Source organism: Rubripirellula tenax (assembly GCF_007860125.1).
Classification (GTDB): domain Bacteria; phylum Planctomycetota; class Planctomycetia; order Pirellulales; family Pirellulaceae; genus Rubripirellula; species Rubripirellula tenax.
In genome coordinates this window covers 961,111-1,076,453 of the sequence record NZ_SJPW01000002.1, presented here as the reverse complement: position 1 = coordinate 1,076,453, position 115,343 = coordinate 961,111, and the positions used below count along the sequence as shown (strand labels likewise).

Annotated in this window: 86 protein-coding genes (2 of these 86 only partly in view); 40 read left to right on the top strand and 46 right to left on the bottom strand. The window is 55.7% G+C overall.

Going from position 1 to position 115,343, the window contains the following annotated elements; all coding sequences use genetic code 11:
- From Poly51_RS09780 to Poly51_RS09740, 9 genes are all read right to left on the bottom strand, one after another.
- Positions 1 to 1,667: the 5' portion of a sulfatase-like hydrolase/transferase gene (locus Poly51_RS09780; RefSeq protein WP_146456718.1), read on the bottom strand. The gene continues 64 nt to the left of window position 1, outside the view; 1,667 of the gene's 1,731 nt are visible here — the first part of the coding sequence; it begins with the start codon at positions 1,665 to 1,667; the stop codon falls past the left edge of the window.
- A 247-nt stretch (positions 1,668 to 1,914) separates the two neighbouring features.
- Positions 1,915 to 3,660 (bottom strand): glycoside hydrolase family 43 protein, encoded by a 1,746-nt coding sequence (locus Poly51_RS09775; protein WP_146456716.1) that lies wholly within the window; start codon positions 3,658 to 3,660, stop codon positions 1,915 to 1,917.
- A complete protein-coding gene (locus tag Poly51_RS09770; RefSeq protein WP_146456714.1) occupies positions 3,657 to 5,036 on the bottom strand; it encodes a sulfatase family protein in 1,380 nt (459 codons plus the stop codon). Before Poly51_RS09770 ends, Poly51_RS09775 begins: the two co-directional genes overlap by 4 nt.
- 8 nt (positions 5,037 to 5,044) lie before the next feature.
- The gene (locus Poly51_RS09765) at positions 5,045 to 6,550 is read right to left on the bottom strand and encodes a sulfatase (protein ID WP_146456712.1); all 1,506 of its coding nucleotides are present in this window, start codon (positions 6,548 to 6,550) and stop codon (positions 5,045 to 5,047) included.
- 9 nt (positions 6,551 to 6,559) lie between these two features.
- Positions 6,560 to 7,762, bottom strand: a complete 1,203-nt coding sequence (locus Poly51_RS09760) for a BNR repeat-containing protein (RefSeq protein WP_186775443.1) — start codon at positions 7,760 to 7,762, stop codon at positions 6,560 to 6,562.
- Between the two features lie 354 nt (positions 7,763 to 8,116).
- Complete coding sequence (locus Poly51_RS09755) at positions 8,117 to 10,072, bottom strand: sulfatase-like hydrolase/transferase (RefSeq protein WP_146456708.1); 1,956 nt, start codon at positions 10,070 to 10,072, stop codon at positions 8,117 to 8,119.
- Positions 10,073 to 10,097: 25 nt separating this feature from the next.
- Positions 10,098 to 11,570, bottom strand: coding sequence for a sulfatase-like hydrolase/transferase (locus tag Poly51_RS09750; RefSeq protein WP_146456706.1), 1,473 nt, complete (start codon positions 11,568 to 11,570; stop codon positions 10,098 to 10,100).
- Between the two features lie 53 nt (positions 11,571 to 11,623).
- Positions 11,624 to 13,129 (bottom strand): sulfatase, encoded by a 1,506-nt coding sequence (locus Poly51_RS09745; protein WP_146456704.1) that lies wholly within the window; start codon positions 13,127 to 13,129, stop codon positions 11,624 to 11,626.
- A gap of 119 nt (positions 13,130 to 13,248) precedes the next feature.
- Positions 13,249 to 14,496: a DUF1559 family PulG-like putative transporter gene (locus Poly51_RS09740; RefSeq protein ID WP_146456702.1), complete on the bottom strand. Its 1,248-nt coding sequence runs from the start codon at positions 14,494 to 14,496 to the stop codon at positions 13,249 to 13,251.
- Positions 14,497 to 15,124: 628 nt separating this feature from the next.
- Between Poly51_RS09740 and Poly51_RS09735 the strand changes: the two genes are divergently transcribed.
- Both Poly51_RS09735 and Poly51_RS09730 read left to right on the top strand, forming a co-directional pair.
- Positions 15,125 to 15,682, top strand: a complete 558-nt coding sequence (locus Poly51_RS09735; RefSeq protein WP_246114386.1) for a sigma-70 family RNA polymerase sigma factor — start codon at positions 15,125 to 15,127, stop codon at positions 15,680 to 15,682.
- Positions 15,682 to 17,460 (top strand): FecR domain-containing protein, encoded by a 1,779-nt coding sequence (locus Poly51_RS09730; RefSeq protein WP_146456700.1) that lies wholly within the window; start codon positions 15,682 to 15,684, stop codon positions 17,458 to 17,460. Before Poly51_RS09735 ends, Poly51_RS09730 begins: the two co-directional genes overlap by 1 nt.
- A gap of 66 nt (positions 17,461 to 17,526) precedes the next feature.
- Here the strand turns inward: Poly51_RS09730 and Poly51_RS09725 are convergent, their stop codons facing one another.
- The 3 genes from Poly51_RS09725 to Poly51_RS31570 form a co-directional block, all read right to left on the bottom strand.
- Positions 17,527 to 19,290 (bottom strand): sulfatase, encoded by a 1,764-nt coding sequence (locus Poly51_RS09725; RefSeq protein WP_146456698.1) that lies wholly within the window; start codon positions 19,288 to 19,290, stop codon positions 17,527 to 17,529.
- Positions 19,291 to 19,355: 65 nt separating this feature from the next.
- Complete coding sequence (locus Poly51_RS09720) at positions 19,356 to 21,128, bottom strand: sulfatase family protein (protein WP_146457347.1); 1,773 nt, start codon at positions 21,126 to 21,128, stop codon at positions 19,356 to 19,358.
- A gap of 355 nt (positions 21,129 to 21,483) precedes the next feature.
- Positions 21,484 to 21,615 (bottom strand): hypothetical protein, encoded by a 132-nt coding sequence (locus tag Poly51_RS31570; protein ID WP_261344115.1) that lies wholly within the window; start codon positions 21,613 to 21,615, stop codon positions 21,484 to 21,486.
- Positions 21,616 to 21,843: 228 nt separating this feature from the next.
- Here Poly51_RS31570 and Poly51_RS09710 point away from each other — a divergent pair, with 228 nt between their 5' ends.
- Both Poly51_RS09710 and Poly51_RS09705 read left to right on the top strand, forming a co-directional pair.
- Positions 21,844 to 23,694: an Hsp70 family protein gene (locus Poly51_RS09710; protein ID WP_186775441.1), complete on the top strand. Its 1,851-nt coding sequence runs from the start codon at positions 21,844 to 21,846 to the stop codon at positions 23,692 to 23,694.
- The gene (locus Poly51_RS09705) at positions 23,694 to 25,085 is read left to right on the top strand and encodes a vWA domain-containing protein (RefSeq protein WP_246114384.1); all 1,392 of its coding nucleotides are present in this window, start codon (positions 23,694 to 23,696) and stop codon (positions 25,083 to 25,085) included. Before Poly51_RS09710 ends, Poly51_RS09705 begins: the two co-directional genes overlap by 1 nt.
- Before the next feature lie 136 nt (positions 25,086 to 25,221).
- Here Poly51_RS09705 and Poly51_RS30370 read toward each other — a convergent pair whose 3' ends face one another.
- Entirely contained in the window at positions 25,222 to 25,446 is a 225-nt protein-coding gene (locus Poly51_RS30370) for a hypothetical protein (RefSeq protein ID WP_186775440.1), read from the bottom strand.
- Positions 25,447 to 25,707: 261 nt separating this feature from the next.
- Here Poly51_RS30370 and Poly51_RS09700 point away from each other — a divergent pair, with 261 nt between their 5' ends.
- The 3 genes from Poly51_RS09700 to Poly51_RS09690 all read left to right on the top strand — a co-directional run bounded on the left by Poly51_RS09700 (position 25,708) and on the right by Poly51_RS09690 (position 31,047).
- Positions 25,708 to 27,711, top strand: a complete 2,004-nt coding sequence (locus Poly51_RS09700; RefSeq protein WP_222435818.1) for a tetratricopeptide repeat protein — start codon at positions 25,708 to 25,710, stop codon at positions 27,709 to 27,711.
- A gap of 52 nt (positions 27,712 to 27,763) precedes the next feature.
- Positions 27,764 to 28,537: a hypothetical protein gene (locus tag Poly51_RS09695; RefSeq protein WP_146456691.1), complete on the top strand. Its 774-nt coding sequence runs from the start codon at positions 27,764 to 27,766 to the stop codon at positions 28,535 to 28,537.
- A 365-nt stretch (positions 28,538 to 28,902) separates the two neighbouring features.
- The gene (locus tag Poly51_RS09690) at positions 28,903 to 31,047 is read left to right on the top strand and encodes a right-handed parallel beta-helix repeat-containing protein (protein ID WP_146457340.1); all 2,145 of its coding nucleotides are present in this window, start codon (positions 28,903 to 28,905) and stop codon (positions 31,045 to 31,047) included.
- A 53-nt stretch (positions 31,048 to 31,100) separates the two neighbouring features.
- Here the strand turns inward: Poly51_RS09690 and Poly51_RS09685 are convergent, their stop codons facing one another.
- Entirely contained in the window at positions 31,101 to 33,338 is a 2,238-nt protein-coding gene (locus Poly51_RS09685) for a bifunctional SulP family inorganic anion transporter/carbonic anhydrase (RefSeq protein WP_146456689.1), read from the bottom strand.
- 260 nt (positions 33,339 to 33,598) lie between these two features.
- Between Poly51_RS09685 and Poly51_RS09680 the strand changes: the two genes are divergently transcribed.
- Positions 33,599 to 33,925, top strand: a complete 327-nt coding sequence (locus tag Poly51_RS09680) for a hypothetical protein (protein WP_146456686.1) — start codon at positions 33,599 to 33,601, stop codon at positions 33,923 to 33,925.
- Positions 33,926 to 34,022: 97 nt separating this feature from the next.
- On the opposite strand, the gene Poly51_RS09675 is transcribed toward Poly51_RS09680, so the two are convergent.
- Positions 34,023 to 39,527: a lamin tail domain-containing protein gene (locus Poly51_RS09675; protein ID WP_146456684.1), complete on the bottom strand. Its 5,505-nt coding sequence runs from the start codon at positions 39,525 to 39,527 to the stop codon at positions 34,023 to 34,025.
- Positions 39,528 to 39,838: 311 nt separating this feature from the next.
- Entirely contained in the window at positions 39,839 to 40,483 is a 645-nt protein-coding gene (locus Poly51_RS09670) for a hypothetical protein (RefSeq protein WP_146456682.1), read from the bottom strand.
- Between the two features lie 425 nt (positions 40,484 to 40,908).
- On the opposite strand from Poly51_RS09670, the gene Poly51_RS30980 reads away from it, so the two are divergent.
- Complete coding sequence (locus tag Poly51_RS30980; RefSeq protein ID WP_222435817.1) at positions 40,909 to 41,097, top strand: hypothetical protein; 189 nt, start codon at positions 40,909 to 40,911, stop codon at positions 41,095 to 41,097.
- On the opposite strand, the gene Poly51_RS09665 is transcribed toward Poly51_RS30980, so the two are convergent.
- From Poly51_RS09665 to Poly51_RS09630, 8 genes are all read right to left on the bottom strand, one after another.
- Positions 41,094 to 42,368: a glycoside hydrolase family 117 protein gene (locus tag Poly51_RS09665; RefSeq protein ID WP_146456681.1), complete on the bottom strand. Its 1,275-nt coding sequence runs from the start codon at positions 42,366 to 42,368 to the stop codon at positions 41,094 to 41,096. The genes Poly51_RS30980 and Poly51_RS09665 overlap by 4 nt on opposite strands.
- Positions 42,369 to 42,441: 73 nt before the next feature.
- Positions 42,442 to 43,530, bottom strand: coding sequence for a mandelate racemase/muconate lactonizing enzyme family protein (locus tag Poly51_RS09660; protein ID WP_246114383.1), 1,089 nt, complete (start codon positions 43,528 to 43,530; stop codon positions 42,442 to 42,444).
- Between the two features lie 82 nt (positions 43,531 to 43,612).
- Positions 43,613 to 45,091, bottom strand: coding sequence for an aldehyde dehydrogenase (gene aldA / locus Poly51_RS09655; protein WP_246114382.1), 1,479 nt, complete (start codon positions 45,089 to 45,091; stop codon positions 43,613 to 43,615).
- A gap of 51 nt (positions 45,092 to 45,142) precedes the next feature.
- Complete coding sequence (locus tag Poly51_RS09650) at positions 45,143 to 45,913, bottom strand: 2,5-didehydro-3-deoxy-L-galactonate 5-reductase (RefSeq protein WP_146456677.1); 771 nt, start codon at positions 45,911 to 45,913, stop codon at positions 45,143 to 45,145.
- A 32-nt stretch (positions 45,914 to 45,945) separates the two neighbouring features.
- Entirely contained in the window at positions 45,946 to 46,959 is a 1,014-nt protein-coding gene (locus Poly51_RS09645; RefSeq protein WP_146456675.1) for a zinc-dependent alcohol dehydrogenase, read from the bottom strand.
- Positions 46,960 to 47,014: 55 nt separating this feature from the next.
- Positions 47,015 to 48,067 (bottom strand): aldose epimerase family protein, encoded by a 1,053-nt coding sequence (locus tag Poly51_RS09640; protein WP_146456673.1) that lies wholly within the window; start codon positions 48,065 to 48,067, stop codon positions 47,015 to 47,017.
- Positions 48,068 to 48,076: 9 nt separating this feature from the next.
- Positions 48,077 to 49,186: an L-rhamnose/proton symporter RhaT gene (locus Poly51_RS09635; RefSeq protein WP_146456671.1), complete on the bottom strand. Its 1,110-nt coding sequence runs from the start codon at positions 49,184 to 49,186 to the stop codon at positions 48,077 to 48,079.
- Between the two features lie 56 nt (positions 49,187 to 49,242).
- Positions 49,243 to 49,845, bottom strand: coding sequence for a GntR family transcriptional regulator (locus Poly51_RS09630; RefSeq protein ID WP_146456669.1), 603 nt, complete (start codon positions 49,843 to 49,845; stop codon positions 49,243 to 49,245).
- A 138-nt stretch (positions 49,846 to 49,983) separates the two neighbouring features.
- Here Poly51_RS09630 and eda point away from each other — a divergent pair, with 138 nt between their 5' ends.
- Both eda and Poly51_RS09620 read left to right on the top strand, forming a co-directional pair.
- Entirely contained in the window at positions 49,984 to 50,601 is a 618-nt protein-coding gene (gene eda / locus Poly51_RS09625; RefSeq protein WP_246114381.1) for a bifunctional 4-hydroxy-2-oxoglutarate aldolase/2-dehydro-3-deoxy-phosphogluconate aldolase, read from the top strand.
- A gap of 48 nt (positions 50,602 to 50,649) precedes the next feature.
- Positions 50,650 to 51,783 (top strand): sugar kinase, encoded by a 1,134-nt coding sequence (locus Poly51_RS09620; RefSeq protein ID WP_186775438.1) that lies wholly within the window; start codon positions 50,650 to 50,652, stop codon positions 51,781 to 51,783.
- Between the two features lie 33 nt (positions 51,784 to 51,816).
- Here the strand turns inward: Poly51_RS09620 and Poly51_RS09615 are convergent, their stop codons facing one another.
- Positions 51,817 to 52,356 (bottom strand): sigma-70 family RNA polymerase sigma factor, encoded by a 540-nt coding sequence (locus Poly51_RS09615; RefSeq protein WP_146456665.1) that lies wholly within the window; start codon positions 52,354 to 52,356, stop codon positions 51,817 to 51,819.
- Positions 52,357 to 52,611: 255 nt separating this feature from the next.
- On the opposite strand from Poly51_RS09615, the gene Poly51_RS09610 reads away from it, so the two are divergent.
- The 10 genes from Poly51_RS09610 to Poly51_RS09565 all read left to right on the top strand — a co-directional run bounded on the left by Poly51_RS09610 (position 52,612) and on the right by Poly51_RS09565 (position 66,177).
- Positions 52,612 to 53,796: a glycoside hydrolase family 117 protein gene (locus Poly51_RS09610; RefSeq protein WP_146456663.1), complete on the top strand. Its 1,185-nt coding sequence runs from the start codon at positions 52,612 to 52,614 to the stop codon at positions 53,794 to 53,796.
- A gap of 273 nt (positions 53,797 to 54,069) precedes the next feature.
- A complete protein-coding gene (locus Poly51_RS09605; RefSeq protein ID WP_146456661.1) occupies positions 54,070 to 54,864 on the top strand; it encodes a PEP-CTERM sorting domain-containing protein in 795 nt (264 codons plus the stop codon).
- Between the two features lie 156 nt (positions 54,865 to 55,020).
- Entirely contained in the window at positions 55,021 to 57,123 is a 2,103-nt protein-coding gene (locus tag Poly51_RS09600) for a beta-galactosidase (RefSeq protein ID WP_146456659.1), read from the top strand.
- A gap of 197 nt (positions 57,124 to 57,320) precedes the next feature.
- Positions 57,321 to 59,000, top strand: a complete 1,680-nt coding sequence (locus tag Poly51_RS09595) for a sulfatase-like hydrolase/transferase (protein ID WP_222435816.1) — start codon at positions 57,321 to 57,323, stop codon at positions 58,998 to 59,000.
- Between the two features lie 94 nt (positions 59,001 to 59,094).
- On the top strand, positions 59,095 to 59,961 hold the full coding sequence (locus tag Poly51_RS09590; protein WP_246114380.1) for a glycosyl hydrolase: 867 nt from the start codon (positions 59,095 to 59,097) through the stop codon (positions 59,959 to 59,961).
- 104 nt (positions 59,962 to 60,065) lie between these two features.
- Entirely contained in the window at positions 60,066 to 61,460 is a 1,395-nt protein-coding gene (locus Poly51_RS09585) for a sulfatase (protein WP_146456657.1), read from the top strand.
- Positions 61,461 to 61,580: 120 nt separating this feature from the next.
- Positions 61,581 to 62,384: a sterol desaturase family protein gene (locus Poly51_RS09580; protein WP_146456655.1), complete on the top strand. Its 804-nt coding sequence runs from the start codon at positions 61,581 to 61,583 to the stop codon at positions 62,382 to 62,384.
- A 129-nt stretch (positions 62,385 to 62,513) separates the two neighbouring features.
- A complete protein-coding gene (locus Poly51_RS09575) occupies positions 62,514 to 63,773 on the top strand; it encodes a hypothetical protein (protein WP_146456653.1) in 1,260 nt (419 codons plus the stop codon).
- 8 nt (positions 63,774 to 63,781) lie between these two features.
- On the top strand, positions 63,782 to 64,489 hold the full coding sequence (locus Poly51_RS09570) for a response regulator (protein WP_146456651.1): 708 nt from the start codon (positions 63,782 to 63,784) through the stop codon (positions 64,487 to 64,489).
- Between the two features lie 32 nt (positions 64,490 to 64,521).
- Positions 64,522 to 66,177 carry a sensor histidine kinase gene (locus Poly51_RS09565; protein ID WP_186775437.1) on the top strand — a complete coding sequence of 552 codons (1,656 nt, stop codon included), beginning with the start codon at positions 64,522 to 64,524 and terminating at the stop codon, positions 66,175 to 66,177.
- A gap of 25 nt (positions 66,178 to 66,202) precedes the next feature.
- Here Poly51_RS09565 and Poly51_RS09560 read toward each other — a convergent pair whose 3' ends face one another.
- The 4 genes from Poly51_RS09560 to Poly51_RS30365 form a co-directional block, all read right to left on the bottom strand.
- Positions 66,203 to 67,855 carry a prenyltransferase/squalene oxidase repeat-containing protein gene (locus tag Poly51_RS09560; RefSeq protein WP_146456647.1) on the bottom strand — a complete coding sequence of 551 codons (1,653 nt, stop codon included), beginning with the start codon at positions 67,853 to 67,855 and terminating at the stop codon, positions 66,203 to 66,205.
- 134 nt (positions 67,856 to 67,989) lie between these two features.
- Positions 67,990 to 69,429, bottom strand: coding sequence for an aldehyde dehydrogenase family protein (locus Poly51_RS09555; RefSeq protein WP_146456645.1), 1,440 nt, complete (start codon positions 69,427 to 69,429; stop codon positions 67,990 to 67,992).
- 124 nt (positions 69,430 to 69,553) lie between these two features.
- The gene (locus tag Poly51_RS09550) at positions 69,554 to 70,687 is read right to left on the bottom strand and encodes a hypothetical protein (protein WP_146456643.1); all 1,134 of its coding nucleotides are present in this window, start codon (positions 70,685 to 70,687) and stop codon (positions 69,554 to 69,556) included.
- A gap of 244 nt (positions 70,688 to 70,931) precedes the next feature.
- On the bottom strand, positions 70,932 to 72,209 hold the full coding sequence (locus Poly51_RS30365; protein WP_186775436.1) for a carboxypeptidase-like regulatory domain-containing protein: 1,278 nt from the start codon (positions 72,207 to 72,209) through the stop codon (positions 70,932 to 70,934).
- A gap of 292 nt (positions 72,210 to 72,501) precedes the next feature.
- Here Poly51_RS30365 and Poly51_RS09540 point away from each other — a divergent pair, with 292 nt between their 5' ends.
- Positions 72,502 to 72,861 (top strand): hypothetical protein, encoded by a 360-nt coding sequence (locus Poly51_RS09540; protein ID WP_146456641.1) that lies wholly within the window; start codon positions 72,502 to 72,504, stop codon positions 72,859 to 72,861.
- 42 nt (positions 72,862 to 72,903) lie between these two features.
- Here the strand turns inward: Poly51_RS09540 and Poly51_RS09535 are convergent, their stop codons facing one another.
- Complete coding sequence (locus tag Poly51_RS09535) at positions 72,904 to 73,509, bottom strand: metallophosphoesterase family protein (RefSeq protein ID WP_146456639.1); 606 nt, start codon at positions 73,507 to 73,509, stop codon at positions 72,904 to 72,906.
- A gap of 275 nt (positions 73,510 to 73,784) precedes the next feature.
- On the opposite strand from Poly51_RS09535, the gene Poly51_RS09525 reads away from it, so the two are divergent.
- From Poly51_RS09525 to Poly51_RS09505, 5 genes are all read left to right on the top strand, one after another.
- On the top strand, positions 73,785 to 78,644 hold the full coding sequence (locus tag Poly51_RS09525; RefSeq protein WP_246114419.1) for a sulfatase-like hydrolase/transferase: 4,860 nt from the start codon (positions 73,785 to 73,787) through the stop codon (positions 78,642 to 78,644).
- 200 nt (positions 78,645 to 78,844) lie between these two features.
- Positions 78,845 to 79,231: a hypothetical protein gene (locus Poly51_RS09520; RefSeq protein WP_246114379.1), complete on the top strand. Its 387-nt coding sequence runs from the start codon at positions 78,845 to 78,847 to the stop codon at positions 79,229 to 79,231.
- A gap of 244 nt (positions 79,232 to 79,475) precedes the next feature.
- Positions 79,476 to 80,648, top strand: coding sequence for a BON domain-containing protein (locus Poly51_RS09515; protein WP_146456637.1), 1,173 nt, complete (start codon positions 79,476 to 79,478; stop codon positions 80,646 to 80,648).
- A gap of 670 nt (positions 80,649 to 81,318) precedes the next feature.
- The gene (locus Poly51_RS09510; RefSeq protein WP_186775476.1) at positions 81,319 to 81,855 is read left to right on the top strand and encodes a hypothetical protein; all 537 of its coding nucleotides are present in this window, start codon (positions 81,319 to 81,321) and stop codon (positions 81,853 to 81,855) included.
- 448 nt (positions 81,856 to 82,303) lie between these two features.
- Positions 82,304 to 83,542, top strand: a complete 1,239-nt coding sequence (locus Poly51_RS09505; RefSeq protein WP_146456635.1) for a hypothetical protein — start codon at positions 82,304 to 82,306, stop codon at positions 83,540 to 83,542.
- A gap of 38 nt (positions 83,543 to 83,580) precedes the next feature.
- On the opposite strand, the gene Poly51_RS09500 is transcribed toward Poly51_RS09505, so the two are convergent.
- The gene (locus Poly51_RS09500) at positions 83,581 to 85,206 is read right to left on the bottom strand and encodes an acyltransferase family protein (protein ID WP_146456633.1); all 1,626 of its coding nucleotides are present in this window, start codon (positions 85,204 to 85,206) and stop codon (positions 83,581 to 83,583) included.
- A 119-nt stretch (positions 85,207 to 85,325) separates the two neighbouring features.
- Positions 85,326 to 86,696: an outer membrane protein assembly factor BamB family protein gene (locus Poly51_RS09495; RefSeq protein ID WP_246114377.1), complete on the bottom strand. Its 1,371-nt coding sequence runs from the start codon at positions 86,694 to 86,696 to the stop codon at positions 85,326 to 85,328.
- Positions 86,697 to 87,032: 336 nt separating this feature from the next.
- Between Poly51_RS09495 and Poly51_RS09490 the strand changes: the two genes are divergently transcribed.
- The 4 genes from Poly51_RS09490 to Poly51_RS09475 all read left to right on the top strand — a co-directional run bounded on the left by Poly51_RS09490 (position 87,033) and on the right by Poly51_RS09475 (position 91,156).
- A complete protein-coding gene (locus tag Poly51_RS09490; protein WP_146456631.1) occupies positions 87,033 to 88,148 on the top strand; it encodes a D-TA family PLP-dependent enzyme in 1,116 nt (371 codons plus the stop codon).
- A gap of 81 nt (positions 88,149 to 88,229) precedes the next feature.
- Positions 88,230 to 89,552 carry a glucuronyl esterase domain-containing protein gene (locus Poly51_RS09485; protein WP_146456629.1) on the top strand — a complete coding sequence of 441 codons (1,323 nt, stop codon included), beginning with the start codon at positions 88,230 to 88,232 and terminating at the stop codon, positions 89,550 to 89,552.
- Entirely contained in the window at positions 89,552 to 90,727 is a 1,176-nt protein-coding gene (locus Poly51_RS09480; protein WP_146456628.1) for a 3-hydroxyacyl-CoA dehydrogenase family protein, read from the top strand. The genes Poly51_RS09485 and Poly51_RS09480 overlap by 1 nt, the downstream gene beginning before the upstream one ends.
- Before the next feature lie 177 nt (positions 90,728 to 90,904).
- Complete coding sequence (locus tag Poly51_RS09475; RefSeq protein WP_146456626.1) at positions 90,905 to 91,156, top strand: hypothetical protein; 252 nt, start codon at positions 90,905 to 90,907, stop codon at positions 91,154 to 91,156.
- Between the two features lie 93 nt (positions 91,157 to 91,249).
- Here the strand turns inward: Poly51_RS09475 and Poly51_RS09470 are convergent, their stop codons facing one another.
- From Poly51_RS09470 to Poly51_RS09445, 6 genes are all read right to left on the bottom strand, one after another.
- Positions 91,250 to 92,617 carry an MFS transporter gene (locus Poly51_RS09470; protein WP_146456623.1) on the bottom strand — a complete coding sequence of 456 codons (1,368 nt, stop codon included), beginning with the start codon at positions 92,615 to 92,617 and terminating at the stop codon, positions 91,250 to 91,252.
- An 81-nt stretch (positions 92,618 to 92,698) separates the two neighbouring features.
- A complete protein-coding gene (locus Poly51_RS09465; RefSeq protein WP_390621761.1) occupies positions 92,699 to 93,451 on the bottom strand; it encodes a class I SAM-dependent methyltransferase in 753 nt (250 codons plus the stop codon).
- 19 nt (positions 93,452 to 93,470) lie between these two features.
- A complete protein-coding gene (locus Poly51_RS09460; protein WP_246114376.1) occupies positions 93,471 to 93,980 on the bottom strand; it encodes a Minf_1886 family protein in 510 nt (169 codons plus the stop codon).
- A 35-nt stretch (positions 93,981 to 94,015) separates the two neighbouring features.
- Complete coding sequence (locus Poly51_RS09455) at positions 94,016 to 94,927, bottom strand: PSP1 domain-containing protein (protein ID WP_315853661.1); 912 nt, start codon at positions 94,925 to 94,927, stop codon at positions 94,016 to 94,018.
- Positions 94,920 to 95,957 (bottom strand): WD40 repeat domain-containing protein, encoded by a 1,038-nt coding sequence (locus Poly51_RS09450; protein WP_146456621.1) that lies wholly within the window; start codon positions 95,955 to 95,957, stop codon positions 94,920 to 94,922. The genes Poly51_RS09455 and Poly51_RS09450 overlap by 8 nt, the downstream gene beginning before the upstream one ends.
- Positions 95,958 to 96,012: 55 nt before the next feature.
- Positions 96,013 to 97,089 carry a prenyltransferase/squalene oxidase repeat-containing protein gene (locus Poly51_RS09445; protein ID WP_246114418.1) on the bottom strand — a complete coding sequence of 359 codons (1,077 nt, stop codon included), beginning with the start codon at positions 97,087 to 97,089 and terminating at the stop codon, positions 96,013 to 96,015.
- Between the two features lie 303 nt (positions 97,090 to 97,392).
- Here Poly51_RS09445 and Poly51_RS09440 point away from each other — a divergent pair, with 303 nt between their 5' ends.
- From Poly51_RS09440 to Poly51_RS09425, 4 genes are all read left to right on the top strand, one after another.
- Entirely contained in the window at positions 97,393 to 97,845 is a 453-nt protein-coding gene (locus Poly51_RS09440; RefSeq protein WP_146456617.1) for a hypothetical protein, read from the top strand.
- A 145-nt stretch (positions 97,846 to 97,990) separates the two neighbouring features.
- Complete coding sequence (locus tag Poly51_RS09435; protein WP_146456615.1) at positions 97,991 to 98,995, top strand: sugar phosphate isomerase/epimerase family protein; 1,005 nt, start codon at positions 97,991 to 97,993, stop codon at positions 98,993 to 98,995.
- A 1-nt stretch (position 98,996) separates the two neighbouring features.
- Positions 98,997 to 99,200, top strand: coding sequence for a sulfur carrier protein ThiS (gene thiS / locus Poly51_RS09430; protein ID WP_146456613.1), 204 nt, complete (start codon positions 98,997 to 98,999; stop codon positions 99,198 to 99,200).
- The gene (locus tag Poly51_RS09425) at positions 99,166 to 100,143 is read left to right on the top strand and encodes a thiazole synthase (RefSeq protein WP_146456611.1); all 978 of its coding nucleotides are present in this window, start codon (positions 99,166 to 99,168) and stop codon (positions 100,141 to 100,143) included. Before thiS ends, Poly51_RS09425 begins: the two co-directional genes overlap by 35 nt.
- On the opposite strand, the gene Poly51_RS09420 is transcribed toward Poly51_RS09425, so the two are convergent.
- The 8 genes from Poly51_RS09420 to Poly51_RS09385 all read right to left on the bottom strand — a co-directional run bounded on the left by Poly51_RS09420 (position 100,140) and on the right by Poly51_RS09385 (position 107,410).
- Positions 100,140 to 100,400, bottom strand: a complete 261-nt coding sequence (locus Poly51_RS09420; RefSeq protein WP_146456609.1) for a DUF202 domain-containing protein — start codon at positions 100,398 to 100,400, stop codon at positions 100,140 to 100,142. The two genes, Poly51_RS09425 and Poly51_RS09420, sit on opposite strands and share 4 nt — an antisense overlap.
- A 1-nt stretch (position 100,401) precedes the next feature.
- Positions 100,402 to 101,130 carry a class I SAM-dependent methyltransferase gene (locus tag Poly51_RS09415; protein WP_146456607.1) on the bottom strand — a complete coding sequence of 243 codons (729 nt, stop codon included), beginning with the start codon at positions 101,128 to 101,130 and terminating at the stop codon, positions 100,402 to 100,404.
- An 88-nt stretch (positions 101,131 to 101,218) separates the two neighbouring features.
- The gene (locus tag Poly51_RS09410) at positions 101,219 to 102,259 is read right to left on the bottom strand and encodes an AAA family ATPase (protein WP_390621760.1); all 1,041 of its coding nucleotides are present in this window, start codon (positions 102,257 to 102,259) and stop codon (positions 101,219 to 101,221) included.
- The gene (locus tag Poly51_RS09405; protein WP_146456605.1) at positions 102,256 to 103,647 is read right to left on the bottom strand and encodes a hypothetical protein; all 1,392 of its coding nucleotides are present in this window, start codon (positions 103,645 to 103,647) and stop codon (positions 102,256 to 102,258) included. The genes Poly51_RS09410 and Poly51_RS09405 overlap by 4 nt, the downstream gene beginning before the upstream one ends.
- Complete coding sequence (locus tag Poly51_RS09400; protein WP_146456603.1) at positions 103,644 to 104,486, bottom strand: DUF4129 domain-containing protein; 843 nt, start codon at positions 104,484 to 104,486, stop codon at positions 103,644 to 103,646. The genes Poly51_RS09405 and Poly51_RS09400 overlap by 4 nt, the downstream gene beginning before the upstream one ends.
- The gene (locus Poly51_RS09395) at positions 104,483 to 105,421 is read right to left on the bottom strand and encodes a hypothetical protein (RefSeq protein ID WP_146456601.1); all 939 of its coding nucleotides are present in this window, start codon (positions 105,419 to 105,421) and stop codon (positions 104,483 to 104,485) included. Before Poly51_RS09395 ends, Poly51_RS09400 begins: the two co-directional genes overlap by 4 nt.
- Positions 105,411 to 106,475 (bottom strand): stage II sporulation protein M, encoded by a 1,065-nt coding sequence (locus Poly51_RS09390; RefSeq protein ID WP_146456599.1) that lies wholly within the window; start codon positions 106,473 to 106,475, stop codon positions 105,411 to 105,413. The genes Poly51_RS09395 and Poly51_RS09390 overlap by 11 nt, the downstream gene beginning before the upstream one ends.
- Complete coding sequence (locus tag Poly51_RS09385; protein WP_146456597.1) at positions 106,472 to 107,410, bottom strand: RDD family protein; 939 nt, start codon at positions 107,408 to 107,410, stop codon at positions 106,472 to 106,474. The genes Poly51_RS09390 and Poly51_RS09385 overlap by 4 nt, the downstream gene beginning before the upstream one ends.
- Positions 107,411 to 107,617: 207 nt before the next feature.
- On the opposite strand from Poly51_RS09385, the gene Poly51_RS09380 reads away from it, so the two are divergent.
- From Poly51_RS09380 to Poly51_RS09355, 5 genes are all read left to right on the top strand, one after another.
- Complete coding sequence (locus tag Poly51_RS09380; RefSeq protein ID WP_146456595.1) at positions 107,618 to 109,195, top strand: Nramp family divalent metal transporter; 1,578 nt, start codon at positions 107,618 to 107,620, stop codon at positions 109,193 to 109,195.
- A 110-nt stretch (positions 109,196 to 109,305) separates the two neighbouring features.
- Positions 109,306 to 110,532 carry a XylR family transcriptional regulator gene (locus Poly51_RS09375; protein ID WP_146456593.1) on the top strand — a complete coding sequence of 409 codons (1,227 nt, stop codon included), beginning with the start codon at positions 109,306 to 109,308 and terminating at the stop codon, positions 110,530 to 110,532.
- A 903-nt stretch (positions 110,533 to 111,435) separates the two neighbouring features.
- Entirely contained in the window at positions 111,436 to 112,704 is a 1,269-nt protein-coding gene (locus tag Poly51_RS09370) for a DUF1559 domain-containing protein (RefSeq protein WP_146456591.1), read from the top strand.
- Between the two features lie 123 nt (positions 112,705 to 112,827).
- Positions 112,828 to 113,037 (top strand): hypothetical protein, encoded by a 210-nt coding sequence (locus Poly51_RS09365; protein WP_146456589.1) that lies wholly within the window; start codon positions 112,828 to 112,830, stop codon positions 113,035 to 113,037.
- 861 nt (positions 113,038 to 113,898) lie between these two features.
- On the top strand, positions 113,899 to 115,343 hold the beginning of the coding sequence (locus Poly51_RS09355) for a DUF1553 domain-containing protein (RefSeq protein WP_146456585.1). It continues 1,783 nt past the right edge of the window; the window shows 1,445 of its 3,228 coding nt (coding positions 1–1,445); the start codon lies at positions 113,899 to 113,901; its stop codon lies off the right edge, out of view.

The following is a 115,343-nucleotide window of genomic DNA, read 5'->3' as shown; positions in this document are numbered from 1 at the left end:
TAGACGGCACATCCATCGAGGTCGTCAATTTTCGCCGTGACCGTCACTCGCTGTGGCGAACGCCAATTGGTTGGCGTGAATGTGAGTGACGTGGGTGCCAGTTCGATGCTCTCGACACCGCTTCGCTTGTGGAAATTGACCGTCAACGGCCCATCCGGAGCCACATTCATGGCAATCGTAAAACTGCTCGTTTCGCCAGAAGCGATGTTCAGATAGGGCTGGTCAATTGATGTGATGATCGACTGCCGCGTCGCGGGCTCCAGCATCGGTGAATCCGAACGGATTCTTGCATTGGTTTTGTCCATTTGTTGCTTCATCGCAATGGATCGTTCCGGATGCGAGTCGCTGACATCATTAAGCTCGCTTTGATCTTTTCCGATATCAATCAATCGGTTTGAAAACTGTTTGAGACCTCGGTCGCTAATCGCGACAATTCCTTTGCCTCGATCGTGAGGAACAAAGGGACGTGGTGAAGTCACCGCAGGAAGCCCCGTCAGGAACGGCCAGACATTGAAACCGTCCAGTTCACGGTCACTGGGGATTTCGGCACCGGCAATGTCCGCGAACGTTTTCCACCAGTCCAGCCCGGTGACCGGTTCGGATGAAATCGCATTCTTTGGAACGACGCCCGGAAACCGCACGATTGCAGGGACTCGAGTGCTTCCTTCGTAAGCTTCAAATTTCGCGCCGCGGTAGGGATAGCCGGTGCCCGAGATGCCGGGAACGCCTTGTCGTGCTTTGGGATGATTCGACCATGATCCATTGTCCGACGTGAAGACGACCAGAGTTTGGTCGGCAATGCCAAGTTCATCGAGATGCTTGAGCATCTGTCCGATGCGATGATCGAGTTCGTGAACGACATCGTGGTAGTCGCTCGAAATCTCAACGGTGTCGGTCGTGCGATCGCCTTTCAGGTAACGACGTTTGCCAAGCAACTTGTCGACGCTGCCCACGAAATCAGGATGAGCAACGTTACGATAGTGTGGCTGATGGCAAGCAAAGTAAACGAAGAACGGATCGTCGTGAGGTTTTTCGATGAACGCCATCGTTTTCTGCGTCAGTCGCAACAACTCCGTCTCACGCTGCCCCGAACTCGGTTCGTAGAGATCAAAGCCATGCAGCGTCGGCTGATGCTGTTCTGCTTTCCCAAGATGCCACTTCCCAAATGCGGCCGTGCGATAGCCAACGCTCTTGAGCATTTCCGGAATCGTGTTTTCTCGACTGGGGATTCCCGCGTCCATCTTATTGCTGATGATGCCCCCGAGCCCAAATCGCGAAGGTGTTCTTCCGGTCAACAAGGCGAGACGAGAGGGAGAACAAACAGACGAGGGCGAGTGATAGCAGGTCAGCTTGACGCCTTGTTGGGCCAGGGCATCCAAGTTCGGCGTGATTGAGATAAGCTTCCCTTTGATGATCTCAGACGCTTGATTGGCGGCTGCGTAGGCGCTCTTTTCGGGATAGGGCGCGGGTGCATCGTCTTCGGCAAGCTGACCTTCGACCAAATCACCAGGGTATCGATAGCAGCCGATGTCGTTGTAGGCCAAGTCGTCCACGTAAAACAGCAAGATGTTCGGCCGTTGGGGATCAGTGGCCGATGCCGATCCAGTCATCAGCAAAACCAAGTACGCGCCAACAATGCCATGGATGAACAGACAGCGGTTTGTCATTGCGGTGATGAAGGAAAGCACGGTGATGGTTCGTTTTATTGCAATTTTATGAAGGGAACAGTCGATCACTTTTTCGCCAACGCCCAGGCTGCGGCGATCTGAAACTCTGGTGAGGAATCGGAAAGTGCTTGCAATTACTCGGGCTGCGACTGGGCGACTGCCTGAACTCGCGACACCATCGCTGTCAAACCAAGCCAGCAAAAGAGCACAACGAAAATTGTTTGATGAGGTGCGTTGTTTTTTATCTTCATTGTTTTACCGCTGCTTTGGGACCGTCGTAGTCGAAGGTAAACCAGTCAACATCAACGTGGCCTGCTTCGATTGCGTTTAGCGAGTAAAAGCCTACCAAGTTGGGCGTGAAGCCTGAAAAACGTAGCCGTACTTGGCTTCCAAGCGGCAGGAATGTTTCGCCGTCGAGGCTGTAGGAGAAATCAGCGAGGCCGTCGTCGATGGTGCTGCGGAACCAAATTTCCGACTGCTCGATGCGCGGTCCCTTAACAACCTTGGGCTGCGCGGGATCACCGTGCTTGAAGAACAGCTGTAGGTTTCCGTCTTGTGGTTTCTTGACACCGATGCTGTTGTTCTCTTTCGCCGATACATGAAATCCGCTTTCTTGCCCAGCAACCATGCCTGATAGATCAAACTTGGCGGTGATCACGTTGGCTTTCTGCCCCATCAATCGTTGGCCCAATAAATTCGGCAAATGGTTCAGGCTCTCGGGCGTGCCTTGAAGACTGCGTACGCAAGACTTCAAACGCAGATAGCCGGGCCGCTCGGTCAAAGAGTATCGCTCGACGTGTGGGTTGAAACGCCACAGCCATTGCAGCCCCAATAGCGGGCCGTCGAAATCATCGTCCGATGCTGGCGCTGTTACCGGAAACCCATCGATCGGTTTCTTGTGCTTCCAGACGACTTCACCGATTCCGTCGCCATCGGTGTCGACACCAATCAGTGGCCAGCCGTCTTTCCAGGCTACCGGCTCAAGCATTTGGGGCCGACCGGTATAGCGTTCTTCATCGCTGCCTCGTGCGAGCTGGTGAATGAACCACCATGATCCGTCATCCAGCTTCAGTAATGTCCCTTGCGAGGGACAGCGGTCGGTCCCGTTTCCGTTTTCCATTGCCAAACGAACTTCCCAGGGGCCTGACATTTGTTTGGCTCGCCCGAACGTGGCCATCCGTTGGCGGACACCCTCGTGATCGTGCCAGTGAGCGTTCATGTAGTAGTACCAACCGTCGAACTTGTACAGTTTCACCGCCTCACCGTGCAAATCGCCTTCAACCAAAATTCCTTCGTTCCGATTATCCAGTAGTCGAGTGCCGTCCCAGGACATTTCGTAAATGTATTTACCGTGCGCTGCGAGATAGGCTTTGTTCGTTTCCTGATCCCAGAAGACGCCTGGATCAGTACTGTCGATCGACGCGCCATCCTTGAATCGAATTTCTTTGGGCTCCGACCATTTTCCCTCCATACTGTCCGCTTTGGAATAGACGATTGTTAAGAGCTGACGTCTGTCTTTTCTGTCAGCGGCGCGGTGCAGTTGGTTAAAACACCAGTAGGCAAAATAGTGTTCGCCATTGAAACCAAATGAACCTGCCCAAGTACCACGATTCTCCATCGACTTCTTGTGCCCCATGTCAAACTGATCGCTGTACGTGATGGGTGCCGGCATAATCGTGCTTGAAAACTCCCAGCTCACCAAATCCTTCGACTTGAGGATGATCATGCCAGGCGTTTGATGATTTGTCGAAGACATCATGTAGAACGTATCGCCAACGCGAATCACATCGTTGTCTGGATAGTTGGATTCCAAGACCGGGTTGCGGTAGGTGCCGTCTCCCTGGTCCCCCCAGTTGCCGGTCCGCGACGGATCGACAACGCCCTGGTTCTCATCGCTGGCGGTGGCAACATTCGGTTTCTCAGCAGCGATCGCTGACGGAATGGCAATCGCCAGCAAGAGTCCGGCTTGAAGGACGCGTTTGAAATGATTCATGGGTTCTTTCGGAGGGTCGGCTCTTTTCCATCGAGGTAAAAGTCGAAGTAGTTTGTGGCCGCTTGCGTCATGCGGCTTGCATCTAGCCCCGGCGGATTGAGTTGTTCCGCCCAGGCGGAAAGCTTTTTACGCAGAGCCGACGCGATCGTTGGATGCTTCGCTGCCAAATTGTGTTGCTCTTCGATGTCCGCATCCAAGTCATACAAGTACTCGCGATCGCCGCCCCGCAGAAGTTTCCAGTTACCTTCGCGGATGGCGGACTGGGCACCCCAGCGCCACGTTAGGAAATTGTGCGGCGCGGCCGTGTTTTTGCCACTCAAGAACGGAATTAAGTTAACGCCGTCCAGATCACCTGGTTTGGTTTGAATTTTGGCCAGCGCCGCAGTCGTAGCGGCCACGTCCAAGGCACTGATTGGGTGTTCGTAAACTTGGCCAGCGGTGATCGTTCCCGGCCACGAGACAACGAACGGTGTGTGCATGCCGCCTTCGGCTAGCATCCCCTTCTCTCCGTTAAGTGGATCGTTGAGCGAACCGTCCCAACCGGGGCCACCGCCGGGCGCATCACGTTTGTAGATTTTCAATGGCGCTCCATTGTCGCCGATGTAAAAGATCAAAGTTTTCTCAGTCAGGTTGTGTTCGGCGAGCGTTGCGGTGATCAGTCCAACCCCGTCATCGACGGCTGACAACATCGCGAGGGCTTGACGTCTGCGTTCGGGCATCTTCCCAGGAAATCGATCGAGGTACTTTCGAGTCGCATCAAGCGGAACGTGCGGAGCTCGATAGGCCACGTACAAGAAGAACGGATTGTCTTTGTAGCGATGGATCAGTGACGCGGCGGCGCGGCTGCATCCATCAACGTGATACATCTCTGGTGGCAGGCTCGACATCTCGCGATCCTCGCCATCCAAAGTGATGTTTGATGAAAACGGTTGTTGCGAATTCTGGTTGAAGACATGCTTGAAACCATGATCGGTGATCCGAGGTCCGGGGCCGAGATGCCATTTGCCGAATTGTGCCGTAACGTAACCTGCCGATTGCAGTCGCTCGGCGATGGTAAGTTCGTCGTCGAAACCTTTCAATGACGCGCCGTTTGCTTCCACACCGAACTTGGACAGAAACTTACCGACCAGCAACCCCGCCCGCGACGGAATGCACTGCGGCGCGGTGCTGTATCCATTTCTCGCCAAGACACCGCTCCGTGCCAACGCATCAACATTGGGCGTCTTGATGTCAGTAAGAAATCCTTGACAAGACAAGTCGGCGTGGCCGTGGTCGTCCGTGTAGAACACGATGATATTTGGCCGATCATCTGCGGCATGAACCGATGATGGCGAAAGCCAAAGCAAAGAAAGACAGATAGTGAGAAACTTGTTCAATTGGATACTCAAGGTGAAGTGGCGTTGCGAAGGCGATTGAGGTTGTACTTCGAGTCTTTGGGGATCTGTCTGGGTGGAGCCGCTTGCTTGGGCAGCCCATTGGCGAGTCGAGCTTTTGTGTTCGCCATCTTTGAATCGCTCGCCAGATTGGTGAACTCGTTGGGGTCGTTTTCCAAATCGTACAGTTCTTCAAAGCCATCGTGATACCGAATGTATCGATAGCGATTATCTGACACGGCGTGTGATGGTTCCTCTGCGAATACGAACGATGTCAACGAAAGACGGTCGTGTTCGGTAGTTGGGGCTTTGATCTGCGCAACTAACGAATGGCCATCGCATTGAGCTGGAATCGGCAGCCCTGCAAGTTCGCAGAGTGTGGGATAGACGTCGGTGAGTGTTGCAGGTTGACGCGTGCTTGTGCCATCTGCACTTACGCCGGGAACATGGATGAACAGCGGAACGCGTGTGGTTTGATCCCAAAGACAGAACTTTTCCCAGTTGTCTTTTTCGCCAATGTGAAAACCGTGGTCGCTCCACAGCACCACAATCGTGTTGTCGTTCATTGGTGAAGCGTCAAGGGCGTCCAGCAAACGCCCGAGCTGATGATCGGTGTAGCTGATGCTGGCCAGATAGCCTTGCATCAGCTTTTCCCATTGCTGGTTCTTTACGACCCAGTGGTGCCACGGCTGACGCTCGGGCGGTCGCGAATCAACAAGGTCGTTCTCGACGACTTCGGGGAGTTTAATCGATTCCAGTGGATGCATATCGAAGTACTTCTGCGGCACCTCGAATGGAATGTGCGGTCGAAACAGACCCACAGCCAAGAACAACGGCTTGTCGTGTGGTTTGGCAAGTTGCTCGTTCGCCCAATTGACCACCATGTGGTCCCCGGTTTCTTCATCGGACACCGGTAGTGGTTGCGCCCCGAAAAGTTGCTGTGGACCGAGCGGCCGTCCCGGCGTCAATCCGGCTTTGGCATCGGGAATCAACTTGGGCCGTGGCCAGTCTTTCGAGATCGGATCGAGTGGGTCGCCACGGTATTCATCCCAGGCGCCAGGATCGTTTTGCGAATCGCCAGGCGTCCACTGCAACGCATGAAAAATTTTTCCACCACCCACAGCGTGATAGCCGTGATCACGAAAATGCTGAGACAAGACAACGGCATCTTTCAGTGCTGGTGATTCATCACGCCAGCGTGGCCCATGAGCACCGAACAGATTTTTGTAGATGCCAGACGTCACCGGGTGCACGCCTGTCATCATCGCCACACGCGAAGCGTGGCAAGCGGGCGCGGCACAGTGAGCGTTGGCAAAGCTCACACTATGTCGAGCCAGCCGATCAAAGTTGGGGCTACTTACACCGGGATGATTGTCCAGCGGCGAGATGTAGTCGTTCAGGTCATCGACGGCGATGAACAAAACGTTCGGTTTCGGGTTGCTGGTTGGACGTTCTTCGGCCCAAACCGAAATCGGCGACAGCAGAACCAAGAATAGAGTGAAGTAGAATCGTGACATAGTTTTTCTTTATTGATCCTCTGTGGCGAAGTCGATCACGCTTACCTTGGTTCCGTTTTGACCGATGACGGAAACCACTCTATCGTGTTGCCATCGATGGCGGTCGACGACGTAGCGGCTGTCTCTGCAAAGATCTTCGATCGGCGTGCTGATCCGGGTGAGCCCCTCTTTGCCGCTGCTCTGTCGGTAGAGTCCACTTTCGGCGACGACCAATCGTGGTTCTGGGCGTGCGATCAGCACTCCAAGAATGGATCCTTCTCCGCGAATCCACTCTCCCGTCGAAGCCTTCCGAACGGCAGTCATGGGGCGACCACTTGGACCTTTCATTAGGACGTGGATGTCACCGGCATCGTCGACTGACATCGATCCGCCATTGACGTAGAAAGAACCGGGTGGGATGTCCAGCACCGCGATCCCTGGTGAATCGGCAGAGATAAACTTGGAACCTCGCACAGCGATTTCCGTGCCCGTACTATTTTTCCAGATTTGGCCGTGGTCATCACTGTACGCGTAGCAAAGGTCATGGCAGGTGCGTGCATCGGGTGTGTCTCTCCAGCACCACGTTAGGTGTCGGCGTCCCTTGTGGACAACCATCGTGTGCGGATAGGCGTTGACGGTTCCGTTGCCCCCAGACCAATGCTTGTCGATGAGCTTGCTGGAACCTGGATCATTGATGATCCAGCAGCCGGCATGGTATTCGAATAGATGGGAATCGGCGCTACCGGAACCGACGTTGAGTCGCAGGTACAAAGAAAGTCGATCACCGTCGCGAACAAAACTCGGATACGTGACGGTTTCCAGCTTCGGTCCACCCAGATTGTCCTCAGCGGCTCCGAAGAGTGCTTCTGTCCATGTGAACTCCTTCGGCTTATTCGCGAGGCCCGGGCGGCTGCATCGATAGTGCAACGTTGACACATGATGGTCGAAAGCCAGATGAATCACGCCGTCACTTGAGATTCCCATTGCAACCTTTTCATGACCGTCACCAAAACCTCGGGCCTTTGGTCCCGCACTACCACGGTTGATGTTGGACGTGCGTTGATAGCCACCCAGCGATGCACATTCCCAAGTTCCCTGTGGCAGTTCGCGACGCGCAACTGTTACTTGTTTGCTGGCATCCCAGAATGCTGCGTACTGCCAACCTCGATACGTCTGCAACGCTCCGGCGCCAAAATTCCAGAGCGCACCCGGCCGTACGATTGTTTTGGGCATTCCTTCGTCAGAGACGGTCGAAACCTCGAACTTCGCGGCAAAGGCAGATTGGCAGCGTGCTTCGCAGTGAGACACACTCGCAATGACGAAGAATATTATGAGAAGATGATTTGTGTTCATACGTGTTCAATGGAGCGTGTCAGTGTCGAAATCGTGCTCACACCGAGCAACATTTTCCAATAGTGAAACTCAGTGATTGCCGTAACACTGCGGTGAATCGCCGATGCGAAAGCGAGTTGACCGGATTCTAGTCGACGGCCAACACCGATCCGGGCAACAGGAAAATGCCGATTACCGCACTGAGAGACATGATGGCGCTTCGTTTGACGGGTACTTGTGGAATGAACGAGCCAGTCACTTTTTCGCACGCATTTGATTGTTGGCTGGTGGCACCTTCACGCCGAAACGCAATAGGATGCTCTTCATCAGCTTCCATGGGTTCGAGTTGAAACGGCCATCATCCAAGTCGTCTGTGGCTGTACCGGACGTCGGCCACTTGGCGAAATTCTCACGCAGTCCTTCGGCTTTCGTTCCGCAATCGTCCAGCGCCGTTAGGGCAGCCATCGACAGCAAAGTGTTGTTGCGATCGCGGGGAGCGTACTCGGCGAGAATGTTGAGTCCCCGCGTAGCAACCGAATCGGAACCATGTTTAACGATCGCCCATGCGGCGGCGATTTGAACGTCTGGCGAGGCATCGGTGAGGGCATTGAGCAATTCGGATTCTGATGCGGCAATGGCATTGTCGCCTCGCATCACCAACCCCATCGCAGCCCAGAATCGCACGATTGGATCGGCATCACTCAGGCGATCGCGAAGCTGCGGCACGGCTTCGTTTTTTAACATTGATGCAAGCTCTGCGGTCTCCAGCACGCGTGTAAACGCGTACCGCTGCTCATCATGCCCAAAGTCGTACGGGGATTCGGCGAGTTGGAATCGTTCTTGCTCGGGGATGAACCCGACATCGCGAATGCGTGCAGCGTGATTCCGCTGAGCCGTTCGCAGTTTCAGCAAGGCATCCTGATGTTGTGGCGAATCGGCAAGGTTGTGGACTTCATCTGGATCGCTTTTCAGATCGTACAGCTCCTCGGGTGCCTTAGGAGCGGTCCAGAATAGACTCTGTGTTGCGTTCAATTTCCCAGCATCGTAGAGCTTTCGCCAAGCGTGCGTCGAGGAATGACTGAGCCGGATCTGCGATTCCACCCGTTGGCCTTGCGACAGATGCGGCATGTAGTTGCGTAGATAGACATATCGCCCGTCAAAAACGCTTCGCACAAGGTCGATTCGCTCATCCATCCGTCCCCGGAATCCGTGAACAAACGGTTGCGCCGGAGCCGGACGCTCGCCGGCAAACGCGTGTCCCTGCATCCAGTCGGGCGGTTGGATGCCTGCAATGCTGAGCATCGTTGGCGCGAAATCGACAAACGAGATCAGACGGTCCGAGCGACCACCGGGTTGGTATTCCGGAGGAGCCAGATGCTGGTGTTTTTCCGGAAAGTAGACAACCACGGGAACATGCAGGCCGGCATTGTTGGGCCAGCGTTTATTGCGAGCCAGCCCAGCCCCATGATCGGCAAAGTAGAACACGATCGTGTCTTCGTTCAGTCCCGACTTCGTAAGTTCCGCGAGACGTTTTCCTGCCTCAGTATCCACTGCTGTAACACTGTCGTAGTAACGAGCCCACTCGCCGCGCACGGCCGGATGATCGGGGTGATAGGCCGGCACACGGACCTTGCTGCGATCGTGATCCGACTGATCCTTGATATCGTGGATCTTGCCTTCATGACTTTCGGTGTGGTTGAAGTACGCGAAAAACGGCCTTCCATCCGGGCATTGATTCCAATGGGCACGATGAGGTGACTCGTCCCACATCTCATCCGGCTTCGCAAAATTGTAGTCTTCTTTGCCGTTGCCCACGCAGTAGTATCCGACCTCTCGCAGAAGCTGCGGGAACATCTTCTTGTTCGCCGGCATCTCCACCATGCTACGCATGTGCTCGCCGCCGGTGCTGGTTCCATAGAGTCCCGACCATAGCGTCGTTCTGGCCGAAGCGCAAACGGGAGCGTTTGACCAAGCGAAATCGAAGCACATTCCGCGACGGGCAAGTTTGTCGACGTTGGGCGTCGTCGCAAAATTGTCGCCGTAGCATCCCATGTGCGGACCATGGTCCTCGGCAACGATCCAGAGAATGTTGGGACGGTCAGGGCGGTCCCCATGGTTTTCTGCTGCGCATGCCAACGCAGCTAACAACAAGCATCCAACGCAGCTAACGGCGATGGCACTGATGCTGAAGTGACGAGTGTCGTTGTTCATCGAGCGATTCCGGGGGCTAGCGATTTTATCGCTTCAATGATGCGGGGGCCGTGGATTCAAAGTAGTGGTCATACCAACCAAGCTCCTCAGCGTTGAGTGGTTTTGAGGGAAGTCCCATGGGCTGCAATTGGTCATTCCACTGCAGCAATTCCGATTTTAGCTGCATCGCTTTTTCGACGTGCTGGGCACAAAGATTGTGCTGTTCTTCTTTGTCGTCGCGCAGGTTGAACAACAACTCGCGACCGTCACTGGTAACAATGAATTTCCAATCACCACTACGGACCGCACTCTGGCTCCAGAATCTCCAGAACAGGTTTCGCTGAGGTATTGCAGTCTGGTCGCCCGTGAGCCATGGAATTAAATCCACCCCGTCGAGCTTCGTTGTCGAGTCGACTTTCACGCCGGCTGCGGCAACCGCCGATGCTGTCATGTCCAAGCTGATCACGGGCTGGCTGATCATCTTTCCTCGGGGCAACCGGGCGGGCCAAGACCAGATCATTGGTACCCGAATTCCGCCTTCGGCGACCATTCCCTTTTCGCCGGTCAACGGTTCGTTCAGAGACCCGTCCCACCCGGGGCCTCCCCCGGGCGCGTCTAGCTTGTGGATCTTCAGCGGTGCACCGTTGTCGCTGGTAAAAATGACGAGCGTGTTTTCGGCGATGCCTTTTTCACGCAGCAACTTCATGATGCGGCCAATGCCCTCGTCGACGGCGTTAATCATTGCCAGTCCCGTTCGACGACGCTCGGGCATTTCGCCAGGAAACCGGCTGAGGTATTTCTCGGTCGCTTCCAAGGGAACGTGCGGCGCGAAGTGTGCGAGATACAGAAAGAAGGGTTGGTCCGCGTTTCGATTAATGAACGCCAAGCCGGCTTCGGTTTGAACTTCGACGCGGAAACGCGGATCATCCAACCATTCGCCATCCGAATCCAAGTCGCTTCCATCGAGAGCGTAGTTGCTCCAGTAACGATTCATTTCGCCCGTAAAGAACTCGTCAAAACCTCGAGCCTGAGGCCAGTAGCGTCGGGACAGATCTTGCCGCACAACGACTCGATTATTTTTGATGCCGGCGGGCTGGTGCTTCTTGGCCCACTCAAGGCAAACAGGATTCGGTTCGAGATGCCATTTGCCGACCATGCCCGTTCTGTATCCGGCGTCTCTCAGCCTTTCGGCAATCGTTGTTTGATCCAGCGGCAAGGGACCATCGGGTATGTGATCGAAACCGAAACGTTGCTGGTACCGACCGGTGACCAATCCGGCACGTGACGGGGAGCACTGCGGCGCCGTGATGTAGGCATCCGTAAACAGCACGCCCTGCTCAGACATCGCATCGAGATGTGGTGTCTTGACGTCGGTCAGATGCCCATGGGCCCCTAGGTCACCGTATCCCCAATCGTCAGCGAAGATGAAAATGATGTTCGGCTTGGCTGGGTCTTCAGCCTGAACGGCGCTCAGCGACGTCAGCAGGAAGACCCAAAGTAGTCGACCGACCATCGCCATGGAATTCGTTCTTAGATTCAAGTCATTCTCGTAGGTATTGATTGGCTGAGCTGTTACTTCTTCGGTTTGTTCTTTTTGGCGGCTGGACGGATGCCTTCCAATTCGTGGCGATAACGAGCCGGATCAAAATTCGGATTGACTACCGGTGTGACCGCGCCGGTGTTCGCTAAGAAGTCCGTGATCAACGCATCCATCTGCTCGACCTTCGTCGGATTTACGCTCGCCAAGTTTTGCTGTTCGCCGATGTCGTTGGCTAGGTTGAACAGATGGTATCGATGACCGCCATCTTCGCCAGCATGAAAGACGCGAATCAGTTTCCAATCGTTCTGGTGGACAGACACCGATGGTGGAATCCAATCTGGCACGGGCGGATCGTGTGGAAAATATTGAAACACTGCTTCACGTGCTATTTCTTTTCCCTGTAGCGCTGGAAGAATACTGATTCCATCAAACCGCTGGTCAGGTTCCGGCGTCAGTCCGAGTCCGTCGAGCAGTGTCGGGTAGAAGTCTTCGCTTTGAATCAACGCATCTGTCGAGGCATCCGCGGTTGTCTTGCCTGGCCATACGATGACGCACGGCACTCGTGTGCCACCTTCGAACATCGACGCTTTCCCGCCTCGAAGCGGTGCATTGCTGGTGGGCGTTTCTCCTTCAACTTCGTTGTACATGTTCCCACCGTTGTCGGATGTGAAGATGATGATCGTGTTGTCGGTTAGGTCCAATCGGTCCAGCGTGTCCATCAATGTTCCAACAGCATCATCCATGCTTTGAACCATCGCCGCATAAGTCGGGCAGCGCTGAGGATCGTCCTTATTGACCGTCTTGCTGTACTCTTCGATCAGCGATGCTTTGGCGTCAAATGGAGCATGGACGCTGAACATCCAGTAGTTCAAAAAGAACGGCTCGTCTTTGTGTGCTTCCAGGAACGAAACCGCTTCGCTGGCCATGCGATCTTCGATGTGTTGATCGGGGACATCGGGGTCGTGGTCAAAATCCTTGAATTTCCAAGGCGCGACATAGCTGCCGGCTGGCCCCGGCCCTGGCCAATGCGGGACGTCGACATCAAAGCCGTGCTCGATCGGCGAATAGGGTTCGGGCCCCAGATGCCATTTGCCAAAATGCCCACTTGCATATCCTGCTTTCTTCAGCGACTTGACAATCGTCGGGTAGTCCGTCTTCAAGCGTGTGATCGGCGTTGGCTGGATCGCGTGTTTGTGGGGTGGAGCGTTGGTTCCCACGGTCGCTTCCAAAACGACTTGGGGCAAGTGGCAGTTAGGCGTCGTCAGTCCCGTCCTGGCCGGACTGAGTCCGGTCAAGATGGCCGAACGAGTTGGCGAGCATAGCGGGCTGGCTGAGTACGCGTGCGTGAACATCATTCCACGTTTTGCCAGTCGCTGAATGTTGGGTGTTTTGTAAAACTGTGTCGTCCCATGCAGCGTCGTGTCGCTCCAACCCAGATCATCAGCCAGGATGAAAACAACGTTGGGCTGCTCATCCGCCAAAGCCCATCCGCTCAACCCACCTGCAGTTGCGATAATCAGAAACGCGAAAAATTTCATGGAAGCTCAAGTGCAAAGAGGGCGAGTTTGATGGCTGATCAAAAATGATAAGGGAAAGACCTTGGGCCATCCGAGACGGCCCAAGGCTAGGTAGTCAAAGGCAAAAGATCAAAGAGCGTCTATATCTCTTGGTCGATTACTTCCATGGATGCGCGGGACCCGAGGGCTCCCCATAATCCGTAGGGACTCTGCGCACCGGCACCAACGGGACCACCGAGCCTTGGCGTCGGACTGGTCTGATTTCCGGCTTCGATGGAATCGGTGACAAACTTCACCGCGCCATCGCCCATCAAAACATGGCAACCACCTTGGTGGCGACTGCCCGCAGGGAGATTGCCCATCTGATTGGGCGAGTTCTGTGTGTGAAGACAGATCTCGCTGTTGGGTGGCCCAATCGTATACATGCCCGTGAAAATTGGACGTCCATATGCCCATTTGTAGCCTCGCCCGTTTTCCGCGTTGGCGGTGAATGCGAGGCCCGCTGGCAGTGGTGTCTGCCAAAATTGGGGCCGTTCGGGATCGCGTCCAACATCGCAAAGATCGGGATTATTGAGCGGGCGAGGAGCCGCGGATCGACCAACCGGCCGGGTGCGCACATCACTATCCCCGAGGTCGGTGACGATCTCGCCGGCCATGACTGTGTTGGACAAGCCATCGAGAACGTCTCGGAACCTGATCGCTTGGCGAGGAACGAACATCCCACGACACCCGACGCGAGTCTGTTCAGCATGACGAGTCGGGTTGCCTGCGAACGGGCCGTTCACGGGCGAACTTGGCTGTCCGCTACTTCCGTAGGCTCCCGAGTCCGTTCGATCCATCCCATCACCCATGCATGCCGCGTAATTGGTCCGCCCTTGTGACGGCAGCCCGACACCAGGATCGGATGGACAACGCAATGTCGGGATGTTGGTTAGCCAAGGCTGATAAGGCTCGTTAGCATGATGACCTAACGTACGTTGAGGGTTCGGCCCCATTGCAGGAAAGATGTCGCCGCTGGTGGGTGACTGAAGCGGGTTGCTGATCTGTTCCCAAAGGCTTTGCTGTTCAACAAATGGGGTAAGCCCCACAAGCCAACTCAGGTCGAAATAGTTGCTCGATCGTTCCACATTCCCTGTGCTTCCGAACGAAACCGGGCCACCGAAGCCAAACGTTCCAGCCATGTGCCTGGGCATTCGCTTGTAAGCAGAATGGTAGTTGTGAACGCCCAGTCCCATCTGCTTGAAATTATTGCTGCAACTCATCCGGCGAGCCGCCTCACGCGCGGCTTGAACGGCTGGCAGCAGCAAGCCCACCAATACACCAATGATCGCGATGACGACGAGAAGCTCAACGAGTGTGAACGCCCTTCGCACTTTTACTTTTCTCATAACACTTACACCTAAAAAACGAAAATATCACTACGCAAAAAGTCAGCGCAGGTTGACTCAAGTACACTGTCGCAACGGCATTGCGAAACACAGCAAGGAAAAACCATTTCGTTGGTAATCTGAAAAATAAGAAGTCCCAAGAAGCGTCAATCATTCCTCTTGGTCGTCAGCCATGCCTGCCATCAATTCCTCATCCGTCGGACTTGGATTCTCCGCAACGTAAGCTGCAAGCTCATCTTGCTCGGCAATGACTTCATTATTCCCCCCTCCTCCTCCACACCCGACGCATATCGATAGGAGCAGTGCCACAAGCCGGAATTCTCTCATCTCGTTATCCTTCCAATGATGTAGTCGAACATTCGCAACGGGGCTCCCCGCAACGAAACATGACCGCAGCCGTCAGAAGGGTGCCGTCGATGGCAACTTCTCACATGAAACTGTGCGAAAATCCTCAATTTTTTCTAACGAGTCCGATCGTCACAGCGGTGTTGATTCCTCTGTTGCCGATCTCCACGGGCAGCCGCCGGCGAATAGGGTCGCCCAGAGTTTCCCAACAACTGGCAAGCAGTCATTCTTGCAGTGAGAAATGTCCCGGATAGGCAAATACGGGTTACAGGAGAAATGAACTGTGCCCGATTCAGAAACGACTAAACAGGCAATACGCCAAGTGCTTGCGGGAGATCGCGACGCATTCCGAGTGTTGGTGCGAGAATATCGGCTAATGGTTCGAAGCTATGTCGGCAGCCAATTGCACCGTAGCGACGAGACCGAAGACCTATCGCAGGAGGTGTTTATGAACGCCTATCGAAGCCTCGATCAGTTCGACGCAAACGCTGACTTCGGAGCTTGGCTTCGAGGGATCGCAAGGAATAAAATGCTAATGCATTTTCGAACGACTCAGCGGCGCAGACAGCGGGAAAACGAGTTCCGCGAGGAAGTCACTCGATTGCTCGAGCACGACCTGGAAAAAATCTTCGCAAGCCAAAGCGATTTCGCCATCGCAGCTTTGCTCCGTTGCATCGGCAAGCTGCCGGATCGAATGAGGTATGTTGTTCGAGCAGGACTCGACGGGACCAAGGCTGCTTCACTTGCGGCAGAGTTATCGACATCGCTAGGTGCTATTTACAACCTGAATTATCGCGCCAACAGCATGCTTCGCCAATGTGTCGAAGAGGAGATTGGATAATGGATAACGACCTAAAAACGTTGCTGGCCGCTTGGCTATCAAGTGAGTGGGACGACTCTGAACTTGAGCCAGCGCTCAAGAGGTTGCGGACCGATGAGTCTCTGCGCAAATCGCTTGCTGACGAGCTTGCGATCTTGAGCCAGGCCAGAGCCGTCCAATCGAGCGAGCCTAAATGGCTAAAGCTCGAAGATGCGTTGAGCGTTGAAGAACAGACCGATGCACGTGGAGAAGACTTTGAATCTCGAGTGATGGCCGGCTTAGCCGAGGAAAATCAGTCCGGCCTCACTTCGTCAATGCGAAAATTGTTTTCACCCGCATTCGTGCTTGCGGCGGCAGTCGTTGTCGCTCTGGTTTTCTCACGTTTCGACTTTGCCAACCTTGGCGCGCCCGGTGATCAAGCGGTTGCAATCCAGGACGCAGACACCGCGGTCAAGATTGAGCTAGTTGCCGGGCTGGGAAAGTCCCCTGTTGCTGTTCTAAGCCAGTCCGTTAATGCTCAATGGGGCGGTGATCATCGACCGGTCCCAGGTGACAATCTGGAAGCCGGCGACTTAATTCTTGAACATGGCACCATTCAAATCGAATTTCTTGCTGGGGTGCGGTTGTTGCTACAGGCTCCCGCAGATATCCAAATACGGGCGGCCGATGAGGTTCTGATTCGGCATGGGTCGGCAAGTTGCTTCGTAACGGAAATGGGACGCGGTTTCCGTGTATTGACCAAGGAAATGGAGGTCATCGATCTTGGGACTGCGTTTAGTATCGACGTCAAACGCGATGGCCAACCCGAAGTCCATGTGTTGGATGGTTCGGTTGAAATCAAGTCACCCCAAGGTGAGACGTTGGAGCTGAAGGAAATGCACGCGATTCGAATGGGTAATGATGGCCCAGAGGACGTCGAGTATTCACCGGATCGATTCCCAAAAACGTCCGACTTACGAGGTCGCCAGCATAAGATCGCTCAGCTGCGGTACGAAAGCTGGAAAGCAAACGCAGTCGTACTTGGCGCGGACCCATCTGTCATGCTGCACTACACATTTGAAGAGACGGACCCCAGTGCTTTGGAGTTGGGAAATGTCGCGAAAGACCCAACGCGAGCGACCAACGGAGTGGTGATTGGGTGCCAATGGGACCGAGGCCGATGGCCGTCTAAGCGAGCTCTTGTCTATCGGAATGCGGGCGACCGAGTTTTGTTCCAGGTGCCTGGCGCGGTTGACGCCGTAACTTTCTTAGTCTGGGCACGCGTTGATGCGATGACCCAGGACACGACATCCCTTTTGATGACGGAGCATCCGGTTAGAAGAGCGATGTTTTTGGCAACCGACAATCAGTCTCTAGGCATGGCAATGCAACGGCGACGCGAATCCACCGTTGAGACAGTCCGTTGGGAATTGTCGCAATACACCCACAACGTGATGTTCAGTGTCGGGCACGGTATGCAGCGAAGCGAATACGACGAGTTGGCCGTCGACCATCCATACACTCGCTCAGATCGCTGGGGAAACTGGGCGTGCATGGGCGTCACTTGTGATGTGAATAAACGTGAAGTGACTCACTATCTCAACGGCGATCCCATTGGAACCGGGCATTTTGAACGTGCCGTACCACTCTTGTTGGATTTCATGGAGCTAGGAAATTTTGGCACAACCACCGAAGAACTGGAGCACACGAGCGGCGCTGCCCAGCGTCGATTCTACGGCGCGATTGATGAAGTGTTGATCGCCGACCGAGTGTTCGAGGCAGCGGAGATCAAAGCGTTCTGGGAAGCAGGGATTCCTTGAACGGTATCGCCATCCTTTGCACCTGAGTGAGTGATCGCAGCCAAGGATCGTCGCAATACGTAATTCCTACTTCGATGTGTTGACGTGAGGTTGGTTGTCAGCGGGAATCAATGCGAACCGCTGATCGCTTTCGACCGTGCGAATCGCTCGATCGTTGCCGAGGAATTTACGGCGCAGATCGACGAACGGACGTTTGCGAGACTCTTTCGTCGCGTCGTAGTTGGGGTTGATGGCGGGGGTGTATTTGACATCGACGTTTTCATCAATCCAATCGTTCAGTTCAATAAACAAATCGCGGGCCTTATCTGGCATCGTCGCAGACAAATCGTTCGTCTCGAACGGATCGTTAGCGATGTTGTAGAGACGCAGTTCACCCGACCAATCAAAGATCAATTTCCAATCCCCGCTTCGAATGGCAGATGATGGAGCCGATGGGAATCCGTCTTCGGGGCTCTTAACGATCACATTCAGCGGGTAGTGCTGAAAGAACGTGTCGCGTGGGTACTCGCCGTTCGCATTGGTTGGATCGTCAAGCAGCGATGCGATGCTGCGCCCGTCGATGCCGCCTGGCTTGGTGTACTGTGACGCATCGTAGCCGGCCAGTTCCAAGACCGTCGGGAAAATATCGTTGCAGTCGACCGGCACATTGCTCCAGCGATCTCCGTCAACATGGTCTTTCCAGCGAATCACCAATGGCACGCGAATGCCACCTTCAAAATGGGTTCCCTTGCCACTTTTGAAGGGAGCATTGTTGGTCGCGAGCGGATCGGTATACATCACGCCGCCATTATCACTCATGAACACAATCAGCGTGTTTTCGTCCAGACCGGTTTCTTCGAGCGCATCGAGAATTTGACCGACCGAAAGATCCAAACGTTTCAGCATCGCCGCGTACACGGCATTGTCATGGCCATTCCAACCACGCGTCGCCTTCTTTTCAAAGTGAGCGACATCGTCGGCTCGTCCCTGAAACGGCGTGTGCACGGCGAAGTGACAGAAGTGGAGGAAGAACGGCTTGTTGCCCGATGTCGGTGAATCCGTTCCCTTCGCAGTGGCCTTGCGTTGCAAGTACTTGATCGCATGCTGCGTCAATTCATCCGTCAGATACTCCTGTCCCAAGTCGCCGCCTGATTTTCCACGCAGTAGTTTCTCTTGAGGAGTTTTCGGGTGCAGTTTGTCACCGCTGTCCCAAAGGTCTCGCCAATCGAAGTATGGCGATCCACCTTCGTCGAGATACGATATCTCTTCGAACCCCTGATCGGTCGGTTGCCAGCCTTCTGAACCGTGTCCGCCCAGGTGCCACTTGCCAATGAAAGCGGAATCGTGATCAGGCATGGCTTCGGCAAGCGTCGTTTCGTTTTGCCCATTGTCCAGCGGATGCCCCGACGCTAGTCCATCGCGTGTCGTGCCGTTGATGAGCGCCTGTTGAATATCGATTTTGTCTTCCCAAGCCAATGCGTCCTGAGCGACGTAGCCCTGCGGCGGTTCGATCGCTTGGTTGTAGAACGTTCGCACATTGCCGCCGACCGCCGTCGTGAAACCAGTCCGAGCGGCGTACTTGCCCGTCAAGAGGCTTGCCCGCGCCGGCGAACAGAGATGGCAGGCGTAGGCTTGTGAGAACGCCAATCCTTCCTTCGTCAGTCGATCTAAATTGGGCGTCTCGTAGTACATTTGGGATGCTTTTGCGCCGGTGAACTTCGACGCGTAGGCGTTCATGTCCACCATCCCAAGATCGTCGGCCAGAATCACAATCACATTCGGTTTCGATGCATGGACGACGGACGCGGATGCAGCGGCGGCGAGGCACGCAAAAAAGAAGAGTCGGTTCATGGTGAAGTCTGAGTGGTGTTTTGTTTTTCGAACGGTCCGGGTTGCTTCAAAATCAGTAGGCATCGCTATTGCGTTAGCGTTACCGTTTGTCCGCTGGCGGGTTTCAGTTCGATGCTCTTGATCGACGTGGTTCCGGCCGGGACTAGGATGCGGACGTGAATGATCTTCGATCCGCCGGGCAGGCTGGTCTGGATGGTTTGCCACTGTTCCGACTTTTCGACTGCGACGTTCACTCGATTTGCTGCGGCAAAATCTTTGTCCGCTGAGTCTCGCCAGGAAAGACCGATCGCGCCAGACGTTGCCGTCTTCACAACAAGGTTGACGGAAACCGGACCGACAAGACTCAAGCCATTTCGGGTAATGAACGGTGTTTGCTTCTCGGCCGGCTTTTGCGGAGTTATCTGCAAGCCTTCGCTCGTGACATTCATTTTACCGCTGCGAATGGTCCATGGAGACGCTGAACTCTTCGGTTTTGGCTCGGCGTTTGCCGAGTCGGATTTCGGCACGATCACTTCACGCAGGGGGGCAACCGGTTTGCCGTCGAGATAGAAGTCAAAATAGTCCGTGGCCGCTTTGGACATGTCACCATTGGCCAGACCCGGCGGATCAAGCTCGTTGGCCCAACGCGATAGTCTTTGGCGCAGACGATCGGCAATCTCTGGATGCTCGCCGGCGAGATTATGTTGCTCTTCGAGATCACTCTTCAGATTGTACAGGTACTCACGGTCACCGCCACGCAGCAGTTTCCAGTCGCCTTCACGAATGGCCGATTGGGCAACCCAACGCCAGGCGAGAAATTCATGGGGGGCTTCTTTCTTTTCACCAGATAGATACGGAATTAAATTGACGCCGTCGAAGTCCCCAGGTTTCGATTCGATCTCCGCCAGTTCGGCAGCCGTTGCTGCGACGTCAAGTGCGCTCACCGGGTGATCGAACACTTGACCTGCGGGAATCGTGCCAGGCCAAGAGATCACGAATGGCACGTGCATGCCGCCTTCGGAGAGCATTCCCTTTTCGCCGTTGAGCGGATCGTTCAAGGAACCGTCCCAGCCTGGGCCGCCGCCCGGCGCGTCTCGTTTGTGAATCTTCAAAGGCGCACCGTTGTCGCCGATGTAGAAGATCAGCGTTCTTTCAGTCAGATTGTTCTGAGATAGCGTCTCGGTGATCAGTCCTACGCCATCATCCACTGCGGACAGCATTGCCAAAGCCTGCCGACGTCGCTGAGGCATTTTTCCCGGAAATCGATCGAGGTACTTTTGCGGCGCGTCCAACGGGACGTGGGGCGCGCGATAAGCGACATACAGAAAGAAGGGATCGTCCTTGTATCGTTCGATTAGCGAGGCCGCAGCTCTGCTGCATCCGTCAACGTGATACATTTCCGGCCGTACGTTCGACATCTCGCGATCGGTACCATCAAGACCGACGTTGGCCGCAAAGGGGGCGCCGGAGTTCTGGTTGAAAACGTGCTTGAATCCGTGCTCGGTGATTTGCGGCCCCGGGCCAAGGTGCCATTTTCCGAATTGCGCGGTCATGTAACCCGCTTTCTGCAATCGCTGGGCAATCGTCAACTCGCGGTCAAAACCTTTCAGCGTCTTGCCGTTGGCTTCAACACCGAATTTTGATTGGAACTTTCCGATCAGCAGTCCAGCCCGAGACGGCACGCACTGTGGCGCGGTGCTGTATCCATGCCGGGCGAGCACACCATTTTTTGCCAGCGCGTCGACATTGGGCGTCTTGATGTCATCAAGAACTCCTTGGCAAGAAAGATCGGCGTGGCCATGGTCGTCCGTGTAGAACACGATGATGTTGGGGCGTGATTCTGCGGCGTTGGCAAACATTGTCGAAAGCCAAACCAGCGAAATACAGAATGCGATGAACTTGTTCACTTAGCTGCCTTTGTTTTTTCTTCCGGTGAGGAAGTTGGAGGTTACACTACGACTCTTCTCGGTGTGTCGTTTTGCGTTTCATTGCTATTGCGTCGATGGTGAAAAAACATGATTGGCTCGGGGTACGGTCTAGCAGCGTATTTGAATGACCCGTCACATGGCAGCGAGTGGCGCGAAGTTCGTGTAGGAACAGGTCAGTCTATCGGATCGCGTTACCATACGATGCGACTCTTTGAGCCAGCCGATGAGGCGTTCGGCGATGTTTCTGCCTCGGTATCCTTCGCGGTCGAAGTGATCGTCTTGCGTCTCATGGGATCGACTCGACCGCTCGCTCTTGGATGCTTTCGCGAATCGCCCCAGCGCTGTAGCCCTTGTCACCGGCCATCGCGTTGGGCCGACGGTCGTAGCGATGGAGGCTCAAATCACAGTTTGCGATCAAGTTTTCAAACTCCGTCGATTCGTGTCGCTGGCCGCCGGTGGCGGTAACGGCCAGAAGCGATCCTTTTGAGCGACATCGTGTTCCTTTTTTTTCACTATAATGGTGACATTGGAAAACTCGTTTCGCCTTTCGTTGCATGTCGGCCACCCGCCATCACACGAAGTTCTTAGCGGATCGTTTGTCTTGGCCACCGTTTTTGCACCCGCGAATGCAGTTTTTGGAAGTCGTATGAGCAAGGGATTCAAGCCGCTCGCTGTTGGGATCGATCTAGGTACGACTTTTTCAGCGGTCGCATGTCTAGATGACTCGGGACGACCGCGTACGATTCAAAACGCTGAGGGAAGTTTGACGACGCCCAGCGCCGTTTTCCTCGATCGATCGGGACCCGTCGTGGGTGCCGAAGCGATCGAGGCGGGAATGCTCGAACCCGAACGACTGGCTTTGTTCGCCAAACGAGACGTCGGTGAAGTTGCTTTTCGCAACAAAGTGCTTGGTCACTCGTTGCCTCCGGAAGTGCTGGAGGCTTTGGTTCTGAAGAAGCTGAAGGAAGATGCCGAGTTGGTGATCGGACCCTTCGAGAAGGCTGTCGTCACGGTGCCCGCTTTTTTCAACGAACCCTGTCGCAAAGCGACTCAGGACGCTGGGCGTTTGGCTGGGTTAGATGTCATCGATATCATCAATGAACCCACCGCCGCAGCGATCACTTACGGTGTTGGGCAAGGATTTTTGACGCCCCAAGGTGGAAGTCGCGAACTGGAACGCGTGCTTGTGTACGATCTCGGCGGCGGCACCTTTGACGTAACCGTCATGGAGATCGACGGTCGAGACTTCAACACCGTTGCGACCGCAGGCGACGTTTATCTTGGCGGCGTCGATTGGGATCGCCGCATCGTTGACTTTATCGCCGAAGCATTTGTGAAGGAACACGGTGTCGATCCTCGGCAAAACGTCTTCGGACAGCAGGAACTTATGCAAAAAGCCAATCAGGTAAAGCACGCGCTGACTCAGCGCGAGTCGTTCATCATCGGTTTCAACTTTGAAGGAATGCGGTTGCGCACGGAACTGTCGCAATCCGTCTACGCAAAAATGACCGAAGACCTGGTCGAGCGGACGTTGTTGACAACCCGAATTGCGATGGACGAAGCGAAACTTGATTTCAAACAATTGACCAGGCTGCTGCTGGTCGGCGGTTCGACTCGGATGCCGATGATTCAATCTGAGCTAGAGCATTTGTCTGGCTTGAAGGTGGACCGATCGCTTTCACCCGACGAAGCCATTTGTCATGGCGCGGCGATTTACGCAGGCGTTCGATTGAATCATGATGCAAGTGCTTTTGCCGGTGTATCGGTGACCAACGTCAACTCGCATGACCTTGGCGTGTTGGCGGTCGACCCGATGACGGGACAACCGCGACGCAAAATCATGATCGCTCGCAATTCGCCACTGCCCGCGTCGATGTCGGTGCGATTTCGAACTCATAAAAAGAACCAACCCAACGTGAAAATCCAGGTCGTCGAAGGGGGAGATGACTTGGGAACGAACGCGACGATGGTGGGAAAGTGTTATGTCGATCCGTTGCCGCCCGATACTCCCAAAGGAACCGACATTGTCGTCCGTTTTGACTATGCCCAGGATGGTCGGCTGACCGTCGGTGCTTCGCTGCCCAAATTGAATTGTCAAGCAACCACGTTGCTCCAGCGCGGGCAGGGACTTAACGCTGAGCTGTTTGAACTGTGGGCACGGCGAATCGCAAATGGTCTTGACGATCTGGGAACGGATGTTGCGACACCGACGTCGAACGATCAACCCAGCGAGGCATCGCCGGCCGATTCGGACGACTACGAAAATGATGCTCCGGTCATTGTGACGGCAGCCAAGTCAACAAAAGCCGCGTCCGGCCCTTCACCGCGAAAGAAACTCAAACGAGTCACACGTAAGGCGGGCGATTCGAATCGGGTTGCCAAGAAAACAGCGACGTCGATAGAAATAGATGCGGAGGAAAAAACGGCGCCGAACATAAAAGCGCCGCCTACAATCGACACCAGTGATTGGAAAAATCGGCGTAGGGGGATTTCATAATGACGGGTATCGTTCCATCGATGGATTTGCCAGACAATTTCATTGTCGTCTCCAACGGCAGCGAGCTGTTTCGCATTCCTAGCGACGATTTGGCTGCGGCGCAGGCCGATGGATTCTATCGGCCCGCAGACCGTGGGATGACGATCATCAGCGACGGCGAAAATCCGTTTGAGATTCCATCAACGGAATTGGAATGGGCCCAAGCAAACGGATTTCATGACCTGCTCAACGCCGCCACTCGACCTCAGGCAAGCCAAACTTCCGCAACCTTTGTCCCGCCGGTCATTGCTGATCATGTCATCGAATCGATCCGCGACGACCTTCAACACCTGACCGACCCGAGTGTGGAAGAGGAAGAACAAGAGCGTTTGTTGGAAGAGTCCGTAGGTTGGCGACGGCGTCTTTTGCGGTTCCAGTTTTGGATACGCGAGAGACAAGCTCAGCTTACTAGGCAATTGGGTGGCACCGGCATCAGCATCTTGATTCACGTCGCCGTGATCTTGCTGCTGGCAAGTATTGTTTTCATCGAAGAAAAGCCCGAGATGCTTGGGTTTGTTGCTACGACATCATCGGTCGATGATGTCATTGACGACGTCGTCGTCGATATGACACCGATCGATGTCGCAGAACCGACCGAGGTGACGGACCTCGAAGCCCAGCCCGAAACAAGCGAGGTGCCGATGGAGTTGGCGGACGTCGTACCCGACTTGTCGGGCGCGATCGTCGGTGATTCGATCAAGCCACCGGCCAAACCAGAGGCCAAGGCAATGGCGAAGCCCGCCAAGCCGACAGTGTTCGGCAGCCAAATGGCGGCGACCAACTACGTGTTCGTGATCGACAACTCCAACAGTATGACGAGGGGGCGATTCGAGACGGCACTTCACGAATTGGTGTTGACGATCAATCGATTGACACCGAAACAGCGGTTCTATGTCATCTTCTACAGCGACACGGCCTACCCCATGATGCATCCCAATGCGGTGTTGAAGTTGGTTCCCGCAACTGACCGCAACAAGCAGTTTCTGTTTCAGTGGTTGCAAACGGTGCCGTTGTGTTTGAAGACAAACGGGATGGAAGCGATTGGGGCTGCGTTTCAGTTGCAGCCAGACGTGATCTATGTCCTTGGCGATGGAGCCTTCACCGACAAGGCGGCTCAGTTCTATGCAGCCCGACCGAACCCGCGCGTCATTGTTCACACGCGCGGGATGGAAGTGAAACCATCGGACTCGGTAGAGTTCAAGAAACTTGCCAGCACGCATCGTGGAACGTACAAGGATGTCGGCGTTTCGCCCGAAGGGGTCCAGATGGCGAAGCAGTATCCGCGCCCACGAAACAATTTACGAGGACCGGTTTGGGGACTCACGCTTCCAGTAACGGCCAAACCGAAATGATTCAAACGCCGCCGATCGAGCCAACGTGAGCCGTCCAAGAATGAAACAACGTGGACAGTGTCCGATATGTTTTTCGGTCGTTGAATTTGCGTCCGACCGGCTGCCAAGTTCCGTTCAATGTGATTGCGGAACTAAGCTAATCGCACTGCGCGCCGCCAGCATGGCCGAGGTCCCGGTTCACTGTGCGGCGTGCAAAGACTCCTACCTTGTCGGACCCGAGGACATTGGCGAGTGGGTCGAATGCGAATGCGGCGCCGAGATCGAAGTTTTCGGAGCCGTGATGCGCGCTCCGATGAAAACGGTCGAGCAACTCGAAAGTGACGAAACACAGGATAGCGGCGGCGAACGCTCGAGCAGTCATCGATCATCACGACAAAGATCCAACGCGGCCGATGAGGACTCTGGTCCGGGTAACGAGGCGAAGCCGTCTGGTCGCAAACAGAACTGGTTTTTGATCGGCGGTCTCGTAGGGGTGATTGGATTTTTCCTTCTCTCCGTCGGTGCATTCGCCCTCAGTCGCCGTGCTGAGGAGCAGACTGCAAAGGAAAGCACGAGGAAGCAAGTCGCTTCGCCTTCCAGGGCTGTACAGCCGTTTGCGGATCAAAAGATAGACCGCCAACGGTTGTTGAAACTGTTAAGCGAAGTTCCCGATCCGCAGGTACTGTCCGATAGCAGCACCGAGTCATCAAGCAGTGTCGCCGCCAGTCTTTCCAAGACTACGAAGCGAACCGGATCCAAAGAAGCGACAGTCAAAGCGGAAGAACGATCGCCCTATCGTGGTGCCGTCGCGAAACGTAACGTGCAACCGCCTGCGGCCACTGAACCGCGTCAGCGAATTGATGAGGTGCCGGTGGATCGGCCTCGCGTACTTCTGTCAGCCGCCTATCAAGACATGTTCGATAGCTATGAAGTGCTGGGTGCGTTGGACGAGAAAGAAAAAGACGAATTGAGCGAAGACTACCGAAAGACGCTCGGCGAAACGATTTTTCTTTGCCGTCATGCATTTCGGATTGCTCAGAAGGAAAAAGACGAAATCAAGGTCAACGAACTGACCTATCTTCTGGCGTATCTTTCCTACACCGCGGGACAACTTGTCGAAGCAAGCGTCTACGGCGAAATGGCGGCCCGATGGGGAGACCCCAAGGAAGCGGCGACACGTGAGGCCGCTATGATCGCGATTGCCGCCTGCCAAGAAGCCAACGCTTCTCATTGGGGAATCCGTGATCAAGTTGGGGAACTGGATCAATTGAAATCGGTTGCCGAGATTGTCCAACAGCGATGGCCGAGTGATCCGAAACTGGATGCCATCTGGATGCATCTGGCTCAATCCTATTTCGCATTTGGAAAACCTCTATTGGCAGCCGAGACGTTTTTAAAAATCGACAAGGAATCCGGTCAGTTTGAGTCATCTCAGTTGGCGGCCGGGAATGCGTACTGGTCTCACTTTGTCGATCAAGCGAGTGGCGGCGATCCGGATCCGAAGGAGATGGTGTCGCTGCTGAAGTCGGCAGATAAGCATCTGCGAGTCGCTGTCGAGTCGATGCAGGGCGATGTTGCGTCGCCGACATTGAATCTGGTTTCGGCAAAACTTCTGCTCGCAAAGATTGCTGAGCGACTAGGGAATCTGGACGATGCACTTCAGTGGCTTGAGGCAGACCCGATGGCGGTTACCAGAAAGATCACCACCGATTCGAAAAAGAAGAAAGGCATGGTGCTTGTTGACAAGAGCACCGCCGACGCCGTTTTCGATACGTTGTACCGAATCAAAACTTCCAAGGGGAATTGGAAAGAGGCGTATCAATCGCTCGCCAAACTTGATGCCAAGTCGCATCCGGAACTGGGATCGCGGTACACGGCGTTGGCGAAAGGGCTGGTCGAAAACCTGGTACAGGCTAACAAAGTGAGCCCGTGGCAAGTGACTCTTCTCACCGATCTGCTCAAATCGGTGGAAACCCACGATGCCGAGCGATGGGAAGCCATACAAGTTTGGATCGGACAGTCTTGGGCGACCTTCGGTATGAAAGCGGCGTCGGACGAGCTGTCGAAAGCCTGTTTCGACCATGCCGAGAGTGCCTTCGTTCGAGCCCTGAAGCAACCGGACTTTCCCGAGTCATCGCGGTTGTCGGTAGCGATGCTGCGAGCAGACTTGTTTCTGCGATCTGGGAACCCAACCGCATCACTGGAAATGATCCGCGAAGTATTGCAGACGTCTCCCACTGCGATCGCGTTTCAAATGCGAGCAGCGAAACTGCTTCAAGAGATCGCATTTCAGCAGGACAAGGTGGGCGGACTTCTCGATGCCATTAATGGTCCTTCGGAAACAACGGACGACGGCGAAGCTTCACCAATTTGGGGATGGGTGAAGCTTTCCAATGCCTTGCACCAACTCAGCTATTCGGACAAAGGGACGGAGGAACATCGCCAACAATCCCATGAAGCGAATTTCTATCTGGCGAGGTGCCAATGGTTGTTGGCGAACGTTACCAACGACCCTTCGCAGCGAGAAAGCCAATTCATGAAACTCAAGTCACAACTCACTCGCAGGATAGCCCTTTCCGGCGTGGAAACGGGGCAAGGAGATGTCTGGCAGACTGGGCTGGAGACATTGCTTGCGAAGATCGAGTAAGTTGATGTGTCGTCACAGCATTCTTTACTCGATCCGTTTCGCTTGAATTTCTATGGCCGATCGTCAGCCCGCCGGAAATCACTACGCCAAATTCCTTGGCATCGTTTCCGACTCTGTTCCTCCCGATCACTATGCGTTGTTGGGGCTCGAACGCTTTGAATCGGATGTTGCGAAGATCGACCAGGCCGCAAAGCAGCAGGCGGCCCGTCTGCACCAATTGGCCAGCGGACCGGACCGCGCGACGATTCAAGAACTGATGGGCCGAGTCGCGGTGGCGCGTCGTTCGCTCACCAATCCCGACCAGAAGCGTAAGTATGACGCACAACTGAGAAACCCGACCGCGCACGTGGATGCGGGAAATAGGGATGCTGCCGCCGTTTCACCGATCGCCATCTCAACGGGTACTTCCGCAGCGAACACCAAGTCAGTTGCACGTCCGCGACAACCGCCACGCGGTCTGGCGCGCCATTGGACTGCGGTCATGACGGGAACGATGCTCATCGTCGTCATCTTTCTGGCCTACATCTTGATGAGCCGAATCGGATCTTCGTCGCTTACAGCCGAGCCCGGGCCATCAAGTCCCGCAGGAATCGAAGCTCAGCGGACCCAAGTTTTGGAACGACTGGGTAAACCGATCCAACAAGCAGAACTTGCGAAGCAAGCACCAGAGAAAGTACCAGAGCAAACAGCAAAGCAACAAACAGAGCAACAAACAGAGCAACAAGCAAAAGCCGCTCAAGCTGTAAAAATCAGACGTGCAAAGCGTCGAGCGGCGGCGGCGAAAAGGAAGAAGGAAGTCGAAGCAATGCAGAATGCTGAAAAGTGAAAAAGTGTGGACGAACGCTCTGCGATCGTTTGCTATGTCTCCGACCGCGGAGCATTGGGCGACGTTCATCGACAAACCGAAAATGCGAGACGGCTTGTCATCCAAACGGGCGACAGACGATCGGGTCTTCCATGATTAGGATGCGGTGTTTGAAGACCTAGTCGTGCAAAACGCGTCCCCGCAAATCGGTTGTCGGTTTTCAATCCGGTCGAAACCATCATGGCGCTGAGCGATTGGGATGCCCCCGATTCCCTCCACCCAAAGCAAGTTCGCTCGAAACGTGAGTCCGTTAGAAGCGAATCAGTTAGATTTGCTTTGCACCATTCAAGTTTGAGAAACATCGAAGGTATACCAACGTGAAATCGATACTGCCGCTTTTTTTGTTCTCGTTAGTGTTTCTCTCGTCTTCGGTGGGTGCCGAACAGGCCGACTTTATCGTGGCCGTTGACGGTTCGGATCAATGGTCGGGCACATTGGCGGAACCGAATGCCGCTGGCAGTGACGGCCCGTTTGCTACCTTGGAAAAAGCTCGCGATGCGGTTCGCGATCTGAAGAAAACCAAAGCAACGGATATCGTTGTCCTGATTCGTGGCGGAACTTACCGACTGAAGCAAACGGTCGTGTTCGGGGTTCAGGATTCGCCCAGCGGTGAGGCAAAGATCACCTACGCTGCCTGGCCCGGCGAGACGCCGGCATTCAGCGCGGGCGAGGAAGTCAATGGTTGGGAACGCGTAACCGACGACGTTCCGGGCTTGTCCGAGCAGGCGCGAGGGAAGGTGTACGTCGCTGATGTCACTCGCAAATTTCGCACGCTCTTCGATGCCGACGGTTTGCTGCCTCGCGCGCGATCAGCTGGCTTCATTCCACTCAAAGGCAGCAGTCGCAACCAGCTTCATTTTCCGGCCGGCAAGCTGAAGAGCTGGTCGAACGTCGAAGACGTCGAAATCGTCGTTCGACCCCATCACGCCTGGATCGTGAATATTTTGCCGTTGAAGTCCGTCGATGAAGAAGCACAGACGGCGGACACTTCGATCGACGCGACCTATGCCATGAACGAACTTCACTTCTTAAAGACGACCGACTCTTGCTGGGTCGAAAACGTGTTGGAAGAACTCGACGAACCGGGCGAGTGGGTTTTGGATTCCAAAGAAGGAAAAGTGTACCTCTGGCCTCGAATCAAGTCGCCCGTCGTTGCTCCGACATTGACGGAAATGATCCGCGTCGAAGGGGAAATCGACAAGCAAGGCCCGCAGGATACGCCGGTACGAAACCTCTGTTTTCGCGGACTGACCTTCGGTCACGGTGAACGGTATCGATTGGAACAGGACGATGCCGGACTACAGCACGACTGGGACATGCACGACAAACCTAACGCGCTCGTTCGCCTTCGCGGGACAGAAAACTGCACGATCGAAAAATGTCGATTCGCCCACAGTGGCGGTGGCGCGATCCGTGTCGACCTGCACGGCCAGCACAACAAGATCGTCGGTAACTTGATCGAGCATATGGGAGGCGCCGGCATTCTGCTTTGTGGATACGGGCCGGGAGCCAAGGACGTGAACAAAAACAATCTCGTCTACAACAATCACATTCACCATATCGGGAAAATCTATTCACATTCGCCCGGCATCATGGTGTGGCAAAGCGGCGAAAATCGCGTGGCGAACAACCTAATACATCACACGCCGTACACCGCGATCATTCTTTCGGGTTGCATGACGGATTTTTTTGTGAAAAGCGGCCGAGAACTCGGGCGAACCATCCGCCGACATGAAATCTTGGACTTGCCCAAGAAGCCGACTCTTGAGGATGTGCGTCCCTACCTTCACACGCGGAAGAATGCGATCGAAGCCAACGAGATCCATCACGCAATGGAAATGTTGGGCGACGGCAATGCGATCTACATTCGCGGCGCAGGTGCTGGCAACGAAATCCGCCGGAACTACGTCCATCATCTGGTTGCACCGATGATCATGCAGGCGGCCATTCGCACCGATGGCGGGCAGATGGATACGTTGATCGCCGAGAATTTGATCTACAAATGTACGTCGCAGGGAATCCTGTTGAAGTTGAACAATCGTTGCGAAAACAACATCGTCGCCGACATCATCGCACCGCCCCGTGGATACTATTTGTCCCTCCGGGAAGGGCCATTGACCGGTGCCACGATTCAGCGAAACATTTTCTATTCATCGTCGAATGAATGTACCTTCATTGACGAGCTGCCGGCTCGTAACGACCGCGTCAGCGAGGACCGCCGCGGCAGATCTTTGGCGAATGCAAAAGATGCCGAAACGGACTTCAACATTTACTACTGTGCTGCCGAACAGGGCCTGGGCAATCAAATGTTGGAAAAACAAAAGGCTGACGGAGTCGATTTGCACAGCCTAGCCGTTGATCCGCTATTCGTTGATCCAGCCCAGGGTGACTTTCGATTGCAACCGAACTCGCCCGCTTTGAAACTAGGCTTCGAGCCGATCGATTTGTCAAAAGTCGGCTTAATCGAGTGAACGCAGTCGTGATCCGCAAAAGTAAATCGCTCGTTGGAAATGTCCGATTGCGTTCATTTGGGGTCAAAGAATTCGATGTTGCCGGATTTGACGTCGTACAACGCCCCGATCACTTTTACGCGCCCTTGATGGACGGCCTCGCGTATCACCGTGCTACGGTTGATGACCTGCTCGACGGTGTGCCGGACATTTTGCTTAGAAACCTGGTCCACCATCTCTTCAAACGCCACGGTTGAAAGCTGATCCAATGCTCCGACGGCCAAGCCGGGTACGCTCGGTTTGATTTCGTCGACAATCGATTGCAAATGCTCGCAACCAGTGACGGCCTGAGCACTCTTCTGATCGACAACGAGCTTGACGGAGTTTGTTACAGCGCCGCATCGGGTGTGGCCAAGAACCACCACCGTTTTGACGCCCGATACGCCGACGGCAAACTCAAGACTTCCCAACGACTTTGTGCCAATCACGTTGCCCGCGACTCGGACGCTGAAGATGTCTCCGACGCCTAAGTCGAAGACGATCTCCGCCGGCACGCGAGAATCGATGCAGCTAAGGATGGCGGCCAAAGGACTTTGCCCATCGGCGGTTGCTTGTACCTGGCTTCCGAGATCGCGATTCAACCGCTTTCCGCTTGTGAATCGACGGTTTCCTTCGCGCAGGATGTCGATCACTTGGTCTGCGGAAAGCTGCCCCTGAACTTCACGAGTCGAATAGTCTGCAAACTGAACTTCGTCTTTCAATTGGTACTTTGGCTTGAAGCCCCGAAGATTGACCGCAATGCCTCGCGCAGGGGCGATCTCATCTCGAAAGTCCCGAATCAGGCTCAAGACATCCGGGTCGATGTAATCCGTGTGCGTCGCATCAATTACCAGATTGCTTCCGCGTTTTGCTTCGCTGAAGATTTGGTCAATCGCTGCGCGATTCAGGAAACTCACCTGACTTGCCAGTTCAATGTGCATCACTTCGCCGGCCACCCGGGTCTCGATAATTCGCCGGATGGGTCGTCTCAGGTTGCTATTAAGAATGAACAGAACGCTCGTTCCCAAACCGATCAAAATTCCCACCAACAGATCGGTGAAGACAATGGCGACGACCGTGATGATGAAGGGCACAAATTGATACCGCCCCTGGCTCCACATCTGTTTGAAGATTTTGGGGCTGGCTAGCTTGAAGCCCGTCACGAACAGAATCGCAGCCAGCGCAGAGAGCGGAATCATGTTCATGTATCGCGGCAAAATCGCCACGCTGACGAGCAACAACGCACCATGAAATATCGCCGAGAACTTGGACTTGGCGCCGGCTCCGACGTTGACGGAACCACGGACAATGACCGACGTGATCGGCAGGCCGCCGATCAATCCGCAGACCACGTTTCCGCAGCCTTGGGCGACAAGCTCGCGACTGGGCGGTGAATTCCGTTTGGAAGAGTCCAGCTTATCGACAGCTTCCAGATTCAAAAGCGTTTCTAGCGAGGCAACGACCGCGATGGTGACGGCGGCGAGGTAGACCGCCGGATTGCTCACTTGCGAAAAGTCCGGCAGGCGAAGGAATCCAACAAATTCAGAGAAATTCGCGGCAGTCGGGATCTGAACCAAATGCGTCGCTTCGATGATCCAATTCTCACCCAATCCGCGAAAGCAAACGCTAAGTGCAACGCCGAATAGCACGACAATAAGCGGTGCGGGAACGAGCGATTTCTTCAACGCGGGAATTCGATCCCAGAGCACCAATAACGCAACTGATAACAATCCGATCGCCATCGCACCGACGTGAATTTCACCAGCGATCACTGTGAACAGTTCCGTCAAAGTGTTTTCATGATCCGGTTGCTGGAACGACATCTCGCCTTCGGGGTCTGTATCGTGCCCGAAAATGTGTGGTATCTGTTTCAGAATCAGAATCACACCGATTGCGACGAGCAATCCTTTGATCACGCTTGAGGGAAAGAACGCTGATAGCGCTCCGCCCTTGGCAATTCCAAAGCCGATTTGAATCACGCCGGCGATCATGACGGCCAACAAGAATGCCCTGAAAGATCCAAGTAACGCGATCTGTGCCGCAACGATCGCCGTCAAACCGGCGGCCGGCCCACTAACGCTGGTATGCGAACCGCTGATCGCCCCGACTACCAAGCCGCCGACGATGCCGGCAAGCAATCCGGAAAACAAGTCGGCGCCGGACGCGAGCGCGATGCCAAGGCAAAGTGGCAATGCGACGAGAAAAACCACCAATCCGGCGAGGATGTCCCGAAACAGCGAACTTGGCGAAAGCGATATATCGGATTGGTTCATTTGGGTTTGATTTAGAATAAATGTGCGAAATGGAATGCGTCGTAAAACTACTCAACAGCGCCGATTCCTAAGCAGTACGCCGAAATCAACGATGGGTCGCGCGATCTCTCGCCCTGCCAATCAGCAAGTCGAAACGAAAACACAACACGGAATGTGGCAGTATCTCGGCGAAAGAAGGACCGACCGACGGGGCGGCCTAACAGCGCATCGGCGCAAGAGATCCGTTCGCAAGACGGTGTCCGTCAAAGAAGCACGCCGGAATGAAATCGCGAGGTGATGTCACCTTGCGGGCGGGAGAACCATGCGAAAAACAATTCAGTTCGTTTGACGTGTACCTGTTCGATCTCTGGTTTGATTGTGCAAGCTTTCTGAACGAGCACGAAAAGAACTCCTCGACTTCTTCTATCTCCATCAGCCGTTCGCTGCTGAACAGTGAACGGGAAACCAAGGTCGTGATTCCAAGACTTGGCAACGAAAGCAACAACGCCATGACGACAGGCATCATATTGCTGGGGCGTTCAAATCGAAATAACAAGGTCTTGATGAACAGGGTCGGAACCGCATGGGCAGTAGAACTGTCGGGCTAGTGCTATCACGATTGTAACAGCCCTGTTGGGCCGGGCAAACATCGATGCGGGCAACGGCCTCCGATTAGGACCTGGCAACGTGTTGCCGTTCGACAGATCACGATCGCTGACTCGCCAATAGCTGCCTCAGACCCAACGTTTGTTGCAAGTCACTGGCAAGCAGGTCCAAGTCGTCTTCCGATACGGCGGATTCGCCTTCTTCAACGAGTTGGGCAACCGCGGACGATCGTGACTGAAACGACGTCATTTCGGACAACGTCGTGGAATCAGCTGACAAGGATTCGTCGTCCAGCGCGATTGAATCACACTCGTCATCCGCGATCGTGGTGGTCAACGAATTCGACAAGGGCAAGATCTGCTGTACCACCGACGGCACGAACTCCCCTTCGCTGGGTGCGAGACTTTGATGACTGAGTTGGTTGATGACCAGGAGGGCATCCAGCGCAGTCGTGTTGCCGTCGTGGTTGACGTCATACATCAAAGCACTTGGCAGTTCTTCACTTTCGGCGGTTTCCAGTCGGCTTAGCTGGTTGATGATGACCAACGCATCAATTGCTGTGGTTCGACTGTCGCCGTTGGTGTCAGTCGACTGCAGGAAGTTGGTGGGAGCCGAAGGAATGAATGCATCCGTACCGGCGGTCGATTGCACGGTATAGCTGCGGCTTTCCTCGTGTGATTCGAAAATGATCGCGTAAAGACCGCCTGCCGTAATGGTAGCTCGTGTTACACCTTCGGCGAAAAAGTCCACTTGCGAGACACTTTGATCGACGATGCGGATCGTTTGCCCGACGCTAGCGGTGTTGATGGGGATTACCGAGATTTCGGCATCTGCTACGGCTTGGAAAAGGATGGCCGTCGGGATGCTGTCGCCGGGAATGACATGAATTCGAGTAACGAAGTCTGGTGTGTAGATTCGCGTCGGCGAATTCGATGTAGAAACGTCATGGGTGGTGACATCGACGTCGACATTCGCCAACGCCCCATAGTCCGCATCGGTGCTTGTGATGGAGAAGGTAACGGTTGTGCTCTGACTTCCATCGTCAAGTTGGTCGTCGGCAGCACTGAGCGTTATCTCTTGCGGGACACTCCAGTTTTCTGGCGTAAACGTCAGTTGACTGATTGACACGGTTACCTCGCCGGTGTCTTTACTAACGATACCGACCGTAACGCTAGCTGCCGGTTGACTCGATAACGAAACGCTGATCGTATCGGTCAATCCCGATTCACTGACGATCGTTGAACCATTGGTTTGTGTCAAAACAAGCCCAGGCGTCGTGGCCACGCCCACGGCGATTGTCGCTGTGTCGGTGCTGGTTGCACCTGCGTCGTCGGTGACTTGCAATCCGACCGTGAACGTACCCGCCGCGGCAGCCGAGTAGCTTGCCGTCACGCCGGTTGCGTCATCGTACAGGCCGTCGTTATCGAGATCCCATGCGTACGTTTCGATCGTGCCATCGGTGTCGGTCGATGTCGCACCGCTGAGTGTGATCGTATCGCCGACGGTTCCTGAGTAGGGACCACCGGCTTCGGCGGTTGGGGCAATATTTGCAATGACATCGTTGGTGTTGGTTGCACCGGGAGTCGCGGCTGACAATACCGTTAGGGTCGCCGAACCGTCAGGGAATCGACCATACGATATGTCGGTTGTTTGTTCACCAAACGTAACCGAGTCGACCAGGGTTGTTCCGTCGACATTGTAGAGCAGCACGGACTCTCCACCGGCAGACAGTTTAAACGAAGCATGACTGTTGCCTTGGTCCGTATCGCCATCGGCCCAAATGATCAGGTAACCGCCTGCGGCAATGGTTGATCCGACGGGGAATTGCCACTGCGTCGCATCGGCGGCGTCATCGGTCAGGTAGTATCCGCTGAGGTCGACGGAGTCCGTGCCGGAGTTAAACAGTTCGATCCAATCTTCGAACGCGCCCGTTTCATCGGGATCTTCGATCGTCGTGTCATTGTCGGCCATGATCTCGTTGATGAAGATCACAGACGCATCGGCAGTCACCGTTACCGAAGCCGTGTTGGCGTTGGTGGCTCCGTCGTCGTCCGTGACTTGCAGACCGACCGTGAACGTGCCGGTTGCAGTCGCCGTAAACATCGCCGTTACGCCAGTTGCGTCATCGTACTGGCCATCGTTGTCCAAGTCCCAAGCGTAGCTCGTGATCGTGCCATCGGGATCCGTTGAAGTCGCGCCGCTGAGCGTGATCATTTCGCCGACCGTTCCTGTGTAGGGGCCACCAGCTTCAGCAGTCGGGGCGATATTCTCAATGACTTCGTTGGTATTCGTGGCACCTGGACTAGCGGCCGACAACACGGTCAAGGTTGACGAGCCGTCTGGGAAACGACCGTAAGAGATATCGGTCGTTTGCTCGCCAAATGTAACGGAGTCAACCAAGGTGGTTCCGTCAACGTTATAGAGTAACACTGATTCACCACCGGCCGACAGTTTGAATGAAGCGTGGTTGTCACCTTGATCGATTTCGTCATCGGCCCAGATGATCAGATAGCCACCCGCGTCGATCGTTGAACCGGCAGGGAATTGCCACTGCGTCGAGTCGGCCGCGTCATCGGTCAGATAGAACCCGCTAAGGTCAACCGACGTCGTGCCAGGGTTGTACAGTTCGATCCAGTCCTCGAACGCTCCCGCTTCGTCGGGATCTTCGATCGTGGCGTCGTTGTCGGCCATGATTTCATTGATGAAGATCGCAGCCGATTCAATGTTAACGGTCACTGTCGCGGTGTCAGTGCTGGTGGCACCGTCGTCGTCGGTGACTTGAAGGCCAACCGTGAACGTTCCTGTCGCGGCCGCGTTAAAAGTTGCGGTGGCTGTGATGGCGTCGTCGTACAGGCCGTCGTTATCGAGATCCCAAGCATAGGACGCGATCGTGCCGTCCGAATCGGTCGACGTTGCGCCGCTCAAGTTTATGGTTCCGCCAACAGTTCCGGTGTACGGGCCACCGGCTTCGGCGGTTGGTGCGACGTTATTGGGCGTCGTGTCGTTGGTGTTGGACGCACCCGGCGTAGCAGCCGACAGCACGTTCAATGTCGACGATCCGTCGGGGAATCGACCGTACGAAACGTCCGTGGTTTGCTGGCCAAAAGTGATCGAGTCAACCAATGTGGATCCGTCATTGTTGTACAGCAAGACAGACTCGCCACCGGCTGACAGCTTGAACGAAGCGTGATTGTCGCCTTGATCGGTATCGCCATCGGCCCAAATGATCAGGTAGCCGCCCGCGTCGATCGTTGATCCTCTGGGGAATTCCCACTGCGTCGGATCAGTGGCGTCATCCGTTAAGTACAGCCCGCTGAGATCAACAGGAGTCGTACCGGGGTTGTATAGTTCGATCCAATCCTCAAATGCGCCTGCTTCGTCTGGGTCTTCGATCGTTGCGTCGTTATCGGCCATGATCTCATTGATGTAGACCCCGACAGACTCCGGTTCCAGATCGTATTGCGAGAGAGCGGACGTCAAATAGGATGACCGGTTCCCGATGAAGCTAGTCAATCCGTAGAGCGTTCGATTTCCCGCCGTCACGTTGTTCGTCAAGTTCAATTCAAACTGCGCAGTCGTGAATTGTTTGTTCGGATCCTCGGAAACGTCCGCGCGAATCAGATCGGCCAGTTTGTTGATCCGAGCAGTGGCCGACGTGACGTCGAAACCCTGTTCCAACATTTGTTGCAGATCACGCAGGTAGTCGGTGCTGTACTCATCGACCGCCCACAGGTTTTCAGCTAGCGGACGCAGTTCTTCCTCAACGGGCTGTCCGGGACGCCCCCCCGTACCCACCGGCAGAAAAAACGGATCGAGTTGGACAACGTTGGTTCCTCGATCAACAAACTGGGTGAACGTGCCGAACGATTCGTTTGCATCCCACAACAAGTGTGTGAATTGGCCCGTGTCGTCACGGTCATACAAGTAATAGTTGTGAGCCGCGCCCGAGTACGAATCCAAGTTCACGAACAGGTTGTTCAGCGCCAGCGAAGCAAGCGTGTCCTGAACGTCCAGCAGCGGTTCGATCGCATCCGCCAACTCGGCCGACGGAGTATTGTTGAGCACATCGATCATCTCGATCAACTGCGAGTAATCGTTCGCGGCTTCGTTCGTCTTCAGTTCATAGAAGGCTTCGTAAGCAGCTTGATCCGTTCCCAAATACGTCAAATCAGAACCAAAGTCGGCCTGCGGATCCGAAAGCACGGCGTCATCGGACGCCGTTCCTTTGTACAAATTGCCGTCTTCATCGTCGCCAAATCGGCTTTGCGTGAACGTCGAATCCACTTGTTCAACCGCGGTGTACAGCCCGTAGAATTCGCCGTTGATCGTGACCCTGGTGAACACCGCGCGGCCGACCCCTTCGACAAAGTTCGAAGCGTAGTCGTAGAACAGCTTTTCCCGCAGCATCGTCGGGTCGTTGAAGTTGTTGTTCAGGTTCAGCTTCTTCATCCCCATGAACGTCAGATCTTCGTACTCGTTGAAGTCAATCTTGATCGACTTCTTGACGCCGGAACCGCTAAACGACGAGTTCCCTTTGAAGCGAACACCGACGTTGTCCAGTGCGACCCCGTCCGCGACAAAGTTGGCCTGGAAATAGGGGTCGGCTGCATCGGTGTCGTGCGACGTAAACAGCGTGTTGTACCAGTCGTCATCCTCAAACGTGATTGAGAGTTCGTGAACATAGGTGTCGTCAAAGAACGCAGCCGCTTCGTCGTCGATGGTGACGGCTTCCCACGGCGATGCAACTTCGCCCACTTGCGAGATTTTGATCGTACCGGTGTCCACACTGGTCGCGCCGTCATCGTCGGTCACTTGCAAACCGACGACGAACGTTCCGACGGTCGTCGACGAAAAACTTACGGATTCACCCGTAGCGTCGTCATACTCGCCGTCGTGATCCAAGTCCCAAGCGTACGTCGCAATGCTTCCATCGGAATCGGACGAAGACGCAGCGGAAAGCGAAATCGTATCTGCCGTTGTGCCAAAATAGGGTCCGCCCGCGTTGGCAGTCGGCGCCAGGTTCGCTTCGCCGACGACCGAGTTGGCAGCACCGGGGGTCGGTGTCGTCAATACGCTAAGCGTTTCGCTGCCGTCGGGCGAACGCCCAAAGGCGATATCGGTTACTTGTTCACCAAACTCGATTGAGTCGACCAGCGTTGTGCCGTCGGTGTCGTAAAGGGCGACCGTTTCACCGCTGGCAGACAACTTGAACGAAGCATGGTTGTCGCCCTGTTCGGGTTCGCTATCGGCCCAAATCAAAAGAAAGCCACCAGCGGCAATGGTCGATCCGGTCGGGAACTGCCACTGGGTGGGCGCATCCACGTCGTCGGTCAGATACATGCCACCCAGATCGACTGCCGTCGTGCCGGCGTTGTAGATTTCCACCCAATCCTCGAAAGCCCCCGCTTCATCGGGATCTTCGATGGTGGTCGTGTTGCTGGCCATGATCTCGTTGATGAACAGGTCACCGGCAAGCAGTTGACGTGCTTCCAAAGCCTCGGCACTCAGGCGACGGGATGGACGCCGCCGACGGGTTGTTTTTCGGTCACGCGATCCGCTGAGTCGTGAGAACGCGCGGCTGAGAAAATCTTGGGGCTTTGGCATGGTGTAACGGTCTCGTTTCAATGGTCGAAGAGCCCACCCAGAATTAGGGGTTTCAGCTAGGGGTGAACTGAAACGCGAGTGGGGCCGACATTTCGTCGGTAGTCTTCAATGCGCCATTGAGTGAAACGCGGGGCCAAAAAAGTTCACAACTCCAGGAATCGCGGAGCCCAAGTCGCCAACGGTTTGTTGATGTCGTGAGCGGCCGATTCGTCGACGACCCCCAATGCCTTTGGGGGCTGCGGCTCATTCTTCGTTTCGAAACGCGGACTCAAACAACAAACGGTATCGATTTTTGTCGCCACTGCCGAATGTCACGCCAGCAGGTCTAGGAATGAACCGGCGTCGCCCAAAGAACTGCCAATCGCCTGCTCAAAGGCAGCGAAATCAACTCCGTTCTCTTCCAGCAGGCTGGTCAATACCGAACGAAGTTCGTCTTGAGAAACATTGCTTCCCGCATCCGTCGTCAGCTCCTGGATCGTTCCGATAATCTGGCTAATCAACTCATCCGTCGATGCCTCGTCCGCACCCGCCGAAAGCAGTGCCGACTCGATCGTGCTGGTTTCGCTTTCATCTTCTTTGCGAGGTGGCGGTGGTCCGTTTGGACGACCCGCGCCCGATGGTCCACCGGAGCGAGATGGGCCACCCGCACGCGACGCGCCGGCCGATTGAATCGCTTCGCCAACCTCTGCGGAATCGATGCCATTGGCTTCCAGAACTTCGTCGACAACGGATCGAATCGCGTTGCGGCTGGAGGACCCCGACGAGGACTCTGAATTCAAAGCCGAGATTGCAGCGTCAATTTGCTCCAGCACGCTGGCCGCCGTCGAATCATCCACGCCGATCGACTGAAGCGCCGACGAGAGCTGCTCTTTGCCTCCTGGCCGGGGGCCTTGCGGACGTGACTGGGAATTCGAAGACTGGCTGGCATAGGACGAAGTCGAATTGGAGATGTTCATTTTTGAAACTTGCGTTTGGTTGTGTTGGTCAAGCGGCCAGGATAAGTGACCGGCGGCACTCTCCTTGTCGGGAACAGGCCGCACAACTCTTGCACCTAAAGCGGCTCCATACGACAGATTTCCGGTCGTATTTCGGCTTCGAAACTATTTCCGAAAATCCGCTGCTGAGCGTGGCCCCTTCCATCGACGGATGTCGCATTGAGCCGCGAGCAGTCGTCTTTTCGACTTTTCGACTCAAAAAGCAAAGTGTGAAGCAAAGTGTGCGACGAGGGTTGTAAAGCACCAGGAATTGCGGGCAGACCCAACTCGCTCAATCGTCAAAATGGCCGCTGGCCCCCATTCGGGGCGCCTTCCGTATTGGACACACGGCCGAAGTTCAAGACGAAGTTTTTTGGACACGAGATACTCGTGTCTTCCGCAATGGCTTGGACAACGAATGGCTGATTCGTGATTTTGGTGATAACGGTGGTGCCGAAGTCGTGTTCTTCGGCGAACCGGGAATCCGAGATCCCAACAACCGAACCGAGACCGTACCGGTACAACGTGACGAACCGATCAACGCGGTCATCGCTCCAAGCGGTGTGTCCCGCATGTTGGGGAGCGGCCGTTGTTAGCGTGGGTCGCTCTTTGCGGCCGCTTCGATGCGTTTGCGCTGTTCGTCGCTCAATCCGAACTTGAAATTGATTTCGGGGTCATTGAAGATGTCGGTTTCTTTCATTTCGACATCATCAACGTCCAGGCTGAGGTCGCAATCGAAGCGAGCCAGCATGCTGTGGCTCTTCCCCTCGTCGCGACCCAGGTTGCGGAAATGACAAAGTCCCCAGGTGATGCCGCGTCCGTTCTTGGTGTCGGTAAACGCGTCTGGAACGTAGGCGCCCGGCGCGATCGGCATCAATCCGGTGATCGCGGCGATCTCGAAGTTGACGCCATCGGACGAGTACTGAATCGTGTTGTGCTCAAGGCCGTGACGGCTGACCAGTGCGGCGAGTCCTGACTTGAACGGGAACAACGATGTCTCGTGACCCGAGTTGATCACCGGGTTGAGTGGGTGCTTGGTGAAGGGGCCAAACGGATGATCGCCGATGGCCAGGCCTTGAGCGCGAACGGGAAGCGGAGTGCCACCCATTTCGCCTTTGTAGTAAAGATGGATCTTGCCATCGCGTACCAGCGCGTACGGGTCGTGGATCACGTATTGGTCCCATGATCCCGGCGGTCCGTTTTCAACGACGATCTTGTTGCTGGGTGTCCAGGGTCCGTCGGGCGAATCGGCAACAGAGGCCGATACCGGGCAATCATCGCCGTTTGTTCCGCTCGATTCACGACTGCCAGGCATGAAGAGATAGGCTTGGTAGTACATGTAGTACTTGCCTTTCCAAACCAGAATGTCCGGCGTTGAAACGCTGCGCCATCCTGCGTTGGGTTTCTCCATTCGCGTGATGGCAACGCCTTGTTCTTCCCACTTAAAACCATCGTCGCTTGTTGCATACCAAATTTCCGACAAGTCCCAGTCGCGCGACGGAATGGTTTCGCCTGCGCCGCCGTCATAGTTGGGCGGTGTCGGCGTTTGGCGATGGGTGTACCAAACGTAGTACTTGCCGTTGGCTCGGATGATCTTGGTCGCGTCGCGTCGCGAAACGGTGCCGTCGTGGCCGTGGTAGTCGAATCCTTCTAGCGGCGTGTACTTGAAACGCGAAAACAGTTCGTTGCGTGCCGCTTCGGGGCCCCCGTACGTGCTGTCGTAGACTCGCTGCATTGCCGCACTGAGCGGCATGTCCGGTTTTTGGTTCGGGACGTTGCCGTAGGGGAACACCGTTGGCTCGTCGGCAAAGCCGGTTACCAGCGATGATGAAACGAGTGCGGCGGTCAATGCGAGCGTGCGAATCATGGTGTCTAACCTTTGTGTATACGTTGGACGTAGTCCAAGTTCCCGTCGGCTCATGACATCGATAAGCCGCTGACTACTTCACTTCGAACGGTGCTAGTTTTTTCCAGTCAAAAACAACGCCTGTCCCCGGTTCGTTCGAAGCCACGGCAAGGCGGTCTTCGACAACCAACGGTCGTGTCGTGTATTCGTCGATCGGGAAGCTGTGTACTTCCAACCACCCGCCGTTGGATTGTGACGAAACCAAGCTGACGTGAAGTTCTTGCATGCCGTGCGAGCAGACCGGGATGTTGTATTGACGTGATAGTTTGGCAGCGGCCAGCCATCCGGTGATCCCGCCGCAATTCGATGCATCGGGTTGAATGAAAGAGAGTTTGGATTGCTCGAAGGCATAACCAAACTCATGGATCGTGTGAAGATTCTCGCCCATCGCCAGCGGCATTCCCGTCGCATCGGCGATCCTGGCATAGCCGAGATAGTCGTCGGGAATCGTTGGCTCTTCAAACCAAGTGATGTCATAAGGTTTGAATCGCTTCGCCGCTTCGATCGCTTTCTCGACACTCATCGAGTAGTTCGCGTCGACCATGAATGTCGTTTCCGATCCGATCAGCTCGCGAACCGCCTTGATTCGCTCGATGTCTTCGTCAAGGTCGTCACGCCCGATCTTGATCTTCACGGCGTTGAAACCATTGTCGAGATAGCCGCGGATCTGGTCCAGCAATTTTGGAAGTGGGAACATCAGATCGATGCCACCGCAATAGGCTTTGCAGCGATCGCTTGCACCACCAGCCATCTTCCACAGCGGTTCGCCCGCCTGCTTGCAACGAATGTCCCAAAGCGCGATGTCGATCGCTGATGTCGCGAACGAAGCAATGCCACCACGGCCGACATAGTGGATATGCCACTCCATGAAGTCATAGATGCCGTCGATGTCTGCATAGTCCTTGCCGACCAGCACCGGGGCAAGGTCATGCTGGATCATCGCCAGGATCGCATGGCCACCTTTGCCGCCCGTGTAGGTATAGCCGGTTCCTTCGCTGCCATCTTCAAGCGTGATCGTCGTTGTCACCAATTGAAAATGGGTGTGGTCGCCATGCTTGGCGTCCGACAGCACTTCGGGAAGCGGCACGCTAAAGAGACGTGCAACAATGGATTTGATCTTCACGGCGGAATGGATCTTCGATGATGAAATGGCGGCTCCACCCTGGGTGGTGCCATTGGCCAAGGCAATGGTATCAGTGACAAGCCTATTCACTGAAGTTGACATACATCGTCTTCTTTTCCAGGTAGTTGTCCATCCCGTACTTGCCGTCTTCTCCACCCGTGCCGCTCAGTTTGTGGCCGTTGTGGAAGCCCTGGCGTTGCTCGCCCATCGGGCGGTTGACATAGATTTCGCCGAATTCCAGTTCCAGCACCGCTCGTTGGATCAGTCGCATGTTCCGCGTGAACAAAAAAGCGGCGAGGCCGAAATCGCTGTCGTTGGCCAGTTCCAGTGCCTCGTCGTAGCTATTGACCCGCATGATGGGGCTGACCACGCCAAAGACTTCGTCTCGCATCACGGCCATGTCATTGGTGCACTGGGTAAGAATCGTGGGTTCGTACCAATGGCCCTTCTTGAATCGGTCACCTGCGGGACGTTTCCCGCCTAACGCGACTTTCGCGCCCGCCTTCACGGCACCCTGGACAACCTTTTCAAGCTGGTCGGTCTCGTGAGCATTGACCTTGGGACCGATGTCGGTACTCGGGTCCATCGGGTCGCCGATTTTCAACTTGCCCACGGCCGCGACGTACTTCTTCAGGAACTCGTCGTACACGCCGGCTTGGATATAGAACCGTTCCGGACACGTGCAAACCTGGCCGCTGTTGAGGTGACGCGAAATCACGGCCGCTTCGACAGCTTTGTCCACATCGCCATCGTCCAACAGGATGAACGGAGCCTTGCCGCCCAATTCCAATCGCACCGCCGTCAGTCGCTCGGCCGCTTTCCGAAAAATCTCTTGGCCGGTCGGGGTCGATCCGGTCATGGTCACCAATCGCGTGATCTTGTTGGTGACAAGTTCTTCACCCATCGTTGAACCGCCACCGGTGACGAGGTTCAAGACACCTGCGGGGATGCCGGCTTGCTGTGCAAGTTCACCCAACGCCAAAACAGCGACCGGTGTGACCGACGGTGGCTTGACCACCATGACGTTGCCCGTCGTCAATGCGGGGCCGATCTTGCGGCACGCCAACGCCAACGGGAAATTCCACGCCGCGATTCCCACGGTGACGCCGTAGGGAACCTTGTGAATCATGATGTGTTCGTTGGGAGTGTCCGAAGGAAGGATGTCACCTTCGACGCGTCGCGCTGCCTGAGCCGGGAAGTTGATGAAGTCGGCCGAAACGTCGACTTCGCCGAGTGCCAATCCGTACGTCTTGCCCATCTCGCTGACCAGAATCTTTGCAAGCCGTTCGCGGTTGGCGCGAATCAGGTCGGCAAACTTGGCCAAGATCTCGCCGCGTTGAACCGCCGGACGTGCTGCCCAAGCCTTCTGCGCCGCTTGCGCCGACTTCAGTGCAAAGACTGCGTCCTGTTGGTTACCTTGCGGTACCGTGTACAAGACTTCTTCGTTGGTGGGGCTGGCCACGTCAATGGTTGCACCGGAGACCGAGTCATGGAACTCGCCGTTGATGAACATGCGGTAGCTGTCGACACCACCGTTTGATTCGATCATGGACTTGGACATGTTGTTGGGTTCTTCCGTTGAAAGTGAGTTGTTGAAAATGGGACGGGCGAATTAGCGTCCCATCCAGCCGCCGTCGACAAGCAGCGTCGTGCCGTGGACGTACTGTGCCGCATCCGACGCCAAGAAAACGACCGGGCCTTTGAAGTCATCGGGGTTACCCCAACGGCCGGCCGGAATACGACCCAAAATCTGCTCGCTACGAACCGGGTCTTCGCGCAGCGCTTCGGTATTGTCAGTCGCGATATAGCCCGGCGCGATCGCGTTCACATTGACGCCCTTGCCGGCCCACTCGTTGGAAAGCGCCATCGTCAATTGACCGATGCCGCCCTTGCTGGCCGCGTATCCAGGGACCGTGATGCCGCCCTGGAAGGTCAGCAGTGACGCCGTGAAAATGATCTTGCCGCTGCCGCGGGCGACCATGTCTTTGCCAAATTCGCGAGCAAGCACGAATTGGGCGTTCAAGTTGACTTCCATCACCTTGTCCCAAAAATCATCGGGATGCTCGGCCGCCGGTTTCCGCAGGATCGTGCCGGCGTTATTGACCAAAATGTCGATCGTCGGGTGGTCCGACTTGGCTTGGGCGATGAACTTGTAAACGGCTTGGCGAATTGAAAAGTCGCATTGATAAGCCGTGAATTTACGACCCAACGCCGTGACTTCCGTTTCGATATCACTGCCGCTGGTTTCCAGCGACGCCGAGACACCGATGATGTCGGCACCGGCCTCAGCCAAGCCCAACGCCATGCCTTTGCCGATGCCACGTTTGCAGCCGGTTACCAAGGCAGTCTTGCCGGAAAGATCAAATGATGGAAGTGTCGTCATGGAGATCAAGAATTAGAAATGTTGGTGGATGGTTAGCTGCACTGAATCAGGTACTTGATGCCATCGGGATTGGCATCGATCGCTTCAAACGTTGCTTGGACATCATCGATGGGGCTGACCTTGGTGATCAGTTTGTCGAGGTGCAGTTTGCCGCTGGCGGCCATTTGAATCGCTTCGTCAAAGTCCTGTTCTTCATAAAGTCGCGCGCCGATCATTTTGATTTCGGACCAGAAAAACTTGAACAGGTTCACCGGCTTTGGCTGCGGGTGAATGGCAACCATCACGATGCGACCGCGCACGTTTGGCAACTCCGTCATGACTTCGACGCCGGCCGCCGATCCGGACACTTCGAAGACGCAATCGGCCATCTTGCCGTTGGTCATTTCGCTGACCGCTTCGGGCAGTTTTTGTTTGGTCGGATTGACGACCTTGATGCCCAGTGTTTCGGCCAAATCCAATCGCGACTGATTGACTTCCGAAAGAATCACTGTGGCTCCCTTGTCCATCGCAACCAATGCGATCAGCAACCCGATCGGGCCGCCACCGATAACCACACAGGTTTCGCCCGCTTTGACTTCACCCAATCGGACGTCGTGACAAGCGACGGCGGCCGGTTCGATCATCGCGCCGTGTTGCAGATCCATTCCGTCGGGCAGTTTGTGCAGCGTGTAGGCCGGTACGGTCCATGACGACTGCATTCCGCCCGGCATATCGATGCCGATGAACTTCAAGTTTTTTCCGACATGCGCGAAGCCGTTGTCAAACGTCGATGGCTCGCCAAAGTGCAACGGGCGAACGGCAACGCGATCACCGACGGCAACGGTCGTCACGCCTTCGCCGATTTCGGCAACCACGGCGGAAGCTTCGTGGCCGATGATTTGAGGCATCTGCACACGCTTGTCCATCGCGCCGTGGAAAATGTGAATGTCGGTTCCACAGATGCCGCAGTATGCCACTTCCAAGCGAGCAGCGCCGGGGCCGGGTTTGATTGCTTCGCTGGTGCCTACCGAAACAGTCCGGTCGCCTTTGTACTGTACTGATTTCATGTCGCGTTTGGTTTGAAGTTGATCGTGATGGAGGAGTGCGGTCGTGCGGCCAGCGTTAGGCCCAACTGAGTTTGTAGATGGTCGTTTCGTTGTACTTCTCGCCGGGGTTCAAGACGCATTTCGGCGCCCCGTCGATGTTGGGACCATTGGGATACTTGGATGTCTCGATACAGAAGGCGCGGAATTGACCAAATTGGTCACCGCTTTCCCGCTTCAGATTGTCCGACGTGTATCGGCCCGTGTACAGCAACGTCCCCGGTTCGGTCGAAAGGACTTCCAGCTTTCGGCCCGTCGTTGGCTCGGTCACTTCGGCAACTTTGTCGAGTTCGCCGGCCGGTTTGTTGAAGGCATAGAAGTGTTCAAAGCCCAACGGCAGTTCGTCGAACGCGTCTCCGATTCGTTTGGGTTGGTTGAAGTCGGCTGCCGTGCCAACAACGTTCTCTTCGTCGCCGACCGGTACATTGGTTTCGTCAGGAACGAGAACACGATCGCTTTTGAGTTGCAAAACGTGATCGAGCACTTTGTCCTTGAAACCGTTCAAGTTGAAGTACGTGTGATTGGTCAGCGATACTGGCGTCGCCTTGTCCGTTTCGGCCTGATAGTTGATTCGAATCTCGTTGTCGTTGGTCAATCGATACTCGACAACGACTTTCAAGTTTCCGGGGAACGATTCATCGCCATCGGCACTATCGAGCGACAACGTCAGCGAAATCGAGTCATCGTTTTCGGCAGTGCCCGCGACGTCCCAAATCCGTTTGTCGAAACCGATCACGCCGCCGTGCAAGTGGTTCGGGCCGTCGTTGGTGGCGACTTGGTGTTCGTTGCCGTCGACAACAAATTTGCCGTCTTTGATTCGGGCGGCGTAGCGTCCGACCAAGCATCCAAAGTAGGGCGAGTTCGTTTTGTATTCGTCCGCAAAATAGCCGTCGAGCGTATCAAAGCCGCAGACGATATCGCTGAGCTTCCCGTCTTTGTCCGGTGTCACGATGGATGTCACCGTGCCGCCGTAGGTGGTGATCTTGACGGTCACGCCGTTGTCGTTTTCGAGCGTGAACAAGTCCACGGCTTGGCCTTGGATCTCACCAAACGCTGCTTTGGAAATTTTCATAGGTTCGAACTACGCGTGAGAGACAAGTTGTTGGATGGGCGAAGAGTTTGCCGCCGCAGGTGCTTGATCGAGCGTTTGGCCGAATGCCAGCACCAAAACACCGATGACCATGCATGCCAGTCCGGTGTAGAGCCAACGTCGGGCCGCCGGCGATGCCTTCGTCCATTCGCCCGTCAAGATTCCGCTGATCACGGCGACAACCAGGCAAGTCGTGTTGAAGATCGCGTAGACAACGATCGGGCCGTTCGCACCCAGGCTGTCCGCCGCGAACGCGTACATCGCCGAAGCGGCGTAGTGAAAGAACGCCATGATGAAGATCAAGATGAAGTTCTTGCCAAACGCCGGAGTCTTAAACTTGCCCCACGCTTTTTTCTTGGACAATTGAAACAGGAAGTAAAGCGTCATCACGACACCGCCGCTTAAAAAGACCGGCAACATGACCGCCATCGCCGTCATCCATCCTGGGTTCCCGTTTGCTTTGACCGCGTCGCCAAGCGGCCCCGCACCATAGGTGAACGCGACGTTGAAACCGGTCGCCAGCAGTCCGCCAAACACGGCGATGAAGATTCCCAACGCGTAAGATTTCGATTGTGTCGATTCTTTGTTTTCGGCCTTGGCATCTTCGGCGGCCTTCAGTGCGACTTCGTCGGCTTCGCGAGTCAGTCCGGCGCGTCCGTTGGAAAGCACGCCCAGCAACACGATCGCAATCCCACTAAGGATCGCGATCATCGCCGGCGTCGAAGGCAGCGGTTGGCCTTTCGAAATCGCGATGCCCAGCGGTAACACGCTGCCGACCAAAATCACGGTGCCGATGAACAGCGAAAAGCCAAGCGACAAACCGATGTGGTCGATGGCTTTGCCCCACATCATGACGCCGACACCCCACAGGAAGCTGGACACGATCATCGTCAACAAGATGCTGGAATCGATTCCCGAGTAGATGTTGCCGACGCCTTTCATCAACGTCAGCGTGGCGATCAAAGGCACCACGAACATCGTCAGCACAAAGAACAGACTCCATTTGTTCTCCTCTTCAAAGTCCGACGTGTATTTGCCGGGAAGGGCATAGAGACCTAGCATGGTCCCCGCAATCAGGGCCGCCGCGATACCAATGAACATATTTCGAGTCCGTCGAACAAATGAGAGGGCGTGGCAGCGTTTCGTATCGCTTGCCGTTACTTGATGTTGGCTTTGATCGCCGCGATGGTCGCTTTGCAGTCTCGTGCCGAAAGAGGCGTGAAGATTTCAAAGTGCTCGCGATAGGTTTGTTGATAGTCGCGAAGACGGGTGTATGTCAGCAACATGCGTGAACAAAGTTGACGCCATGCACCGACCATGTCCTCGCCGCCACAGGCGACCAATATCGATTCGTGGAATTCGATATCGCGCAGTGCGATCGTGGTGGCTTTGCCTTCGTCGCACGCCACTTTCAAGCGATCCAATGCCGCCTCGACGTTGACCAGCGATTTGTCCGAAAGGACGGCGATCCCCTTTTCGATGACATGCGTTTCGATCTGTTGTCGAATCGAAGTGATGAATTTGCGGTCGTCTGGATTGGGTGGATGACGAACCATCACGCCACGATTTGCGTGGTATGCTAGGTACCCTTCCTGCGAGAGTTGAATGAAGGCATCACGTACCGGTCCACGACTGACACCAAAACGGCTTGCCAACTCGATTTCGCGAAGCATCGACCCCGCTTCAAAGCGTCCCGAGACCAAGTCGTCGCGAATTTGATTGGTGACCTGCTCTCGAACGGTTTTAGGTTGCATCGACATGTTCCGAAATCCTTTGCGTGCCTTTCGATGTGACTCTTGAAGGCTTGCTGTTAATTGTTAACATCGTACCGTGCTGCGGGTGCGTTTTCAAGGGTCGATGTGTGACGTTTTAAGATACCAGTTTGTCGGAGAATTAGTTTGATCGAGAAAATTCAGTCGCTCAGGATTGTCCCCGTCGTTGCGATCGAGAGTGCCGATGACGCCGGCCCGCTTGCCGATGCACTGGCCGGTGGCGGACTTCCCATTGCCGAAATCACACTGCGAACCGACGCCGGTTTGGCGGCGATTTCGTCGCTGGCCGATCGTGCGGGATTTTTGGTCGGCGCGGGTACGGTTCACAGCGTGGATCAAGCCAAGCAAGTGGCTGATGCGGGGGCAAAGTTTGTTGTCGCACCGGGCTTCAATCCCAAGACGGTCCAGTGGTGCTTGGACAACGCAATGCCGATCTTTCCCGGTGTCTCCAGTCCGACAGATTTAGAAACCGCGATGGAGTTCGGCCTGAAGATCGTCAAGTTCTTTCCGGCCGAACAAATCGGCGGCGCCCGAATGTTGAAGGCCTTGCAAGGTCCCTACGGCGATATGCGATTCATTCCCACCGGTGGCATCGGCTTGGACAATCTGAGCAGCTATCTTGCCCTACCGTCGGTGGTTGCCTGCGGCGGAAGTTGGATGGTGAAGCCCGAGTTACTTCGCGACGGAAAGTTCGATGAAGTCAAACGATTGACATCCGAAGCTGTTGCCTTGGCCAGCAAATAATGCCGTACCCTTCGTCGGCATGAATCAACCCAACCGTTCGGTACTACGATGACCAAAAAATCTGAGCCCACGAAGCCTGAGCCCCCAAAGCTAAAAACCAAAGCCGCCGAAGATTGCCAGTTCGACCTCGTGTCGCTCGGCGAGGTCATGATTCGCCTTGACCCAGGCGAGACTCGCATTCGTACGGCGCGGCAATTTCAGGTTTGGGAAGGTGGCGGCGAGTACAACGTCGCGCGCGGTTTGCGCCGTTGCTTTGGAATGCGGACCGGATTGGTCAGCGCGTTCGCCGACAACGAAATCGGCCGACTCGCCGAGGACCTGATTCTGCAAGGCGGCGTCGACATGAGTTTCGTTAAGTGGATGCCGTATGACGGGCTCGGTCGAACGATTCGAAACGGACTCAATTTTACCGAGCGTGGGTTTGGGATCCGCGGCGCGGTGGGCTGTCCCGACCGTGGCCTGACCGCGGCCAGCCAATTGAAAGTCGGCGATATCGATTGGGAGCGGCTGTTCGGCAAGCTCGGCGTCCGGTGGTTTCATACCGGCGGAATCTATGCTGCGCTCAGCGACAGCACGCCCGATGTGGTCATCGAAGCGGTCGAGTGCGCCAAGAAGCACGGGACCATCGTCAGCTATGACCTGAATTACCGCCCGTCGCTGTGGAAAGGAATCGGCGGGCACGAAAAGGCACAAGAAGTCAATCGCCGAATCGCAGAGTCCGTCGATGTGATGATCGGAAACGAAGAGGACTTCACGGCGTGTCTGGGGCTTGAGGTCGAAGGCGTCGATGAGAACCTGGCAAATATCGATGTCGAAAAGTTCAAGCAAATGATCCAGCGAGCTGTTGCCGAGTTTCCGAACTTCATTGCCACCGGAACAACGCTTCGTGAAGTCCATTCGGCATCCATCAATGATTGGAGTGCGATCGTTTGGCATGGTGGCGAGTTCTATGAGTCACAGAAGTTTCCGCGTTTGGAAATCATGGACCGGGTCGGCGGTGGCGACAGCTTTGCCAGCGGATTGATCTATGGTTTCTTGACATCCGGTGAACCCGCGAAAGCTGTCAACTACGGCGCCGCCCACGGGGCGCTGGCGATGACCACGCCCGGTGACACGACCATGGTGACTGTCGATGAAGTCGAAAAGGTGATGGCCGGCGGTGGTGCTCGAGTTGTCCGCTAGTGAAAATAGATCGCTAGGGAAAGTCGTTCGCGATCAAAGCGAACCGCTTCCCAGTTCGCTCGCTGCGACGGCGCGTTCAACGCCTTCCCTCAGTCGCTCCCGGATTCGTTTTAACGCCTTGTAAGTGGCGCTCGACTGCATCCCGGACGTCTTCGCCGTTTCGGCGACGGACAAACCCTGCCGATATCGAAGTTCGATCAAACCGCGATCGGTATCGTTCAGGTTCCGGATGCATTCCTGCAGAACTTGGTTGCGTTCGGCCACGGAATCTGAATCAACGATCGGTTCGGACTGCATCAGATCCAGCGAATCGGTGCTGAAGAACAGTTTAGATTTCCCAAGCTGTGTGCGGCGTCGCTTGACTTCGATAAACGCGACACCGAGCGCCCATTTCGAGAAACTCTGGGAAGGGTCAAAACGATCGCGTTTGAGCCATAGCGTCAGATTGGTTTGCTGGGCAATATCGTCGCCATCGGCAAGGCTGGGGGCGAATCTTCCAATGAACGCACGAATGGCGCGACCGTGTTCGGCGATCAAGCATGCAAACTCGTCTTCAGTGAGTGGCGGAGTCACGCGTTAGCACTCATTTTCGAGGAACCGATGCGGGGGCGACCATTGACGCCCCAGTTGTATCTCGATTATTGTTAACAATCAACATGCTGGCGAGTTGCTCTCTGACGTTTTCTGCATTTCGTGGTCGACCACGGATCCCAGGTCTCTAGCGAGCCTGGCCGAGACCGGATTTGTTGCGACTCGCCTTTCACAGACGCCGCCCCGATTCGACGACAATTCGTACGCATTCAGAACGAACCAATACCGAGGACACGTATGAGACTCGCTTCACCAATCATTGCCTTATCCATTTGTCTGTTCCTTACGGTGACATCGCTGGCTCAGGATTCGATTCAGCCGACACCCGAACAAGTCGACTTCCTTGGAATTACCCATCCGGACAAGCTAAGTGCCGCGTCGAAGCGCGCTTTGAAATGGCCCGACATTGGCAATGAATGGTTCGTCGAATTCCAGACACAAGATCTCAAAGGCGACCTCGCCTACCAGGAGGGCGTCATCCGCCGTGATCCCAGCGCGATGATCAAAGAGAATGGGAAGTACTACGTCTGGTACTCGCGTGGTGAAGGGCCGACCCAAGGGTTTGCCGGCGACATTGAAAACGAAAAAGTGTTTCCCTGGGATCGGTGCGACCTGTGGTACGCCACCTCACCCGACGGGATCACTTGGAAAGAAGAAGGGATGGCGGTGCCTCGCGGTGAAAAGGGCGCCTACGATGATCGTTCGGTCTTCACATGCGAAATCATGAAGCATGACGGGATGTACTACCTCTGCTATCAGACCGTTAAATCTCCCTACATGGTGCGCGTCAAAAACCAAATCGGTTTGGCCTGGTCAAAATCACCGGATGGACCTTGGACGAAAAGCAAAGAGCCAATCTTGAGTCCCGCCGACAACGGCGTCTGGGATGGCGACGAAGACAATCGCTTTCACGTCAAAAAGAAGGGTGACTTCGACAGCCACAAAGTTCACGATCCGTGCATCATCCCGTTCAAAGGCAAGTTCTACCTCTACTACAAGGGTGAACAGATGGGCGAAGCGATCACCTTTGGCGGACGTCAAATCCGTCACGGGGTGGCGATTGCCGACAGCCCAAAAGGCCCTTACATCAAGAGCCCTTACAACCCAATCAGCAACAGCGGTCACGAAGTTTGTGTTTGGCCCTACAACGGCGGTATCGCCTCGCTGATCACAACGGACGGCCCCGAAAAGAACACGATCCAGTGGTCACCCGACGGCATCAATTTTGAAATCATGTCAGTGATCAAGGACGCCCCCCACGCCATTGGGCTGAACCGTCACGCCGACAACGAAAAAGAGCCGACCGAGATACTGCGTTGGGGGCTGACGCACCAATACAAGACAGGTGACTACCAATACATCCGCCGTTTTACGTCGCACCGCGTCGTCAGCCACACCGCCAAGGGCGAAGTAGCCAAGTAACGCTTTTCACGTGACTTGGCTCTGCGGCGACCGATTGCGGCCGTATCGTGGCCATGGGCGGAATGGAAAATTTGAGGAAAATCACCCATGTGGGTGAGTTTGGCACATGCCCCCGGACCTTAGGTTGTCTACAATTAACAAAGAATCGCGTTTTTGTCGGTGGTTTGCCATTGGCCTGCAGGAGGGGCATTTTTAACTTCCGTTACTTAGCGCCGTTTGTGATCGCACTTCCAGCACAACGAAAAAGAAGCAAGACAAGAGAGGATTAATGAAATGAAAACGTCACTCGCAATCATGGCTGCCACTGCCATGGCCTCCCTTCTAACAACGGCAGCAGCCTCGGCTGACATCGTTAACTACTCCACCAGCTTTTCTGATAGTGACTCCCCCGCCTTCGCGGATGGTGGCTTAAACGGCCAGAACACCTGGGTTGCCCACCCTAGTTACAGTGTTTCCGATGCGGCAGGAGTGGGACTCCTCGGGCGCGTCAATGCTGCCGGCCCGGTCCATACCGGTAGCTCCGCGAACGTAACTAGCGAACTTGCCGCCGGTAAGACGCTCACGCTCACACTCGATATGAACTTTGTGGGAACGTTCGCGAATCAGAACAGCGGGGCTTGGTATATCGGGCTTTCCAATAGCGCCGCCAATATGAGTGACTCCGCAACAGCTGCTATCGGAAGTTCCGTTTTTCAAAATAACACGAACAGCAATTTTTGGCTTTCAGCGATTGGCTTCACTAGCAAGTTCGACACGGAGATTGCTTTTGATGACGCCTACCGCACTGTGACGACCACGATTACTAGATCAGCGACAACGAACCTTTTTGATATCACCTCCGAATTGGCTGGCGCATCGACTTCTTACACCATGACTCACGCCGGTCTTTGGACGGGAGCGGACGACGCATATCTGGGATTTCGGTTCCGCGGAAACCAGAATGGCAATGTCAACTTGATCAGTATCAGTTCAGGTGCCGTCTCTGTCCCCGAACCATCGAGTCTGGCACTGATGGGCTTGGCTTCCGTCGGATTGGGAATCTGTATTCGGCGCCGAAAGAACCAATAATCACAAATTCAATTTGCAGAACATCAACGCTTTGATCATTCGGATCGAGGCGTTTTTTTTGCGAATGTTGGCATCGGCGAAGGCTAGGGTGGAGGCTTCATCCGGGTCCGTTCCCTGACGCTCCTTGCCGCCCCCATCACTATCGTCGAAGCTGTCATGTCAATCGTTGAATACCGCTACTGCATCTGTATCCTGCTCTCATTCAGTTTTGTCGGTTCGAGCGTCTCAGCGGATGATGCATCGGACGCGAAACGCGTACTATTTAGCTTCGACGATGAAAGTCAGCTTGCCGGTATCGAAGCCCGCGACATGAAGTTGTCGATCGCCGAATCGGGATCCGGCACGAAGTTGCAGGTCCAATCGGGGCACGAGATCGACTGGCCAGGCATCACGCTGAAACCGAAGGGTGAATTCTGGGATGGCTCGCCTTATCAACGTTTCGCGATGGACGTCTCCAACACTGGTGATACAGGGTTTGAACTCGGGCTGCGGATCGATAACCCCGGTGGCGACGGGCAAACCGATAGCGTGACCGTGATGACTTTTGTCAAACCCGGCGAGTCGCGAACCGTTTCGGCCAGCCTTTCTGATACACCGTGGCAGTTTTCCAAACCGCTCAAGCTTCACGGCATGCACGCAGCACCGGGGCAACAAGCGATCGACCCAGCAAAGATCAAAGAAGTCATTCTCTTTCTGCGAACGCCAAACACCGACCATCAGTTCACGATCGATAATGTTCGATTTGAAAAGCCGGTGACGGTCTTGGACCGAGATGCATTTTTGCCTTTCATCGACGAGTACGGCCAATACATCCACGGTGAGTGGCCAGGCAAGATTCATTCTGATGAGCAATTGATCCAGAACCGCGAATCGGAACAGAAAGAACTGGCCGAGCATCCGGGGCCCAAGAGTTTCAATCGTTTCGGTGGCTGGCAAGACGGTCCCAAGAGTGAACCGGGCAAGTTTTTTCGCACGGAAAAGCACGACGGAAAATGGTGGCTGATCGATCCCGACGGGTGTCGATTTTGGTCCCACGGTATTGATGCGGTTTCGATTCGTTTCGGAGGAACCGGAATCGATGACCGCGAGGACTACTTTCGCAATCTTCCATCCAAGGATGTTCCGCTTGGCCAGTTTTACAATACCAGTACTTGGGCGTTCGGATTTTATGCCGATCGTGTCCCCTTTGAAATGTACAACTTCTACACCGCGAACTTGTATCGCAAGTATGGCGGCGATTGGCCCGCCGAGTTTGCCGACGTCGCTCATAAACGTCTGCGAAGTTGGGGATTGAACACGCTTGCATCGTGGTCCGACCCGGCCGTCTACCTGCAACACAGAACTCCTTACACCGCTTTCGTTTACGTCGAGGACTGCCCGACGCTTGATGGCGCTCAGAAAATGTGGACAAAGTTCGCCGACGTTTTCGATCCCAAGTTTCGCGAATCGGTGGTTGCGGGAATCGAAAAGTGTGGTGAATCGATCGGTGATCCTTGGTGTCTCGGGTTCTATGTCGACAACGAATTGTTTTGGGGTGACAACAACTCGTTGGCGCTATGGACGCTCGCGTGTCCGGCAACTCAGGCGGCGAAGCAAACGTTTGTGGCCGACTTAAAAGCCAAGTACGAGACCATCGAAAAGTTGAACGAGGCTTGGGGGACCGCGCATGAAAACTGGGAAGCGTTTACGGAAAGCACGACGCTGCCGGACGCGGCCAAAGCCGCTGATGACTTGCATGCGTTCTCGGTCAAGTTTGCCGAAACCTATTTCGCGACGGTGAAAGACGAACTCGACAAAGCGGCGCCGGGTCAATTGTATCTCGGTTGCCGATTCATCTGGTTCAACGATGTCAGTCTGCGAGCCGCTTCGGATTCCTGTGATGTGGTCAGTTTCAATCAATATCGATACGACGTGTCTGACTTGCATTCGTCGGAAGGGACGGACAGGCCGATCATGATTGGCGAGTTCCATTTCGGCGCACTCGATCGTGGGCTGTTTCATCCGACGAAAGTACCAGCGCGAGATCAAGAGCATCGTGCGGAATGTTACAAAGATTTCTTGCACAGCGCGCTGGCCAACCCGAACATCGTCGGTACGCATTGGTTCCAGTACACGTCGGAACCAACCGCCGGTCGTGGCGACGGCGAAAACTACCAAGTCGGTTTTGTTGACAACTGTGACACGCCGTATGAGGAAACGATCAACGCGGCGCGCCAAATCGGAAGGGAAATGTACGAGTACCGCGCTGCGTCGGAATAGGTTCTCGTCGGAGACATAGCAAACGACCGCGGAGCGTTCGCCCACACTTTTTGACTAAATTTTGACGAAGGATTGAGCGGAAAATAACTGTCGTGACTCGGGCACTCTTGCCCGAGATGTTCGCGACGGGCAAGAATGCCCTTCGTACATTTATTTCCCGCTCGATCCTAAGTACTGACAGCGATCGAGACTAAACAATGACTATGAAATCGGTCGTCCTGTGCATGATTGTGCTGGTCACAAGTCTGGCTTGTGCGGCTGAGAGGCCGAACATCGTCATCATCATGTCTGATGATTCCGGCTACACCGATTTGGGGTGCTACGGCGGTGAAATCGACACTCCCAATCTAGACGCCTTGGCGGCGCAAGGGATGCGGCTGAGCAACTTTTATTCGAATGGCCGTTGTAGTCCAACTCGCGCGTCATTGATGAGCGGATTGGAATGCGCGAAGGTTGGCTTCGGCGGCGGATCGCTGGGCGATTGGCCGCGTGAGATGCCGTATCCGGCGCATCGCGGTCGACTGCCGTACGAGATACCGCTATTGCCTGAACTGCTCAAGGTAGCCGGCTACCACACGATGATGTCAGGCAAGTGGCATTTGGGTGGTAGTCTGATGAAGGACTCGTCCGTAAGGCAGGACGAATGGAAGAAGACCCACGAAGGTTGGGAGTTGACCGATGCCGAGATTCAATCCGACTTTAATGCGCTGCCGAGCCAACGTGGTTTCGATGAATATTTTGGGCTGTACGGTGCACAGGACGACTTCTTTGCTCTCCCCGGCCAACCCCATCGAATCATGGATGGGAACAAGCCTGCAAAGCTGGACTACAGCCAGAGCTATGCGATGCACTGCTACGTGGACAAGCCGGGCGGGCGATCCAGCAAGAATCACGGGAAGACCGGCAAGGCGTTTTACGACACCGATGGCGTCACGGACCGGGCGATCGAAATGATCGAAGGGGCATCGGGAACGGACAAACCACCATTCCTGATGTACGTCGCGTATCGGGCCCCGCACAAACCTTTGCAAGCACCGGAGGAACTGGTGCAGAAATACTTGCCTCGATTTCAGGAACTGACCAAGGTGGCGTCAAATCGTGCGGCCGGGCTGAAGGCAAACGGTCTGTTTCCACAATCGGCGGAAGCCCACCGACGATGGATTCCCAATGTCACGGACAAGGCGTTCCGGCTGCAGTTGGCGATTCATGCTGCCATGATGGAGAAGGTCGATGAGAACGTCGGTCGGGTGATCGACGCTCTGAAAGCATCCGGCGAGTTTGATAGCAGCCTAATCATCTACTTGTCTGACAACGGTTGTGCTTCGCATGTCGACGGTTTTATGAACACGCCCTACGTGGGTTCCAAGGCGCTGGTGTGGGAGGGCGGAACCAAGACGCACTTCATGGCCGTGTGGCCAGATCACATCAAGCCAGGATCCATTTCAAACAATCAGTCTTGGGTGGGTGACGTTGCGCCAACGTGCCTTGAAGTCGCCGGAGTCGAGTATCCCGATTCGTTCCGTGGCCAACAACTCCGGGGGCTGGATGGTCGCAGCATGTTGAAGACGCTGATGGGCGAGACCATGGCGCCTATGGAGGCTCTGTTCTTCAACGACAAGGGGCAACAGAGCGTCATCTACCAGGGCCGTTGGAAACTGCTGATCGAGCCTGGGTGGTACTTGCAGACGGTGAAAGCGACTGGCATAGCTTACGAGCTATACGATCTTGAAAAAGATCCTGCCGAAACAAAAAACTTGGCGGATTCTGATCTCGCCATGGTACAGCGACTCGCCAAGATGTGTGAAACATGGAAACAGGATTCGGGCATCGTCGACTACGCCGAGATCATCAAAGTCCGTCCAAAGGATCCGTTCTAATTCGCACGTACAGTGATCGTGCAGTGATGACGTCTGGTCAACCGAGTTTCGTTCGCTATTTCCGTTCAACCAATATTCTTGAAGAGCATTGACCTTGAAACGATTGCTTCCTTTCGTATTGACGTGTCTTGTCCTCTCGCAGTCCGCTGCCGCGCAGCCATTTTTCGGTGAAGGGCAAGATCCCAAGCCAACAGGAAGAGTTTGGTTGCCCGTCGAACCGCTTTCCGACGAGTTCGATGGTTCGGCGTTGAACAAAGACAAGTGGAATGCTGACCCGGCCGCCAAGGGGTGGGGATGGATCGGTCGTCCGCCGGGACTCTTTCAAGAGAGTAGCATCAAGGTCGCCGATGGTCACATGAATGTGACCGTTGGGAAACTTGACGAGCCCAAGGTCATCCACGGACACGAATTCAAGTATCACGGGGCGATCATCCGGTCGCGAACCCCGGGCGATGTCGGCATGTATTTTGAATGCCGGATGAAGGCCAACGCAACCGAAATGTCATCCACGTTCTGGTTGATGACTCCGTCGGACAGCGAACAGAAGTTGGAACTTGATATCCAAGAGTGCGTCGGGCGAACGTCTGACAAGACCGATGGTTGGGGCAGATCATGGAACAAGATCTTTCATTCGAACATGATTCGTCGACCTACGAAGGATCAGCCCGAGAAGGATCAATTACAGGGCTCTGTTCCCACCGAAACGAAGAACTCGGAACGCTTTTACGTCTACGGAGCGTGGTGGAAGTCGCCGCGTGAAGTCATGTTTTACCTCGACGGAAAATACACCTATTCCATCAAACCCAACGTCGACTGGGATGTCCCCTCGCACTACCAAATGGCGATTGAAACGTACGATTGGAACCCCGTGCCTGAGGACGGTGGATTGATCGCAAGCGGTACCAAGGAAGAGCGAACGACCCAGTACGATTGGATTCGGACTTGGAAGCTTGCGGAGTAGTTCGATGTAAATTTGGGAACAGAATCACGTGTTGAATGCGTCCACGGACCATCAGGGGATGGATGCACATCCGCAAGTTCAAAAAAAATTGACTGAAGTATCCAATGAAACATCCAGTCCTGCTCGGCCGATCCTTTTTGATCGGGCTCTCCGTTCTGGTTTGCTCGTCTCTATTTGCCAGTGGGCCGCCCAATATCGTTTTGCTATTTGCTGATGATGCGGGCTATGCGGACTTTGGATTTCACGGCAGTCGTGAGATGCGAACGCCACGTTTGGACGCTCTTGCCGAAGAGGGCATGTTGTTCGAACAGGCGTATGTCACGGCGGCTGTGTGCGGGCCCTCGCGTGCTGGGCTGCTGACCGGTCGGTATCAGCAACGTTTCGGCTTTGAAGAGAACAACGTTCCCGGATACATGAGCGAATCATGTCTGCCAGATAATGAGATGGGACTGCCGCTCGATCAAACCACGGTTGCTGATCATTTGAAAACGCTTGGTTACCGAACGGCGCTGATCGGAAAATGGCACCAAGGTAATGCCGAACGATTTCACCCGCTGCATCGTGGCTTTGACGAATTCTATGGTTTCCGTGGTGGTGCTCGCAGCTACTTTGCGTTCGGTAACGGCAATCCGAACCATCGCCCCGAAGACCGGATCGAACGAGGCATCGGAGACTTTGCGGAGTCCGACAAGTATCTGACAGACGCTTTCGCGGATGAGACGATCGCTTTCATCGAGCGAAACCAAAGCGGTCCGTTTTTTGTCATGCTCTCGTTCAACGCGGTTCACAATCCGATGCAGGCCGAAGCAAAGGACATCGAAGAGTTTCCCAACCTGGCCGGCACGCGCCGGCAGCTAGCCGCAATGACGTTGTCGATGGATCGAGCGTGTGGTCGCGTGCTGGACAAGTTGACTGAGCTGAAACTTGATGAGAACACGATCGTGATTTTCACCAACGACAACGGCGGCCCCAGTGATGCTAATGCCTCGGACAACTCACCACTGAGTGGAACGAAAGCGACTCATTTGGAAGGCGGCATTCGTGTCCCATTCGTGATGCGTTGGCCCGGTGTCACCAAGCCGGCGTCAAAGTACGAGCACTCCATCAGCATGTTTGATCTGCTGCCAACGTTCTATGCAGCAGCCGGCGGGAACGTGGGTGATTTGAAGAAGGTCGATGGCGTTGATCTACGGCCGTTCGTAGCTGCCGAAAACAAGGCTCGGCCTCACCAAACCCTCTTTTGGAAGAAGGAATCTCGCGGGGCTGTGCGCGATGGCAATTGGAAGTTGATTCGCTTTCCGGACCGTCCCGCAGAGCTATACGATGTGAGCAAAGATGTCGCCGAAACGAACAACCTAGCCGGCGCCCATCCGGACAGGGTGAAAGCCATGTTCAAGCAGTTGTTCGCATGGGAAATGACGCTCGAGCGTACGAAATGGCAGCTCAAGCGGGAATACGAGGGCGCCGACTTGAAGCACATGGACGAGTACCGAAAGTAGTTGGCGTCGGTCTTCGTGCCTCATTCTGCTCTTACCGATTGGGGTCGCTTGCCTTTATGATGCGGCGAGGCGATCTCGATCATTCGGTCGGCAACGCCACTCAACGGACGGAGCGATGGAATGACGGGATTAGGGTTTGGTTTGTACTTTGCCGCAGTGGTGGGACTGTTTTTTTGGACTCGTTCCTATACCTGGACCGAAGCCGAAGCCATGCCGCCGACGGGCAAGAAGCCGGGCTTCGGAAAACAAATCAGATTGAGTCAAGCAGCTCGCGACTTGTTCAAATTCTGGGGACCACGCGTCTTGGGTGTCGCTTGCATCGTCAGTTTGCTGGTTCGCATCGTCACGGGCCAGCCCACGTGGTGGGATCTGGTCGTCGCCGTCGGGGTCGTCGCGTCTTGGCCGATCCAGGAATGGTTGATTCATGCGTGGTTGGAACATCGTCCCCCCATTCGCATCGGCGGCCGCGAAGTCGAGCTGTTGATCACCAAGACGCACCGGGCTCACCACCGAAATCCGTGGGATCCCAAGTTCGGGCTGACCACGACCTACTTCGTGATCGCTTTCGTAGGTGGCGTTCCAATGATGTGGGCGATCCCCTATTTGTTGGGTTGGCTGACGCTGGGTGCCGCGATGACCGGTAACTTGGTGACGTTCGCATTGATTTTGAACTACGAATGGGTCCACTTTTTGATTCACACATCGTACGTGCCGCAGGGACGAATTTACCGGCGACTTTGGCGTAACCATCGCTTGCACCATTTCCAGAACGAGAACTATTGGTTCGGGCTAACGATGTTGGGTGGCGATCAGTTGCTCGGAACGCACCCCAAGAAGGATGCCGCCGGTCATTCGCAAACGGTTATGAATTTGGGTGTCGATCCGGTCGATCCAGCCAGTTCCGTCGGGGCGAAGGCCGGTTGATTGCCGATTCGTCGCATGGATGACGTGCGAACGATCTCGTTACAAACCTGTTACGTCACCGACGTGATGAGACGCGTAAGATCGCAAGTGAATCGCCACTTGGTTCTTACTCGAAAACAGGATTCTGTCATGAACCGCCTAAACCGATCCGTTTCCGTCGCGGCAATCTGCTTTGCCGCAATCTGCTTCGCTGCGAATTCCGCAGTTGCGGGTGATCCTGTTTCAAGGTGTCGCACACCCGATCCGATCGCGTGTTTGATAACAGCCGCTTCCGATCCAGACTTTGACGTTCAATCGCCGCTTGCAAGTAGTTGGATCGACTCGGTACGTCGTCGCGGTACGGCGGGCTTGGACGAACTGCTCGATCGGCTTTCGCCAGAGCAACGTGAAATAGCCACGATCAAACAGGTCATCGATCGCGTTGCTGCGCAGAAGGACGCGTCAACGTCACGGCTGTACTGGCATACGTCGCTTGACGATGCGAAGGCCGTATCGAAGGCGACGGGCAAGCCGATTTTGAGTCTCCGTCTGCTCGGTCGGTTGGACGAAGAACGTAGCTGTGCCAACAGCCGGTTCTTTCGGACGACGCTGTATCCGGTAACAACCGTTTCGAAGCGTTTGCGATCTCACTATGTTCTGCACTGGCAATCGGTGCGAGAGGTTCCCCTGGTTACCATCGATATGGGACAGGGGCGAACGCTGGTGCAACCTATCATCGGCAACAGCGTCCACCTGATGCTGGATTCGAATGGTGTTGCAATCGACGCGATGCCGGGTTTGGTGACGGCCGAGCGGTTCGTCCAGTGGTTGCAGGAAACGGATGATCTTTGGCGTCGACTTCAATCACTCGATTCGGGGCTGCATCATTCCTTGATCGCACGACACCATGGCGATCGCGCGGCGAAACGACGTAGTGAATCCCGTCTTGCCATCGCGGCCGACCAAGCGGTCCATGACGTCAATCCATTCGATCGGGGCTGGGTCGAACTTGCCCAACACGAAGTCTCTGGGGGTAAGCTTGTCGTGAAGGTTGAGCAACCGATTGCCGAAGTGGCGATGGTGACAACGGTCGGCAAGTCAGCCGTCGAGACGCCCCTATTGCGTGCCGTCATGCAGAGCGAATCGATGATCGCCCGCGATACGGTTTTCAATCTCTACGTTTTGCAGACTCGCATCGATGACTGGTTCGCCGATGCTGATGCTTTGATGACGGAATCGCAATTGACGCCGCGGATCTACGCCAACGTGTTTCTGATGCCGCTGGACGATCCTTGGTTGGGACTTTCTCGCGATGAAGCGTTTGTTGCTATCGGCCGGGATGGAAAGGCCACATCGACTAAGATGGAGTCACCGTTGGGTCGGCTTCCGCAATCCAGCGATTCTCATTAGAAGCAACGATGGATCCGCACCGAATCTTGACCATTGAAGACGACGCCGCGATTCGCCGTGGCATCACGGATGCCCTGCGAGCCGGCGGTTACGTCGCATGGCAAGCGGGAACGTTCGACGATGCCATCACGATGGCAATGGGAAAGCCCTGTGATTTGGTGCTGTTGGATTTGGTGCTGCCTGGTGGCGACGGACTGGACGTGTTGGCGACGATCCGCCGCGAAAGACCGTTGCTGCCGGTAATCATTCTGACCGCACGGGGCGAGTCGTCGGATCGTGTGCGTGGATTGAAGCTAGGTGCCGACGATTACGTCGTCAAACCGTTCAGCGTCGACGAACTGCTCGCCCGCGTCGAAGCCGTGTTGCGACGGGCGCCGCCACGGGCTGCGTCGGGTGTTGAAATTGAAGTGCCCGATGTCACGGTTGACTGGGCGACTCGGACGTTGGCGTCGGCATGCGGCACCGAAGTGTTGTCGGATCGCGAATCAATGCTGTTAGAATATTTGGCCCGTCGTTCGGGTCGGGTGATCTCTCGCGAAGAGTTGCTGCAGGGTGTCTGGCAAATCGATGCCAAGGGACTGACCACGCGAACGGTTGATATGCACGTTGCCCGGCTTCGTGAAAAGCTTCGTCGCGTCTGCGGCGACGTCGAACTGATCCAAACCGTTCGTGGAAGCGGCTATGCCTTCGACACGCGTTGGGTTGCCCCGTCATGATGCGAGCGTGGTGGTGGACATGGAAGCAGACGATGACGCGGCCTCGGTCGCTTTGGTGCGTGTTGATCTTTGCCGCGATCACCACGGGATTAGGGTTGGCGATGTTGTCGCGACATGCCACCGGACTTGCAAAGGCGAGGCAGTCCAGTGAGGCACGCGAGAATTTGCAGCAGAACGTTCGTGTGGCGCTGTGGCGACTCGATTCGCGGTTGGGGCCGATGGTCGCGACGATGAACGATCAAAACGAGGCCGCGATGGAATTGAACCGCGATGGGGGATGGGGACACGGCTGGTTTTCCGTGCAGCCGATGTTGCCTTGGGAAAAGACGGTGCCTCGGCAAAAGGCCGTGAAAGACTCGGCAACATATCGCTATGAAGATCGGGCCGCCAAGAATGGCATGGAGATGACAAGCGACACTGCGTCCTGGTTGAACGAGTTGAGAACTTTGGTATCACCGGATGAATGGATGACGGTCATTTCCAATTCATTTCCCAAACGAATTGCGGACCCGATCGAAGCTGTCGCATCGAACCGTGATCAGGTCGAGTTGCAGAATCGGATGCAAGCCGTTCAACAACAAATGTCGTTCAACCAATCGGCGCAGTTTTCTTTGGCTGCTGAGCTCTCAATGAGCGGACAGCCAACGGAGATTCTTCCGGTGTGGGTGAAGGGCGAACTGTTTGTCGTTCGATCATGCGAGTCGCTTCAGTGCGCAGTGACGGCGACGTGGGTCGACTGGCCAGCGTTGAAAGATTCGTTGATTGCGGACGTGTCAGACTTGTTGGCGGACGTCGATATCGTCGCGACCCGTCCCGCCGACACTCCACGTCCAGAGACTACTTTGGCCGCGTTGCCGTTACGGTTGGTGGTCCCGCCACCGATGGTCGCGTCGTCGATTGATTCGGCTACGGCCACGGCGCTGGGGTTGGCGTGGGCTGCCTGGCTTTCCGCCGTTGTCCTTGCCGCATTGACGCTGGATCGATTGATGTCGTTGACACAACGTCGCGCCGCTTTTGTGTCGGCTGTGACGCACGAGCTTCGCACGCCGTTGACGACATTCCGGCTCTATACCGACTTGCTGCAACGTGGTGCCATTTCGGATGAAGAACAGCGTCGTGAGTACCTGCAAACGCTCAGCACCGAAGCCGATCGCTTGACGCACCTGGTTGACAATGTGCTTCGCTATTCAAAATTGCAACAAACTTCGTCACCCCTGGCGATGGAAACGGTAAACGTTTCGGATTGGATCGAGAGAATTCGTGGTCGTTTGGTCGATCGCTTGGCGATGTCGAACATGACGCTTGAGATAGCGCAACGTGGCGACGGCGACTGGCGAACCGATCCACTTGCGATGGAGCAAGTCCTTTTCAACTTGATCGACAACGCAGCCAAATACGCAGTCACAGCAACGGATCGAACTGTTTGTTTGCGTATCGATGTCGATCTGAGCAGCGTGAAATTTGAAGTTTCAGATCACGGGCCAGGCGTCCCGCAAACATTTGCGGCATCGTTGTTCCAGCCGTTTACGAAGTCAGCAGAGCGTGCCGCCGAGACGGCCGTGGGTGTCGGATTGGGCTTGGCGCTCGCTAGGCAAACGATGGAGGCGTTGGGGGGGGAAATCGATTACGTCGAAGCACCCGACGGCGGCGCGGTCTTCCGAATCGAGTCGCCGCGCCGTCATTCGTGATGGCTAGCGATGAATTGACGGAAGACTAGTCGAGTGGGAATTCTTCCACGTCCTCGTACATCGGCAAGTAGCGATAGTAGACTTCCAATGTCAAGGTGCACATCGCAGTGGTGTAGAGTCGCCCGCCGACGTCGCCATACTTTTCACCCGGAAAGTGCCAACTTCCCCGTTGGTGTCCTTCTTTCTCTTGGGTGGCCACCAAGTGATCGCGTAGCCTTTGATTCCATTGGTCCCAGTCGTGATGTCGGGCATGGTGCAGTGCCAGGGTCGCATAGTAGTCGTGGTAAATGTTATTGAGCATTGGGCCACGAGCGGCCATTTCGTCAAGAGCGATTCGGAACAACGTCTTCTGATGCGACTCACCCAGGTAAAGCATCATGGTCAAGCCGATTGCGGTCGTGGTTTTCTCGCCGGGTGGTCCTTGGTATCCGAACCAATAGCCATCGTTTTCGCACGTCGATTTCAAAAACTTCTTTGCCATCTGCAGAGTATGTGTTTGCAAATCGACGTGGCTGCGCCGCGCTGCGACCAACGAAAGTACTTGCCAACCGGTTACGGTCGTATCACCGGGACTTTGCGGTCGGTATCCCCATGAACCGCTGTTGTGTTGTGCGATGCAGCTGAATTGGGCGCCCCGTTGGACCAGTTCGTAGATGTCCGACTCTTTCTCGTGGCCCTTCTTTGTCGTCATCGAAAGGGCTTCGCCAAGGGCCATCAGCGCGATACCGTGACCATACATGCTGCCTTTTTGCCAGTCATATCCGGCTTCCGATTCTGACGCGACGTCGCGCAAATAGTAAATGCCTTTGCGAACGGTTTCCGCGTACTCGGTGCTGCCGATGTGCGTGTGTCCGGCACCGAGAAACGCCAACAGCGCCAACCCCGTCGCGGCCGTCGACGGCGCAGGATTATCGCCGCCCTTGGTGCTGTGGGTGCAACGCCCGTTGCAAGGATCCAGTTTTAGGTTGAACGACCAACTGCCGTCGCGTCGTTGGTGTTCGGCGAGATACCGAAGTGCTTCTTCGACGGCACGTTCACTCGGTCCCGACGCGCCGTACTTCTCGCCCAGACGTTTGCGACCTTCGGGAGTTCGTCCGGACAAACCGCCACCTGGTAAACGTGACAAAGTTGCGGGCTTTCCACCATCGGCCAGCGATGCGGCGACGGGAATTTCGGCGGGCTCGGTGTTGGTCGATGGTAATACCGATGCGATGGGTGATGCCATCGCTGCGGGGTCTGCCCTGGCAAAATGGACAGCGACGGGTTCTTCCGCCATCGCGCCGTTGATGTTGATCGTGACCGTCGGCTCGGTTTCGACGGACTCGAGCGGGATCACGACAGTCGTTTCGCCCTGGCGAGCGGTCAGCGATCTGCCCGATCCGACTTTGGTCGAGTAGGTCATCAGGGCCAGAATGATCAGCAGGATTGTGTGGATGATCGTGCTGACCAAGAACGGAACGATCAGCGTCGAAGACGGTTCGTCCGAAGTATTGATCGGCGGTACCGAGGGCACCGATGGGCCGACGGTCGACTGCGGACGCGAGGCGGCCCGCAGCCGTTTGACGATCGCCGGATCTTCCGGAACAGGATCCTTCCACCGACCGGTGACGCCTTGCGGCGGCAACGGAACCGTCGGCTGCGATGCCGCAGCGCCGGTCGTGAGGGTGGAATCGGTCATGTCGGTTTTGCTTGCCAAGTGAGAGATCTCCGAACTCTCGACTATAGCTCGCACCCGCACCCCAAGCCTGATTTGCCCCGCAAATCAGGCGATGTTCTTCGTTTCCACGCGACTCGGCGATCGCCCACGTAAGCTTATGTCGCGGCTTTGACCGGCAGGTCGGCCATTTGGTAGGCACGCGATCGGAACAGGAAGTCGATGATGTTGCCCTCGTGCGGCTGCAGCCAATTCAATCGGTTCGTCGGGATCGGGCCAATGTTGACTCGATCGATTTCGATGCATCCGCCGGCCGCGTGGACGAACGCTTCGTCCGCGGTTAGGACGGTACCGACCAACGTTGGACCGATGCGGCGCAGCATTTCGGCCTGCGGGCATTCGACGACGCTGACAAATGGGAACATGTATTCCTTGGATGCAACGCCGCGGTCCGGGGAATCGGCATGCACGACCATTGGACGAAGGTATGCGCAGTGATCTCGCTCGATCAGCTTTTCGCCGAACTCGGCCGTCATGTCCGTGACACCGGATTCGGCTAAGTCTTGTTGAACCATCGAATAGGTTCCCGTTGCCATCGCCGGCACCGTGAAGGCGGCCAATTGGGCATCGGGGTCGCTCGGCGGCGACACGTTGACTGGACCGATTCGTCTGGCGATCGCAGCAGCGATTTCCTTGGTGTGACGACTAGCCCAGATCCCGCTGCAATTGATGCAGCTTCGTCCGGAATTGCTGAGCACGCTTTCCACCATGACGTCCAAGAAGTCTTCCCAGTCGTCGACAACATCATCCCCGATCAAGATCTTTGAGAAGCCGGGGCCGTGAGCTTGAACGCGCGGGTTGCCGGCATGTTGGGCAACCGTTTGAGCGCTCCCAAAAATCATGCTGCGTGGTGCCTTGGTCATGATGGCACCACCGCTGTCGTGGCCGCCTGGGTACAACCCGAATGCTTCCGCGGGAACGCCGGCTTGAATGAACGCCGACACCATGCGGTAGGGAGTCCAAGGTTCTTGCGATCCCGGTTTGAGTGCCAGCCCAATTTGCAACGGGATCGCGGGTAACCATAACGTGTGAACGCCGGGCGAGTTGTTGGGCAGAACGGCGCCCAGGATCGGCGTTTGTGCTTGGTAACTGACCGTGACGCCGCGTCCCTCTTCGCCATACCCGCGCGAGAAGATGGACAGATCAAGTCCTCGCGTCAAGCAGTTGAGGATTTGGTCCATGTGGCTTAGCACGAAACTGTTCTTCATCATGTTCGATCGACACATGTGCTCGGGAAGTCCCGTGCTGGCCGATTGTTGATGAACGAACTGGTCGACCGACTGCATCGAATCACCGACTTGCAAATCGGATGTCTCGAATAGGACTGCAGCTTGTTTACATTTTTCGATCAAGTCGTCCGTCGACAACTGTAGCAACGCTTCGCGAGCCTTGTGGGCTTGCTTCATATCGCGACCGACGATTCCGCCACCGACGTTGCCTATCTTAGCAATTGGTTCGCCGGTGTCGAAGTGAACGACGTCGGTGAAGTCGAGCGATTCGTAAGGCTTGCCCCAACGGAGCGGACTGAGGGTGATCATGGCAGTAGGCAACAGGTTTCAAGAGACAGGTTTCAGGTAAAAAACGGAAACGAATTGCGTCAGGCAAGCATTAGTAGATCAAAGCTGATCTGCGATTCCTGCTCCCTGACGCCTGTTCCCTATTTCAATAAACGCCGACGGTTGTACCGCTGGCCAGTTCGTGGAACGGACGAACACCGCTGACGCCGTCCCAGGGGTACATGTCGAACGGCGCTTCGCGTTCGCCTTCGTCGCGTTCCATGAATCCGGGCACGAAGAACTCATCCGTCAACGTGTAAAGTTTGACGCGACCGGTTTCGCCGTAGCCGACGGGTTGGTTGTAGTCATCGAACGTCACCACTTCGGTAACCGCACGCGGCTGTGGTGCGTAATACGAAATCTTGTACCCGTCGGCTGCCGAGACCGGCTTGCTGCATGCCAGGCCCATCAGCGTGTTCCCGTACGTTGGCGTCATGTAGACACCGCCTTCGGTGGCCGGACCGCCTAGCAGTTCCTCGACACAAAACCGAGTCCATTGGGGTGTGAATTCGGTTCCACCGCTGAAGATTCCGGTGATCCCGACTTCTTGCAATGACGTGCCGCGTTCTTCCAATGCTTCGCCAAGCGACTCTAGCAACTTTGGCGTCGTGAACATGCACTTCACATCGTGACCCGCTGTCAGCACCGTGATGGCTTGATCGACGCAGTGCTTTTTGTATTCCTCGAGGTGCTCCATCCAACCCTTCTTGATCAACTTCACGACCCAGCGAGGATCCAAGTCGACGCAAAAACAGATGCCGTCGCGATGTTGGGCCAAGTGTTCAACGGCTAGTCGTAGGCGACGAGGTCCACTCGGGCCCAACATCAACCAATTGCTGCCGCGCGGAAAGTACTTGTCCGGCAATGTTTCGCTGAACAGCTCGTAATCCTTCCAATGGTCTTCGATCACGACCCGGCTCTTGGGGACCCCGGTGGTGCCGCCCGTTTCAAAAACGTAGGTCGGCTTGTTGGCGTGACCCTTGGGCACCCAACGCCGGACGGGGCCGCCACGCAACCAATCGTCTTCGAACAAGGGGAACTTCTTCAAGTCATCGAAGCCCTTCACATCGGTAAGAGGATCAAAGTTGAGCTCTGCCTTTTTCTGGAGCCAGAACGGGCTGCCCGTTTCATCGCTGAAGTGCCAGTGCACCGTTTTGACCGTGTGCTCGTTAAGACGATCTTTCGCTTCGGCAGCCTTCTTTTTCACGTCTTCGCTTAGCGTTGTTTCCGCAGTACTCATTCATGCCTCGATGATCAGTTCGGTTTGCGATCCGGGTGACTCGCTCGTTTCGATTTCGTCCGGATATCATATCAGGAAAGTAAGATTCGACGACGCGCGGCGATTCGCGAACGTCTTTCATTGTCCTCGCCCGTAAAGTGGGCGCGTTCGACAACTTGGCTGGCATGCGGCCCATCAACGAAAAAAGCCGCGACCCGAGGGTCGCAGCTTTTCGATTGTTCAGAAACTTGCCCGTTTCGTCGCGCTAGTTGGACGGCAACGATTGGCTCGTGACGCCTGGTGCCACGATGGCGTTGTTGTCATCGTTGCTGGTGGTTGCCGCGATGATCGCTCCGGTTGCTGCAAGACCGGCCAAACCGCCGATGCCGCCGAACCCACCACCACCGCCACCGAATCCGCCGCCACCGCCGCTGAATCCGCCGCCACCTCCGAATCCGCCACCATATCCGCCGTTAAGAGGAGTTCCGTAGCCGTCCATGACGACTTCGCCTTCCATCACTTCGCCGGGGACGCCGCAACCACAGCCTTGGTCGACAATGGTTTCCACGATGGGAGCTTCTTGGATGATCACTTCTTCAACACAAGTGACGACTTCTGGGCAAGGAGCGACTTGAATCGCGAACTCTTCACAGCAGCATTGGTTGCCGATGTTGTGGTGGTTGCCGAACAAGCCGAAACCGACCAATTGAGTTCCATCGGCACCAACGTTCGAAGCTGTTTCCGATACAACGTTTGCATCGACTAACTCGAAGCCGATCAGGCCGATCCCGTCCGGACCGATCGCCATGATCGAGTAGTTGCCGGTCGCGACATTGGCAAAGCTGAACGCACCCAGTTGGTCCGTCACTTTGCGATCGATTTCCATGCCATCTTTGAACAGGAAAACATTTGTCAGTTGAGCATCGCCGAGTGCGTCAAACTTTGCACCCGCAACGTGAATTCGGCCTTTCATGCCGCCTTCGGTTTGAACCACGCGGAAAACGTCTTGGCTGCGGATGCGATCCTTCAAAACGTCTAGCTTAGCACTCTCCAACGAGCTTTCGAGGCTTTGGCTGTTGACCGGCATGTACCGGATCACGGCCGTGTTCACGACGGTATAATCGACGTTGGCGACTGCAATGTCAGCTTGCGAAGGCAACTCAACATCGGCCGACATCGACGAATCAACCACGTGCATCGCACAGCACGCGAATACGTTTTCGCCACGCGCCGTCAGGGCGTAAACGCCACTAGAGACATCCGACAGTTCAAACATACCCTTCGCATCGGTCGTTGCCCGAAGCACTTGCCCGTCACGCGACTTCATCGCAACCGTTACACCCTTCAAAGCTTCGGCTTTGCCGCCAATTCCTGGCAGAAAAACACGGCCGGTCAATTGACCACCGTCCTCGGTTCGGACCCACTGATTCATCGTCAGATGGTTGACGACGCGAGGTTGGGCGCTATCGTCTTCTGCAAACGCGTTTACTCCGACAAATGGCCCGATGGCGAGCAAGGAGAGGATCGCGAACAAACGCTTCATAGTTGTACCTCGATGGCGTAACGCGCTTCTGGGATTGTCCCGGAAAACGATATTTTCTGTAAAGATAGGCAAGTAGCACTGGTGATCCTATGTAAAGTGCTCTGCAATATCAACTGGTTTATAAGAAGAAAACCGCCAAAATCGTTGCAGATGGAATGGCAGGAATGACGTTTTTTCCAGATCCAATGCGATTTTACCACAGAAAATTCGTTGTTTTTTGCTCGAGGCCTGTCGTCCTTGTCCTTATCCCTCAGCCGTCAGGTGGTCAAGTTTTCACTCAAATGCCCTGCCCATGACATCGAATCCATTCGCACCCGCAGCCTCGGTCGATGACGAAATCGGCGTTTGTGGTGACGCCAGACTGATTCGATCAGGTTTTCTTTTTCGTATCATTGAATTTGAGACACCGCGCAAGTGCGGTCTGAGATATTCGGGGTGGTGGTTCCTGCAACGGGTTTGGGTCGACGACCACAAAGTCTGGTCGAAGGTCAGCTGGCTGAATTTGTCGCGAAACATCGAGTTTCGGCTGCCCGCGGATCGATTTCCCGATGAATCACTAGTCCGAATCGAGATCGTGTTTCGACCAGGGCTGGTCATCCGGCGATTTCGGGTCTGGATGGACGAGCAGTTGGCTTTTGACCAAATCAGTTGATCGCAGGCTTGGTTGGGCGAATCGAGATGTTGAGTCGGGTCATTAGCTATCGACTTCCAAAAGATGCCCGACGGGTCCGGCATTGAGAACCAGCGATTCGCCGAGAGTCACCCGTTTGCCCCAATCGCTATGAATGTGGCCGCAAACGACCAGCCGGGGTTTCTTGGATTCGACTGCGTCACGGATCGAGCGGCTGCCGCGGATGCGACCGCTGGAATCGTGATCGACGGTGTCGATGGGCGGCGAGTGAACCACCAGGACGGCGCCGATCGGGCATCCGGCCAACAACGTTTCCGCTTGGGCTTCGTCAAAGTCGTAGCTCCAATCGCCGAATGGAGTCACCGGGATGCCGCCGCCAACGCCCCAGAATTCGACCCCATCGATGGTACAGCCGTCGCCGTGCAGCACGCGTGCCGTTGCCCAAGAAGTGGTCGCCGCACGAAGCTCGTCGGCCGTTTCGCCATTTCCCGGCACCAAGACGGCTGGCTTGTCGATCGTTCGCAAGATGTCCAACGTGTCGCCAAGCCCCTTGTGCCGATTGGCGAAATCGCCGGCGCCGACGACCACATCAGCGTCCGCCGCAAGCGCCACCAACTTTGTCGCCGCATCGCGGTCACAATGTAAATCACTGAAGCAAAGTATCTTCATTATGGACAACCTTTGAGACTCTTGGATTACTGTCGTTCGTAATTGTTTGCTGCCGTATCCTTCGTTGCCAGACGTGGCGTTCTCTTTTCAGCGACGTCTTTCCAGCAACGTCGGCTTCAAACGGCTAACGGGGGCAACGCCGGGCGAGTTTTGAGTAAATTGCGGGAACAAAAACCAACGACGTGTAGGCTGTCGTCCTGCATCGACTCACATGAACCGATCCCCGCAGGTCGGCAGCCTGTCCTTCGAGAGATGAAATGAATCGCTACTTAACGATGGTTTGCCTCTTCACCGGCTTCGTCGTCGGATTTACCAGCGTGCATGCCGACGAACGCCCCAACGTGCTGTTGATTTTGGTCGACGACCTCAAACCCGCCTTGGGATGCTATGGCGATCCGATCGCCAAGACGCCGAACATCGATGCGTTGGCGGCGCGCGGGATGCGATTCGATTTGGCTTTCTGCAATCAAGCCGTTTGTGCGCCGTCGCGGTTCACGTTGATGCTCGGTTCGCATTCGACTTCGACCGGCTTGTATGGGCTGGGCAGTCCGCTGCGCCAGGTTCTTCCCGATGCGGTGACGATGCCCCAGTACTTTGCAAAACATGGTGGCTATCGAACGGAGTCGCTGGGCAAGGTGTTTCATATCGGTCACGGCAACTATGGCGATCCGGAATCCTTTAGCGTTCCTCACTTTAGCGACAAGGTGATCGAATACTTGGATCCCGTTAGCACCCAAGGCGGCCAGTTGACTCGCGAAGAAGCGTTCTTCACCAACCAAAAGTTAGGCGAAATCAAATCGTTGCCTCGCGGTGCTGCCTACGAGTCGCCACAGGTGGACGACGACCAGTACGCCGACGGACGCGTTGCGATGGAAACGGTTCGTCGATTGCAACAGGCAAAGGAACGTCGCGCAAGCGATGGCACGCCGTTCTTTATCACCGCCGGATTCGCACGACCGCACCTTCCCTTTAGCGCGCCGAAAAAATACTGGGACCTGTTTGACCCCGCTACGTTGCCGTTGCCGCAATTCGAAGATCATCCCGCCGACGCGCCCAAGGTCGCCGGAAAACGGGGCGGCGAAATCACGAACTACTTCCCGGTGCCGACCGAACCCAGCGCGAAGTACACCGAAGAACTGAAACGGAATTTGATCCACGGATACTACGCCAGTTCAAGTTTCGTCGATGCCCAGATCGGAAAAGTCATCGACGAACTCGATCGTTTGCAGTTGGCCGAAAACACCATCGTCGTGCTTTGGGGTGACCATGGTTTCCATTTGGGCGATCTGGGAATCTGGACCAAACACACCAACTATGAACAAGCCAATCGCATTCCGATTTTGATTTCTGCACCGGGCGTTGCGAAGCCCGGTTCGTCGACGAATCAGCCGATCGAAAGCGTTGACATTTTCCCGACGATCGCCGAATTGGCGGGTCTGCCGTCGCCGACGGGGCCGCAGCCCATCGACGGGCTTAGCCTTGTGTCGGTGCTGAAGAATCCCGATCACCGGGTTCGTGATCATGCGTTTCATGCGTACCCGAAAAAGAAACTGGGTCGCGCGATTCGAACCGAACGCTATCGGTTGGTCCAGTGGAAATCCGGCAATGCGGAAGATGCGGTGGAATACGAATTGTATGACTACGAAACCGATCCGATGGAAACTCGCAATCTGGCGACCGTTCATCGCGATGTGGTTGATCGGTTGAAGCAAACGCTCGCGAAGTATCCGGTACCCGTTGGACAAGAATCAAAGAAACCGAAAGCGACTTCGGCGACGAAAACGTCGGATCCGGAAACCACCCAAATCGCAAAGCTGCCGCTCAATATTTCGGGTCAAGTCAAAGCCGATTCGGGGCGCGGAGTGATCGTCGCTCAGGGTGGCCGTGAACACGGGTTTGCGGTTCACATGATCGACGGTCGGGTTGCGTTCGACGTTCGCGTCAACGGCAAGGTGACGCGAATCATCGCCAAGGATGCGGCACCAAAACAATTCAGTTTTCTTGCAATGCTAGGCGCTGATCGATGCGTTCTGAAGATCGACGGCAAGAAGGTCGCCGACGGACCATCACCGGGGCTGATCCCCACACAACCCAAGGACGGGCTTACCGTTGGTCGTGACGAACTGACCGCGGCCGGAAACTACGAAGCGCCCAACCCGTTCAACGGAAGCGTTGATGAAATCAAAGTCGCGACCGGCCAACCCGTTGCCGCGGCATCAAAAAGCAACCAGCCGTTCGCTTCGGAATTGATCACGACGTGGGGTGAAAAAGTCACTGCCCAAAACGCGTGGACCGAATATCCGCGGCCTCAGTTGCGCCGCGAAAAATGGACCAATCTGAACGGACGCTGGGATTACGCCGTCACGGCGATTGCTCAAAAAGAAACGCCGAAGAACTGGGACGGAAAAATCTTGGTTCCGTTTTGCCTGGAATCAAAATTGGGTGGTGTCCAGCGTTTGCTCGATGCGTCCGAATCGCTGTGGTATCACCGAACATTTACGGCGACACCATCGAGTCAACGATTGCGTTTGAACTTCGAGGCCGTGGACTATCGTTGCGAAGTTTTTGTGAACGGCAAACGTGTCGGTAACCATACCGGCGGCAATACTCCATTTTCGTTTGACATCACCGAAGTCATTCGAAGCGGCGAAAATGAATTGGTGGTTCGCGTCGAAGACGCGACGGAAGCGTGGCAACTTCGTGGCAAGCAAGTGCTGGAGGCCAAGGGCATTTGGTACACGCAAGTCTCTGGAGTTTGGCAAACGGTTTGGCTTGAAGAAGTGGCTTCCAGCCACCTTGCCGATGTAAAGATCGCGACCGATGCCGATACCGGGTCGATTGCCGTCACGCCGAAGATGGAAGGCAAGGGAACGGTTCGAGTCGTCGTGAAAGACGGTGGCTCGGTGGTGGCCGAGGGATCCGGCGAAAACGTGATCGTAATGAAAGTCCCCAACGCGAAACTTTGGTCACCGGCGTCGCCGCACTTGTATGACATCGTCGTTACGCTTGCCGATCAATCGGGGGCGACACTTGACGAGGTAAAAACCTACGCGGGGATTCGCAGCGTCGGCAAAGTCAAAGATGCCCATGGCAATTGGCAATTCACGCTCAACGGCGACGTGATCTTTCACTGGGGACCACTCGATCAAGGTTGGTGGCCGGACGGGCTGCTGACGCCGCCATCGGACGAAGCGATGTTGTTCGACATCGAATGGTTGAAGGAAGCGGGTTTCAACATGATCCGCAAACACATCAAAGTCGAACCGCGACGCTACTACTATCACTGCGATCGGCTGGGGATGATGGTTTGGCAGGACCAGGTCAGCGGCGGTGTAAAGGACAAAGCGTGGCCCGAGTGGACACGGCTGAAACCGAATCCCGTCGACGCCGAATGGCCACGTGATCAACACCAACAATTTATGTTGGAACTCGAGCGGATGATTGATGCTTTGGAGAATCACCCTTCCATCGTCAGCTGGGTTCCGTTCAACGAACGTTGGGGCCAACACCAAACGGTCGAGGTCGGAAAATGGATGGTCGATCGCGATCCTTCACGTGTGATCAATGTTGCCAGCGGCGGCAATTTCTGGCCCGTTGGCGATGTCGTCGACGAGCACCGTTATCCTCATCCAGGTTTCCCGTTTGAACTCGGCCAGGGCGGTCGCTTCGACGATTACATCAAGGTGATCGGAGAATTCGGCGGTCACGGTTTCCCGGTGAAGGACCATCTGTGGGACGCCAATCGTCGCAATTGGGGATACGGCGACATTCCGAAGACTGAAACCGAGTACAAGGATCGCTATGCAACATCAATCGACATGCTGAACCAATTGCGAGGCCAAGGCATCGCGGCCGGCGTGTATACCCAAACCACCGACGTCGAGGGCGAGATCAATGGATTGATGACGTACGATCGCAAAGTGATCAAGATTCCCGCCAAGGAACTGGCAACTTTGCACGAGAAATTGTTTCGAGATGCACCGAAAGTGGAGTCGGCCGCCAAAGCAGCCAAGGCTGATCAATTTCCCGACTCTGCCTTTATTGAACAGGCGACCGACCGTAAGCCGGGGCCGGTCATGGATGCTGAAACCATTCGCGCCGGGTTGAAATCCCACGATCGCGCCCTTTACATCAAAGCCGGCTGGATTCGTGATCCTTACATCACACTCGGGCCCGACGATTACTATTATTTGACCGGCACTCAACCCAACGAAGGCGATCCCCGCGAAGCCACCAATCCGTACAACATTGGACTCGGGGACGAGAGCATCGTTGGGAATCAAGTTCGCGTCTATCGCAGCAAGGACTTGACCCAGTGGGAATCGTTGGGCGTCGTTTTTTCGACGAAGGATCTGTTCGAGAAACCCAACCGCAGAAAAGGCAACAACGCCAAACGCATTTGGGCACCCGAAGTTCATTGGATGGGTGACCATTGGGCACTGGTGCATTGCCCAAAACAGATTTCCAGCTTGGCCGTCTCGGCCGGCAAAGACTTGAAGGGCCCTTGGACGCACCCGATGAAAGACGGGATGGGCGAACGACACGATCCGTCGCTGTTCAACGATGATGGTTCGGTCTGGATGCTGTGGGGCAACACCACCGTCGCGCCGCTTAGCAACGACTTGTCAAAGTACATCGGCGAATCGGTTCGCATCGATCCGTCGGGCACGCGGCCTGGCCCCGACGGCGAGCTGATCAACCGCATCGGCCACGAGGGGGCGACGATGATCAAAGTTGGCGGCAAGTACGTCCATCTGGGCACGGCCTGGTCGACCGACCAGGGACGCAAGGGATCGTACAATCTGTACTACAGCGTCGCTGACAAAATCACAGGACCGTACGGTCCGCGTCAATTCGCCGGTCGATTCTTGGGACACGGAACGCCCTTCCAAGACAACGAAGGCAAGTGGTGGTGTACTGCGTTTTTCAACGCCAACGTTCCGCCGCTATCGCGTGAAGGAATCGAAAAGCGAGACATCGGCGACAACGCGCAAACGATCAACGAGCAAGGTGTCACCATCGTGCCTCTTGACGTGCGCACGCTTGATAGCGGCGAAGTCTTTATCCGAGCCAAAGACCCGGCCTACGCGTCCCCCGGACCCGACGAGGCACAAAAGTTCGATCTCGTCCATTGAAACACCGATCAAGGCCAAGTCGAAAACGGTGACGAGAACAAGACGCCCCTGCTTCTGGCTCGCCATCATCGCGATGATGCAGCGGCTTCCGGCTGACCCCTCGGCGACTGTCTTGAGGAACCGGGCCGATTGCTAAGTTTGCCGAGCGGTCGGGCAGTCGCCTATGGAAGCGGCGGGATCAGATGCTATCGTTTACTGCAATGAAACGTTTGCCCCCGTCTGACCGCCGTTCGGATATTGACCGATCTTCCACTGACTCGCCGGCCACCGATCCTCGACGGCTGATGGTGTTGGTGATCTCGATCGTATTGCTGGTGGCTTGTGGCGTCGTGACATGGAAGTTTGGTAGCGATGGGTCGGCGCGGTTCTTGTCCGCGGCGACCGGACGCGTCGGATTATTGATGGCGGCACTTTGGTTGGCATGGCCGTCGCTAAAGAAGCCTGCGCGTTGGTTGCCACCGGGAATCGCGGTGGCGGGGGTGATCGGGTTGGCGGTGATAGCCGTGCGGCCTCAGTTGGCGCTGGTCGTGTTTCCGGCGATCGCGACCGTGGGCGCCATCACAGTGTTCGTACGCGGACTGCGTTAACAGCGGTCGTGAAACACGCGAATGTTAATCTGTGCGGGCGCTGCAAACCGATTCAGCGACAAAATCAGAAAAAACCTACCTTGTGGGTGTCGTGTCGGCCGAAACTACCAACAACACCGCTCTGGTATTACCGCCTGAACCACTAAGTCCCCACGACTGGGCGACTGGCCCATCGACATCGTGTCGGCGGAACTTATAAGTGGAAAGGCCCAGACGGATTCAGGACTGCAGGGAGGCATATTCAATGCGACGCAAGTATTTCGGATTGGCGATTGCCGCGCTCGCTACCCTCGGGCCAATGCAGGCCTGGGGTGGTGACCGAGAAATCGCCGAACAGATCATCAAGCGATTGAAAACCAATCGTGATTCAGGTGCCTTGAAGGACTTCACCCTCGACATGAAAGTCGATAACGGTGTGGTGCTTTTCCGAGGCAACGTTAGCGAAGCGGTTCAGAAGGACTTGGTCCTTGACGCCGCCGACGGCATCGACGGGATCGCCAAGATCGTCGACGAGGTCAGCATCACCGGCATGGAAGCAACGGTTGTGAAACCGAAAGCTTCGGTCGCCAAGGCTGAACTGCAACCGGCGCCATTGGTGGCGGCTGAAGTCGAATCGGCAGCGGTCCAAGCGGAAGCGGATTTCTCTTTCCGCGACGCCCTGGCTGCACAAGCCCGCTCGATTCAAACAAATAACGTCATGCCGGGCGAAATTCGCCCCGCATCGGCAGTCGAACCAATCGATGACGACGCTGTCGTTGGTGCTGTTGTTGCCGCACTTGGCCGAGCTAAGGACGCGGGACAGTTGAAGGGTTTTGGCATCGACGTGAAGAGCAACAACGGTGTGCTTCAGTTGACCGGCCGCGCCGCCAGCGAAGCTCAACGTGGCGAGATTCTTCGCATCGTTGAATCCGTTCCAGGCGTTTCCGGTATCCGCGAAGCGATTTCGGTCGGGTCGTCGACTGGTTTGGCTCGGTTGCCCGAAGCACCGGCTCTGCAACCTGTCGCACAACCGCAAGCTCGAATGGCATCGGCTCCGATGAACGGCCAAGCGATGCAACAACAGGCCATGACTGCTCCCTACCGCATGCAACAGGGTCAAATGCAGCCCCAGATGCAACAGGTCAGCATGGGCATGGGTGGTGGAGCACCGGTGATGGGGCAACCTGTCCCAATGGCACCGTACTCGGCTGGTGGTGGAGCACCTCGCTACGATTCGCCAAACCTGCCCAACTATGCTTGGCCAGGCTACGCATCGAGCCCCAACTACGCCGCGGTAACGTACCCACAACAGTACAGCCCTTCGGCATGGCCTTACATCGGCCCATTCTATCCTTACCCACAAGTCCCATTGGGATGGCGTAAGGTCAGCTTGGAATGGGACGACGGCTGGTGGTTCTTGGACTTCACCGACCGCTAGGGACGAGAAGTTCGACGGCCCGTCGGTCCGCTCCGATCAATGCTTGCCTTGATCGTTCGCAGTCCACCGTCAAGCTGCTAGCACGGATCAGATTGAAAAATCGACGTGAAACATGAACCCGCCCAGTGACTCCGGTTGCTGGGTGGGTTTTTTTCATGGAATGAAGAACGTGACAGCGGCGACCACCGTGAAGCCGGTTCACACCGGCAAACGATTTTTCATCGGACTTGGCTCGGTCGTTCGCGGTCCTCGATCGCAGGCGGTCGAGTTTGCTCGGTGGCGATCAAGGATCGCTGAATGTGACGTTCAGCCACCCCTAAAACGGCCTGGCGCACGGGAATCACGCAGGATCGCTGGTGAGCAGCATCGTGGTGAAAATCGAGCGAAAACGGTATCCGGATCGAATCTCGAGTCCGGCTTGGGCAGGAATCGCACGATTCTTCGGAATTACCCGCAAGATCGGCATAAGTTCACACGATACTACCTGTACGCACGAGGTGCCGAAGCCTCATGCCAATGGAACGAACCACGGAAGGTTGCTCGGATGACCAGCTCGAATTGCCGTCGCACGGAAGACAATAACGTCGCGACAAACGACTCTACGACTCCCCAACGCACCCGCGTCGGGAATCCCCAAAATCGCGTGCTCGGCCGGCTCGCCCTGTCCGTGATGGCCTTGATGGCCATCTCGACGACCGGATGTTTCGGTCTTGGTGGCGGTTACAACCTAGGCTTTCTCGGGTTTCCAATTCCCGTAAGCCCGTACTATCAACACAAGCAAGAAGAGAAGTTCTGGAAGCACGAACGCTACGAGCGTGTGCCAATTCTGGGACCAACGACTTCTGGCGGAACGGTCAAGGCACTCGACCCGCCGACCGACGATGAAGTCATGCACGCCGTCGAAACGGCTCGCCCGATTCAGGGTGGCATTCCCTTGATCTATGAAAAGCAACGCAACAACGTTCGCATCATCAAGGAAAAGATCGCCGACTACATCGACCCACCACGGTTTTATCCGCTGATCGGGCCGGCTCAATTGCACCACGCCCACTACAAGTGCACGGTCTATTTTGACGAGAAGACCACCGTCGGATACCCCGTCCCACACACGTTGGACGATCAAGAAGCGATCGAAGTCGTCTACATCGACCACAACCACTTCCACATGGTTGGCGACGTCGAGCCCTACACGACTCCGAACCTGTAGGACGTTCGATCACCGCTTAGCGGTCGTTCGTTCCCGACCGCTCGGCGAGTCGAAAGCGACACAAACGCCCTGGCAACACAACCGAAGCCGGCCTGAAAATCTCAGGCCGGTTTTTTTTTGTTGGACAGCTGAAACAGGCCATCACGCTGGGACGCAAGGAGATTGATGTCGTTTGAAAACGCGGTCGGCAAAGATCCTTTTCGCGAAAGTTCCTAGGAAAGACGAACAATGATTGTGTCGAAGGGCTCTGGAAGCGAAAGGGACGCGTTGTCGAGTTGGATCCATGGATTAACAGGAACTCCGACATCTCAGCCTACGAGACCGACGTGAAACCAATACATCCCAAGGAGACCTTCGAGTCGTAGATTTGCTGCTTTACGACGACGATGCAGCGAAGTCACTTTCCACTGCCAATTCTGCACTTGCCTATCACTGAAAGATTTGGGTCATGCGAATACTTACCTTGCTAGTCATCGTGGCGTTTTGTTTGCCGGTAAGTGCGGATCAAAAGAAGGCCGAAGAGTGGATGGCGAAAGCTGTCGAGGCTTCGAAGTCGATCCACGACCCCTCGGCGATTTCACATGCGGCGGCTCAATCTGCACGCGTGCACGCTCGGTTGGGTCAGGTCGACGCCGCCTTCGAAGCGGCGAAACAGGTAAGCGAGCCACAGTTGAGGCTTTACGCTTTGCGAGCGACGGTACAAGCCGCAGTGGATGCTGAACGAGATGTCGACGCGATCGTTGACGAAGCAAAGCGAACACTGCAGGGCAATGAAGGGGCGTTCAACGACCGCACGATGAACCAAATCGTTCATATCGCAAACGCAAAAGAGAAAACCATTTTGGCAATTTCGCCGAAAGCCGACGAACGCCCTTTGTTGGTTGAATTGCAAGCAGCTTTCGATGTCGCCGAAACTCGAGAAGCGAAGATGGCCGAAGTTGAAGCGCTCGCAAACCATTTGCTCCGAACCCATTCGTTCGATGCCCTCGAACGGGTCATCGAAGAAATGGTGTCAATCATCCAGAAGAATCCACTTCCCGATCAATCATCGAAGTTTGGCGTCTATGGCGATACAGCCGCCATCGGGCGACTTCGCGGATTCCAACTTCAGGCGGCGCTGATCTTGGCGAACGATGGAGATTACGACGAAGCGGCAAGGCATTTCGCCGCCGCAAACCCAGTCGTCGACACCATCGATGAACAAGCCGCGCTGGTGAAATGGCAACTTCAGGATCTGCGGATTCGAACCTTGCTAAAGCTCGAGCGTGCGGATGAAGCGACGAAACACTTGGCAGAGATTCGATCGCCAATGATCGTTTCCAGTGCGACAGCGGCCATCGCGGCGCATCATATCGAGTTGGGCGACGTGGCCAAAGGATTGAAGATGGCCCAGCGCATCGGCGATGAAGGCGGGTCAGGAGTCGCTCGTGCCGCCGTCGCAATCGCACTTTTGCACAGCGCCGACGAAAAGCAGGCCGTGGAATATCTCAACGCACTCGGTGAATCTAATGAAGCGGCGTCAGCATTCGTCACCGTTGCGAGACACTGGGTCGAAACCGCCAATGCTCAGCGTTTGCTTGTGACTTACGATTCGCTCCGGTCGCCGGTTGCTCGAGCCAACTACGCGATCGCGGCGGCTGAGTTTCTGATCCTGAGTGAACACGCTGAAATCGAGCAAGGACAATAGCGGCAGCGTGGTAAGTCCCAAGATGCGCGACATGGTAATTATCCGAATAACTCGGCGTCGACCAATTTCGCTTCGATAGGATCTTCTTCAACAGCCAGCGCTTGCTCAAAGAATCGTCTTCGCTTGCCGTTCAGAAGCGTACCGATCGGTGAATAGCGAACCAGGCACTGATAGCTGGCCAAGAGAATGCCGGTGGTTACCAAACAAACGATTGGAAATTTTAAAAACGGCGACATCGGATAGTCGCTCAGCCAAGACTGAACCAGGATCACCAGCGGAAGATGAGCGAGATAAAGCCAGTACGAGGAATCGGATAAGTACCGTATCACGCGATTGGGCGATGACAGGTATCGACGGAAGACACCGATCATCGCCAGCGACATCAACCAAACGTACGAGGCTTGAGCGAACACCGATGCAAATCGTCCCCAACCGCCGGGCTGTTCACCGGCCATGATGCCGAGCGGAAAGAGAACGAGCAAACAAAGCGGTATCGTGATCGCCCATCGGCGGCCCATTCGCTGATCCACTTCCGATCCTGCCGCACCTTTAGCGTCGAAGTACATCGCACCAAAGCCGAAGAAGATGGCGTAGTACACCAGCACCGCCGGCATCGGAAGCAATCCGATCGACGTGTCGGGACCAAAGTTCATCGCTCCGGTTCCCATGAACGCTTGCGGAATCATGGTTAACGGAATCGCCCAAGCGTAGCTCCAGCTTGACTTTGTCAACGAGGCGGGCAGATTCGGGAATCGCACCGCTCGCCCGATCAACGCGACAATCGCAAAGCCAACGACCAACCAACAAAGAAACCACAGGAACCAGAGATGACCGAACAGCGGGATGTAGGTCAGGGTCGCGATCGCGCCGGCCAGCTTGTTGCGTAATTTCCTGGCTTGTGGTCCATCCTTCGTAAGTCGGCGGCTTGCGTCACTCGGTTGCGGCAGTAGCTTCGCCACATCGGTTCGTCCGGCGGCAATGGACTTTGCATCGTGTTGGATGCCGATCATATCGGCGACCCACTTCGTTGTTCCGTCGTCGAGCTCCAACATGTCCGACGCGGAACTTCCGAATTCATTTCGTTTGGACGGATCGGCGCCCCGCCCCACCAGCAGTTTTGCCGCCTCGGCTTGCCCGAACATGACCGCCATCATCAACGGCGTCGTTCGATTCTGGTTCGCCAAGTCGACTTCAACGCCGTCGCTTAAAAGCTGATCGAGCCGATCCACATCTCCGACGGCGGCCACGACATGGATGTTGTCAACATCGTGCGAGGGAAGCTCGCCGGTCGACACTTTGGTGTCCGATTGAACATAGGCCCCGACAACCCACATCGCCGGAATGATGGTGAACAAGCCGATGATCATCGGGATGAAAATTCGCTTGATCCGATGACCAAGTAACGACTTCAAACCGCGGCGTCGATACAGCATCATCGTGAAGAAACCACTGATCAGAAAGAACAGCGGCATTCGGAATCCATGAATGGCCGCCAAGAACAACCCAAAGAAGTCGCTTGTTTGCGAATCCTTGATCATCCATCCACCCGCACCCGGTATGAACGCGATCGCAGCATGCAGCGCAATGCCCAACAGCATCGCGAACGCTCGCAGGGCGTCGAGGTCATGTCGGCGAGGGTCAAGTTGTGGAATAACAGCGGACATGGCAATGAGTATCGCGTGACCGACCGCTCATCGCAACGCAGGCTTTGTTTCACTGTGTATCGCTTTGCGCCGTTTGTGGCAGCTATTTTTCGCACGTTACTTGCCACATGCTCCGTATACTAATTCTTCTCGGTGATGCAATAAACCTTGGTCAGTGTTCGGATCAGCAGGTTTCCACCGGCGACGCTTGGTGTTGCGATACAGAGTTCTTGCAACGGGTTGGTTTGCAGAATCTCGAACTCGGGTCCAGCCTTGATCACGTAAGTCAAACCATCCTCGCTCAGGCAATACACTTTTCCGTCATGGGCCCATGGTGATGCGGTGAACGATCCTTTCGGCGAGAAACGACGCTTTCCGTAAACGTCTTCACCGGTCAACGCATGGTTGCACGTCATGAAGCCTTGGTCGTAGACCGTGTACAGGTAATCGCCGTAGACAATTTGCGACGTGTTGTATGGCGAGCATTGAGGCTGATACCAGGCGATGAATTCGCTGTTCTTGAAGTCACCGTCGGGTGCGATGTTGCCGGTTGCGCCGGGGCGAATCGCGAACGTCGGACGATGGGCGTCGCCAACGTAGCCTGACGCCAGGTAGCACAACCCGTGTGCCGCAAACGGCGACGGAATCACCAAGACCGACATGTCACCGTCGAACCGCCACAACTCATTCCCGTCAAGCGAGTAACCCCGGTTGACGCGTTGACCCGGCACAACGATTTCAGTGCGAAGGTCATTTTCCCAAACGAACGGAGTCGCCCAAGACATCACTTCGTCGCGCGGGGTTCGCCATTTCTGTTGACCCGTTTGCGTGTCGAACGATGCGATCCATGAATCTTCTTTGTTGTCGTAGACGACAAACACTTGATCGCCATGAACCACGGGCGAAGCCGCCGCGCCGTAATCCATGTTGGTCTTCTTCGGCTCGATCATTTGTTTCCAAAGCAACTTGCCATCGATCGAATAGCAGAACAACCCTAGATCGCCGAACAACACGAACAGTCGCTCGCCGTCCGTTGCCGGTGTTTCGGCCGCGTAGGAACTCTTGGGGTGACGCGGCACGACGGGCCGTCCGGTGAACGATTCGTGTTCCCACAATTTGTCACCTGACTTTAAGTCAAAGCAAAACACCATCCAGTGGTGAATGCCCTTGGCAGGATCACGCACGCCCTCGCCGAGATACAGGCCCGCACTCGGTGCGATGTTTGCTTCATCGGCGACCACGGAAGTGACAAACACACGGTCGCCCACGACGACGGGGCTGCCCCAACCTTGTCCCGGCACATCCGCAACCCAGGCCACGTTTTCGGTCTTGTTCCAACTCGACGGTAAGCCTGGGGTATCAGCCACCACGCCCGTCGCATCGCCGCCGCGAAACCGAGTCCAATTTTCGTCTGCCGTCACGTCGCTACAAAGGATCATCAGGCCAAGGAAGGCAATCAAGCGAATCAAAACGTCGTCTCCAGCGGTTGGGATCGGAGAGGAACGACCCATTGTTGTCGATGTCGAATCCCATCACCATCGCGAAACGAGAATCATCTCGTATCGATCTGGTTTTCATCATCTCGGTGTGCAGATCCGGCTTCTTTTCGGCGGTTGCGTCGTCGAATGTGGGCTAAACAACTCGCGTCGGGCAGGTAACCTGGGTGGCTGATTCGGTGTCGATCGAGACCGGAGTCCTTCCTCCGGCACCCGAACACTCGTAAAACAGGGCTCGGAAACGGAACCGTACACTGGTTCCGGGAGAGTATTACGTTGGCGGTCCCCCGCTGGCTTGCTCTGCTCGATCGTTTTTCAGGCAAATTTAGACATTGTGGTGAGGTTCCCTCCGTGGGTGGTCAGGATCGTTTCAACGCGAATCAAGTCAACGTCGACGCGCTCATCGATGTCCCGTCGCCTGGGTTGTTGATTCATCCCGCCACGATTGCGGCAAACATCGATCGAATGATCGAGATTGTCGGTGGGCCCCAGCACGCCGACCGCATACGTCCGCACGTCAAGACGCACAAGATGGCCGAACTCGTGCGCATGCAAACTGCGGCGGGGATCCATCGGTTCAAAGCCGCTACGCTGGCCGAAGCCGAAATGGTCGCTGTTGCCGGTGGGCGCGATGTCTTGATCGCCTATCCGATGGTGGGGCCAAATTTGAAACGGCTCGCCGAGCTTCGCGATTGCTATCGATCGACGTTGTTCTCTGTCATCACCGACAACATCGATGGCTGCGAAATGTTGTCGGCGACCTTCAGCGACTCGGCGCGGCCGCTTGGCGTCTTCATCGACGTCAACGGCGGGATGCACCGCACCGGCATCATGTTCGGGCCGGACCTGGATCGCCTGCGTTCGAAAATCGAATCGACGGTTGGGCTGAACTACAACGGATTGCACATTTACGACGGGCACATTCACGCCCCATCTCTTTCCCAGCGGGCCGAGCGTGCCCATCGGATTATTGAAACCGTCAAAGTTTACGATCGTCGGAATCCGTCGCAGCAGATCATTGCCGGAGGCGCGCCGACGTTTGCGATCTGGGCGGACCATACGGCTTACCAATGCAGTCCCGGTACGCCGCTGCTGTGGGACATCAACTACGAAGACTCCTATCCCGATTTGAAGTTCAACATCGCGGCCGTCCTGCTCACTCGTGTGGTTAGCAAGCCGGCGGCGAATCGATTGTGTCTTGATCTTGGGCACAAGGCCGTCGCATCGGAAATGCCACTTGAAAAACGCATTCGCCTACCCGAATTGCCCGATGCCAATCTGGTCGGCCACAACGAAGAGCATTTGATCATCGAAACGCCTCGCGCCGACGAATTCCCGCTTGGTCGCGAACTGATTGCCCTGCCCACTCATATCTGTCCGAGCGTCGCGCTGCATGCGTACGCGACGGTTCTTAAAAACGGTAAGGCGACGTCCGAACGATGGCCGGTGACCGCCCGAGATCGTTAAAGTGACTCGGGCTTTTGAAATCCGGTACCATTGCTGCAAGCGTTCCGATCCCAGGTGCGTGTCTAGGCCAATGATCTTCGAATGAAAGCCGAACTGATGATGACCCAAAGTTGCGGTTCTTTCGCGATGTTCGTAATTGTGGTTGCAACTGCATTGGGCGGCCGATTGCAGGCCCAAAACAGCGTTACTGCCGCGCCCCAGTGGTCGGCCGACTCTGATCTTGTTGACCAGCTTTCGACAAAACGCCCCGAGTTCAACTACGACGAGTCGAAAGTCCCCAACTACCGATTGCCGAATCCGTTGGTACTGCACAGTGGTAACCCGGTCATCGATGCGGCAACATGGAACTCCACTCGACGTCCCGAATTATTGGAGCTGTTCCGCAAACACGTGTACGGTCGACGCCCGGAAACCGAGTACTCGATTGCTTTCGATGTCGAGTCGGAATCGACGGTGTTGGATGGCGCCGCGGTCGGCCGAACCATGAAAGCCACTGTCTCGATCGGCCCGAGTTCGTTTCAGTTTCCGTTCGTCGTCTTTTTGCCGACCGAAAGCGATGATCCCGCCCCGGCATTCGTGTTCATCAACAATCGAACATTCCCCGCAGTTGCCGAAGTCACTGAAAACTACGATTCGTTTTATCCGGTCAAAGATCTGATCCAACGCGGTTACGCAACCGCATCGTTCTTCACGTCCGATGTGGATCCCGACCGGGCCGATGGTTATGCCGATGGCATTCGCGTTTTCTTTGCCGACGGACAGCCACCAACGGACGACGCCTGGCGCAGTTTGTCGGCGTGGGGTTTCGCGGCCAGTCGTGTGCTCGACTATCTGGAACGAATTCCGCAAGTCGATTCATCGCACGTTACCGTTGTCGGGCATTCGCGAGGAGGCAAGGCATCGCTTTGGGCGGCAGCCGAGGATCGCCGTTTTTCAGTTGCGGTCAGTAACCAATCGGGATGTGGCGGCGCGGCCCTGTCGCGCCGCGGCTATGGCGAAACGGTCGGCCGAATCACGGAAGTCTTTCCGCATTGGTTTTGCCCTCGATTCGCCACCTACGCCGCTGACGTAAACGGATTGCCCGTCGATCAACACGAACTGATTTCGTTGATCGCCCCGCGTGGTGTTTACGTGACCAGCGCCGACGAAGATCTATGGGCGGATCCGCGAGGCGAATATCTTTCGCTCGTTCATGCGGCGCCGGTGTTTCGGTTGCTGGGGAAAACGTCGATCGGCAACGACTTCATCGATGACCCGGATTTGCTTCAATACGCCAGTCCGCCGCCGCTCGATCAACCTCAGATTGTCGGCCAAACCGGTTATCACATCGGTGGCGGTCCTCACGGATTGACCCACGTTGATTGGCGTCGGATCATCGATTTCGTAGACGGGCTTCCGAAGTGATGATCAAGGGAATCGTCTTGGTCGGCGCCGGAACGGTGGGCCGCGCGATCTTGGCCGCGCATTTGGATGTCGGTGTTTCAGTCCACTTGGTGGACCGAGACGCCAATGCGATTCGTTCGGCGGCGGACGAAGTCAACCATGCGTTGCATCGGAGCGTCCCGGTAAGAGTGAGCGACGGTTTTAGCGTGGGTGATTCGTTGTCAGCCGTTTCGCTGGACTGTGGAAAAACGATGATTGAGACGCCGACGATCGTGATCGAGTCGATTGCGGAACGTTTGGATGTCAAACGGGCGTTTTTTGCGGACGCTGAAAAGTTGTTTGGTGACGGGGCGATCCTGTGCAGCAACACCTCGACCCTTCGCATCGGTGATATTGCATCGTCGCTTTTGCGGCCACAGCGATTCGCGGGGATGCACTTTTTCATGCCGGTCGACCAACGACCAGCAGTCGAAATCATCCGAGGCGCGGCGACGGATGATCGAACGATTTCGATTTGCGCCGAGCATGCATCGCGATTGAAGAAGGAACCTTTGATCGCCCCCGACACGCCGGGTTTCATTGTGAATCGGTTGTTGTCGCCCTATTTGAACCAGGCGATGTTGTTGTTGTGCCACGGAATCGCGGCCGAGCGAATCGAGCGGGCAGCACTTCAATATGGAATGCCGATGTCGCCGTTGGAGTTGATCGATACCATCGGCACACGGACGACTTTCGATGCCGGACGCGTCTACTGGCAATCATTCCCCCAACGAATCGCACCCGCGCCGATGTTGGGGAAAATGATCAAACGCGGACGAATGGGCAAAGCATCCGGCGGCGGTTTCTATGACTATGTCGACGGTGAACGCTCGGATGCCATTTCACCCGAAATTGCCGTATTGGCCGACACCTATCATCGTCCGATTGGCGAAGTTTCCGACATCGACCTGGTTCAACTGTTGGCCATTCCGATGCTGATCGAAGCTGCGGTGGTTCATCAAGAGGGACGCGTTACCTCGCTTGCCTCGTTTGACACGGCAATGCGAGGTGGCTTGGGTTTTTCGCCAAATCGTTCTTGGACGAAGTGGTTTGCCGATCGTGCGGATGGCGAGATTGTTCAGGCGATAGACCGTTGGAAGCAGGATTTCAAGTCCATGAACGGGGATTCCATCAGATTTGACTTCTTGACAGCCTGACTAATCGGTAGTTTTTTGGCCCATGGTCGTCAAATGTCCGCGAATACGGTTGTCGCGACTTGGCATTGGGGGGAAGGGCTTCATACTACGGGTTGACGTTTAAGGTGGACGTCACGCGGAGCGATGGATTGCGTCCGTTAGATTCGATCAATCGTTTGAAAGATGGAGAGTTTTGAGATGAAGTTAAGCATATTTAGTGTGGCATTCTTGGCGTGTACCCTGACCTTTGTTGGTTGCGAAACCGCTACCGACGAGATCAAGAGCGGCGCAAGCGACATCGCGGACACGGCGGGTGAAGTTGTTGACTCGGCCGCTGAAGCCACGGCTGACGCCGCAGGCGAAGTCAAAGATGGCGCCGAAGCGGGTGTGGAAGCCGTGAAAGAAACCGTCGGTGACGCTGCCGATGCTGTCAAAGAAGCCGTCGAATAGTCGATGCCCCTAACGGTTTAAATGGTTGATTCCACAAGAGCGTGAAGAGTGATCTTCACGCTCTTTCCGTTGGCGGATTCTGGCTAAACGATTTTACGAAGTCGGATCCGATGACGCCGGTTCCGATGAAGACGGACGAACTCGATCGTTGAATAGGACAACAAAACCGACTAACACGGCTAGCGCAAACAAAGCTGGTTTCATCCACAAAGATTTCCACTCGATCGCGGCCAATTCCGAGTGTCGCAGATCGTCCTTTTCTGCTGTCAGCGTGGCCAAAGACTCCGATGTCGCATTGGCTTTCGTAGCTTCATCGATCAACTTCGTTTTCGCAACGACTTGTTCGTTGAATTCCGTTGCCTGTTCGGTCGTGTGCTCACCTTCGATGTGGCCGGCGACCTGCGCACCGATCATCATTCCCAACCCGAGTGTCAGCATCACCAACAGCCCTTGGGCTTGAGCCCGCATTGCCGGGGGAGCCTTCTTGTCGGTGTAGATTTGGCCCGTCACGAAGAAGAAGTCATAGCAGATGCCGTGCAGGATGATCCCGCCGATAATCATCCAGCGAATTTGGTCTGTCGCCCCGAAGGCGAACAGTGCATAGCGAATTACCCAGGCCAGCATTCCGATCGCAAGCATCCACTTCACGCCCAATCGCTTGAAGAAGAAAGGCATGATCAGCATGAAGATGATCTCAGATGCTTGGCCAAACGACATCGTGAATCCGATCGGCAACTGGACCAGTTCGACGACGCGGCTGGCGATCTGGTAATAGAAAGCTAGTGGGATGCAAATCAGCATCGACGAAATCAAGAACACTGCATACGAACGGTCCTTCAGCATCGCCAGCGCATCGAGCCCAAACAATTGCCGGATGCTGACTTTCTCGTCCGACTTGACGGGCGGTGTATCGGGCAAAAAGAAGCTGAAGGCCCCCAACGCAATCGCCGCTCCCGCAGCAAGATAGAACATACCCACGTTGGTTTCGGTGCCGGTGAAAGTCAATGCAAGGCCGGCGGCGATCCAGCCGATGGTTCCCAGCACGCGGATGCCGGGGAACTCCGTTTCGGGATCCGACATGTTCTTCATCGCAATGGTGTTGGTCAGTGCAAGCGTCGGATAGTACGTCAGCATGTAGCCGAGAAAAAAGCCCCAGTTCAAAACCGAGGGTGACGGCGAATCACCCTTCATCATCGAAATCGCTGCGAACAGAATCACGCCACCGAGAAGGTGCAAGATTGCCAGCACTTTTTGGGCACTGAAGAAGCGGTCAGCAATCAAACCAACCAACAGTGGCGTGATCAATCCCGCGATAGGCCCCACCGAGTACGTGTTACCAAGGTCGGCGGCGTTGAACCCAATCGTTTGCAAGAAGTTAGGTGCGGTCACATACCACGAGCCCCACACAAAAAACTCCAAGAACATCATGATCGAAAGTTGGATTCGGACGACGGGATTCATGACGAGCTCGTTGGGTTTCTTGTGGTGCCATCGCAAACGATGGAAAGATACATGGGATGAACGGACGAACGGACATCTAGTTCAAGGGAACGGAGAAGCGTCGATCTTTTCAAGCGGACTGTCGTCGCGGGCAAAGAACATCAAGTGTTGCCAGGGAAGTTCGTTGTATTCACGAACCAACTTCAAACCATTCGCTTCGTACTCTTTGATGATTTGGGACTTCGACATCTTGTGCAGTGGTTTGATCGGCACGGCGGGATCTTCTTCGCGGTATTCAAGCAAGGCGACAACGCCTTCGGGTGCGAGTGATCGCCGGATTCCCCACAACATCGACTCGGGATGCGAAAACTCGTGATAGACATCGACCATCAATAACAAGTCGACTTCGCCCGAGGGCAGTTTCGGGTCATCAATCTCGCCGAGCACGGGCTTGATCTGCGGCAACTTCAATCGCCCTGAACGCTCGCGAAGCTTGTGCAACATTTCGCGTTGAATATCAACGGCCAAGACTTTGCCTTTGCTTCCGACGGCGCGAGCCATCGGCAAGGTCCAATATCCGTTGCCACAGCCCATGTCGCAAACGGTCATGCCGGGCGTGAGTTTCAATTGCAGAAACGATTCCGACGTACTTTCTTCTTCGTCACGTTCCGGGCGGATCAACCACGACGCACCCAAGTGCGACATGGGAGTCGCAAGAGTTCGGCCCAGATACTCGGTTCGCGCCTCTTCGACAGGCTTGGAATCCGATTCGGCGGTTGCTGGGAGTGCCGCATCTTGTGCGGTCGCCCGTGATGGTAAGCACGAGGGAATGCAAAGAAGCAGGCAGCAGCACACGAGCGATCGCGAGGAGAATTCAGTCTTCGTCTTTTTTGGTAACGAACTCGAACTCGGGTTCAAACGCATCGTCGAAGCAATAGACATCATCAAAATCCTCGCGGCGATCGGATTCACTTTTTCGCATCTGTTCGATACGAATCAGATTGTAGACCAAATCGCCGAAGTCGCCCGTACGTTCGACACCCCAATTCGCGAGAACCATCTTGGCGAGATACCCGTATTGTTGCAGCGCGTACATGCGACATGCTTGACACAGTTGTTGACCGGTGACGTGCCGCGCGTCGACGTCCTGGTCAGTCTCTTCGGTATCCGAAAGCGTCGGCGTCGTGACTTTGTCCATGTTTTCGTGCGCGTACTGCAAGGCCTCGCGAATGAACTGGTACGCTTCGATTTTATAACGCGTGTCCTCGGCCAACAGTTCTCGCATCGCTTGCAACGGAGACTTCATATCGAACTCGTCGGGGTGCATAGAGTCGGGTAGTAGCGGATCGTGGATCGGAATCGGTTTTCGTTGATGACCGGGCATGACGCTTCCAAGGTTGGATGACTTGATGTTTGGAGCTACGACGAAGTATCCGGATCTACATCTTTGTTCGGTTTTCTCGCTCGACTTCGACGTGGTTTCCCAAGTTCTTCGCCGCGTTTCACGATGCTAAGCACATCGTCCGCCGAGATCAGGACTCGCCGATGGTCATCCGTCTTGACCGTCAATTGCCGGGACAGGATGTCTTGTGCGACGACCGTCACGTTGCCGTCTCGCGTCAAGACAACACTTCCGGGCGGTGGTAATTCCTTCGCCAACGATTCGTAAGTGTCAAACTCGTAACGTAAGCAGCATTTCAACCGACCGCAACGTCCCGAAATCTTTGACGGATCGAGCGTCGCTTTTTGCAGCTTGGCCATTTTCATGGACACGGGCGGCATCTTGCTAAGAAACGTTGCACAACAGATCGGTTGGCCACAGTCGCCGTAGTCCGCCAACAGTTTGGCTTCGTCACGTACGCCGATTTGCCGCATCTCGATTCGCGTCTGAAATTCCTTGGCAAGGTCACGAACCAATTGGCGGAAATCGACACGTTCTTCGGCTAAGAAGTACACCACCAGTCGTTCGCCACCAAGAATACGTTCGACGTCAACCAATTCCATTTTTAGTCGCAGTGCATCGACACAGCGATTGGCGACCTGCAAGTCATCGACCGTTTTCGTTTCAAGGTGACGCCATTGGGAACGATCGTCGTCGGACATCGAACGGACGATACGGCCCTGCGTCGGTTCGGTCATCGAATCCAACGCCGTCGGCGTCGCTTCACAGAGGACGGTTCCGATTTCGGTACCGCGATCGGTCCGTACGATCACATCGTCGCCGTAACGATAACGCTGCTTGGAAGTCATTACGCCTAGAATACGCATCGATCCGCAGCGGACAACGTACTGGGGCGTTTCGGCCGAACGGTCGGAAATCGCTTCAATCATGGGTTTTCGCCGTCGGTTCCGCGTTGGCTGGTTGCGAGTCGGCGGGTTGGGGTGCCGTCCAGTTCCATGATCGGCCCGCTGTGACGACGCCGCTCTTGCGAGTGCCGACCAACAACTGGCCATCGCCGTTCCACGCCAACGACCAAACGCCGCTGGGGGCCGTCATCGGATCGGAAGATGCGCCGGGGAAATGCAGTTTTCCACCCACTTCACTGGCGACGACTTGCCCGCCGGGCGAAACGGCGATCTGGGTGATCCAGTCGCTGCCCTCGGCAACGCTTTCCGCTTTCGCACCGTCGGTCGCATCGACGCGATAAAGGTGTCGATCACCGCTGCCCAGCAGCAACTGTTTGCCATCGTTGACGAACGCAATGCACCAGGCCGGTTCGGCATTGATTTCGATCTTGCCTACGGATTCCAGTTCGGGCCACGACAGCAAATGCACGTGGCCACCGCCATCACATGCGGCGACTTGTTTTCCGTCGGGCGAAACGGAAAGTCCGGTAACGGCGTGCCCATCCAGTTCGACGGACTTGCGAACCTTGCCTTCGGCCAGATCCCAAGCGAACACTTTGCCCGCCTCGTTACCGGCAACCAAGGACTTTTGGTCGGGCGTGATTGTCAGTGCTTGGCACCATCGCTCGAAGGCTTTCTCGTGCAACTTCGCATCGCTTTCGCCGCGATTCATCGTCATCAGATTGCCGCGATAATCAACGCTGGCGATGGTGGATCCGTCATCGGTGACGACCAATCGCCAAACCGCGGCCGGGTGTGTATACAGCTTTGTCAGCTTCGACGGATCCGACGCATCGAACGACACGACATCGGCGGGACGCAACAACAGGCCGGTGGCTGTCGAGGCGGCGAACTTGCCCTCGTTGCCAAATTTCGCGATCGAGGTGACCCAAGTGGAATCGACATTCGGGGCGGCAGCAACTTCCTCGCATCTCGCAAGACTTCCCACGCCCATCGACGCCAATGCGAAGGCGCTCATCGACGCAACGATCTGCTTCATCCAACTTCGAGTCATCCGCTTATCCCTTCGGGTTTCGATATTTTGACAACGTTACGCTTCGGCAGCGGCATCACTGTTCGCTGGCAAAGGCCAATGCCAACAAAGCGTAAGCGGTGACGAGGTTGCGGTCACCTTCCATCCATCGGTCGTTTTCGGAGTTCACCCACGATCCGTCGTTCTGCTGATGTCGGGCCAACGTTCTTACCAATTCTTCTCGCCAAACGTGTGGCTGGCCCGATGCATCGTCCAATGTTTCGATTTCCGCAACGTCGAGCGCTTTGCCGAACGTGTGGTAATAGTAGAACAGACCAGCCGTTCCCATGCCGGGGTTGGCGTCGAGCGAGTAGTTTTTGCGAATGAAGTCCATCGCAGCGACCACCCGAGGATCGTCCTTGGTGAGCCCCGCATGAATCATGCTTTTCAGTCCCGCGTATGTCATCGACGCGTAGCTGCGCAGCCCACCACCATCGGATTCACCCGCCTGACTTTGCCCTCCGGCGGCCGGCGTGTAATAGAAACCGCCGTCGCCAATGTCGTCGGCATGTTCGGTATCGTTGCCTTCACCGGCTAGGTTTTGCGTTCGGATGACGAACTTCAACGCCTTCTGGATGGACTCGTCATCGGCGTCATTGCCCAGTTCGCGGAGTGCGTCGATCAGGAACGCCGTGTTGGAGAGGTCTGGCCGTGAGTGGCTGCCATAGCCTGCACCACCATAGGCCGCGTCGGCCGGCGTGACGCCTTCGTCCTCGTCCCACTGGATGCCCTTGAGAAACAGTTCGGCTCGCTTGAGCACGCTGTCGAATTTGTGGTCACCGTTGGCTTTGATCAGGGCACCAACGGCGACCGAGGTTTCGTAGTTCTTCCACTTCGACCCGGCCGCATAAATGCCGCCATCGGGTTGGATTTTGCTCTCGATGAAGTCGATGGCTTTCTTGACAGCGGGATCGTTTACTGCCGCAGGGCGGTGTTCAAGAATCGCGCGAACGCAAAGGCCTGTGACCGCTGCGCCCGTTTCGGGGCTGAAGGATCCGTCGTCCGCTTGCCCTCGGTTTTTCAAGAACTCGATACCGCGATCGGCCAATGTATCAATCGAAATGGTCGCTGAATCGTCGGTAGAAACGTCTTGGGCAACCACGGCGTCGCGCATCACGCCAACACCGAACAGGGTAACCGCAACGAAACAAACGAAAGCTTGGCGAAAGAAAACGTAACGCATCAGTCGGATTCCAAAATTGAAAGAGCTGTTTTTGAGCGGACGGGTTGACCAGTCATCCGAATCAACGAACTCGGACAAGAGTGCCCAAACCGCAAAATCCATTCCGTCGGCGTCAGTGTTCGAGCCGAGCCCCGGATCTTAGCCGCTGAGCGACCCCGATGCAGCGGCGCCGTTCGAGATGCCGAACAAACGATAGGCGGAAATATCCTTTTCTTGCAATTGATCACAGATTCCATGTCAGACCGACCCACCTACCGATTCGACTCGGCCGCCACTTCAGTGCCGCCGCGTACCAATCGGCGTGTGGCCCGAGTGAAGGTGGAAAAAGCATCCGTCATCGGCGGAAAACCCGACAGTGGATCGGGACGGGCCAGCGGCACGGAATCGACGTTCTCGGCCAGCGGTACGGAATCGACGTTCTCGGCCAGCGGCACGCCCGCTGACGATTGGCTGCGCCTGCACGCCGCGGAACTGATCGATCACTTGCAGGCGTGGTCGATGGACTTGGATGCACGTGAAGCCCAGCTCAATTCGCGGTCATCGCACCAGGACCACCGCGAGCGGCAATTCCGGCTGATTCAGCAGGACGCCACGGCCGAATTAGCGGAAAAACAACGGGCGATCGATCGAATTCGGACGGAAATCCACGCCCAGGCCCGTCGAATGGCGTTCGGCGGGCACGAATGATCCGTCGCGGCGAAGGAAACGGGTCGCTCGCGCAACTTTCGCCCGGGTTGTTGCAGGAAGTCGCCGAGGCAGCCAAAATGTCGGCCTTCGCGACATTTTCGAAATTCTATTTTAACCCGCCACGGCTCATCCCCCGGAGACCTCGATGCCTCGTCCCGTCACTCTATTTACTGGCCAATGGGCCGACTTGCCGATCGAAGAGATGGCCCGCATGACCGCTGGCTTCGGCTACGACGGAATCGAGCTGGCGTGTTGGGGGGACCATTTCGAAGTCGACCGCGCCCTGGCCGAAGATGATTACTGCGACAATCGACGCAAGTTGCTAGACGACGCGGGGTTGCAGTGCCACGCGATCAGTGCGCACTTAGCCGGTCAAGCGGTGCTCGATAATATCGACGCTCGCCACAAGTCGATTCTGCCGCCTTACGTTTGGGGCGATGGGGATCCCGATGGAGTGAACAAGCGAGCCGCCGAAGAATTGAAAAACACGGCTCGTGCGGCACAGAAATTTGGCGTCGATGTTGTCAACGGTTTCACCGGCAGCAGCATTTGGCACCTGCTCTACTCGTTCCCGCCCGTGCCTCCGGCGATGATCGATGCCGGGTTCGATCTGCTTGCCGAGCGGTTCAATCCGATCTTGGATGTGTTCGGCGAGTGCGGCGTTCGATTCGCATTGGAAGTCCACCCGTCGGAAATCGCGTTCGACATCTACACGGCCCAACGTGCACTCGAAGCACTCGACCATCGCGCCGAATTCGGTTTCAATTTTGACCCCAGCCACTTGATCTGGCAGGGCGTCGATCCGGTCCAATTCATTCGCACGTTTGCCGACCGTATCTATCACGTCCACATCAAAGACGCGATCGTCAAGCTGGACGGCAGCGCCGGCATTTTGGCCAGCCACTTGAACTTCGGCGACTACCGACGTGGTTGGGATTTCCGCAGCCCCGGTCGCGGCGGTGTCAATTTCGAAGAGATCATCCGTGCCCTCAACGACATCGGTTACGAAGGACCACTGTCGATCGAATGGGAAGACTGCGGCATGGAGCGAACATTCGGAGCCCGTGAAGCGTGCGAGTTCACCAAGAAGCTGGACTTCTCGCCATCCAACCGCGCCTTTGACGCCGCTTTCGACGAAGCGAACGATTGAGTTGATTAAAATCACTGTCAACGGCCGAGCCGTCGAGATCGAATCCGCCATGTCGGTCAAGCAATTGCTCGACACGGTTGAAGTGCCGCCCAACTATTTGGCGGTCGAAGTCAACGGTGATGTCGTTCCTCGCGAAGACTATGCCGCTACTTTGGTAGGGCCCGGTGACGATGTCGAAGTCGTTACGTTGGTCGGCGGCGGCTAGGCTAGGGCGATGTGACTACTCGTTGCTGCAACTTCATTTCCCATTCGTTCCAACATCGCATCTGAATCACTTGGCACGCCGCTTGTCCACCGATCCGAACATCCCTGATGACCGTCCACTGACCATCGGATCGCACACGTTGGCCAGTCGTATGATTGTCGGCACCGGTCGGTACGATTCGATGGAGCAGATGCGAGATTCGCTCGATGCGTCGGGCGCCGATTGCGTGACGGTGGCGGTGCGTCGCGAGCGGTTGTATGACAAGACGGGCCAGAACATTCTCGATTTTTTGGATCTTGATCGGTACATCCTGTTGCCCAACACGGCGGGATGTTACACGGCGGCCGACGCGATCCGAGCAGCCAAACTGGGCCGAGAAATACTGCGAACGCTCGGTAACGCCGGCGCCGACTGGGTCAAATTGGAAGTGCTGGGCGACAGCAAAACGTTGCTCCCGGATCCGACGGAAACATTGAACGCGTGCCGCGAACTTGCCGCCGACGGTTTCCAAGTGCTGTGCTACACCAGCGATTGCCCCGTCACGGCCCAGAAGCTAAAGGCCGCCGGTGCTGCAAGCGTCATGCCGGCCGGCAGCCCCATCGGAAGCGGGCAAGGACTGTTGAACGTCAACAACCTGAAGATCATTTTGGAATATCTAAAAGAAGATGATCCGGATTACCCCGTCATCATCGACGCAGGTGTCGGCACGGCAAGCGACATCAGCGAAGCGTTTGAATTGGGCGCCGACGGCGTGCTGCTGAACACCGCGATCGCGCATGCACGCGACCCGATTCGCATGGCCCGTGCGATGAAGTACGCGACGTTGGCCGGGCGTGACGCTTTTCTTGCCGGTCGCATCCCCAAACGTCTCTATGGCACCGCAAGCAGTCCCACCGAAGGCGTCATCAGTACTCGCCCCTACGGTTCCGCCGCACGCGACTAGCTCCGGTGCAATCGCTTGCGTAGAACGGCGAACCTGGTTGCACCAACGAAGGCGACCAATATGCCGACGGCACCAAATCCCCAGCCCGCAATATGAATCAACATCGTATCGGGGAAGAACTTGATCAACGTCGCTCCTGTGGCCGATACCATCAGTGCCGTTCGGCCGTAAGCCAGCAGCGTTCGCTCGTTCGCCAAGTCGGTACGGACGAGTGCCAGGTCATCGCGGCGCGAGGCATCGGGGTCTTGTTCGGGCATGCTAAGACGCGTTTCGAGGGAATGCAGCGGGTTGTCCGAACCAATCGGGATAAAATCCTTCGCGGACGGCTAGCAAGATTGCTTTGCCATGCAAGTGTTCGGGGCCGTGCGTGTAATCCCATTCCTGGCGTTCCTCGTATCGAAGCACGCGCAGTCGTGACTTCGGATCGACCGCCCATGACGCCAGCTGGTTGGGGCGAAAGTAATTGATCACCGCGCCCGCCGTCTCGCTGATGGGGGCGTCGCTATCGCAACCGGGGTGCTCGGGACTGCCCGGATCCTCGGTCGTGTGAACTTCGACAAACAGCATCCCCGTGTCGGTGAGCGCCTCGGTCATTTGGCCCCAAACACGCATCGCGTCGGCGGCGGGAATGTGGTCCAACACGGTCGTCGCGACGATCGCGTTATACGTGTTCGCCGCAAGCGCCACGTCGCGCACGTCAGCTTCTTTGGTCGTCACGCGATTGGCGACACCGCCGGACTTGGCCCGCTCGTGGATACGTTCAAGCCCACGGCCACTTAAATCCACCGCCGTGACATCAAACCCTGCTGCCGCAAGCGCCACCGTATCGCGACCAGCGCCGGCGCCTAAGTCGATCGCGCGACCACCACCGTCGACCTGGTCCAAAAATGCAGCGATCGCCGCCGTTGGCTCGTCACCATAAGCGACGTTCTTGCGGTCATAAGGTTCGAAAAAAGGGTCAGCCGAGTGGCTCATGTCAGTCGTCATTCATCGGACATTGGTTGGCGGGACAAAATACTGGCGGGCATAAATACTAACGAAGAACCGCTAAACCGCCCACCAACGCAACGGGGTTCTAGTCGCGAGGCACCTCGATGCCTCGAATCAGATTGCTCAGTTCTTCGTCCGCAGTGCGGCCTTCGATTTCCGCTTCGGCTGTCAATTCGATCCGATGACGCAGCGCCGGGATCGCGATTTCGACGACGTCATCGGGCACCGCGTAGTCGCGTCCGCCGAACGCCGCCAATGTTCGTGACGCTTGCATCAACGCCAATCCGGCGCGTGGGGAGGCGCCGATGTGGAACGCGGGCCACGTTCGCGTCGCACGAACAATTTGATTGATGTAGTCAACCAAACTCTCTTCGATTCGCACGGTACCGCACAATTGCATGACGTTCAAAATTTGTTCCGGATTGGTGATGGTCATCACCTCATCGCGCAGTCGCTGGTTCAAGTCGATCTGCTTGCTGTGCATCTTTAGAATCTCAGCCTCCTGAGCGGCTGATGGATAGTCGACGCGCAGCTTGAACATGAACCGGTCCAGTTGGGCTTCGGGCAGGTTGTAGGTGCCCTCACTTTCCAACGGGTTCTGCGTCGCCATCACCAAAAACGGACGCGGCACTTGGTGGCTGGTTCCGTCGACCGTGACGCGGTACTCCTGCATGATTTCCAAGAGCGCCGCGTGAGTCTTTGCGGGCGATCGGTTGATCTCGTCCGCCAATAAGAATTGAGTGAACACGGGGCCGGGACGAAAACGAAACTCGCTCTTTTGCATGTCGTACACCGGCGCACCGGTGATGTCCGACGGCATCAAGTCGGCGGTGAATTGGATGCGTCCGAATTCACACCCCAGCGTTCGACCGAGTGTCCGTACGAAAAGCGTTTTCCCTAAGCCCGGTACCGACTCGATCAACACGTGGCCGCCGGAAAATAGGGCGGTCAATGTGCCGAGGACCAGTTCATCTTGGCCGACATAAAGCTTTCCGATCTCGCCAGCGATCTTTTGATACAGTTCGCGAACGGGTGCGAATCGTTCGGATATCTGCGGCGCAGTCGAAGCTGAAACCGGCGGCGGTGCAACAGGATCCGAACCGGCGGGTGGGAGCGGGCTATTCAAGAGATTTCCTCGTCGGGGGAGATTGGTTCGCTGGGTGGACTCGGCGGGGCGGTTGCCGGTTTTTCGGGCGGAACATTTTTCCATCGTGCGCCTAACGATGGAAGCGGTGCCGATTGGACTTGATCCTTGATTTGATCAGCAAGGACCCATGGACCCGATGTTTCGCCTCGCACGCGTTTGAAGTATTCGCTGATTCGGGCACGCGCATAGTCTTCGCCGCCGGCTCGGTTCATCAGCCCGGCCACCGCGTCCAAGTGATCGCCGAAGTGAGTATGTTCGGACGTATGGACGCGTTTGGGGCGTCCCAGAATCGGCCAAAGCATCAGACAGATCACAAACCCCAGCAGTGCACCGTGCATCGTCACCAACGACAAGGGCCAAACCGTCAACAGTTCCATGCCGGATGCGACGGGGACTCCCGGTGTCGACTCGCTGACGGGAACGCCCATCCAATCACTGGTCAAAAAACCGGCGACGGGACTGGCAACACCCGATGGCGTCGATTCGTTCACAATTTTGGCGGCCAGCTTCGCATTGGCTTGATGGGCCAGCGCAAAGTTCGTCAGCAGCGACCCGCCGGCGACGACAAGAATCTTAGAGCCTTTCCATTTCGTTGATCGGATCTCTGCGACGACGCTATCGTCGCCATGCGAGACGAACGATCGGAAGGTCGTTTCGGTTTTCGAAGGCACGACCGTAGCGCCGCTTGAAAAGCCCGGTGAACTGGGGCCGGTCGGGCCCGTCGGGACGAATCCTGTCGCCGGCGGAACAACGACTGTGGAATCGTAGGGCTCGACGGAGAACTCCGCGAACAACCCGGTGCTGGTTTTGTCGCCACGTGTTTTCTCGGCAAGGTCCGATGACCATTCGCCCTTGATCACGTCGACGTCGATGCGGTGTTCAAGCGGTTGGACCTGAAACCAGCCGTTGCTGGGCATCGCTTTTCGATTCAGCCGCCAGATCATTCGTTGGTTGATGCTTTGCCCGGCCCGTTTGCGATACTCGATTCGTTGCGCCGGTTCCGCGAGCCGGCTGGCCTCGATCCAGTAGTCTGCTTCGCTGCCGCTGTCGGGCACCACGTACACCAATGTTTTATTGCCTTTGGCCAACCATCGTTCGAACCATTTTGTCACATCACTGTCGACGCCATCCATCAATTGCGGCGTCCAAACGATCGCATCGCTCGTACCGACGCGATCGGTCAATCGCGAAACATCGCGTGCGCGGAACCCCGAGAGTTCGTAACTGTTTCGTAACGCGCCAAACCCGTTCAAACTAGATTGACCTTTCAAGCCTTTCGACTCACCGTAGTCCGTAACCAAGTCCGAACAGCCCGACGTCGCGATCAGCAGCAACACGACTAGCGAATAGATGTATTGTCGGTTCATACGGCGGCCCCCATTCGGACGCCGATGCCATTTTCCATGGCGGAGTTGGATTGCCAAAGCGCGTCGAATTCGTCCTCCTTGATGACGTGCCGACCGAAATAGGATCGTTCGAACGCATCGACGGTAAGCTGTAATTGGTCCCCGCAATGGGGATCGGCGGATCTGGTTTCGCGAACATATTTGCGATTCGTTTTGCCGCGGTTGAGCCGCAGCATGCCGACACGATCCAACGACAGCAATTGGTGTCCGAATAATAAGATGATCGCTTGATCGAACAGTCCTTCTTTCATCAATCGTTCCGCTTCGGTTCGTAAGTTCACGTCGGTGCGTCGAAGTTCGGCTGGGAGATGCTTCATGCGTTGGATCATTTGCTCATCGATCGTTCCGTCTTGGCCGGACCCGCGCCGGGATGCGGCATTGCCGGCCAAGTCGAGTTCCGCCTTGCTCATCGTGTAAAGCACCAACCCGATTGCGGCCGCAAACAACGTGATCAGCAATCCCCAGCCCAACAGGTTGCCAATCGTCAGCCCAGACCCAAGAACGCCGGTTCCACCGCTGGTCGCGCTCGTTGGTGTCTTTGGTTTCGCGACCTTGTCCGGCTTGGGCAACCATCGGCTCGAACGATTGAGTGAATCGTCTTTTCGGACTTTTACATCGACCGGAGTGACCGAATTTTGGTCCGAGTCATACCAAACCGAGTCAGCGATCGCTTCGCTTTCGATCTTTGCACGCGTATCCGACGATTGCGCCTGCGTGGTGTTTGAAATCGTTAACCCGATGACCATCGCCAACGCGGCAACTTGATGCGACATCGCTGCGTGGGGGCGTGCGGCGGTCATGACACCGCCTCGGCGACGGGGACGTCGACCTGATCGCCGAATTGTCGAATCGCTTCGGCGCGCACGGACAATTCGACTTCCCAGCCTTCCAGACGGATGCGGGTGTCCAAATAATTGAGCAAGCGAACCAGAACACTGAACCCCGCGACGATCCAAAGGGCCAGCGGATACATCACCAGCAAGACGATCAAATCCAAAAACTGCCACTGCCCGATCGTGATCCCTCGTGCCCACATCAGCGTGTAAAACACGCTGAAGAACAGCACGGTCACTACGAACGAGACCGAAACGAACCGTCCGCTCATGTCGCTGGCGACCGGGCCGTGAAGCGATTTCGATCGGCGGCGAGCCGTGATCACATGTTCGTCGTCCGACCGGATTGGGCACTGTTCCAGCATCAGGATTTCAGGAAGAAACGGGCGAGCCGCGCGGACCAACGTGATCATGATCAGCGCGGTGATCGGCACCAACACATCCCAAAAAGCAGACACCGGTTGCCCCCAGCGGACCGCCAGCATCACCATGATCGGAATCGCCAATCGGATCACCGCCAACGCCATGAACCATCGGCCGAATTGCCGCTTGGCTTCGGAAAAAACGGTAGACCAAGTGGGTCTTTGTTCGAAAACCGCTTGTCCCAAGTAGACGGTTGTCATCACACCGGCCGCGGGAGTCTGGGCGATCACCAGGATTGCCATCCAAGACAAGTAGCGAAAAATTTCAGCCATCGCTTCCTCGTCGTCCAGTCCGTAACCCGCTTCGACGATCGGGATCCAGCTCAACAAAATCGCGTTGACGATTGCCCATGGCAGTGCGCCAGCGGTAAACCCGATCAACAGCGATGTGGGGTAACGACGGATCATCACCATCGCCAAGTCACCGATCTCTGACAATGATCGCAAACGAATCACGACATGGGTTTGATCAAGCTGCATCGATGGCTCCTTCTTCATCCGACCATGGCGAACGCGGCGTGTCGGACTCGACCGAACGTCGCGTGAAACCGTCGCGAGGAAACCCGAGAACGACGAAGTAGAAACTGATCATGCCCGATGACATGATCGCCCAAGCCGCTTTGACCAGGTACGGTGCGGGGCTGGGCGAAAGGAAGCCTTCGGTGAACGCCGCCAACGTGAACAGGATGGCCGATGCAACCATCACCGGCACCGAACGCAGTGCATTAACTCGCAACGAATCGGCGCGCGAGAGTCCTGCGGTGTAAAAAAGCCCGACACCCAGACGCAGTCCCGCCGCCGCCGACAACGCGATCGCTGTCAATTCGAAGGGGCCGTGAGCGGTGACGAAGTGATAAAAATTGTCACCACCGACCGCACCCTCGCGGCCCATGTAGCCGAAAACCGTGCCCAAGGTGACTGCATTGAATGCCAAAATGAACAAACACGGAATGATCAATATTCCGTAAGCGAAACACTGAAGCCCGATGCCCGTGTTGTGCATGATGTAGAAACCGGCCATCGGGACGTAGTGGTCCAGCGACCCCGATATCGGTTTTTCGTACATCTCTTCCATTTGTTCCAGCTGGGTCGAGCCCACCATCGCTTCGGCGAATCCGGGGAATTTATCCTCGTTCAGCCCCATGTAGATCGACAGGGCGAACAACCCGAAGAACACGATCGTGGCGATGCGGACGCATGGATCGGCAAAGATTTGCTGGGGAGCCTCATGGAAAATCGTGTTGAACCATCGACTCGGTTCAAATTTGTTGGCTCGGTAAAGCTGGTTGTGTGAACGAGCGACCAAGCGGTGCAGGTATGTCACCGTGCCGGGCGGTAACTGGTAGGCGTCTGCCAGCGCCAGGTCCGCGCAGGCGGATCGGTACAGTTCCGAGAATCGCGAAACACCTTCGGCGCCACGATGATGAGCCGCGCCGGCTTTGTCGGTTCGTCCTCGCGACTCCATCGCGTCACAAAGTGCTTCCAATTCCGACCATTGCACTCGCCGTTTTTCAAGCAGGATGGCAACGTTCATTGAAAAACCTCCGGTGCAGTCGGATGTAACGTCGATGTGGAATCGGCCGGCGCCGGTTTTCCTGCGTCACGAAGAAGCGGGCTGTACCCGGCAAATGGACCCAGATCAGGTGGTTCCGCCGACGACTCGGACAGAAACGTTTTGTAGTACAACGCGTACATCAACAAGTCCGGATCGATGTCGGCGCGAAATTCGAACCGTTCGATCAACGGCACGGTCAAGTGACGCGCGACTTCGCGGCGACGAGCCGGCGTCAAATAGTGGCGGCGTTCAGCGTACACGGCCAAGGTTCTTGCCATGCTGCGTGAGACTCGATAGTCGCCCGGAAAAAACGAAGCCAACGCGGCGACTCGCGGATCATCGACCTTCGCGATCGGCAATCTCCACGCGCGTTCATCAACAATGACCATGGTTCCGGCCGCCAAATCGCCAAGTCGCTGCAACCGGCGCGTCAACAGCATCGTTGCCAATCCGATCATCCCGGTGGGGATGATGAACACGGGGGGGACTTCATCTGAAAAGCTGGTCAGCGCGGCGACGGGAGCCAAGTCGGCGATGCGGAGCAGATTACGCAGAAACGCACGTTTCGCGTTGATCGGGCGACCTTCGGTATCGATCGCGCGAATCCCGACCGACCACTTGCCGATCGTTCTGCCGTTGAAAACCGTCTCCATCACGGTCCCATAGAACCAACTGATGCCGAAATAGACCAGAAAGCCGGCCGCCGTCGCGAACGGGCCCAGCAGTTGAAAGTCGATCAAGCCACCGACCAAATAAATTCCCAACACGACGATCACAATCAAAACCCAGCGAACGGCCAGGTCGATCAAGTAAGCCGGCAATCGCCGGAAAGGCCCTGCCAATTGGTAGTCGAACGCGATGTTCTCGGGTGTGACTACCGCGATCGTCGTATCGAGTGCTTGTGATGCAGCCATGCAGCGGAGGGTCGAGCGTACGAGTGGTGGGGCCGGATGGTAAAACGACGAACGATCCGCCGAGGATCATTATCGGTGCCAACCACCCCGCTTTGCAACGCGGGGGCCTCAAACGTGTTAAAACGCTTTGAAACCCCCAAAGCGACGCATCGATCCGGATTCCGGTCGGTGTAATGCGCCCATCGACCAAGATCGTTTCCTATTCTCATGACCGAAACGCCGACAAAGTTGCCGAAGTCTCAAACCACCGAATCAACGACTGACGAGTCAACGACGTTGGACCCGCCCACGCGGATTCCGAACATCATTCGATGTGTCGGCCCCGGCTTGATCGTTGCCGGTTCGATCGTGGGTAGCGGCGAACTGATCGCGACGACCAAGACGGGCGCCGAAGCCGGTTTCAGTTTGCTGTGGCTGATCGTGTTGGGCTGTGTCGTGAAAGTTTTCGCACAGGTCGAATTCGGACGTTACGCCATCGTCAGCGGCAAAACGACGTTGATGGCGTTGGACGAAGTCCCCGGACCGCGGTTTCGCGGTCGTGGAAATTGGTTGGTGTGGTATTGGATGGTGATGTGGTTGTGCAGCATCAGCCAGTTGGGCGGCATCGTCGGCAGCGTCGGCCAAGCCTTGGCGATCGGAGCGCCCATCACGAAATCGGGAGCCGACTACAACGAAATCGCCGACGCCCAAACCTTGCTGCAATTCGAACGGTTCGCGAATCGAAACAGCGAAACCGGCGAGGAAGCTTTCGTACCGACAACGACGGATGCGGAAATCGAATCTCGATGGGAAGCCTTTCGATCGCAATATGGTGACAACACGTCGACGGCCGACGCGGCGATTTGGGCGACGGTGATTGCGATCGTTACGAGTTTGATTCTGTACAACGGTCGCTACGGAATGATCCAGTCCTTGTCGACCGTATTGGTCGCGTCCTTCACTTTGTTGACCGTCGTCAACCTGTTCTTGTTGCAAGACCAACCTGATTTTCGCGTCCGATTTTCTGAGTTCATCAACGGTCTAAAATTCCATTTGCCGACCGCCAGCGGCAACGCCCGGCCGATTGGCACGGCGCTAGCGACGTTTGGAATCATCGGTGTCGGTGCGGCCGAGCTTGTCGTTTATCCGTATTGGTGCTTGGAAAAAGGCTATGCACGTTTCGTGGGCAAGAATGATGGTTCACCCGAGTGGGCCGCCCGCGCGTCGGGATGGATGCGAGTCATGCGGGTCGACGCTTGGGGCGCGATGGCCGTCTACACGTTTGCGACGATTGCTTTTTACCTGCTGGGCGCTGCCATTTTGCACCGCGTCGGATTGAATCCCGAGAAAGACAATTTAGTGCGAACGTTGGCGGTCATGTTCGTACCGGTGTTTTCAACATGGGCGTCCTCGATCTTTCTGTTCGGCGCCTTCGCAGTTCTGTATTCGACCTTTTTCGTTGCCAACGCGTCACACGCGCGTACGTTTTCGGATGCAATGCGAGTGATCGGATTGATCGACGATGACGCCGTGACAAGGGCAAAGTGGATCCGCTGGCTGAGCGGCGGATTTCCGATTCTGTGTTTGATGATTTACTTGGTTTTTCCCGCTCCGGCGCAGTTGGTGCTGTTAAGTGGCGTCGCGCAAGGCATCATGTTACCGATGTTGGCCGGCGCAGCTTTGTATTTCCGATACAAACGGTGCCCGCCATCACTAACGCCCGGTGCGTTGTGGGACTTCATGCTTTGGCTCTCGGCCGCCGCCATGTTGGTGACGGGACTGTGGACGGTATGGGCCCAGTTTTGAGCTTGCCGAAACGATGCACCGCTACGGTATCGCCATTCATTGATCTTTGACGATAAATTTGCCGGACCATTCGTCCGGCAACTGCATCTATCGTCAGCCAGAGCGTTTTTATGTCCAATTCCGCCGCGAAGAAAACGAAGAGCCCAATCGAGCCGAAGCAGATTCTGCTATTGGTTGAGTCGTCTCGTGCCTATGGGCGAGGATGCTTGATGGGCATCGCGTCGTACATTCGGGCTCACGGACCTTGGCAGGTGTTGCACCTCGAACGAGGTCTCGAAGAACGTGTGCCGGCGTTCTTGCACGCCCAACGCTTTGACGGCGTGATCGCTCGAATTGAGAACGAAACGTTGGCCAAATCAGTTGCCAAGTTGAAAATCCCCACCGTTGATCTGCGAGGCGTCGTCGTACCCGCCAACGGAGTCATGTTTGATACGGATCCAGAGGCGTGTTCCGAATTGGCATTCGAGCATTTTCGCCAGCGAGGGTTTCAGCGTTTGGCCTACTGTGGATACAACGGCGTGCTCTTTTCCGACCAGCGGCGCGACGCGTTCCTGCGTCTGTGCGAAGCGCAGAACCTCACACCGCTTGTTTACGACGCAACCGTCGAAAACGAGATCTTCAAGTCGAAAATAAAAGGAGGAATCGTTCAACGCGAAGCTCAAGCGGAACTGCCCGAACCCGCGTTGGTCGAGTGGTTGCGGGCTTTGGTTGGGCCGGTCGGGATCTTTGCCTGTAACGATGTCCGTGGTCGCCAGGTGCTTCAGGCAGCCACGCTTGCGGGGCGTCGAGCACCCGATGAAGTGGCCGTGTTGGGAGTGGACGACGATGAAGTGATTTGTGAGCTCGCCAATCCGCCGCTAAGTAGCATCGAACCGGACACGCAACGAATGGGTTTCGAAGGCGCGATGGCGCTCGATCGTCTGATGGCCGGCGAACCGATCCAGGATCGCCAAATTCTGATTCCACCGCGCCGTATTTCGGTACGGCGCTCGTCGGACTTGTTGGCGATCGACGACCAGGAGGTGGCGGCGGCAGTCCACTTCATCCGCGAACACGCGTGCGAGGGCATCAGTGTCAAGCAAGTCGCCGATGCGGTCGCGATCTCTCGTGTCACCTTGGAACGACGCTTCCGGGCTATTTTAAACCGCAGCCCACGCGAAGAAATTGAACGCGTTCGGATCGACCAGATTCGCCTGATGCTGACCCAAACGCGATACAGCTTGATGCAGATCGCGACGATGACCGGATATCGATCCGACGCCCACTTGGTCACAGCATTTCGACGACACGAAGACTGTGCACCCGGCGAGTATCGTCGCCGCTTCAAAAACTCGTGATTCGACTACTGCTCCAATTGTGACCTACTGCATCTCGCGCCACCGGATTGATGCAACGAATCCATGGATTTAAAAGCAAGTGAAACTGAATTCTGAATTGTGAGGCGATTAAAAAATTTTGAAAGCAAATCGAGCATCTCCCGCGGCGGCCGAAGGCTATCTTATTTCGTGGCGGTTTTGTGCATTTCGGACTTGATCGTCATAATGCGAGTCAGTTGCAACGCGTGCTTGGCCCATGCCTTGGTGGAGGTTCGGCCTGCGTCGGCGAAACCGACTTCGATCTGTCGAATGGTTCCGCAATCACGGCACTCCATACGAGGCAGCGCGGCCACTACCACCGATGCTTTCAAGTGAATGGGAGAAGCCTTGAATTCCCTCTGTTTGGCTCCCCGTCGCAACACACCGTTACTTTGGCAGGCAGGGCAGCAGATCGTTCCTTCAGTAAACTGGTCATGGAACCGCGTCACGCCTTGGACGAACCCTATCCGCGTTTGCTGGTAGCCACGAATAGCGAAGGATTGATACACAGGCTGGTAAACATGCCGTTTTCCAAGGAAGACCTCAGAAATCTCCCACAGAGGATGGCGTGACTACTCTTTTTCGTCCAGAAGCTCCGCCAAAGTTCATTCTGCCTTCGCGCACTCTTTCGTCGGATGAGCCGGGTTTTCGAGTTCTTCAAGAAGTCAAGACTGCAGGCTTCGCTTGATGAAGGTCTAGCGGAGTTGCTTTGGGGGGAAGCTCGCGAGACGTTGACGTGGCTTTGAAATGTTTATGTCGCAAAAATGAAAGTTTTTCTTAATATCGATCGCTATTATGGCTACCTGGAGGGCCTGCTTTCCGCCACACGCGGTGAGATGTCGCCTCCAATTGATTTCGTAATACCGTATTTTTGGAGATTCACAGATGGCGAAAACGAGGAAGAGCGGTTTCACGCTCGTCGAGTTGTTGGTGGTGATTGCAATTATTGGAGTGCTTGTCGGGCTGTTACTGCCCGCTGTTCAGGCGGCTCGTGAAGCTGCGCGGCGAATGAGCTGTAGCAACAACTTCAAGCAGCTCGGTTTGGCGCTGCACAATTATCATTCGGCCTACAAGCAATTCCCCATGCACGGGTCTGGGACGATCGAGCGAGGTCCTGCTGTAGGACCGATCTACGCTGGTCCTGGCGCACCGGGCTGGGCAGTGAAGTGGTCCAATTGGATCAATTCCAACGCGATGAACCTTAGCGCCCACGTGGGCATGCTGCCGTTTTGCGAGCAACAAGCGTTGTGGGAGCAGATTTCCAACCCGTTGTGGCAGGACACCAACAATAACGGCACGATAGATGCCGGCGAACAGTATAACGCCATGGGGCCGTCGCCGTCGGCACCCAACGGTGCGGCGTACATTCCGTGGTTGACAAACGTTGTCACGTTCCGTTGTCCCAGCGATCCGGGCGTCGGATTGCCCGGCCGCGGTCGCTTGAACTACGCCGTGTGTGGTGGTGACAGCAGCAAGCATGCTTACTACGGTCAGCGAAATCCGGCGCTGGAATCTCAGGGTAGCACCCGACCGATTGCTTGGTTCGACGGTACATGGGCGACCAGCGGAAGCGTTCAAACCGACGGACGCTCCTCGATGCGAGGTGTCTTCGGAACTCACCACCGCAGCAAGTTCCGGGACATCCTCGATGGAACGTCCAACTCGATTGCAATGGGTGAAATCATTACCGATCTCGGCGATCGCGACGTTCGCAGCGCCCAGCGGTTGCGAGTTCTGCACAGTGCGGCGGGGATCGATATCGATCTTTGCGACGGGGACATCGATCCGCTGCGTCCGCAGTTTTGGCAGGACGGGCTTGCCGTTTCGTCGGGCGTCGAAGCGCGTGGAATGATTTGGGCCGCGATGGCACCGCTGTACTCACAGTGCTTTACCATCAAACCCCCAAATAAATTGGTGTGTGCCCAGAACCACTTGAACCCAGGCGTCCACGGCATGAGCAGTCGTCACCAAGGTGGTGCTCACGTTCTGATGGCCGACGGAGCCGTCAAATTCATCACCGATTCGATCGAGGCCGGAAACCAGAATGCGTTTCCTGTCGACATCAACAACCAACCAGGCGCAGCTAGCCCGTTCGGTTTGTGGGGAGCGCTGGGAAGCGTTCGTGGTAAAGAAACGATCGAAGAAGAACTGTAGTTCCAGTTTCTTCGAGCCGTTTTTTGCTTCAAAGAATTCGGGTGCGACAATCCGCATGGGAACTTACCATGCGGATTGTCTTTTTGTTCCCCTTTGTTACCTTTGTATTTGGAATTGAATCTCGTGAACAACAACTTGAATCGTAGGCTGCAATCGTTTTTCGTCGCCGCACTCTTGGTCGCCAGTCTGGGTATTGCTGGATGTGGCAAAGAGGTCAACTCGGTTGCCGAGCCGCCACCGAATTGGAAGCCAACGCCAGTCGGTGAAGACGATGCCTATAACGCAAGGATGGAAGCAGAGATGAGCGGTCAGGCAACTGAGGCAGATCAGTAGAGCCAGCGATGATCGATGATCGATGAACAGCAAAACAGTTCGTGAACAATTAGTCAGCGACGGTCTTTATCAGGGTCAATCGTAGATTCCAAATTCGTTTTGGAATTCCCTTTTCGTGGTGATGGTGTGTGGTCATGGACCACCTCCCGAACCCCCGAAATTTTGGCATGGCGAAGGGTGTTTCGCGATGTTTACTTGTCGCGACTGCTGACTCGGATGCTGCTGGGATTGCTCAGTGAGACGCAACAGGTTCTGTGGAGACACAACCTGCCAGAGATAGTTGAGTCGATGGTGCATCAGTGACTACCCTGTGAGCGTTTGAGTTGGTGACGACTCAGACGCTCGCTTTGTTTTGTCATTGCTGGTCTTTCTTCAGGGCGATTGCACGGGGACTTACCGGCAGAAAACGACTTTTCCATCTCGTCATCGTCCCGGCCGGCGGTAAGCCGCTTGTTTTTGATTCCGCACTTGGCCGTCTTCTCTTGATTGAGCAAGCTCAAGTGAACTACGGTTGTTGGTCCACGCAGAAATCCGTCGCGCGGCCCGACCGTTTCTGTCTATGTCGCGGATCGGCTTGTTGATTCGACGGAAACCCGACGTATTTGTTTTGGAGCAACTCACTGCGTCATCGAGTGAAGTTCGATCTTAGTTGATCCCTCGCTTGCGCAGCGGGTTACCGAAAAGACGAAATCGATAGGCGTCACGCGTGGGCGACCGGATCGCGACGCAAAAACGAAACTTGTTGTTGCCAGATCTGGAAAGAAAAAAAGTCCCTTAACGATAAGGTGTGTGTAAAGGGCACAGGTCATCAGGATTGAACGCCCATTTTCAATCTCGTTTGCCGCAAACCACTCATCAATCGTGACACCACTTTTATCAAACCCACCTACGTTTGCGAGTCCATCGGTGGTCGTTCGCGGCTTCGTTGTCGCGGGACTCACTCTGGTTCTTGCCACGGAAGCGAGTGCGTCTGCGCCGATTGATTTCAACCGAGATGTGCGTCCCGTTCTAGCTGAGAATTGCTTTGCTTGTCACGGACAGGACGGTGATAGTCGCGAAGCCGATTTGCGATTGGACCTTCGTGATTCGGCAATCGAATCTGGCGCGATCGAACCGGGCGATCCGGATGCAAGTGAGTTGGTTGCAAGAATCGTGACCGACGATGCTGACATCGTCATGCCGCCGCCGGACAGCCACAAGTCGCTGACGCCGGACGAGCGGGAGATGCTAGTTCGATGGGTCGCCGAAGGCGCTGAGTACGCGAAACATTGGGCATTCGTTCCGCCGGTCAAAAAGCAACCGCCGGCGATCAGCATCGATGATCCGTGGCAAAAGAATCCGATCGACGCATTTGTGCTGGATCGGTTGCGTGAACAAGGGCTTGCACCGGCGCCGCCGGCCGACTCGCGTTCGTTGTTTCGGCGGCTCAGTTTTGACATCACGGGGCTTCCGCCGTCGATACAAGACACGAGCGATTTTGTAGAAGACTTTGCCAAACGCGATGATGCAGCGGTATCCGACGCGATCGATCGCTTGATGCAGAAACAAGGCTGGGGTGAACATCGAGCTCGATACTGGTTGGACGCCGCTCGGTATGCCGACACTCACGGCATGCACCGTGACAACTACCGCGAAATTTGGCCGTACCGCGACTGGGTCATCCGTTCGTTCAACGCGAATCAGCCTTTCGACCAATTCACGATCGAGCAACTCGCCGGTGATCTACTGCTTTCGCCAACGATCGATCAATTGACGGCGACGGGATTCCAACGCTGCTCGATGACGACCAACGAAGGTGGAACGATTGCGGACGAGAACATGGCTGCGTACGCGTCCGATCGCGTTCAAACTTTCGGGTGGGTGTACTTGGGTTTGACGACGAATTGTGCCCAGTGCCACGATCACAAGTTCGATCCGATTAGCGCGAAGGACTACTACGCATTGGCGGCCTACTTCCGCAACACGACCCAACCCGCAATGGATACGGATCAAAAAGACGGCGGTGGCCCATTCGTTGCCATCCCGTCCGCCGAGGACATCCCAAGATGGGAAGTGATCGACGCGGAGCTGGAAACGGCGAGCGAACAGCGACAAACCCGTCAGAGTGCTAGCACCGACGAGTTTGTCAAATGGGAGTCCACTTTGACGCCCCAGTCCTTCCGAGACAACGTTGCGGCGGATCCGATCGTTCAATTGCCGCTTCACGACGAAGCCGAAGAAAACCAGCGCGAATCATTTGCGAAGCTTAAGTGGACGGCCGATGACCGCTTTGGTACCGCGGCCCAGTTCAAAGCCAAGCAAAACGT

Excerpts from the sequence above, each read along its gene's own strand:
- Poly51_RS09405 (WP_146456605.1), bottom strand. The coding sequence starts at position 103,647 with ATGAACCGACAATACATCTATTCGCTAGTCGTGTTGCTGCTGATCGCG.
- Poly51_RS09445 (WP_246114418.1), bottom strand. The coding sequence starts at position 97,089 with ATGCGCGACGCCGTGGTTGCCCAAGACGTTTCTACCGACGATTCAGCG.
- Poly51_RS09390 (WP_146456599.1), bottom strand. The coding sequence starts at position 106,475 with ATGAACGTTGCCATCCTGCTTGAAAAACGGCGAGTGCAATGGTCGGAA.
- Poly51_RS09500 (WP_146456633.1), bottom strand. The coding sequence starts at position 85,206 with ATGTCCGCTGTTATTCCACAACTTGACCCTCGCCGACATGACCTCGAC.
- Poly51_RS09635 (WP_146456671.1), bottom strand. The coding sequence starts at position 49,186 with ATGTTCATTGGTATCGCGGCGGCCCTGATTGCGGGGACCATGCTAGGT.
- Poly51_RS09680 (WP_146456686.1), top strand. The coding sequence starts at position 33,599 with ATGAAATCGCGAGGTGATGTCACCTTGCGGGCGGGAGAACCATGCGAA.
- Poly51_RS09420 (WP_146456609.1), bottom strand. The coding sequence starts at position 100,400 with ATGCCCGAACAAGACCCCGATGCCTCGCGCCGCGATGACCTGGCACTC.
- Poly51_RS09440 (WP_146456617.1), top strand. The coding sequence starts at position 97,393 with ATGTCAGACCGACCCACCTACCGATTCGACTCGGCCGCCACTTCAGTG.
- Poly51_RS30370 (WP_186775440.1), bottom strand. The coding sequence starts at position 25,446 with ATGACTGCTCGAGCGTTCGCCGCCGCTATCCTGTGTTTCGTCACTTTC.
- Poly51_RS09380 (WP_146456595.1), top strand. The coding sequence starts at position 107,618 with ATGACCGAAACGCCGACAAAGTTGCCGAAGTCTCAAACCACCGAATCA.
- Poly51_RS09505 (WP_146456635.1), top strand. The coding sequence starts at position 82,304 with ATGCGAATACTTACCTTGCTAGTCATCGTGGCGTTTTGTTTGCCGGTA.
- Poly51_RS09605 (WP_146456661.1), top strand. The coding sequence starts at position 54,070 with ATGAAAACGTCACTCGCAATCATGGCTGCCACTGCCATGGCCTCCCTT.
- Poly51_RS09520 (WP_246114379.1), top strand. The coding sequence starts at position 78,845 with ATGAAACGTTTGCCCCCGTCTGACCGCCGTTCGGATATTGACCGATCT.
- Poly51_RS09580 (WP_146456655.1), top strand. The coding sequence starts at position 61,581 with ATGACGGGATTAGGGTTTGGTTTGTACTTTGCCGCAGTGGTGGGACTG.
- Poly51_RS09455 (WP_315853661.1), bottom strand. The coding sequence starts at position 94,927 with ATGATTGAAGCGATTTCCGACCGTTCGGCCGAAACGCCCCAGTACGTT.
- Poly51_RS09555 (WP_146456645.1), bottom strand. The coding sequence starts at position 69,429 with ATGATCACCCTCAGTCCGCTCCGTTGGGGCAAGCCTTACGAATCGCTC.
- Poly51_RS09640 (WP_146456673.1), bottom strand. The coding sequence starts at position 48,067 with ATGAAAATTTCCAAAGCAGCGTTTGGTGAGATCCAAGGCCAAGCCGTG.
- Poly51_RS09510 (WP_186775476.1), top strand. The coding sequence starts at position 81,319 with ATGGCCTTGATGGCCATCTCGACGACCGGATGTTTCGGTCTTGGTGGC.
- Poly51_RS09595 (WP_222435816.1), top strand. The coding sequence starts at position 57,321 with ATGACTATGAAATCGGTCGTCCTGTGCATGATTGTGCTGGTCACAAGT.
- Poly51_RS09695 (WP_146456691.1), top strand. The coding sequence starts at position 27,764 with ATGGCCGATCGTCAGCCCGCCGGAAATCACTACGCCAAATTCCTTGGC.
- Poly51_RS09760 (WP_186775443.1), bottom strand. The coding sequence starts at position 7,762 with ATGCCCAAAACAATCGTACGGCCGGGTGCGCTCTGGAATTTTGGCGCC.
- Poly51_RS09630 (WP_146456669.1), bottom strand. The coding sequence starts at position 49,845 with ATGTCGATGCAACCTAAAACCGTTCGAGAGCAGGTCACCAATCAAATT.
- Poly51_RS09370 (WP_146456591.1), top strand. The coding sequence starts at position 111,436 with ATGGCGAAAACGAGGAAGAGCGGTTTCACGCTCGTCGAGTTGTTGGTG.
- Poly51_RS09425 (WP_146456611.1), top strand. The coding sequence starts at position 99,166 with ATGTCGAAGTCGTTACGTTGGTCGGCGGCGGCTAGGCTAGGGCGATGT.
- Poly51_RS09495 (WP_246114377.1), bottom strand. The coding sequence starts at position 86,696 with ATGGGTCGTTCCTCTCCGATCCCAACCGCTGGAGACGACGTTTTGATT.
- Poly51_RS09745 (WP_146456704.1), bottom strand. The coding sequence starts at position 13,129 with ATGAAATTTTTCGCGTTTCTGATTATCGCAACTGCAGGTGGGTTGAGC.
- Poly51_RS09575 (WP_146456653.1), top strand. The coding sequence starts at position 62,514 with ATGAACCGCCTAAACCGATCCGTTTCCGTCGCGGCAATCTGCTTTGCC.
- Poly51_RS09470 (WP_146456623.1), bottom strand. The coding sequence starts at position 92,617 with ATGAATCCCGTCGTCCGAATCCAACTTTCGATCATGATGTTCTTGGAG.
- Poly51_RS09665 (WP_146456681.1), bottom strand. The coding sequence starts at position 42,368 with ATGATTCGCACGCTCGCATTGACCGCCGCACTCGTTTCATCATCGCTG.
- Poly51_RS09670 (WP_146456682.1), bottom strand. The coding sequence starts at position 40,483 with ATGAACATCTCCAATTCGACTTCGTCCTATGCCAGCCAGTCTTCGAAT.
- Poly51_RS09585 (WP_146456657.1), top strand. The coding sequence starts at position 60,066 with ATGAAACATCCAGTCCTGCTCGGCCGATCCTTTTTGATCGGGCTCTCC.
- aldA (WP_246114382.1), bottom strand. The coding sequence starts at position 45,091 with ATGTCCAAGTCCATGATCGAATCAAACGGTGGTGTCGACAGCTACCGC.
- Poly51_RS09645 (WP_146456675.1), bottom strand. The coding sequence starts at position 46,959 with ATGAAATCAGTACAGTACAAAGGCGACCGGACTGTTTCGGTAGGCACC.
- Poly51_RS09485 (WP_146456629.1), top strand. The coding sequence starts at position 88,230 with ATGAAAGCCGAACTGATGATGACCCAAAGTTGCGGTTCTTTCGCGATG.
- Poly51_RS09765 (WP_146456712.1), bottom strand. The coding sequence starts at position 6,550 with ATGTCACGATTCTACTTCACTCTATTCTTGGTTCTGCTGTCGCCGATT.
- Poly51_RS09515 (WP_146456637.1), top strand. The coding sequence starts at position 79,476 with ATGCGACGCAAGTATTTCGGATTGGCGATTGCCGCGCTCGCTACCCTC.
- Poly51_RS09685 (WP_146456689.1), bottom strand. The coding sequence starts at position 33,338 with ATGAACCAATCCGATATATCGCTTTCGCCAAGTTCGCTGTTTCGGGAC.
- Poly51_RS09550 (WP_146456643.1), bottom strand. The coding sequence starts at position 70,687 with ATGAGTACTGCGGAAACAACGCTAAGCGAAGACGTGAAAAAGAAGGCT.
- Poly51_RS09475 (WP_146456626.1), top strand. The coding sequence starts at position 90,905 with ATGAAGTTAAGCATATTTAGTGTGGCATTCTTGGCGTGTACCCTGACC.
- Poly51_RS09730 (WP_146456700.1), top strand. The coding sequence starts at position 15,682 with ATGGATAACGACCTAAAAACGTTGCTGGCCGCTTGGCTATCAAGTGAG.
- Poly51_RS09480 (WP_146456628.1), top strand. The coding sequence starts at position 89,552 with ATGATCAAGGGAATCGTCTTGGTCGGCGCCGGAACGGTGGGCCGCGCG.
- Poly51_RS30365 (WP_186775436.1), bottom strand. The coding sequence starts at position 72,209 with ATGAAGCGTTTGTTCGCGATCCTCTCCTTGCTCGCCATCGGGCCATTT.
- Poly51_RS09450 (WP_146456621.1), bottom strand. The coding sequence starts at position 95,957 with ATGACTCGAAGTTGGATGAAGCAGATCGTTGCGTCGATGAGCGCCTTC.
- Poly51_RS09600 (WP_146456659.1), top strand. The coding sequence starts at position 55,021 with ATGTCAATCGTTGAATACCGCTACTGCATCTGTATCCTGCTCTCATTC.
- Poly51_RS09525 (WP_246114419.1), top strand. The coding sequence starts at position 73,785 with ATGGTTTGCCTCTTCACCGGCTTCGTCGTCGGATTTACCAGCGTGCAT.
- Poly51_RS09415 (WP_146456607.1), bottom strand. The coding sequence starts at position 101,130 with ATGACGACTGACATGAGCCACTCGGCTGACCCTTTTTTCGAACCTTAT.
- Poly51_RS09435 (WP_146456615.1), top strand. The coding sequence starts at position 97,991 with ATGCCTCGTCCCGTCACTCTATTTACTGGCCAATGGGCCGACTTGCCG.
- Poly51_RS09400 (WP_146456603.1), bottom strand. The coding sequence starts at position 104,486 with ATGACCGCCGCACGCCCCCACGCAGCGATGTCGCATCAAGTTGCCGCG.
- Poly51_RS09775 (WP_146456716.1), bottom strand. The coding sequence starts at position 3,660 with ATGAATCATTTCAAACGCGTCCTTCAAGCCGGACTCTTGCTGGCGATT.
- Poly51_RS09385 (WP_146456597.1), bottom strand. The coding sequence starts at position 107,410 with ATGGCTGCATCACAAGCACTCGATACGACGATCGCGGTAGTCACACCC.
- Poly51_RS09720 (WP_146457347.1), bottom strand. The coding sequence starts at position 21,128 with ATGTTTGCCAACGCCGCAGAATCACGCCCCAACATCATCGTGTTCTAC.
- Poly51_RS09710 (WP_186775441.1), top strand. The coding sequence starts at position 21,844 with ATGAGCAAGGGATTCAAGCCGCTCGCTGTTGGGATCGATCTAGGTACG.
- Poly51_RS09460 (WP_246114376.1), bottom strand. The coding sequence starts at position 93,980 with ATGCCCGGTCATCAACGAAAACCGATTCCGATCCACGATCCGCTACTA.
- Poly51_RS09565 (WP_186775437.1), top strand. The coding sequence starts at position 64,522 with ATGACGCGGCCTCGGTCGCTTTGGTGCGTGTTGATCTTTGCCGCGATC.
- Poly51_RS09395 (WP_146456601.1), bottom strand. The coding sequence starts at position 105,421 with ATGCAGCTTGATCAAACCCATGTCGTGATTCGTTTGCGATCATTGTCA.
- Poly51_RS09535 (WP_146456639.1), bottom strand. The coding sequence starts at position 73,509 with ATGAAGATACTTTGCTTCAGTGATTTACATTGTGACCGCGATGCGGCG.
- Poly51_RS09650 (WP_146456677.1), bottom strand. The coding sequence starts at position 45,913 with ATGACGACACTTCCATCATTTGATCTTTCCGGCAAGACTGCCTTGGTA.
- Poly51_RS09375 (WP_146456593.1), top strand. The coding sequence starts at position 109,306 with ATGTCCAATTCCGCCGCGAAGAAAACGAAGAGCCCAATCGAGCCGAAG.
- Poly51_RS09740 (WP_146456702.1), bottom strand. The coding sequence starts at position 14,496 with ATGAGAAAAGTAAAAGTGCGAAGGGCGTTCACACTCGTTGAGCTTCTC.
- Poly51_RS09610 (WP_146456663.1), top strand. The coding sequence starts at position 52,612 with ATGAGACTCGCTTCACCAATCATTGCCTTATCCATTTGTCTGTTCCTT.
- Poly51_RS09750 (WP_146456706.1), bottom strand. The coding sequence starts at position 11,570 with ATGGCGATGGTCGGTCGACTACTTTGGGTCTTCCTGCTGACGTCGCTG.
- Poly51_RS09755 (WP_146456708.1), bottom strand. The coding sequence starts at position 10,072 with ATGAACAACGACACTCGTCACTTCAGCATCAGTGCCATCGCCGTTAGC.
- Poly51_RS09540 (WP_146456641.1), top strand. The coding sequence starts at position 72,502 with ATGACATCGAATCCATTCGCACCCGCAGCCTCGGTCGATGACGAAATC.
- Poly51_RS09560 (WP_146456647.1), bottom strand. The coding sequence starts at position 67,855 with ATGACCGATTCCACCCTCACGACCGGCGCTGCGGCATCGCAGCCGACG.
- Poly51_RS09620 (WP_186775438.1), top strand. The coding sequence starts at position 50,650 with ATGACCAAAAAATCTGAGCCCACGAAGCCTGAGCCCCCAAAGCTAAAA.
- Poly51_RS09570 (WP_146456651.1), top strand. The coding sequence starts at position 63,782 with ATGGATCCGCACCGAATCTTGACCATTGAAGACGACGCCGCGATTCGC.
- Poly51_RS09705 (WP_246114384.1), top strand. The coding sequence starts at position 23,694 with ATGACGGGTATCGTTCCATCGATGGATTTGCCAGACAATTTCATTGTC.
- Poly51_RS09725 (WP_146456698.1), bottom strand. The coding sequence starts at position 19,290 with ATGAACCGACTCTTCTTTTTTGCGTGCCTCGCCGCCGCTGCATCCGCG.
- Poly51_RS09675 (WP_146456684.1), bottom strand. The coding sequence starts at position 39,527 with ATGCCAAAGCCCCAAGATTTTCTCAGCCGCGCGTTCTCACGACTCAGC.